114 protein-coding genes and 2 pseudogenes (1 of these 116 only partly in view) are annotated in these 111501 nt (G+C 68.5%); 53 read left to right on the top strand and 63 right to left on the bottom strand.

The window, feature by feature from the left end; translation table 11 throughout:
• The 3 genes from ACIA58_RS27245 to ACIA58_RS27235 form a co-directional block, all read left to right on the top strand.
• Positions 1-612, top strand: the 3' portion of a protein-coding gene (locus ACIA58_RS27245) for an ABC transporter permease (protein ID WP_396406631.1). Its footprint begins 219 nt before the window's first position; the window shows 612 of its 831 coding nt (coding positions 220-831); its start codon lies off the left edge, out of view; it ends in the stop codon at positions 610-612.
• 7 nt (positions 613-619) lie between these two features.
• Positions 620-1615 carry a zinc-dependent alcohol dehydrogenase family protein gene (locus ACIA58_RS27240; protein ID WP_396406630.1) on the top strand — a complete coding sequence of 332 codons (996 nt, stop codon included), beginning with the start codon at positions 620-622 and terminating at the stop codon, positions 1613-1615.
• Between the two features lie 196 nt (positions 1616-1811).
• Entirely contained in the window at positions 1812-2075 is a 264-nt protein-coding gene (locus ACIA58_RS27235) for a hypothetical protein (RefSeq protein WP_396406629.1), read from the top strand.
• A 78-nt stretch (positions 2076-2153) separates the two neighbouring features.
• On the opposite strand, the gene ACIA58_RS27230 is transcribed toward ACIA58_RS27235, so the two are convergent.
• Positions 2154-3521, bottom strand: a complete 1368-nt coding sequence (locus tag ACIA58_RS27230) for an FAD-dependent oxidoreductase (protein WP_396406628.1) — start codon at positions 3519-3521, stop codon at positions 2154-2156.
• A gap of 71 nt (positions 3522-3592) precedes the next feature.
• Here ACIA58_RS27230 and ACIA58_RS27225 point away from each other — a divergent pair, with 71 nt between their 5' ends.
• The gene (locus tag ACIA58_RS27225; RefSeq protein ID WP_396406627.1) at positions 3593-4486 is read left to right on the top strand and encodes a cupin domain-containing protein; all 894 of its coding nucleotides are present in this window, start codon (positions 3593-3595) and stop codon (positions 4484-4486) included.
• A 33-nt stretch (positions 4487-4519) separates the two neighbouring features.
• Positions 4520-5338 carry a MerR family transcriptional regulator gene (locus ACIA58_RS27220; protein ID WP_396406626.1) on the top strand — a complete coding sequence of 273 codons (819 nt, stop codon included), beginning with the start codon at positions 4520-4522 and terminating at the stop codon, positions 5336-5338.
• On the opposite strand, the gene ACIA58_RS27215 is transcribed toward ACIA58_RS27220, so the two are convergent.
• Positions 5322-6845: an alpha-N-arabinofuranosidase gene (locus ACIA58_RS27215; protein ID WP_396406625.1), complete on the bottom strand. Its 1524-nt coding sequence runs from the start codon at positions 6843-6845 to the stop codon at positions 5322-5324. The genes ACIA58_RS27220 and ACIA58_RS27215 overlap by 17 nt on opposite strands.
• Positions 6846-6946: 101 nt before the next feature.
• Here ACIA58_RS27215 and ACIA58_RS27210 point away from each other — a divergent pair, with 101 nt between their 5' ends.
• Entirely contained in the window at positions 6947-7972 is a 1026-nt protein-coding gene (locus ACIA58_RS27210) for a LacI family DNA-binding transcriptional regulator (RefSeq protein ID WP_396406624.1), read from the top strand.
• Positions 7973-8097: 125 nt separating this feature from the next.
• On the opposite strand, the gene ACIA58_RS27205 is transcribed toward ACIA58_RS27210, so the two are convergent.
• Positions 8098-9075 (bottom strand): aldo/keto reductase, encoded by a 978-nt coding sequence (locus ACIA58_RS27205; protein ID WP_396406623.1) that lies wholly within the window; start codon positions 9073-9075, stop codon positions 8098-8100.
• 154 nt (positions 9076-9229) lie between these two features.
• Between ACIA58_RS27205 and ACIA58_RS27200 the strand changes: the two genes are divergently transcribed.
• From ACIA58_RS27200 to ACIA58_RS27190, 3 genes are read left to right on the top strand one after another with little or no spacing between them, the layout of a single operon-like run.
• The gene (locus tag ACIA58_RS27200; RefSeq protein ID WP_396406622.1) at positions 9230-10816 is read left to right on the top strand and encodes a discoidin domain-containing protein; all 1587 of its coding nucleotides are present in this window, start codon (positions 9230-9232) and stop codon (positions 10814-10816) included.
• Positions 10816-12015, top strand: coding sequence for an MFS transporter (locus ACIA58_RS27195; protein WP_396406621.1), 1200 nt, complete (start codon positions 10816-10818; stop codon positions 12013-12015). The genes ACIA58_RS27200 and ACIA58_RS27195 overlap by 1 nt, the downstream gene beginning before the upstream one ends.
• Positions 12012-12992: a TolB family protein gene (locus ACIA58_RS27190; RefSeq protein WP_396406620.1), complete on the top strand. Its 981-nt coding sequence runs from the start codon at positions 12012-12014 to the stop codon at positions 12990-12992. The genes ACIA58_RS27195 and ACIA58_RS27190 overlap by 4 nt, the downstream gene beginning before the upstream one ends.
• A gap of 11 nt (positions 12993-13003) precedes the next feature.
• On the opposite strand, the gene ACIA58_RS27185 is transcribed toward ACIA58_RS27190, so the two are convergent.
• A complete protein-coding gene (locus tag ACIA58_RS27185; protein ID WP_396406619.1) occupies positions 13004-13627 on the bottom strand; it encodes an SRPBCC family protein in 624 nt (207 codons plus the stop codon).
• Entirely contained in the window at positions 13624-14190 is a 567-nt protein-coding gene (locus ACIA58_RS27180) for a TetR/AcrR family transcriptional regulator (RefSeq protein ID WP_396406618.1), read from the bottom strand. Before ACIA58_RS27180 ends, ACIA58_RS27185 begins: the two co-directional genes overlap by 4 nt.
• A 126-nt stretch (positions 14191-14316) precedes the next feature.
• Here ACIA58_RS27180 and ACIA58_RS27175 point away from each other — a divergent pair, with 126 nt between their 5' ends.
• Genes ACIA58_RS27175 through ACIA58_RS27160 form a run of 4 tightly spaced genes read left to right on the top strand, consistent with a single transcriptional unit; the run spans position 14317 to position 17755 of the window.
• Positions 14317-15576 carry an MFS transporter gene (locus tag ACIA58_RS27175; RefSeq protein WP_396406617.1) on the top strand — a complete coding sequence of 420 codons (1260 nt, stop codon included), beginning with the start codon at positions 14317-14319 and terminating at the stop codon, positions 15574-15576.
• Positions 15533-16036, top strand: coding sequence for a class I SAM-dependent methyltransferase (locus ACIA58_RS27170; protein WP_396406616.1), 504 nt, complete (start codon positions 15533-15535; stop codon positions 16034-16036). Before ACIA58_RS27175 ends, ACIA58_RS27170 begins: the two co-directional genes overlap by 44 nt.
• 19 nt (positions 16037-16055) lie before the next feature.
• Positions 16056-16535: a MarR family winged helix-turn-helix transcriptional regulator gene (locus tag ACIA58_RS27165; RefSeq protein ID WP_396406615.1), complete on the top strand. Its 480-nt coding sequence runs from the start codon at positions 16056-16058 to the stop codon at positions 16533-16535.
• Positions 16532-17755 carry an MFS transporter gene (locus ACIA58_RS27160; protein WP_396406614.1) on the top strand — a complete coding sequence of 408 codons (1224 nt, stop codon included), beginning with the start codon at positions 16532-16534 and terminating at the stop codon, positions 17753-17755. Before ACIA58_RS27165 ends, ACIA58_RS27160 begins: the two co-directional genes overlap by 4 nt.
• Here ACIA58_RS27160 and ACIA58_RS27155 read toward each other — a convergent pair.
• Genes ACIA58_RS27155 through ACIA58_RS27145 form a run of 3 tightly spaced genes read right to left on the bottom strand, consistent with a single transcriptional unit; the run spans position 17739 to position 20024 of the window.
• Positions 17739-18683, bottom strand: coding sequence for a formylglycine-generating enzyme family protein (locus ACIA58_RS27155; protein ID WP_396406613.1), 945 nt, complete (start codon positions 18681-18683; stop codon positions 17739-17741). The genes ACIA58_RS27160 and ACIA58_RS27155 overlap by 17 nt on opposite strands.
• 25 nt (positions 18684-18708) lie before the next feature.
• The gene (locus ACIA58_RS27150; RefSeq protein ID WP_396407821.1) at positions 18709-19578 is read right to left on the bottom strand and encodes an LLM class flavin-dependent oxidoreductase; all 870 of its coding nucleotides are present in this window, start codon (positions 19576-19578) and stop codon (positions 18709-18711) included.
• Between the two features lie 2 nt (positions 19579-19580).
• Complete coding sequence (locus tag ACIA58_RS27145) at positions 19581-20024, bottom strand: GNAT family N-acetyltransferase (RefSeq protein WP_396406612.1); 444 nt, start codon at positions 20022-20024, stop codon at positions 19581-19583.
• A gap of 39 nt (positions 20025-20063) precedes the next feature.
• Between ACIA58_RS27145 and ACIA58_RS27140 the strand changes: the two genes are divergently transcribed.
• The 3 genes from ACIA58_RS27140 to ACIA58_RS27130 all read left to right on the top strand — a co-directional run bounded on the left by ACIA58_RS27140 (position 20064) and on the right by ACIA58_RS27130 (position 22012).
• Positions 20064-20681 (top strand): hypothetical protein, encoded by a 618-nt coding sequence (locus ACIA58_RS27140; RefSeq protein ID WP_396406611.1) that lies wholly within the window; start codon positions 20064-20066, stop codon positions 20679-20681.
• 186 nt (positions 20682-20867) lie between these two features.
• Complete coding sequence (locus ACIA58_RS27135) at positions 20868-21449, top strand: dihydrofolate reductase family protein (RefSeq protein WP_396406610.1); 582 nt, start codon at positions 20868-20870, stop codon at positions 21447-21449.
• 47 nt (positions 21450-21496) lie between these two features.
• Positions 21497-22012, top strand: a complete 516-nt coding sequence (locus ACIA58_RS27130; protein WP_396406609.1) for a hypothetical protein — start codon at positions 21497-21499, stop codon at positions 22010-22012.
• 236 nt (positions 22013-22248) lie between these two features.
• On the opposite strand, the gene ACIA58_RS27125 is transcribed toward ACIA58_RS27130, so the two are convergent.
• Genes ACIA58_RS27125 through ACIA58_RS27095 form a run of 7 tightly spaced genes read right to left on the bottom strand, consistent with a single transcriptional unit; the run spans position 22249 to position 28493 of the window.
• On the bottom strand, positions 22249-22959 hold the full coding sequence (locus ACIA58_RS27125; RefSeq protein ID WP_396406608.1) for a 2OG-Fe(II) oxygenase: 711 nt from the start codon (positions 22957-22959) through the stop codon (positions 22249-22251).
• A 36-nt stretch (positions 22960-22995) separates the two neighbouring features.
• A complete protein-coding gene (locus ACIA58_RS27120; protein ID WP_396406607.1) occupies positions 22996-24021 on the bottom strand; it encodes a hypothetical protein in 1026 nt (341 codons plus the stop codon).
• Complete coding sequence (locus tag ACIA58_RS27115) at positions 24018-24830, bottom strand: Gfo/Idh/MocA family protein (protein ID WP_396406606.1); 813 nt, start codon at positions 24828-24830, stop codon at positions 24018-24020. Before ACIA58_RS27115 ends, ACIA58_RS27120 begins: the two co-directional genes overlap by 4 nt.
• A complete protein-coding gene (locus ACIA58_RS27110; RefSeq protein WP_396406605.1) occupies positions 24830-25843 on the bottom strand; it encodes a Gfo/Idh/MocA family protein in 1014 nt (337 codons plus the stop codon). Before ACIA58_RS27110 ends, ACIA58_RS27115 begins: the two co-directional genes overlap by 1 nt.
• A 27-nt stretch (positions 25844-25870) precedes the next feature.
• On the bottom strand, positions 25871-26833 hold the full coding sequence (locus ACIA58_RS27105) for a Gfo/Idh/MocA family protein (protein WP_396406604.1): 963 nt from the start codon (positions 26831-26833) through the stop codon (positions 25871-25873).
• 32 nt (positions 26834-26865) lie between these two features.
• Positions 26866-27936 carry a LacI family DNA-binding transcriptional regulator gene (locus ACIA58_RS27100; protein WP_396406603.1) on the bottom strand — a complete coding sequence of 357 codons (1071 nt, stop codon included), beginning with the start codon at positions 27934-27936 and terminating at the stop codon, positions 26866-26868.
• A 35-nt stretch (positions 27937-27971) separates the two neighbouring features.
• The gene (locus tag ACIA58_RS27095; protein ID WP_396406602.1) at positions 27972-28493 is read right to left on the bottom strand and encodes a dihydrofolate reductase family protein; all 522 of its coding nucleotides are present in this window, start codon (positions 28491-28493) and stop codon (positions 27972-27974) included.
• An 86-nt stretch (positions 28494-28579) separates the two neighbouring features.
• Between ACIA58_RS27095 and ACIA58_RS27090 the strand changes: the two genes are divergently transcribed.
• Entirely contained in the window at positions 28580-29320 is a 741-nt protein-coding gene (locus ACIA58_RS27090; protein WP_396406601.1) for a hypothetical protein, read from the top strand.
• Positions 29321-29359: 39 nt separating this feature from the next.
• Complete coding sequence (locus tag ACIA58_RS27085; RefSeq protein ID WP_396406600.1) at positions 29360-30817, top strand: peptide MFS transporter; 1458 nt, start codon at positions 29360-29362, stop codon at positions 30815-30817.
• Here the strand turns inward: ACIA58_RS27085 and ACIA58_RS27080 are convergent.
• Genes ACIA58_RS27080 through ACIA58_RS27070 form a run of 3 tightly spaced genes read right to left on the bottom strand, consistent with a single transcriptional unit; the run spans position 30798 to position 32802 of the window.
• A complete protein-coding gene (locus tag ACIA58_RS27080; RefSeq protein ID WP_396406599.1) occupies positions 30798-31697 on the bottom strand; it encodes an alpha/beta hydrolase in 900 nt (299 codons plus the stop codon). The two genes, ACIA58_RS27085 and ACIA58_RS27080, sit on opposite strands and share 20 nt — an antisense overlap.
• A complete protein-coding gene (locus ACIA58_RS27075) occupies positions 31694-32221 on the bottom strand; it encodes a hypothetical protein (RefSeq protein WP_396406598.1) in 528 nt (175 codons plus the stop codon). Before ACIA58_RS27075 ends, ACIA58_RS27080 begins: the two co-directional genes overlap by 4 nt.
• A 53-nt stretch (positions 32222-32274) precedes the next feature.
• On the bottom strand, positions 32275-32802 hold the full coding sequence (locus tag ACIA58_RS27070; protein WP_396406597.1) for a CGNR zinc finger domain-containing protein: 528 nt from the start codon (positions 32800-32802) through the stop codon (positions 32275-32277).
• 54 nt (positions 32803-32856) lie between these two features.
• Between ACIA58_RS27070 and ACIA58_RS27065 the strand changes: the two genes are divergently transcribed.
• Positions 32857-33774 carry a 2-dehydropantoate 2-reductase gene (locus ACIA58_RS27065; RefSeq protein WP_396406596.1) on the top strand — a complete coding sequence of 306 codons (918 nt, stop codon included), beginning with the start codon at positions 32857-32859 and terminating at the stop codon, positions 33772-33774.
• Here the strand turns inward: ACIA58_RS27065 and ACIA58_RS27060 are convergent.
• The gene (locus tag ACIA58_RS27060) at positions 33771-34388 is read right to left on the bottom strand and encodes a hypothetical protein (protein ID WP_396406595.1); all 618 of its coding nucleotides are present in this window, start codon (positions 34386-34388) and stop codon (positions 33771-33773) included. The two genes, ACIA58_RS27065 and ACIA58_RS27060, sit on opposite strands and share 4 nt — an antisense overlap.
• 162 nt (positions 34389-34550) lie before the next feature.
• Here ACIA58_RS27060 and ACIA58_RS27055 point away from each other — a divergent pair, with 162 nt between their 5' ends.
• Positions 34551-36476 carry a histidine kinase gene (locus ACIA58_RS27055; RefSeq protein ID WP_396407820.1) on the top strand — a complete coding sequence of 642 codons (1926 nt, stop codon included), beginning with the start codon at positions 34551-34553 and terminating at the stop codon, positions 36474-36476.
• A complete protein-coding gene (locus ACIA58_RS27050; protein WP_396406594.1) occupies positions 36464-37114 on the top strand; it encodes a LuxR C-terminal-related transcriptional regulator in 651 nt (216 codons plus the stop codon). Before ACIA58_RS27055 ends, ACIA58_RS27050 begins: the two co-directional genes overlap by 13 nt.
• A gap of 214 nt (positions 37115-37328) precedes the next feature.
• Here ACIA58_RS27050 and ACIA58_RS27045 read toward each other — a convergent pair whose 3' ends face one another.
• The gene (locus ACIA58_RS27045; protein WP_396406593.1) at positions 37329-37754 is read right to left on the bottom strand and encodes a MarR family winged helix-turn-helix transcriptional regulator; all 426 of its coding nucleotides are present in this window, start codon (positions 37752-37754) and stop codon (positions 37329-37331) included.
• A gap of 189 nt (positions 37755-37943) precedes the next feature.
• On the opposite strand from ACIA58_RS27045, the gene ACIA58_RS27040 reads away from it, so the two are divergent.
• Positions 37944-39773: an ABC transporter ATP-binding protein gene (locus ACIA58_RS27040; RefSeq protein ID WP_396406592.1), complete on the top strand. Its 1830-nt coding sequence runs from the start codon at positions 37944-37946 to the stop codon at positions 39771-39773.
• Between the two features lie 71 nt (positions 39774-39844).
• Positions 39845-42178, top strand: a complete 2334-nt coding sequence (locus ACIA58_RS27035; RefSeq protein ID WP_396406591.1) for a glycosyl hydrolase family 95 catalytic domain-containing protein — start codon at positions 39845-39847, stop codon at positions 42176-42178.
• Here the strand turns inward: ACIA58_RS27035 and ACIA58_RS27030 are convergent.
• Both ACIA58_RS27030 and ACIA58_RS27025 read right to left on the bottom strand, forming a co-directional pair.
• Positions 42163-42960, bottom strand: a complete 798-nt coding sequence (locus ACIA58_RS27030) for an SDR family NAD(P)-dependent oxidoreductase (protein WP_396406590.1) — start codon at positions 42958-42960, stop codon at positions 42163-42165. The genes ACIA58_RS27035 and ACIA58_RS27030 overlap by 16 nt on opposite strands.
• A gap of 139 nt (positions 42961-43099) precedes the next feature.
• On the bottom strand, positions 43100-43864 hold the full coding sequence (locus tag ACIA58_RS27025; protein WP_396406589.1) for a maleate cis-trans isomerase: 765 nt from the start codon (positions 43862-43864) through the stop codon (positions 43100-43102).
• Positions 43865-43928: 64 nt separating this feature from the next.
• Here ACIA58_RS27025 and ACIA58_RS27020 point away from each other — a divergent pair, with 64 nt between their 5' ends.
• On the top strand, positions 43929-44765 hold the full coding sequence (locus ACIA58_RS27020; protein ID WP_396406588.1) for a class I SAM-dependent methyltransferase: 837 nt from the start codon (positions 43929-43931) through the stop codon (positions 44763-44765).
• Positions 44766-44818: 53 nt separating this feature from the next.
• On the opposite strand, the gene ACIA58_RS27015 is transcribed toward ACIA58_RS27020, so the two are convergent.
• The 8 genes from ACIA58_RS27015 to ACIA58_RS26980 form a co-directional block, all read right to left on the bottom strand.
• Positions 44819-45034: an antitoxin gene (locus ACIA58_RS27015; protein ID WP_363872959.1), complete on the bottom strand. Its 216-nt coding sequence runs from the start codon at positions 45032-45034 to the stop codon at positions 44819-44821.
• Between the two features lie 79 nt (positions 45035-45113).
• Positions 45114-45869, bottom strand: coding sequence for an isocitrate lyase/phosphoenolpyruvate mutase family protein (locus ACIA58_RS27010; RefSeq protein WP_396406587.1), 756 nt, complete (start codon positions 45867-45869; stop codon positions 45114-45116).
• Between the two features lie 5 nt (positions 45870-45874).
• Positions 45875-46822 carry a sigma-70 family RNA polymerase sigma factor gene (locus ACIA58_RS27005; protein WP_396406586.1) on the bottom strand — a complete coding sequence of 316 codons (948 nt, stop codon included), beginning with the start codon at positions 46820-46822 and terminating at the stop codon, positions 45875-45877.
• The gene (locus ACIA58_RS27000) at positions 46822-48150 is read right to left on the bottom strand and encodes a DHA2 family efflux MFS transporter permease subunit (RefSeq protein WP_396406585.1); all 1329 of its coding nucleotides are present in this window, start codon (positions 48148-48150) and stop codon (positions 46822-46824) included. The genes ACIA58_RS27005 and ACIA58_RS27000 overlap by 1 nt, the downstream gene beginning before the upstream one ends.
• A 128-nt stretch (positions 48151-48278) precedes the next feature.
• A complete protein-coding gene (locus ACIA58_RS26995; protein WP_396406584.1) occupies positions 48279-48719 on the bottom strand; it encodes a PaaI family thioesterase in 441 nt (146 codons plus the stop codon).
• A 68-nt stretch (positions 48720-48787) separates the two neighbouring features.
• Positions 48788-49507, bottom strand: a complete 720-nt coding sequence (locus tag ACIA58_RS26990; protein ID WP_396406583.1) for an anti-sigma factor domain-containing protein — start codon at positions 49505-49507, stop codon at positions 48788-48790.
• Complete coding sequence (gene sigK, locus ACIA58_RS26985; RefSeq protein WP_396406582.1) at positions 49504-50076, bottom strand: ECF RNA polymerase sigma factor SigK; 573 nt, start codon at positions 50074-50076, stop codon at positions 49504-49506. Before sigK ends, ACIA58_RS26990 begins: the two co-directional genes overlap by 4 nt.
• A 59-nt stretch (positions 50077-50135) precedes the next feature.
• Positions 50136-50795 (bottom strand): fasciclin domain-containing protein, encoded by a 660-nt coding sequence (locus ACIA58_RS26980; RefSeq protein ID WP_396406581.1) that lies wholly within the window; start codon positions 50793-50795, stop codon positions 50136-50138.
• A gap of 157 nt (positions 50796-50952) precedes the next feature.
• Between ACIA58_RS26980 and aroQ the strand changes: the two genes are divergently transcribed.
• Complete coding sequence (gene aroQ, locus ACIA58_RS26975) at positions 50953-51558, top strand: gamma subclass chorismate mutase AroQ (RefSeq protein ID WP_396406580.1); 606 nt, start codon at positions 50953-50955, stop codon at positions 51556-51558.
• Between the two features lies 1 nt (position 51559).
• On the opposite strand, the gene ACIA58_RS26970 is transcribed toward aroQ, so the two are convergent.
• Genes ACIA58_RS26970 through ACIA58_RS26960 form a run of 3 tightly spaced genes read right to left on the bottom strand, consistent with a single transcriptional unit; the run spans position 51560 to position 55607 of the window.
• Positions 51560-52555, bottom strand: a complete 996-nt coding sequence (locus ACIA58_RS26970; RefSeq protein ID WP_396406579.1) for a hydroxyacid dehydrogenase — start codon at positions 52553-52555, stop codon at positions 51560-51562.
• 9 nt (positions 52556-52564) lie between these two features.
• A complete protein-coding gene (locus tag ACIA58_RS26965; RefSeq protein ID WP_396406578.1) occupies positions 52565-54454 on the bottom strand; it encodes a putative Ig domain-containing protein in 1890 nt (629 codons plus the stop codon).
• A 25-nt stretch (positions 54455-54479) separates the two neighbouring features.
• Positions 54480-55607, bottom strand: a complete 1128-nt coding sequence (locus ACIA58_RS26960) for a WD40/YVTN/BNR-like repeat-containing protein (RefSeq protein ID WP_396406577.1) — start codon at positions 55605-55607, stop codon at positions 54480-54482.
• A gap of 109 nt (positions 55608-55716) precedes the next feature.
• On the opposite strand from ACIA58_RS26960, the gene ACIA58_RS26955 reads away from it, so the two are divergent.
• A complete protein-coding gene (locus tag ACIA58_RS26955) occupies positions 55717-56670 on the top strand; it encodes a helix-turn-helix domain-containing protein (RefSeq protein WP_396406576.1) in 954 nt (317 codons plus the stop codon).
• 145 nt (positions 56671-56815) lie between these two features.
• On the opposite strand, the gene ACIA58_RS26950 is transcribed toward ACIA58_RS26955, so the two are convergent.
• The 3 genes from ACIA58_RS26950 to ACIA58_RS26940 all read right to left on the bottom strand — a co-directional run bounded on the left by ACIA58_RS26950 (position 56816) and on the right by ACIA58_RS26940 (position 59608).
• The gene (locus ACIA58_RS26950; RefSeq protein WP_396406575.1) at positions 56816-58027 is read right to left on the bottom strand and encodes an MFS transporter; all 1212 of its coding nucleotides are present in this window, start codon (positions 58025-58027) and stop codon (positions 56816-56818) included.
• A gap of 88 nt (positions 58028-58115) precedes the next feature.
• Complete coding sequence (locus ACIA58_RS26945) at positions 58116-59024, bottom strand: hypothetical protein (protein WP_396406574.1); 909 nt, start codon at positions 59022-59024, stop codon at positions 58116-58118.
• A complete protein-coding gene (locus tag ACIA58_RS26940) occupies positions 59024-59608 on the bottom strand; it encodes an RNA polymerase sigma factor (RefSeq protein ID WP_396406573.1) in 585 nt (194 codons plus the stop codon). The genes ACIA58_RS26945 and ACIA58_RS26940 overlap by 1 nt, the downstream gene beginning before the upstream one ends.
• 158 nt (positions 59609-59766) lie before the next feature.
• Between ACIA58_RS26940 and ACIA58_RS26935 the strand changes: the two genes are divergently transcribed.
• The gene (locus tag ACIA58_RS26935; RefSeq protein ID WP_166678160.1) at positions 59767-59910 is read left to right on the top strand and encodes a GPGG-motif small membrane protein; all 144 of its coding nucleotides are present in this window, start codon (positions 59767-59769) and stop codon (positions 59908-59910) included.
• Positions 59911-60061: 151 nt separating this feature from the next.
• On the opposite strand, the gene groL is transcribed toward ACIA58_RS26935, so the two are convergent.
• The 9 genes from groL to ACIA58_RS26890 all read right to left on the bottom strand — a co-directional run bounded on the left by groL (position 60062) and on the right by ACIA58_RS26890 (position 69208).
• On the bottom strand, positions 60062-61753 hold the full coding sequence (gene groL, locus ACIA58_RS26930; RefSeq protein ID WP_396406572.1) for a chaperonin GroEL: 1692 nt from the start codon (positions 61751-61753) through the stop codon (positions 60062-60064).
• Positions 61754-61779: 26 nt separating this feature from the next.
• Complete coding sequence (locus tag ACIA58_RS26925) at positions 61780-62805, bottom strand: NAD(P)-dependent alcohol dehydrogenase (RefSeq protein ID WP_396406571.1); 1026 nt, start codon at positions 62803-62805, stop codon at positions 61780-61782.
• A complete protein-coding gene (locus ACIA58_RS26920; RefSeq protein WP_396406570.1) occupies positions 62802-63515 on the bottom strand; it encodes an iron-sulfur cluster assembly protein in 714 nt (237 codons plus the stop codon). The genes ACIA58_RS26925 and ACIA58_RS26920 overlap by 4 nt, the downstream gene beginning before the upstream one ends.
• Positions 63515-64558 carry an amidohydrolase family protein gene (locus ACIA58_RS26915; protein ID WP_396406569.1) on the bottom strand — a complete coding sequence of 348 codons (1044 nt, stop codon included), beginning with the start codon at positions 64556-64558 and terminating at the stop codon, positions 63515-63517. The genes ACIA58_RS26920 and ACIA58_RS26915 overlap by 1 nt, the downstream gene beginning before the upstream one ends.
• 16 nt (positions 64559-64574) lie before the next feature.
• Positions 64575-64949: a propane 2-monooxygenase effector subunit MimD gene (gene mimD, locus ACIA58_RS26910; protein WP_396406568.1), complete on the bottom strand. Its 375-nt coding sequence runs from the start codon at positions 64947-64949 to the stop codon at positions 64575-64577.
• Complete coding sequence (locus tag ACIA58_RS26905; RefSeq protein WP_396406567.1) at positions 64946-66133, bottom strand: hypothetical protein; 1188 nt, start codon at positions 66131-66133, stop codon at positions 64946-64948. Before ACIA58_RS26905 ends, mimD begins: the two co-directional genes overlap by 4 nt.
• Positions 66130-67185: an NADH:ubiquinone reductase (Na(+)-transporting) subunit F gene (locus ACIA58_RS26900; protein WP_396406566.1), complete on the bottom strand. Its 1056-nt coding sequence runs from the start codon at positions 67183-67185 to the stop codon at positions 66130-66132. Before ACIA58_RS26900 ends, ACIA58_RS26905 begins: the two co-directional genes overlap by 4 nt.
• A 36-nt stretch (positions 67186-67221) precedes the next feature.
• The gene (locus ACIA58_RS26895; RefSeq protein ID WP_396406565.1) at positions 67222-68874 is read right to left on the bottom strand and encodes a hypothetical protein; all 1653 of its coding nucleotides are present in this window, start codon (positions 68872-68874) and stop codon (positions 67222-67224) included.
• 85 nt (positions 68875-68959) lie between these two features.
• Positions 68960-69208 (bottom strand): hypothetical protein, encoded by a 249-nt coding sequence (locus ACIA58_RS26890; RefSeq protein WP_396406564.1) that lies wholly within the window; start codon positions 69206-69208, stop codon positions 68960-68962.
• A 129-nt stretch (positions 69209-69337) separates the two neighbouring features.
• Between ACIA58_RS26890 and ACIA58_RS26885 the strand changes: the two genes are divergently transcribed.
• Complete coding sequence (locus tag ACIA58_RS26885) at positions 69338-71140, top strand: sigma-54-dependent Fis family transcriptional regulator (RefSeq protein WP_396406563.1); 1803 nt, start codon at positions 69338-69340, stop codon at positions 71138-71140.
• A 153-nt stretch (positions 71141-71293) separates the two neighbouring features.
• Here the strand turns inward: ACIA58_RS26885 and ACIA58_RS26880 are convergent, their stop codons facing one another.
• Positions 71294-71866 (bottom strand): GNAT family N-acetyltransferase, encoded by a 573-nt coding sequence (locus tag ACIA58_RS26880; protein ID WP_396406562.1) that lies wholly within the window; start codon positions 71864-71866, stop codon positions 71294-71296.
• A 54-nt stretch (positions 71867-71920) separates the two neighbouring features.
• Between ACIA58_RS26880 and ACIA58_RS26875 the strand changes: the two genes are divergently transcribed.
• Entirely contained in the window at positions 71921-73006 is a 1086-nt protein-coding gene (locus ACIA58_RS26875; RefSeq protein WP_396406561.1) for a tellurite resistance/C4-dicarboxylate transporter family protein, read from the top strand.
• A complete protein-coding gene (locus ACIA58_RS26870) occupies positions 72996-73574 on the top strand; it encodes a DinB family protein (protein ID WP_396406560.1) in 579 nt (192 codons plus the stop codon). Before ACIA58_RS26875 ends, ACIA58_RS26870 begins: the two co-directional genes overlap by 11 nt.
• A 72-nt stretch (positions 73575-73646) precedes the next feature.
• Here ACIA58_RS26870 and ACIA58_RS26865 read toward each other — a convergent pair whose 3' ends face one another.
• Positions 73647-73985: a hypothetical protein gene (locus ACIA58_RS26865; protein WP_396406559.1), complete on the bottom strand. Its 339-nt coding sequence runs from the start codon at positions 73983-73985 to the stop codon at positions 73647-73649.
• A gap of 243 nt (positions 73986-74228) precedes the next feature.
• A complete protein-coding gene (locus ACIA58_RS26860; RefSeq protein WP_396406558.1) occupies positions 74229-75026 on the bottom strand; it encodes a phytanoyl-CoA dioxygenase family protein in 798 nt (265 codons plus the stop codon).
• A gap of 145 nt (positions 75027-75171) precedes the next feature.
• On the opposite strand from ACIA58_RS26860, the gene ACIA58_RS26855 reads away from it, so the two are divergent.
• On the top strand, positions 75172-76086 hold the full coding sequence (locus ACIA58_RS26855; RefSeq protein ID WP_396406557.1) for an AraC family transcriptional regulator: 915 nt from the start codon (positions 75172-75174) through the stop codon (positions 76084-76086).
• Here the strand turns inward: ACIA58_RS26855 and ACIA58_RS26850 are convergent.
• The gene (locus ACIA58_RS26850) at positions 75987-77441 is read right to left on the bottom strand and encodes an META domain-containing protein (protein WP_396406556.1); all 1455 of its coding nucleotides are present in this window, start codon (positions 77439-77441) and stop codon (positions 75987-75989) included. The two genes, ACIA58_RS26855 and ACIA58_RS26850, sit on opposite strands and share 100 nt — an antisense overlap.
• Positions 77442-77494: 53 nt before the next feature.
• Between ACIA58_RS26850 and ACIA58_RS26845 the strand changes: the two genes are divergently transcribed.
• The gene (locus tag ACIA58_RS26845; RefSeq protein WP_396406555.1) at positions 77495-78148 is read left to right on the top strand and encodes a DUF2278 family protein; all 654 of its coding nucleotides are present in this window, start codon (positions 77495-77497) and stop codon (positions 78146-78148) included.
• Here ACIA58_RS26845 and ACIA58_RS26840 read toward each other — a convergent pair.
• Positions 78137-78406, bottom strand: a complete 270-nt coding sequence (locus tag ACIA58_RS26840; protein ID WP_396406554.1) for a hypothetical protein — start codon at positions 78404-78406, stop codon at positions 78137-78139. The two genes, ACIA58_RS26845 and ACIA58_RS26840, sit on opposite strands and share 12 nt — an antisense overlap.
• A 152-nt stretch (positions 78407-78558) precedes the next feature.
• Between ACIA58_RS26840 and ACIA58_RS26835 the strand changes: the two genes are divergently transcribed.
• Both ACIA58_RS26835 and ACIA58_RS26830 read left to right on the top strand, forming a co-directional pair.
• Positions 78559-78969 carry a YciI family protein gene (locus ACIA58_RS26835; RefSeq protein ID WP_396406553.1) on the top strand — a complete coding sequence of 137 codons (411 nt, stop codon included), beginning with the start codon at positions 78559-78561 and terminating at the stop codon, positions 78967-78969.
• Positions 78969-80189 carry an RNA polymerase sigma factor gene (locus ACIA58_RS26830; RefSeq protein ID WP_396406552.1) on the top strand — a complete coding sequence of 407 codons (1221 nt, stop codon included), beginning with the start codon at positions 78969-78971 and terminating at the stop codon, positions 80187-80189. Before ACIA58_RS26835 ends, ACIA58_RS26830 begins: the two co-directional genes overlap by 1 nt.
• On the opposite strand, the gene ACIA58_RS26825 is transcribed toward ACIA58_RS26830, so the two are convergent.
• From ACIA58_RS26825 to ACIA58_RS26815, 3 genes and pseudogenes are all read right to left on the bottom strand, one after another.
• Entirely contained in the window at positions 80182-81849 is a 1668-nt protein-coding gene (locus ACIA58_RS26825; protein WP_396406551.1) for a dihydroxyacetone kinase family protein, read from the bottom strand. The two genes, ACIA58_RS26830 and ACIA58_RS26825, sit on opposite strands and share 8 nt — an antisense overlap.
• A 137-nt stretch (positions 81850-81986) precedes the next feature.
• Positions 81987-82316, bottom strand: a pseudogene (locus ACIA58_RS26820) (IclR family transcriptional regulator C-terminal domain-containing protein); the annotation flags it as partial.
• Between the two features lie 279 nt (positions 82317-82595).
• Positions 82596-82742: pseudogene (locus tag ACIA58_RS26815) on the bottom strand (helix-turn-helix domain-containing protein); the annotation flags it as partial.
• A gap of 106 nt (positions 82743-82848) precedes the next feature.
• On the opposite strand from ACIA58_RS26815, the gene dhaL reads away from it, so the two are divergent.
• Positions 82849-83526 (top strand): dihydroxyacetone kinase subunit DhaL, encoded by a 678-nt coding sequence (gene dhaL / locus ACIA58_RS26810; protein ID WP_396406550.1) that lies wholly within the window; start codon positions 82849-82851, stop codon positions 83524-83526.
• 3 nt (positions 83527-83529) lie between these two features.
• Here the strand turns inward: dhaL and ACIA58_RS26805 are convergent, their stop codons facing one another.
• Entirely contained in the window at positions 83530-83979 is a 450-nt protein-coding gene (locus ACIA58_RS26805) for a winged helix-turn-helix transcriptional regulator (protein ID WP_396406549.1), read from the bottom strand.
• A gap of 102 nt (positions 83980-84081) precedes the next feature.
• On the opposite strand from ACIA58_RS26805, the gene ACIA58_RS26800 reads away from it, so the two are divergent.
• Genes ACIA58_RS26800 through ACIA58_RS26785 form a run of 4 tightly spaced genes read left to right on the top strand, consistent with a single transcriptional unit; the run spans position 84082 to position 87917 of the window.
• Positions 84082-84981: a nitrilase family protein gene (locus ACIA58_RS26800; RefSeq protein ID WP_396406548.1), complete on the top strand. Its 900-nt coding sequence runs from the start codon at positions 84082-84084 to the stop codon at positions 84979-84981.
• 5 nt (positions 84982-84986) lie between these two features.
• Positions 84987-86162 carry a hypothetical protein gene (locus ACIA58_RS26795; RefSeq protein ID WP_396406547.1) on the top strand — a complete coding sequence of 392 codons (1176 nt, stop codon included), beginning with the start codon at positions 84987-84989 and terminating at the stop codon, positions 86160-86162.
• A complete protein-coding gene (locus ACIA58_RS26790; RefSeq protein WP_396406546.1) occupies positions 86159-87493 on the top strand; it encodes an amidase in 1335 nt (444 codons plus the stop codon). Before ACIA58_RS26795 ends, ACIA58_RS26790 begins: the two co-directional genes overlap by 4 nt.
• Before the next feature lie 13 nt (positions 87494-87506).
• Positions 87507-87917 (top strand): hypothetical protein, encoded by a 411-nt coding sequence (locus ACIA58_RS26785; RefSeq protein WP_396406545.1) that lies wholly within the window; start codon positions 87507-87509, stop codon positions 87915-87917.
• Here the strand turns inward: ACIA58_RS26785 and ACIA58_RS26780 are convergent.
• Positions 87907-88053, bottom strand: a complete 147-nt coding sequence (locus ACIA58_RS26780) for a hypothetical protein (RefSeq protein ID WP_396406544.1) — start codon at positions 88051-88053, stop codon at positions 87907-87909. The two genes, ACIA58_RS26785 and ACIA58_RS26780, sit on opposite strands and share 11 nt — an antisense overlap.
• Before the next feature lie 84 nt (positions 88054-88137).
• Between ACIA58_RS26780 and ACIA58_RS26775 the strand changes: the two genes are divergently transcribed.
• From ACIA58_RS26775 to araA, 4 genes are all read left to right on the top strand, one after another.
• Positions 88138-89172, top strand: coding sequence for a LacI family DNA-binding transcriptional regulator (locus tag ACIA58_RS26775; protein ID WP_396406543.1), 1035 nt, complete (start codon positions 88138-88140; stop codon positions 89170-89172).
• 74 nt (positions 89173-89246) lie between these two features.
• Positions 89247-90908 (top strand): ribulokinase, encoded by a 1662-nt coding sequence (gene araB / locus ACIA58_RS26770; protein ID WP_396406542.1) that lies wholly within the window; start codon positions 89247-89249, stop codon positions 90906-90908.
• A complete protein-coding gene (locus ACIA58_RS26765) occupies positions 90905-91582 on the top strand; it encodes an L-ribulose-5-phosphate 4-epimerase (protein ID WP_396406541.1) in 678 nt (225 codons plus the stop codon). Before araB ends, ACIA58_RS26765 begins: the two co-directional genes overlap by 4 nt.
• 22 nt (positions 91583-91604) lie before the next feature.
• On the top strand, positions 91605-93116 hold the full coding sequence (gene araA / locus ACIA58_RS26760; RefSeq protein ID WP_396406540.1) for an L-arabinose isomerase: 1512 nt from the start codon (positions 91605-91607) through the stop codon (positions 93114-93116).
• 36 nt (positions 93117-93152) lie between these two features.
• Here the strand turns inward: araA and ACIA58_RS26755 are convergent, their stop codons facing one another.
• Positions 93153-93911 (bottom strand): IclR family transcriptional regulator, encoded by a 759-nt coding sequence (locus ACIA58_RS26755; RefSeq protein ID WP_396406539.1) that lies wholly within the window; start codon positions 93909-93911, stop codon positions 93153-93155.
• A gap of 224 nt (positions 93912-94135) precedes the next feature.
• Here ACIA58_RS26755 and ACIA58_RS26750 point away from each other — a divergent pair, with 224 nt between their 5' ends.
• The 8 genes from ACIA58_RS26750 to ACIA58_RS26715 are packed head-to-tail and all read left to right on the top strand — an operon-like array spanning position 94136 to position 102084.
• Positions 94136-95539, top strand: coding sequence for an ABC transporter substrate-binding protein (locus tag ACIA58_RS26750; protein ID WP_396406538.1), 1404 nt, complete (start codon positions 94136-94138; stop codon positions 95537-95539).
• Positions 95536-96432, top strand: a complete 897-nt coding sequence (locus tag ACIA58_RS26745) for a carbohydrate ABC transporter permease (RefSeq protein ID WP_396406537.1) — start codon at positions 95536-95538, stop codon at positions 96430-96432. The genes ACIA58_RS26750 and ACIA58_RS26745 overlap by 4 nt, the downstream gene beginning before the upstream one ends.
• Entirely contained in the window at positions 96429-97343 is a 915-nt protein-coding gene (locus ACIA58_RS26740) for a carbohydrate ABC transporter permease (RefSeq protein WP_396406536.1), read from the top strand. The genes ACIA58_RS26745 and ACIA58_RS26740 overlap by 4 nt, the downstream gene beginning before the upstream one ends.
• Positions 97344-97366: 23 nt before the next feature.
• Positions 97367-97813: a Rieske (2Fe-2S) protein gene (locus tag ACIA58_RS26735; protein ID WP_396406535.1), complete on the top strand. Its 447-nt coding sequence runs from the start codon at positions 97367-97369 to the stop codon at positions 97811-97813.
• Positions 97814-97853: 40 nt separating this feature from the next.
• Positions 97854-98786: a PDR/VanB family oxidoreductase gene (locus tag ACIA58_RS26730; protein WP_396406534.1), complete on the top strand. Its 933-nt coding sequence runs from the start codon at positions 97854-97856 to the stop codon at positions 98784-98786.
• A 15-nt stretch (positions 98787-98801) separates the two neighbouring features.
• Positions 98802-99899 (top strand): amidohydrolase family protein, encoded by a 1098-nt coding sequence (locus ACIA58_RS26725; protein WP_396406533.1) that lies wholly within the window; start codon positions 98802-98804, stop codon positions 99897-99899.
• On the top strand, positions 99896-100999 hold the full coding sequence (locus ACIA58_RS26720) for an amidohydrolase family protein (protein ID WP_396406532.1): 1104 nt from the start codon (positions 99896-99898) through the stop codon (positions 100997-100999). The genes ACIA58_RS26725 and ACIA58_RS26720 overlap by 4 nt, the downstream gene beginning before the upstream one ends.
• Positions 100996-102084 carry a mandelate racemase/muconate lactonizing enzyme family protein gene (locus ACIA58_RS26715; protein WP_396406531.1) on the top strand — a complete coding sequence of 363 codons (1089 nt, stop codon included), beginning with the start codon at positions 100996-100998 and terminating at the stop codon, positions 102082-102084. The genes ACIA58_RS26720 and ACIA58_RS26715 overlap by 4 nt, the downstream gene beginning before the upstream one ends.
• Positions 102085-102312: 228 nt before the next feature.
• On the opposite strand, the gene ACIA58_RS26710 is transcribed toward ACIA58_RS26715, so the two are convergent.
• From ACIA58_RS26710 to ACIA58_RS26680, 7 genes are all read right to left on the bottom strand, one after another.
• Positions 102313-103713, bottom strand: coding sequence for an ABC transporter substrate-binding protein (locus tag ACIA58_RS26710; protein WP_396406530.1), 1401 nt, complete (start codon positions 103711-103713; stop codon positions 102313-102315).
• A gap of 44 nt (positions 103714-103757) precedes the next feature.
• The gene (locus ACIA58_RS26705) at positions 103758-104519 is read right to left on the bottom strand and encodes a sugar phosphate isomerase/epimerase family protein (protein ID WP_396407819.1); all 762 of its coding nucleotides are present in this window, start codon (positions 104517-104519) and stop codon (positions 103758-103760) included.
• The gene (locus tag ACIA58_RS26700) at positions 104519-105511 is read right to left on the bottom strand and encodes a Gfo/Idh/MocA family protein (protein WP_396406529.1); all 993 of its coding nucleotides are present in this window, start codon (positions 105509-105511) and stop codon (positions 104519-104521) included. Before ACIA58_RS26700 ends, ACIA58_RS26705 begins: the two co-directional genes overlap by 1 nt.
• Before the next feature lie 36 nt (positions 105512-105547).
• On the bottom strand, positions 105548-106387 hold the full coding sequence (locus tag ACIA58_RS26695; RefSeq protein WP_396406528.1) for a carbohydrate ABC transporter permease: 840 nt from the start codon (positions 106385-106387) through the stop codon (positions 105548-105550).
• Positions 106384-107310, bottom strand: a complete 927-nt coding sequence (locus ACIA58_RS26690; RefSeq protein WP_396406527.1) for a carbohydrate ABC transporter permease — start codon at positions 107308-107310, stop codon at positions 106384-106386. The genes ACIA58_RS26695 and ACIA58_RS26690 overlap by 4 nt, the downstream gene beginning before the upstream one ends.
• A 53-nt stretch (positions 107311-107363) precedes the next feature.
• A complete protein-coding gene (locus tag ACIA58_RS26685) occupies positions 107364-107723 on the bottom strand; it encodes a cupin domain-containing protein (protein WP_396406526.1) in 360 nt (119 codons plus the stop codon).
• Positions 107724-107816: 93 nt separating this feature from the next.
• Complete coding sequence (locus tag ACIA58_RS26680; protein ID WP_396406525.1) at positions 107817-109232, bottom strand: PLP-dependent aminotransferase family protein; 1416 nt, start codon at positions 109230-109232, stop codon at positions 107817-107819.
• Positions 109233-109302: 70 nt separating this feature from the next.
• Between ACIA58_RS26680 and ACIA58_RS26675 the strand changes: the two genes are divergently transcribed.
• Both ACIA58_RS26675 and ACIA58_RS26670 read left to right on the top strand, forming a co-directional pair.
• Positions 109303-110526, top strand: coding sequence for a Tm-1-like ATP-binding domain-containing protein (locus ACIA58_RS26675; RefSeq protein WP_396406524.1), 1224 nt, complete (start codon positions 109303-109305; stop codon positions 110524-110526).
• 48 nt (positions 110527-110574) lie between these two features.
• Entirely contained in the window at positions 110575-111405 is an 831-nt protein-coding gene (locus ACIA58_RS26670) for a phosphoenolpyruvate hydrolase family protein (RefSeq protein ID WP_396406523.1), read from the top strand.
• Positions 111406-111501: the final 96 nt, after the last annotated feature.

The raw sequence follows: 111501 nt of genomic DNA, 5'->3' as shown, positions 1-111501 counted from the left end.
AGCCAGCTGCTCACGGCCGACCGCGCCGATGGGACGCTGCTCCGGGCGAAGGCCATACCAAACGGTATGGTCTGCTACCTCATCGGCAAGGTGGTGTCGGTGGCCGGTGGGTTGATCGTCGACCTGGCGATCCTGTTGATCCCCGGCCTGATCATTGTTGACGGGATCGCGCTCGGGTCGGCGCATTGGTTCACGCTGGTGTGGGTCTTGCTGCTGGGGCTGGTGGCGACGTTGCCGATCGGCGCGGTTCTCGGCTCGTCGCTGACCACCGCGCGCTCCCAGGGCCTGATCCAGTTGCCGATGCTCGCCTTGATTGCGATCTCCGGCATCTTCTATCCGATCACCGCGCTGCCCGGCTGGCTGCAGCTGGTCGGCCAGCTCACCCCGATCTACTGGATGGGCCTGGGCATGCGATCGGCGCTCCTCCCGTCCGAGGCGGCCGTGGTCGAGATCGGCGGGTCCTGGCGGCACCTCGAGACGGCCGCAGTCCTCGGCGTCTGGGCGGTGGCCGGCCTGCTGCTCGCCCCCGTCGTACTGCGGCGGATGGCCCGCCGCGAATCCGGCGCGAAGGTTGCCGAACGTCGCGAGCAAGCCCTCCGACGGGTCGCATGATGGGGACATGATGCAGGCGTGGGCAGTCGACCGTCCGGGTCCGATCGACAGCGGTCCACTGCGCAAGGTACGGCGTCCCGTGCCGGAGCCCGGACCCGGCGAGGTCCTGGTCAAGGTCGAGGCGTGCGGGATCTGCCGCACCGACCTGCACCTCAGCGAGGGCGACCTCCCACCGAAGCACCCCGGCGTCGTCCCCGGCCACCAGGCCGTCGGCACCGTGGTCGATGGGGGAACGGCTGATCGCTTCGCGACCGGCGACCGGGTCGGGATCGCCTGGCTTCGCGGTACGTGCGGCGTCTGCGAGTTCTGCCGCGCCGGCAGCGAGAACCTCTGCCCGCGATCGACGTACACCGGCTGGGACGCCGACGGCGGTTTCGCGGAGTACGCCGTCGTGCCGCAGGACTATGCCTACGCCTTGCCCACGGATCGCCCCGCCGAGGAGCTCGCGCCGTTCCTGTGTGCCGGGATCATCGGCTACCGCTCCCTGCTCCGCGCGAACCTGCCGCCAGGCGGACGGCTCGGCATCTACGGGTTCGGATCCAGCGCGCACCTGACCGCCCAGCTCGCGACCGCCCAGGGCGCTGAGCTGTTCGTGGTCACCCGAGGCGAGAAGAACCGCGGGCTTGCCCGCGAGTTGGGCGCCGCCTACGTGGGCGACCGGCCACCGGTGCCGCTGGACTCGGCCATCGTCTTCGCCCCGGCCGGCGACGTCGTCCCGCATGCCCTCGAAGCCCTCAAGCCAGGCGGCACCGTGGCGGTCGCAGGGATCTACCTGTCCGACGTACCGGTCCTGAACTACGAGCGGCACCTCTTCCACGAGCGTGATCTCCGCAGCGTCACGTCGAACACCCGCCGCGACGGAGAGGAACTGTTCCGCCTCCTGGCCCGCCTGCCGATCGCCGCGCACACGACCGTCGTGCCGTTCGACGCGGTCGACCGGGCCCTCGCCGACGTCGCGCACGGCCGAGCGAGCGGCTCGCTGGTTGCCGTCCTCGCTGGTTGAACCGGACCGGCCCGGGGAGCGTTAGAACTGGGTGAAGATTCCACCAGGCGGCCGGGCTGAACTTCAGAGCTGACTGCTAGCTGCGTTAGATTTGATCAAATCTTACCGAGCTGTCAGGGAGCGTGAGCATGCGTATGTGGGATCTGGCCAAGCAACAGTGGTCGGTCCTTGCTGCCGCGCCCCGGGTCGGTGGCCGGTGCTGAGCAGGGTCCTCGGCGCGGTGGGTGTGCTCCTGCTGATCGTCGGGGCGGTGTTCGCCGTTCGGCCGGTACACGCCGGCGGCGACAGCTGCGGTTCGGTCTTCCAGCCGGACAAGGGCATCACACCGATGCAGTGCGACACCCGGCTGAGCAGTCGCGGCGACCTGGTCACCGGGTTCGGCGCGGGCGGCGCCGCCTTCATCGCCGCCGCCCTAGCCGTAGCCGCCATCCGCGACCGCCGCGCCGTCGCCCCCTCCTGAGCCTGACCTTGAGCACCCACCAACCGTTTCCGGGGTCGATCGATGGTTGGCGGGTGCTCAAAGACGATCAAGAGATGATCAGCGGACGATGGTGGCGAGGACCTCGTTGAACGCCTCTGTCGAGGACGGGTGGGTGTAGATCGAGTCCCGTAGTTCGCTTGCCGTGATCCGGTGCCGCATCGCCAGCGTCACCATGTTGATCAGCTCCTGCGCGTCCACGCTCAGCAGGGCCGCCCCGAGGATCTCGTCGGTCTCGGCGTCGATCACGAACTTCATCACGCCGCGGGTCTCCTCGACGATGTACGCCCGGGGCATCGCGACGATGTCCGCCACGTTCTCCATCCCGATCCGGACCCGGTACCCCGCCTCGCGCGCGGCCTTCTCGGTCAGCCCGACCGTCGCCAGGGGAGGCGTCATGAACAGCGTCTGCGGTACGGCGACCCGATCGGCGGTCGACCGCTTCCCGTTGCCGAGCAACTGGTCGACGACGATCCGGCTGTCGTCCAGCGAGATGTAGGTGAACTGCGGTCCGCCGTTCACGTCGCCGAGCGCGAAGATGTGCGGCTGACTGGTCCGCAGGTACTCGTCGACCTCGACCGCCCCGCCGGCCGTCGTCCGCACCCCGGCGTTCTCGAGCTTGAGCTCGGCGGTGACCGGCGCGCGTCCGGTGGCGGCCAGGATCGCGTCGACCTTCAGCGTGTGTTCACGACCGCCCTTGCGGTAGACGACGGTGTCCTCGTCGCGGATCTCCAGTACCTCGGCCTCGGCGACGATCTCGACGCCCTCGCCGGTCAGGATGTCGGCTGCCACCGCCGCGACGTCGTCGTCCTCGCGGCCGAGGATCCGGTCCGAGGACTCGAGCACCGTGACCTGCGTCCCGAACCGGCGGTAGATCGAGGCGAACTCGATGCCTTGGTACCCGCCGCCGATGACGGCGAGCCGACCGGGCAGCTGGGTGGTGTGGATCAGGTCGACGTTGGTCACGGTCCGCGGGCTCTCCCGCAGGCCGGGGATGGGCGGGATCACCGACTCCGAGCCGGTGTTGATCAGGATCGTGCCGGCGACGATCCGCACGTCGCCGACCTCGACGGTGTGGTCGTCGACGAACGACGCCGAACCGGTGATGACGGTGATGTTCTCCGCGTCGTTCAGTGCGTTGTAGTTCCCGGCCCGGAACGTCGAGGTCAGGGCCTTCACCTCCGCGATCGACCGCTCGAACCACTCTTCGGGCGAGTCGTCCGGCCGCCGCTTGCTGGAGTGGTGGACCAGTTGCTTGGTCGGCACACAGCCCACGTTCGGGCAGGTCCCGCCGTACATCTGGTCGGAGCGTTCGATCAGGATCACCCGGCGGCCGGCCCGGCCGAGCGCTCCGGCCGCCACCTTCCCGCCTTTGCCGAAACCGATCACGACGACGTCGGCCGTCAGGGTGTTGTCCGCGGAAGTCATGAGTTTGAGTCTGCGCGGTAATCTTGAGACGGAACAGTCGATAACAGCTCAATTTCCTGCTGAGGCGTCTCATGGATCTGATCAGCCATCTCGTCGGGCTGGCCCGCATCGGGGCCAGGCTCGACAAGCGCTGCCTGTTCGCGGGCGACACCGAGATGAAGGTTCCCGCGTACGGCGACGGCGAGGCCGCGTTCCACTTCATCCTCGACGGCGAGTGCACGCTGGAGTTGCCCGACCGCTCGATCCAGCTGACCTCAGGCGACGCGGTGCTGCTCGCTGACAGCCCGGCGCACATGATCCGTACGCCGGGCGGGGGCCGGCCGCGCGCGTCCGTCGAGACACCCGGTACGGCGTTCGACACCGTGACCAGCCCGTCCGGGGACGTGAGCACCGACATCTTCTGCGGCCACTACACGGGGGGATCGGGTTCCGGCGTACTGCTTCTGCGCAGCCTGCCCGATCCGCTGGTCGTGTCGTTCGGCACCGATGAATCGGTCCGGACGCTCGCCGGGCTGCTGCGCGCCGAGGCCCGCGAAGCAGGTCCTGGTACGGCGGCGATCCTGGACTCGCTGTGTGCCGCGCTGCTCGCGATGATGCTCCGCCGCGGCGGCCTGCCCGGCGCGGCGCCTTGGACCGCGCTGGCCGACCCGCGGATAGCAGCCGCGGTGGAAGCGGTACTGCGGGAGCCCGGCGCCGACTGGACCCTCGAGCGACTGGCGGCGACCGCGTCGATGTCCAGGGCAACCTTCGTCCGGCACTTCGCGCGGCTGACGCCGGTCAGCGTCGCTGCTTTCGTGACGCAGCTGCGGATGATGGTGGCCGCCGATCTGCTGACCGACGCCGACCAGACGGTGGCAACGGTGAGCGGCCGGGTCGGGTACCGCTCGGAATCGGCCTTCAGCAAGGCCTTCCGGTCGGCCACGGGCAGCACACCCGGAAGGTACCGCCGTACCCTCAAGGCTTGACCTTGACACTGTGTCAAGCCGGAAGGTGGCTGCATGTTCACCATCGGAGACTTCGCGGCGTTCGGTCAGGTGTCCGCGCGGATGCTGCGGCACTACGACGCGCTCGGCCTGTTGCGGCCGGCCGTCGTCGACGAGGCGACCGGGTACCGCTTCTACTCGGCCGACCAGTTCAGCCGGCTGAACCGGATCGTCGCGCTCAAGGATCTCGGGTTCACCCTGCAGCAGGTCGGCGAGATCGTCGACGCGAAGCTGTCGGCCGAGGAGCTGCGCGGCATGCTGCGGTTGCGGCAGGCCCAGCTCGAGGACGAGCTCGCCCGCAGCGCCGCCCGGCTGACGACCGTCGAGGCGAGGCTCCGACTCATTGAGAGGGAAGGTCACATGCCTACCGACGACGTCGTCCTCAAACACATCGCGCCGGCGCGGGTCGCCGAGCTGTCCGCGATCTCACCGAGCTACGACGGTGAGGACATCGGTCCCGTGCTGCAACCGCTGTTCGGCCAGCTCTTCGAGCGCCTCGGCGCGGCCGGCCTCAACCCGTGTGGCTCACCGGTCGCGTACTACGAGGCGGCCGACGGCGAGACGGTGCGCGTCCACGCCGCCGTACCTGTCGACGCCGGCACCACCGCCGACGTCGACATCCTCGAGCTGCCCGAGATCACGCGGGCGGCCACCATCGTCCACAAGGGGGACATGATGGAGGCCGACCGCAGCATGCAGACGCTGGCGCGGTGGATCGAGGACAACGGCTACCGCAGCCAGGGGTACGCGCGGGAGGTCACGCTCCAGTTCGACCCGGACAACCCGGCGAACTGGGTGCACGAGTTCCAGATCGCGGTCACAAAGCCAGACTGACCGTCGCGAAGGAATGCGGCGGCAGCGTGATCCGTAGGCCGCGGGGCCCCGGTTCCACCTCGAGCGGGGCCGGAGCCACCGCGTCCGGACCGCCGACCGTGTTGTGCGACTGCGGCTTCGATGCCGTCAGCAACCGTCCGGCCGGCTCGCGTACGTCCGCCCCGCGCAGATCCAGTACGACGTCCAGCGCCGCCACCGGATCGAGGTTGCTGACCGACACCAGCGCCCGTCCGTCCTTCACCGACGCCGAGGCCGACACCAGGTCCATCGTTTTCCCGTCCAGCTCGTACGCCGCCGGCTGCTCGACGACATGCGTCGGCACCGAGACCGCATCGTGGTGACCCTTGTTCATCTCGAACACGTGGTACGTCGGCGTGCGTACCACACCACCGTCGTTGTCGGTGAGCAGCATCGCCTGCAGCACGTTCACGGTCTGCGCGATGTTGGCCATCACCAACCGCTCCGCGTGCCGGTGGAACACGTCGAAGTGCAGGCTCGCCACCAGGGCGTCGCGCATCGCGTTCTGCTGGTACAGGAAGCCCGGGTTCGTCCCCGGCTCGACGTCCCACCAGGTGCCCCACTCGTCCAGCACCAGGCCGATCTTGCGGTCCGGGTCGTACGCGTCCATCACCGCGGAGTGGCCGCGGATGACCCGCTCGATGTCCTGTGCCTTGATGATGGTGCGGTAGTAGGCGTCCACGTCGAAGTCGGTGGCCGAACCCTTGTTCTGCCAGGTGCCCGCGACCGTGTAGTAGTGGAACGAGATCCCCTGGAAGAGGTTCTTCGGACCCTTCTCGCAGCCGAGGCAGCTGACCGCCTTGAGCAAAGCCTCGGTCCACGCGAGGTCGTCGTCGGAAGCCCCGGCCGCGATCCGGTACAGCTTGTTGTCGCCGTGATCCCGCAGGTACGTCGCGTACTGCCGCGCGAGGTCGGCGTACGCCTCGGCCCGCATGTTCCCGCCGCAGCCCCACGCCTCGTTGCCGATGCCCCAGAACGGGACCGTCCACGGCTCGTCCCGCCCGTTGGCCTTGCGCTCGCGGACCATCGGGCTGTCGCCGTCGCGGGTGAGGTACTCGACCCATTCGCTCATCTCCCGCACGGTCCCGCTGCCGACGTTCCCGTTCACGTACGGCGCTGCGCCGAGCAGCTCGCACAAGGCCATGAACTCGTGGGTGCCGAAGTGGTTGTTCTCCTCGACGTTGCCCCAGTGCGTGTTCACCATCGACGGCCGGTCTGCCTTCGGCCCGATGCCGTCCTTCCAGTGGTACTCGTCCGCGAAGCAGCCGCCCGGCCAGCGGAGGTTCGGGATGTCCAACGCGCGCAGCGCCTCGACCACATCGAGCCGGATGCCGCCTTCGTTCGGCAGGTCGGAGTCCTCGCCGACGTAGAAACCCTCGTAGATACACCTCCCGAGGTGCTCGGCGAAATGGCCGTACAGGTGCCGGCTGATGGCCGGACCCGGTACGTCGAGATCGATCACGATCCGGGCAGAAGATGCTATGGACAACGGATTTCTCCTTGAACTCGATAGTGCGGTGCGACGAGCGCAAAAGCGGCTACTGTACGGCGCAGTCTCAGCGGAGACTCCTTTTACGTAAGGTGGGTGACATGAACAAGGGCACGACCGCGGTGACGATGGCCGATGTCGCGCGGTCCGCGGGGGTGTCCACGATGACCGTTTCGAACGTGATCAACGGGCGGCCGCGGGTCGGCGCCGCGACGCGCGAACGGGTCCTGGCCGCGATCAGCGACCTTGGGTACCAGGTCAATCTGGCGGCCCGGCACCTGCGCGCGGGCCGGACCGGAGTGGTCGGCCTCGCGGTCCCGGAGCTCGAGCGCCCGTACTTCGCCCAGTTGGCCGGCCGGCTCGCGGACCGGTTCGAGGGGCACGGTCTGCGGATCGTGATGGAGCGCACCGGCGCCAGCCGCGAGGGCGAGGCCGACGCGGTCGCGTTCTCCCGCCTGCGGATGTACGACGGCCTGGTCCTCAGCGTGGTCGACAGCGACCCGGCCGAGCTGACCCAGCTCCGCAACGACTCGCCGGTCGTGATGATCGGCGAGCGGGCGCTGCCGTCGAAGTACGACCACGTGATGATGGACAACGTCGACGGCGCCCGGCAGGCGACCGCGCACCTGCTCGCCACCGGCGCCCGCCGGATCGCGATGCTCGGCGGCAACCCGGACTGGACCGCGAACATGCCTGCCCTGCGGGCCGAGGGGTACGGGATCGCCCACGCCGCGGCCGGCGTGCCGACCGATCCGGAGCTGACGGTCCGCTGCAGCTTCACGATGGCGGAGGGGTACAACGCGATCCGGTCGCTGCTCGATCGCGGGATCGGCTTCGACGCGGTGTTCGCACTGACCGACGTGGTCGCGCTCGGAGCGCTGCGGGCGCTTGCCGACGCGGATCTGCGGGTCCCCGACGACGTGCAGGTGATCGGCTTCGACGACATCGACGAGGCGTCGTACCTGGTCCCGGCGCTGTCCAGCATCAACCCGGGGCACGAGCAGATGGCGGACTCGATCGTCGAGTTGCTGATTGCCCAGATCAACGGCGGTCCGACCGGCGATCCACAGGAGCTGATCGCGCCGGCACGCCTGATCGAGCGCGGCACCACCAAGCCTGTCGTCTGAAACCACGGCCTACCTCGTCATGCAGCGGAAGTTGTTGCGCAGAGGTATATCGATAAACCTGGCTGCTGACAAGACCTCGGCCCGGAACCGTCGCTGAGCGGTTGCCGGGCCGAGGGAGTGGGTGACTAGTTCGCGATCAGGCCGGCGATCTCGGTCAACTGCTCACTCCCGAGCGGGCCGAAGGCCATCGCGCCGGCGTTCTGCTCCGCCTGCTCGACCGTCCGGAAGCCCGGGATCGGCACGGTCTTCTCGCTCCGCGCCCACAGCCAGGCCAGCGCTCCCTGCGCCAGTGTCCGGCCGTCGGTCTGCAGGAGCTCGCGGATCGCGGACACCTTGTCCCACCACTCGGGCGCCGGTACGCCGCCCTCGGCGAAGTACTGCAGCCACGACGGCGGCATGGTCCGGATGTCCGCGCCGGTCGCCGGCCTGCTCGCGTCGCGGCGGCCGAGGATCCCCATCCCGAGCGGGGTCCGGTTGATGCTCGCCAGGTCCTCGCGCTCACACAGTGCGAAGAAGTCCGGCGCGTCGTGCAGGACGCTCGCCTCGTGCTGTACGGCGGCGCAGTGCTCGCCCTGCGCGAAGAGCTCCGCGCTGTGCAGCGTGTCGGTGCTCCACGCGTAGCTGCGGATCAGGCCCTCGCGCACCAGCTCCTCGCACGCGTCGCGAAGCGGCAACGCGATCTCGTCGGTCGTGTCGAAGTGCAGCTGGTAGAGGTCCAGGTAGTCGGTCCCGAGGCGTTCGAGCGACGCCCTGACCGCCTTGTGCACGTACTCCGGTGTCGTGTCCTGGTGGTGCATGACCCGGGTCGACTCGTCGAACGTGTTGCCCCACTTGGTGGCGATCACGACCTGGTCGCGCATCCCGGCCAGAGCCGTCCCGAGCACGCGCTCGCTGTGCCCCGCGCCGTACACGTCCGCCGTATCGAAGAACGTCACCCCGAGCTCGACCGCCCGCCGGATCGCCTGCACCGACTCGTCGTCATCGACCTCGCCCCAGCCGAGCGGTTCGCCGGCCGGGTTGCTGAACGGACCGCCGATCGCCCAGCATCCGAATCCAACCGGGCTGACCTCGATCCCTGCTCGTCCCAATCCGCGCGTATCCATGCCGTCGACTCAACCAGCCGGACGATCATCCGTCCAATGAATCTTGTGCCACTACTTGATGCGCCCGGTGCATGGGCGACGCCAAGGGTTTACCATCCGGCAACTGTTAGGTAACCTTCCTAACAATTCTGCTCCGCGCCCCCGGAGGTACATCATGAGACTGCGCACGCTTGCGCTGGTGCTGCCCATCGGACTACTTGCCGCGCTCGGCGGTTCCGTCGCCGACGCCCGGACCACCGCCGATGCCCCGCTGTCGCAGGGAAAACCGGTCATTGCCTCAAGCATCGAAAGTGACGCCCTCGCCGCGTCCAAGGCTGTGGACGGCAACGCGTCGACGCGCTGGGCCAGCGCCGAAGGCTCCGATCCGCAGTGGATCCGGGTCGATCTCGGCCAGCCGGCAGCGATCGGCCGGGTCAAGCTCAGCTGGGAGCCCGCGTACGCGAAGGCGTACCGGATCGAGGTCTCCGACGACGGCACCAACTTCAGTTCGGTCAAGGAGGTTGCGAATGGCAACGGCGCGACCGACGACCTGACCGGCCTGCAGGCGCACGGCCGATATCTCCGCTTGGTCGGCACGCAGCGCGCCACGTCGTACGGCTACTCGCTGTGGGAGGTCGAGGTCTACGGAACGACAGACTCGACCGGCGACACGCAGGCTCCTACCGTGTCGACCGGCCTGAAGAGCACCGGCGCGACGGGCACCTCGGTCGCCCTCAGTTGGTCCGCCTCGACCGACAACGTCGGGGTCAGCGGGTACGACGTATTGCGTGACGGCGCTGTCGTCGCGTCGACCCCGGGTACGCAGTACAACGACACCGGCCTGACCGCGAACACGACGTACCACTACTCCGTGCGCGCACGGGACCTGGCCGGCAACGTGTCCGCGGCGAGCGCGGCAATCGCGGTCTCCACGAGCGCGGGCGGGACCGGCGGCTTCGTGCTCGCGGCGGCGGGGGACATCGCGGATCGCTGTACCGCGTCCGACTCGAGCTGCATCCATCCGAAGACGGCCAAGCTGGTCGAGGCGATGAAGCCGGCCGCGGTGCTGACGATCGGCGACAACCAGTACGACGACGCACACCTGGCGGACTTCCAGAAGTACTACGCGACGACGTGGGGGAAGTTCAAGAGCATCACGCACCCGATCCCGGGCAACCACGAGACGTACGACGACGTGCCGTTCGAGGGCTATCACAAGTACTTCGGCTCGATCGCGACGCCGCAGGGCAAGAACTACTACAGCTGGGAACTCGGCAACTGGCACTTCATCGCGCTCGACTCGAACGACTTCGTCAAGGAGGAGGATCTTCGCGAGCCGGCACAGCTGACCTGGCTCAAGCAGGACCTCGCGAAGAACACGAAGGGCTGCATCGCGGCGTACTACCACCACCCGCGCTTCAGCTCGGGTGACCACGGCGACAACCCGGACGCCGCACCACTGTGGCAGACGCTGGTGGCCGCGAAGGCCGACCTGGTGCTGAACGGGCACGATCACCACTACGAGCGCTTCCTGCCGCAGAACGCGAACGGCAATCCCGATCCGAACGGCCCGATGCAGATCATCGGCGGCATGGGCGGGGCACCGCTGTATCCGGTGCACTCCGCGCATCCGGCGACCGCCAAGATCATCTCGGACTTCGGGGTGCTGAAGCTCTCGATGACCGACACCACGTTCACCAGTCAGCTGATCGGTCTGGACGGGAAGGTCCTGGACAGCAGCCCGACGTACACCTGCCACTGATGTACCTCGCGTCCGTCGGACCGCTCCGGACACCGCTGCGCCGGGTCCCCGGGAATGTCGTTGCCCTTGGCATCGTCAGCCTGGTGACCGATGTGTCGGCCGAGATGGTGACCGCGATCCTGCCGCTGTACCTGGTCTTCGGGCTCGGGCTGAACCCGCTCCAGTTCGGTCTGCTCGACGGCCTGTACGCCGGGGCGACCGCGGTACTGAGGCTGGTCGGCGGACATGTGGCCGATCGCTGGCGACGGTTGAAGGCCGTCGCCGGCATCGGCTACGCGCTCTCGGCGATCTCGAAACTCGGCTTCCTGGCGTCCGGCTCCACGGTTCCGGCGATCGGCGCTGTGCTCGCGATCGACCGCGCCGGCAAGGGGATCCGGACCGCACCTCGCGACGCGCTGATCTCGTTGAGCAGTGCACCGGAGACGATGGGCCGCTCGTTCGGCGTCCACCGAACTCTCGACACGGTCGGCGCCTTCCTGGGGCCACTCGTTGCGACCGCAGTCCTCTGGGCCAGCCTCGGCGACTACAACTCGATCTTCATCACCAGTTTCAGCCTGGCCACCTGTGCTGTGATCCTGCTGACCACCTTCGTCCGCGACCAAACTCCTCCATCACCTGCACCAACTCAGCTGCCGGTCTTCGGGTTGCTGCGTGACCGGGGCTTCCGGCGGTGTTGCCTCTGGGCCGCAGGACTCGGGCTGTTCACGATCACGGACTCCTTCGTCTACCTCGCCGTACAACGCCGCTGGGACATCGGCACCAACGTCTTTCCCCTGCTTCCACTGGGCACAGCGGGCACGTTCCTCCTGCTCGCCATTCCACTCGGACGCCTCGGCGACCGCATCGGCCGCTGGAAGGTCTTCCTCGGCGGCCACCTCGCTCTGATCGTCGCCCTACTCACCATCTGCGGCCCGGCCGGCACCTGGTGGCTCGTCCTCGCCCTCCACGGCACCTTCTACGCGGCCACCGACGGCGTACTCCCTGCAGCAGTCGGTCCGCTCCTTCCCGAGCACCTTCGCGCCAGCGGCCTCGCCGTCCTTCAAACCGGCCAGGCCCTGGCCCGAATGGCGGCCGCGGTCACGGTCGGCCTGCTCTGGACCCTCTGGGACCTCCGCCCCGCCCTCGTCGCCATCACCCTCGCCCTGCTGGCAGTGACCATCGCCGCGGCCGTCTTCAAACCCCTGGAGGTACGCCGATGAGCCGCCGACTCGTCCTCGCCACGATCGCCGTGCTCAGCCTCCTCGGTGGCGCGATCACGTACGTCGTCCAGGCCCGCAGCGGCGGCGCGACCGAGAACGCCGTACCCGTCGTCGCCGATCAACCGATGAGGCTCGACGCTCGGACGATCTTCTTCCGCAACCTCGCCGACGGACCGGACTCCGGCAAGCTGGCCGCCGTACCGGTGGGTGATCCAGCTGCGGCCCGGCGAGTGGGGGAGCTGCGCTGCGACCGGTTCGCCGCGGCCCGCGGTACGGCGATCTGCCTGCGACTGAAGCCCGGCTCACTGCCACCGCTGACCGACATGATCGTGCTGGACGGGAACCTCCGCGAACGCCATCGCGAGACGTTGCCCGGGACACCGAGTCGCGCCCGGGTCTCGCCGGACGGGCGGATCGTCAACTGGACCCTCTTCGTCACCGGCGACTCGTACGCCGCGACGGGCTTTTCCACGCGGACCGGGCTCTACGAAGTGAACACCGGGCGGTTGGTGAAGACCATCGAGGAGCTCGCCGTCTTCATCCACGGGAAGCGCTACTTCGCCTCGGATGCAAACTACTGGGGCGTCACCTTCGGTGCCGATGGCAACCGTTTCTACGTGACGCTCGGCAGCAAGGGAAAGACCTACCTGATCGAGGCCGACTACCGCGCCTACCGGGGGACTGCCATCGCCGAGAACGTCGAGTGCCCGTCCCTGTCACCCGACGGCCGACGAATCGCCTACAAACAGAAGGTAAGCGCTGGAAGCTGGCGCCTGGCGGTGCTGGACCTGACCACGCACCAGATCACCCATCCACCCGAACCGCGCCCCGTCGACGACCAACCCCTCTGGCAAGGCAACTCCACGCTCCTCTACCCGGTCCGCAATGACGCCAACACCCTCGACATCTGGTCCGTCGGCCTCACCACACCCCCCAAACTGCTCATTCCCCAGGCCGCCAGCCCATCCTTCGGCTAGTGGTGGGGTACCTAAGGACGGGAGGTGTGGGGCCTGGCGCCAGTGCACCTGAGCGTGAATCGCTTCGGCGTGTACAGCGTCTCGGGGTGCTCTACCCGTTGTTCGGTACGCCTTCGGTACGCCTTCGGTACGCCTTCGGCGCGGGCGGCGAGGGCGCGGTTCATCGCGTCGAACTGGGGCTTGATGGTGTTCTTGAGCATCGACTGGGTGAACGGGATCGCCGCGCCGGTGAACTTCTCCTCCTGGACCAGGTGCGTGCGGCCGCCTGGCAGCGCGGTCAGCCGGAAGGAATGCTCGCCTGTGAACAACGCGCCCGGCGGGACCTTGCCGATCCAGCGGAGCTCCTGGTTGGGCACAACGGCGAGCAGCGTCGGCGTGAACTTCGTCTCGCCGCCTTTGGTGTCGCGGAGGACGTTGGTGATCTTCGCCCCGACCGTCAGGTCGCCGGTCGAGGAGATGATGAACGGGTTCCAGTCGGGATAGGTCTGGCGGTCGGTCAGCGCCTTCCACACCTGCTCAGGTGATGCGTCGATATCGAGCTCGGTGTGCAGGACGAACGGCCGGACGACGGTGAACACCGTGTAGCCGGCCAGCACGACGAGAACGGTGCCGACGGCAACGAGGAACTTCTTCATGACTGCTCCGGTCCGAGGGTGCTGAGCACCAGCGCCCTCACGTAGGCGGGATCGATCGGCTCGCCCGTGATGAGCAGCCGGTAGTACAGCGCGCCGACCAACTGGTCGACGATGACCCGGGGATCGGCGTGCGCGGGCATCAGCCCGTCGGCCTGTGCGCGGGTGATCGCCGCGGCGACGACGGCGTGGCGCTCGGCCCACAGCGCGCGGACGCCCTCACCGACCCGCGGCTCGCGGGCGGCCGCGGCAACGAGGTCGGCGACCAGCGTGGTCGGAATGGCGTCGAGAGCGGCGGCGATCCCGGCCACGAACTCGGTCAGATCCCGTCGCGGCTCCCCGCTCGGATCGAACCGTACGCCGCTGGTCAGCTCGCTGATCATCGCCATCACGAGCTCGGCCTTGCTCGACCAGCGCCGGTACAGCGTCGTCTTGGCGACCCCGGCCCGCTCGGCGACCCGGTCGACCGACAGGCCGTCGTACCCGTTGGCCCGCATCTCGGTCATGGCTGCGTCCAGCACCCGCGCCTCGACGCCGGCGTCGCGCGGCCGTCCTCGTCCCACCATCGCCATCCTCTTTTCGCTACTGCGGTGTCGAAAAGAGGCTAGCCCACGCTGGAGCTTTTACGCAACTGGAGTATCGTAAAGAATCACTGCCATGAACTGTCAGTCTTTGCTGACACCGTTGGTGAGGTGACTTCGCGAACCCGCCTGCTGCTGCCCGCGGCCTTCATCACGTCCCTCGGCAACAACATCCAGCTCCTCGGCGCCGCGCTGCTGCTCGTCCGCGCGCAGGGCTCGATGCTCGACGTCGGCTGGCTCTTCATCGCCGTCGCAGTACCGCAGGCAGTCCTCTCGCCGTACTTCGGCCGTCTGGCCGACCGCTTCGACCGCCGCCGCCTGTGGGTGGGGTGCGATGTGGTCAGCGCGATGGCCGCTCTGGCCTTGCCGGTCGGCCTCGCCCTGGGCGCTCCCCAGCAATCCCTTGTCTACGCCACCAACTTCGTCCTGGCGATCATCGCCGCCCAGTTCACCCCCGCCAGCGCCGCGCTCATCCGCGAGCGCGTCCCCGCCGCGGACCTCCGCCCCTTCAACGCCCACTACGAGATCGCCCTCCAGTCCGGCATGCTCCTCTCGGCCTCGCTGGGCGGCATAGCCCTCCAGTACTTCGGCCCCAAACCGCTCTTCACCTTGAACGCCCTGACCTTCGCTCTGTCCGCGCTCCTGGTACTCGCAGTGGGATCGAAACACCGCTCCGCCAGACGGTCCGAGATGTTGCCGCAAGCAACCACCTGCGCAAAGGACCCTGCGGCCGACCTGGTCCGTCCACCCGCACGGACTGCGCCCCTTGCGCTCGCCCCGCTCGCCTTGCTGTTCGGGCAGGGGCTCGTGGTGGTGACCGTTTTCAATGCGTTGCTGCCCGTGCTGTTGATCGGGGAGTGGCACCGCGGACCGGCGGTGCTGGGGGTTGTCGACGCCGTGGGTGGTACCGGCTTCTTGCTTGCCGCGGCGGCGTACCGGCGGTCCGCGGCTCGGCTGGGTGACCTGAAGCTCGCAACCGGCGGGTTCATGATCTGCAGCGGCTTGCTGGTGTTCCAGCCGTTGTTCGGTGTGCCTGCGCTGATGGGGCTCGTCCTGCTCGGCGCGTTCCTGTTCGGTCAGGCGCGCATCGCGACCCGCTCTTTGTTGATGACGTCGGTGGACGAGTCGCGCGTAGGCCACGCGTTCGGGCTCGCCAACGGGTACGGCCTCGCCGCCACGATCGTCGTCATGCTGATCGCCTCCGTCGTCACCGGCCACTCCGACACCCGCTTCGGCTTCGCCGCCCTCGCCCTGATCAGCATCCTGTCGGCCGCCCTCGCCGCCACCTGGATGTCAACCTTTTCGAAGCGGTCCGCATCCAAAGAGCATGAAGCGCGACCAGTCGTTCGATCACCTGGCGGAGCGGTATGACCGACTGGGTGACAAGCGCCCACGGTCGAACATCGCGTACCTCGAGTCCGGCATCCTCGACGTCACCGGGCAGTACGACTTCGTCACCAGCTCCGCGACCCTCCATCACGTCGCCGATCTGCCCGCCGTACTCCGGCACATCCGCTCCCTGGTCGCCGTCGGCGGCCGCGCCGCGCTCACCGACACCGTCTCGCCGCGCCCCGCGAACCCGCGCTGGTGGCTGTACGGCGGCGAGGTCCGCAAACTCGCCCGCAACCTGATCCACTGCAACGCCGGCGCCTGGGAGATCTTCCGGCTCGGCACGGGCGACTGGCTCGACCACCGCGTCAGCGATCGGTACCTGAGCCGCGCCGGCTTCGAGCAGGCGTACGGCGCGGTGTTCCGCGGGGCGCAGTTCACGCGGGTCGGCGGCCAGTACGCGCTGGTCTGGCCGCGACCCGAAATAACAGCACTTATATAAGTACTGTTATGATCACCGCATGGACGACCCCACCGAGCAGAGTCTCTGGCGGCCGCTGCACGAGTTGCTGGCCCGGATGGACGCCGAGATCGGACGGATCTACACCGATCGGGAGATCAAGGGCCTGAAGCCGAGCTATGTCCGCGAGCTGATCCAGCTGCACCTCAAGGGCCCGATGACGATCACCGAGCTGGCCGACGCGATCGGCCGGACGCACTCGGCGCTCAGCCAGAAGGTGTCCGCGATGCGCACCGCCGGCCTGGTCCGGACCGTGCCTGGCGCGGACGCACGGAGCAAGCAGGTCACGCTCACGGCCAAGTCGAAGAAGCTCGTCGAGCTGCTGACGGCCGAGTGGCAGGCAACTGAGGCGGCGATCGCCGAGCTCGAGGCCGAGCTGCCGTACCCGATGACCCAGGTGGTCCGCGACATCGAGCAAGCCTTGGCCCGCAGAACCTTCCACGACCGGATCACCGGGAAACTGTCGGAGTCGGACCGGTGAAGGGTGCATTGATCGACCTCGGCCCGCTGCGGGTGGTGGCGTACCGGCGACTGTGGACCGGGCAGGTGCTGTCCGGCTTCGGCGGGCAGATGACGTTCGTCGCCGTGATGTTCCAGGTCTGGGACCAGACCTCCAGCCCGGCGTGGAGTGGCGCGGTCGGCCTGGCCCAGGCGCTGCCGCTGATCCTGCTCGGCCTGTTCGCCGGCACCCTGGTCGACCGGTTCGAACGGCGCCGGATCTATCTGATCACCACCTGCGGGCAGTTGCTCACGGCAACCGTGATGGCGAGTCAGCTGCTGATCGGACGGGTGCCCGTGGGCGTGTTGCTGGCCCTCATCGCCGTACAGGCCGCGTTCGGTGCGACCGCCGGCCCGGTGGCCCGGACCGTCCTGCCGCAGTTGCTGTCCCGAGACCAGCTCGCCGCAGGGATCGCGCTGAACCGGATCGGGTTCCAGGGCGCGATGCTGCTCGGCCCGGCGCTCGGCGGCGTGATCATCGCTGCCTGGGGTGTCGGCGTCTGCTACCTGATCGACGCGCTCAGCTTCCTCGCCGCGCTGTACGGCGTACTCGGACTTCCCCGGATGCAGATCGCGGGGACCGCCAAGCCTGGGCTGCGTGGAGTGTGGGACGGGTTGTCGTTCGTGGTGTCGACGCCGGTGATCCGCGGGGCCTTGATCACCGATCTGGCGGCGACCGTCCTCTCGATGCCGATCAGCCTGTTCCCGGTGATCAACGCCGAGCGATTCGGCAACAACCCTCGTACGTTGGGGCTGTTCCTGACCGCGATCGCGGTCGGTGGCGTCGCCGCGTCGTTGTTCTCCGGTTCGTTCACGCGGTTGCCGCGTCATGGCGTGGTGATGCTGTGCGGTTCGGCGGCCTGGGGGATCGCGTTGCTGCTGTTCGCGTTCTCGCCGGCGCCGTGGTTGGCCTTGGTGTGTTTGGCGATCGCAGGTGCCGCGGACACCGTTGCAGTCGTCTCGCGCAGCACGATCGTTCAGCTGCACACGCCGTCCGAGTTGCTCGGTCGGGTCAGTGCCGCGGAGCAGATCGTCGGTCAGGCCGGCCCCGACCTCGGCAACCTCCGCGGCGGCCTGGTCGCGCAGCTCACCTCACCGGTCGCGTCTCTCGCTTCCGGCGCGCTGCTGTGTATCGCGGCGGTCGCTGCCGTCGCCGCGAGTACGCCGGGCTTGCGGAAGCCGGCGGTCACGCAGGACGCGTGAGGCCGACGGTGCGGAAGCCGGCGTTGCCCATCGAGGACTCGGGGGTGTTCGACGAGCGGGCCGCGTTGCGGTAGCGGTTGCAGTACGAGTCGTGGCACAGGTAGGACCCGCCGCGCATGACCCGGGCCGCGCCGAGCGACGGTCCGATCGGGTTTTCCGTGGGGGAGAACTTGTAGTACCGCGGGCCGAACCAGTCCGCGCACCACTCCCAGACGTTCCCGACCGTCTGCCACAGCCCGAAGCCGTTCGGCTGGAAGGTGCGGACCGGCGCCGTGGTGAGGAAGCCGTCTTCCTCGGTGTTGGCCCGCGGGAAGTCGCCCTGCCAGATGTTGCAGCGCCACTCGTCGTCGATCAGCTCGTCGCCCCACGGGTACCGCGCGCCGTCCAGACCGCCGCGGGACGCGTACTCCCACTCGGCTTCGGTCGGCAGCCGCCGTGCCGCCCATTTGCAGTACGCGACTGCGTCGTTCCAACTCACATGTACGACGGGATGGTCGTCGAGCCCGTCCAGATCGGACCGCGAGCCACCCGGGTGCCTCCAGTCGGCGCCACGGACCCCGGCCCACCACGGCGTACCGGAGGCCGGCCCCATCAGCTCCTCCGGCTCGGCGGCCAGGGCGAGATGGAACACGGCCGAGTACCCGAAGATCTCCGCCTCGGTCCGGTAACCGGTCGCGTCCACGAACCGAGCGAAGTCGGCGTTCGTCACGCTCGTCACATCGATGCTGTACGGCGCCAGCTCGACCGTGTGCACCGGCGTCTCGCCGTCAGCAACGTTCTCGTCACCGTTGGTGTTGCCCATCGCGAACGCGCCGCCCTCGAGCATCACCTGCTCGATCCCGTGCTCGCCGCGCTCCGCCGGAGCCGGGGGAGGCGGGGAGGCCTCACCGCGGGAAGGCGCACAGCAAGACGGGTGCTCGTCGTTCATACCGCCAAGTTTCTCAGCCCGGACGTCATCCGAGACTCGGCGGGCCCTGTTCGATCCGGCGCAGGACCGGTTCGAGGCGGTAGAAGTCCTTGCCGCGGATGAGTTGCCGCTCGTCCCACCAGGTCGCGCCGGCCTCGGCGAGCGGCTCGACGAGAGCGCGGGAGCCGGCCGCGTCGGCCGGGCTGATCCCGCCGACGATCACGTCGTACGGCGTACTCCGGTCTTCGCGCTGCTCCTGGATGAAGGCGACGAGGTCGCGCAGCTCGTCGATCGGTGGGGCCTCGCCGTGGTTGGCGCTCGTGAACAGCGGTACGGCGCCGTCCCAGCGCGCGGCGCGCCGCATCGGAGCCTTCCGCGGCCAGTAGCCGGCGATCCACACCGGCGGCCGCGGAGCCTGAACCGTTGCCGGCAGCATCTCCACGTCGTCAACCTGATAGTGCTTCCCGGAATGGTTGACGCGCTCGCCGGCCCAGTACGCCGCGAGCAGATCGAGGCCCTCGTCCAAGCGCTCGGCCAGGATCTTCGGCTCGGTCTCGTCGCCGAAGCTGCCGAACTCGTCCGCGATCGGTCCACCGAGCCCGGCCCCGAAGATCACCCGGCCGACGCTCATCCCATCCAGCGTGGCGACCTGCCGTGCGAGCTGCTCGGGCCGCCGCCGCGCGACCGGCGTGACCAGCGGACCGAGCTTGATCCGCGACGTCGCCAGCGCGGCCGCCGTCATCAGCATCCACGGGTCACCGAACAGCTGACCCCGCCGCTGCTCCTTGCTGTGCACGACGTGGTCCCACAGGAACAGCCCGTCCCAGCCGGCCTCCTCGGCGGCGGCCGCGACCCGCGCGACCGTGTGGGCGTCGGCGAAGTCCCCGAAGTTCGGAATGTTGATCGAAAAGCGCATGGTCACTCGCCCAACCGTAGTTCGACAAAGGGGATCGTGTCGCCTGGCAGCAGGTACGTCTCCACTTCGACGAACCCGTGCGCCTTCGCGAACCGCAGCCCGTCCTCGTTGCTCGCCAGGATGTGAGTCTCGAAGGCGTCGCCCAGCTCGCGCCCTCGCTGCAGGCAGTGCTGATAGATCGCGTCCCCGAATCCGCGCCGCCGGTACTCCGGCAGCACCCGAGCGATCACCGTCGCCGCTGCGGTCTCGTCCGACGGCGGCCGAACGGTGGAGCATCCCACCAGCACGTCATCGTCGTACGCGACCTCGAGCACGTTCCGCGTCCGTCGCTCGCGGATGTCGGCGACCGACAACGGCGCCGTCGGGATGATCTCGTTGTGCACCCGCTGCCAGTCCAGCAGCGTGGCGTCGTCCTCCACCGGCGCGATTCGCAGCCCAGCCGTCATCCCGGCATAGTAACGTCCCGTCGTGTGCGGATTCTCTTTGTGGGTAACAGTTTCACTGCGCGCAACAACCTGCCCGGGTTGATCAAAGGCCTGGCCGGAGCCCGGGGGATCGAGATCGAGCACAAGCTGATCTCGGCGGGCGGCGCCTCGCTGCGGCAACACCTCAATGCGGGCCAGGCGCTCGAGGCGATCGCGGGCGGCGGGTTCGACACCGTCGTACTGCAGGAACAGAGCACGCTCCCGATCAAGAGTCCGGCACGCTTCCGGGACAGCGCCCGCGACTTCGACGCCGCGATCACCGCGGCCGGCGCCCGTACTGCGCTCTACCTGACCTGGGCGCGGAGGAACGCGCCGGAGACGCAGAAGGCTCTCACCGATGCGTACGGCGGTGCGGCCGTAGAACTCGGCGCGGCTCTGATCCCCGTCGGACCGGTCTGGGAGCGATTCCTCGCGACCCACGATGAGCCTCTCCTGCACGACGCCGACAACAGCCACCCCGCCCTCGCAGGCAGCTACCTGGCCGCCTGCGTGTTCCTGATCGCCCTCCTCCAGGAGGATCCGGTGGGCGTCGACGTACCGGTCAAGGGCCTCGCCCCGGACACCGCAGCCCTCCTCCGCCAAGCCGCTTGGGACATCTGCAGCGAACTGGCCGGCTAGGGAGACATGCTGGCCTCAGTCGTGCTGCGGGGTGCCTAAGGACAGGAGGTGGTGGGCTGTGGCGGCTGTTCGGCGACTGGTTCAGTCGGGGAAGGGCCGACCGAGCGGGATGTCGATTCGGGCGTGAGGTGTTCGACGCAGGGGTGAGTGGCTGCCTTTGGGGGCGCCGGAGCAAGGGAGAACCAAATGACCGCGAGCTACACCTTCGACGTCTTCGCCAGCCTCGACGGGTTCGCGTCGTACGACAACGCCGACTGGGGTCCGTACTGGGGTAAGCACGGGCCCGAGTTCCTGGAGCGGCGGATCGCGCAGTACGACGAGCCGCAGCGGATGGTGTTCGGCGCCAACACGTTCCGGCTGATGATGCAGATGATCGGCTCGAGCGTCATCGAGGACGCCGCGCTCGACCCGGTGAACGGGCGCATGCGGCCGATGCCGACCACGGTGGTGTCGTCGACCCTCGAAGGACCGTTCGACTGGCCGGACGCGACCGTCGTCAGCGGCGACGCCGTCGAGGCGATCGCCCGGCTCAAGGAGGAGTCCGACGTACCTCTGCGCTCCCACGGCAGCCTGTCCCTGAACCGCGCCCTGATGGCCGCCGGCCTGGTCGACCGTGTCCAGGTAACCATCTTCCCGGTAATCGCCGGCCAAACCGGCGTCGAGCCGATCTTCCAGAACGCCGCCGACTTCGACCTGGACCTACTGGAAACCCACACCTTCGACGCCCGCACCCAAGAACTCACCTACCACCCAACTCTTCACGGCTGAGTTGCTCCATCGAGGACCCGGTGCGCTTGCATCGCGTTGGTGCAAGAGTGCTGAAGATGATGGCTGAGGACGGGACAAACGGTCGTACGCATCGCGACTCGAAGGCAATTCCGGGTCCGGTGCCGGCGGAGCTGATGCCGACGCCGCCGTCGACAGCAGCTCAGAATTTGAGCGAATGGATCGTGGAGAACCCGAATGTGAATTCGGGCGGCGTTGTGATTCTGCGAGACCGCGAGGCTGTGGCGGTGTACTGGAAGGGGACACCGCCGGCCGAGCTGCAGAGCCTGGCCGCAGCGCAGGCGGTGCCGGTGATCTTTCATGCCAGCAGGTACTCATTGGCCGATCTTGATCCGGTTGCCAGGCAAGTCCTGGCCGATCACAGGGACGTTGTGAGTTCCACTGGCCCGAACCGCGACTATTCCGGAGTCAGCGTCACGCTGTGGTCGACCGCGCCCGTGGAAGCCACGATGGCAGACCTCAACGCCGAGTCCGACGTGCCGATCTTGTTCTGGAAGGTCGCCGATCCTGTAGACCTGACCGGCAACGCCACCCACACAAGCTGAACCCGGTCGAGCCCTGGGTTGCCCTCGCCGCCTCGGGGTCCCGTACCCACCGAGCTCATCCAGACCAGCTGACGATCCGCGCATCGCCGAAGTCGGCCACTAGAAGCGTCGCCGCGACGCGGTGCCGGTTGGCTCACACCCAACTTCCCCTTGACGCCCCCGAGTGCGGCGGAGCGTGCCGACGATTCGTGCCGCCTTGCCATTGCACACGGCGCCTGCCGCGGCGGGGTGGCCGTTTACTTGGCGTCGTGGAAGACGAGGCCGAGGGTGTGGCGGTGGCCGGATTTTATGGGGGAGACGCCGTGGCGGACGGGGGAGGCGGACCAGCCTCGGGTGGATTTGACGGGGCGGTCTCGGGTGGTGAAGAGGAGGCCGTGGCCTTGGGGGATGAGGGTGGCGGTACCTCGGGACTGTGCGCGAGGGCGTTGTTCGACCAGGAGGAATTCGCCGCCGGTGTGGTCGACCCCGGGATCATTGAGGTTGATGACGACCTGCAGCGGGAACACCTTGTCGCCGTACAGGTCCCTGTGCAGCGCGTTCCAATCGCCCGCGCCGTACCGCAGCAGGATCGGCGTGGGCCTCGTCTGCCCGGCTGAGTGGCAGATGTCGAGCCACTCGTCGAGCGTGTCGGGCCACTCTGCCCGCCGGCCCAGCTTGGCGTACCAGTCACGCGCGATCGGCAGCAGTCGCGGGTACAGCGCCTGCCGCAGCGCCTCCACCTCCGACGGGAACGGCCGGTCGAAGTACCGGTACTGGCCTTCCCCGAACCGGTGCCGCGCCATGTCGATCGTGGCGCGGAAGCGGTTCACCTCGTCGTACAGCGCCGCGATCCGGGCGGCCTCGGTCGGGGTCAGCAGTTGGGGGAGCAGTGCGCAGCCGAGGTCGTTCACCTCAGCTGTCACCGCGTCCCAGTCGGCTCCGGCCACTCGTCGCTCGTACTTGTTCATACCGATGGAACGGCTGAGCCCGCGACCGTGTGAGGGCTACGACGGGTAGTACACCCCGCCGGCACCCCAGACCGACGGCAGCAGAAGCAGGCTCCCGTAGTGGTGCATCGCGATCCCCGCGAACGCGGGCGCGCCGGCCTCGGCGGCGTACACCTTGTCCAGCTCCGCCTCCATGTACGTGCGCCCTTCCTCGTAGAACGTCACCGTCTCGGGATCGCTGGTGCCGGACAGGTCCTTGCTCTCGACACCGATCACCACCGACTGCGGTTTGCCGATCGATGCGGCGTACGCGAGCTCGTGCTCGGCGCGCGCGATGATCCCGGTCGCGGTTTCGGTGTAGTCCATCAGCGCGACATAGTCGGTGAGGTCCTGCACATGATCGCTCAGCGGAGCCGTCTTGCCGTGCCAGGTGATCGCCGTACAGCACTCCGAGCTGTCGAACCAGAAGGGGATCGCCGGCCCGACGAGCAGCTTCTGCCGCGACGCGTCCCGCAGCTGGACGAACTTCGCCAGCAGATCGAGCCAGATCGTCGGCAGCGTCGTCCCCGGCTCCTTCCACTCCGGCAGCAGGTACGGCTCGATGTCCACGTTCACGCCGTCGAAGCGCGCGTTCTCCGGTACGGCGCGGTTGTAGTCGAGCACCTTCGTGAACTCACCGATCGCAAGATGCTGGTACTGCGGCAGCACCCCGAGGTACGGCGGAACCGTGCCACCCGCGATCACCGCCTGCACGTGGTACCCGCGACCCCGCGCCCACCGCACGAACGACGCCACCTGGTGCGGCGAGTCCCGCAGCATGTCCCGACCGTTGTACGCCGCGACGCCGATGTACAACGTCTTCACCGGATCCGATGCGAACGTCGTCGTGTCGTCCATCATCCGCCCGAGCTTGTCCCGCGCCGCCCGGTCGAACACGGCCGGGTACGAGTCCTGCTCCCACACCCACATCGCCCGGTCCTGGTTGTAGCGGTGTTGCTGCACAGGCCGGCCAGGTCCAGCCTCGGCCGGCACACCCGGAACGACCGCGAACAGCAGCACGAGCGCCGCGATGAGCCGCTTCACAACTGCTCGAGGACCGTGATCGGGGCCAGCAAGGTCGCGTCGTCAAGCGGCCGCTCCCCGGTCTCGAGCATCTTCAGGAAGACCTTCAGACCAGGTACGACGTACTCCGCGTCCAGCTCGACCGCCTGGCTCGCCAACCCGGTCCGCCCGACGACGGCCGCGTGGAACGGCACCCGGCCGTCGTCCGTCGGCTTGACGAACTGCAACGTCACCAGAACGCCGTTGCTGTGATAGCGCGCCACCACAGTCGAGCCGACGCGTTCGACCGAGACCGGACCCGGTTCACCAGGCGCCAGCCGCTGTGCGAGGTCGGCGATGTGGATGCCGTAGAAGAAGATCCCGCTGTACTCGCTGTCCGGATCAGCCGGCCCCGTGACCGTGACCGTCTGCACCTCGCCAACCTGAGCCGCCGCAAGAGCATCAGCGTCTGGAACCCACCGCACAGCGGAGTACGACGTCACGAGCGCGCCGCCCAGCCGCGCCGCGTCGAGAATGGCCCGCGCATCCGCCGTACTGGCCGCGAGCGGCTTGTCCACCCACACAGGGATGCCTGCCTCGAGGAACGGTACGGCGAGCTCGCGGTGCACCGCACCGTCGCGGTTGGTGACGATCAGCGCGTCGACCGAGCCCATCACCTCGCCCGACGTGGGAACGACGTCAGCGATTCCGCCAAGAGCCGCGAGCTTGCGGGTCTTCTCGTCGTCGCCGACCAGGGCGACCACCCGAGCGTCCGAGATCTGGTCCACGTTCAAGGCGCGAACGATGTGGTCGGCGTGGCTGTTCTCCGTCCCGACCAGGGCGATACGCATCAGTTCTCCTTCAGCTCAACGGGACGCCCGAGGCGGGCGGATTCGTACACAGCGAGCACCGTGGCGAGCGAGCGCCGCCCGGCCTCCAACGACACGGCCGGGGCACGCCCCGAACCAACGGCGGCAATGAAGTCGCGGTACTGCGCAAGGTGGGCAAGCTCCACCGGGCCCCAGCCGTCCGGCCCGTCCAGCACAGGCGCCTCAGGCTCACCCCCCTCGGCCGAGGCGAAGTACGCGAGCTGATCGTCGTCGAGCACCGCCGTGCCCTGATCGCCGTGGATCGTCAGCCGCACCGGACGACCCGGGTACGCCGCGGTGCTCGCCAGCAGCAGACCGATCGCTCCGCTCTCGAACAGGATCGAAGCGCCGGCCAGGTCCTCCACCTCGATACCCGAGTGGGCGAGCATCCCGGTCTGTGCGCTGACCTGGACCGGGCGCCCGAGCATCCACACCAGCAGATCGAGCGCGTGGATGCCCTGGTTCATCAGGGCGCCGCCGCCGTCGACCGCGAGCGTGCCGCGCCAGTCGTCGCCGTCGTAGTACGACTGCGGCCGGAAGAACGCCGACTCGGCGATCCCGGACGTCACGCGGCCGAGCGCGCCGGAGTCGATCGCCGCGCGGATCTGCGCGACCGGCGGCTGGAAGCGGCGCTGGCTGATCACCGAGACAGTCAGACCGGTCGGCCGCTGCGCCTCGATCAGGCGGTCCGCGGCGACGAGGGTGATGTCCACCGGCTTCTCGACGATCACGTTCTTGCCGGCCCGCAACGCTTCGATGGCGATGTCCGCGTGCAGTGCGCTCGGAAGGCAGATCGAGGCGGCGTCGAGCTCCTCCGCGGCGTACGCCTCGGCGGGTGACGCGTACGCCTGGCCGCCGTACTGCTCGACGATCTTGCCGGCGCGGTCGAGGTTCTGGTCGACGACCGCGACCAGCTCGGCTTCGTTGCCGAGGGCTTCGATGAGGCGAGCGTGCACAGTGCCGATCGCGCCGGCACCGATCAGGGCGAAACGCATGAGACCTCTCTCTCTGCGATCAGGGGATCAGGGAGTCGTCCAGGGGAGCGGTACGCCGCCGGTCTCGGCGGACTGTTGGGCGAGCAGGGCGAGGCGGGTGGCCAGCAGGCCGCGGGCGGTGGTGATGTCCGGTTCGTTGCCGGCAGCAAGCGCCTTCAGGGGCAGCTCGGCAGGGCGACAGCCGGGCGGCAGCGGTACGTCGTACGGCGCGAGGTCGGTGGTGGTGACGACGAGACGGTTGCGCGCCCACAGCAGCTCAGCGGTGCCATCGGTGCCGACGAGCTTCATCCGGTAGTCGCCGTGCACTGGTGAGCCTGCTGGATTCATCCAGTCCACCCCGGCGGTGATCAGCGCGCCTGGTCCGCTGAGCGTCGCCACGCCGTACGAGCTGTCCACGATGGCGCCGCTCACCGTGCCACTCGTGAGCCCGGTGAACAGCAGCCCGGCGTCGATGTCGTGTACGGCGAGGTCGTTCAGCAGGCCGCCGTACTGCGCCCGGTCGAAGAACCAGTCCGGGCGGGTCGGGCGGTTGAGTTTGTGCGGGCCGGAGGACGTCACGCCGTGCACGGTGCCGAGCTGACTCGAGATCTCCAGCGCTGCGAGCGTGACGGGGTAGTAGCGCTTCTCCAGCAGCAGCGTCACGTGGCGGCCGGTGCGTTGCGCGGCTTCGGTGATGGCGTCGAGGTCTTCGAGGGTCGTGCACAGCGGCTTGTCGGCGATGACGTGACAGCCGGCGTTGAGGGCGTCGACGACGGCCCGACCGCGCTCTCCGTAGATCCCCGCCACCAGGACGATGTCAGGCTCGGTCTCGCGCAGCATCTGCTGGTGGTCGGTGAACACCTTGGCGTCGTACGGCGCGGCCCATCGCTCAGCGGTCTCCCGGCTCGGATCGGCCACCGCGACCAGCTCGTAGTCCACGACAGCGTCGACCTCCGCGGTCGCGTAGGCCACGTGCGGGTGGGCGGCGCCGGCGATGGCGAGACGAGTCATGCACTTGATTCCAGCATGCAACCGGTTGCACGTCAACGCGTCACAGCGGTCGTGCCCGTGGCCGTCCCCTTGGCCGTCACAGCAGCTGTCACGGCGGCTGTCACGGCGGCTGTCACAGTGGCCGTGGTGGCCCGGATGACGAGGTGGGTGGCGATCGTGACGCACTCCGCCCCCGGGTCGGGGACCTCGAGCAGCTGGATCAGGAGCTTCGCGGCCGCCGCGCCAGCGGTCGCAGCTCCGGCCGAGACGCTGGTCAAGGCCGGCGTGGTCAGCGCGGCGAGGGTGTCGTCGCAGCCGACGAGGCTGAAGTCCGACGGCACCGAGATGCCGCGGAGCTCGAGCCCGGCCAGCACGCCCTGCGAGACCACGTCGTCGAACGCGATCGCCGCGGTCGCACCGGACCGCACGATCGCCGACACCGAGTCCCGCCCGGCTGCATAGCTCGGTCGACCGACCTCGATGACCTCCACGGACAAGCCCGACGCGGCCGAGGTCAGCACATCCCGGCGCTGCTGGTCAGACCATGAGTCACGCGGCCCGGCCAGGTACGCGAGCCGCTGATGGCCGAGCTTCTTCAGCAGCATCACGGCCTCGGTCATCCCGCCCGACGAGTCGATCAGTACGCGTGGAATGCCCTCCAGATCGCGGTTCACCAGGACGACCGGACGACTCGCGGCCAGCTCGCGGATCAGCTCCTCGGACAGTCGGGGCGAGGCCAGCACGAACCCCTCCACCTGCGGCGCGAGCCGGGCGATCAGCTTCGCCTCCCGCTCGGCGGACTCGTCGGAGTCGCCGAGGAACACCGCCAGGTCGGCGGTCTCGGCGGCCAGTTGCAGGCTCCGGACGAGCGGCGGGAAGAACGGGTTCGCGATGTCGGGTACGACGACCGCGATGTTGCCGAACCGTCCGGTCGACAGCGCCCGCGCTGCCTGGTTGCCGACGTACCCGAGCCGGGCCGCGACCGCGCGCACGTGGTCGACGGTCTCGGGGCTGAGCAGCTGCGGCCGGGTGAAGGCCCGCGACACCGTCGACCGCGAGACCTGTGCTGCGGCGGCGACGTCGCCGATGGTGACCCCCGGCGCCCGGTGCGTACGTGGCGGCATGCGACCACGGTAAAGCACACGTGCAACCGGTTGCACTACCGAATGACCTCGAAGCGGTAGTTCATTCCCTCGGCGCGGAGCACCTGCAGGCGGGTCGGCGACACTCCTGGGCTCTCGTAGAAGCGGATCCCCTCACCCAGCAGGACCGGAACGATGTGGAGGACGATCTCGTCCACCAGGCCCGCGTCCAGGCTCAACCGGGGTACGGTCCCGCCCGTGACGACCAGGTTCTTCCCGGCCGCTGCCTCCAGCCCGCCGGCCACCACCGACCGGATGTCGCCGGAGACATAGGTGAACTCGGGGATCGGGTTCGTGGCCGGGTCCTTGCGCGTGTAGACCAGAACCGGCCCGGTCCAGGCGCCGCCGTACGGGCGGCTCTCGCCGACCTTGTCGATCCGCTTCCCGCCGCACAGGAAGGCGCCGGTGGTCGCGATCACCTCCGCGCCGAGGCCGGACGGGCCGCCGTCGCCGAGGGTCATCCAGTCGACGCTGTCGTCGCGGTCGCCGATGAATCCGTCGAGGGACATGGTCATGTGCCAGATCACTTTTCCTGTCATGAGACCACCCTCACCGCAGTCGGGCTTCAGTGCAGCCCCTGAGCGAGTAACACTGTAGGTGCGACGCCTGGTTGGACAACCGGGCGATGGGGCACTGGATGCACATGGTGGACGTCGAGCTGCGGTATTTGCGCATCTGGCGGGCAGCCGTGGGACTGCTGGCCACGATCGGAGTCGTTGCGTCGCTGGTGTTCGTGTCACCGGCGACGAACCTGGTTGCCTTCCTTGTCGCCGCGTTCACAGCGGGAGCGGTCTGCCTGAGTATCGGTCTGGGCCGTGATCTGCCGGCCGGCGACCTGGTGTACGTCGTCCCGCGCTGGGCCGTGCTCGGCGGACTCTTCGTGCTGGCGGTCTGCGGGTACGCCGCCGCGGTCGGAGCGCGGACCGTGGCGCTCATCCTCCTGGTCGTCGGCGTGTCCCCGCCGGTCGTCAGCTGGCTCCGCGCCGGGCGGATCGACAAAACCCCTCGCGAGGTCCGGCGGCACCGGCCGATAAAGTTGCCAAAGGCATCGGATAGCCTGCTCCAGGTCGTCCAGTCCGACGGCAGGCCGGCCGAGGAATGGGTGCTGCCGAAGTACCTCGCCGCGGTGGTGCGCAGCGTCGGCGAGCTGAGTGACGACGAGTTGTGCCTGGCCTGGCGGCGGAGCTTCACCCAGCTCCAGCGGGTCCTCGGACCGGACCGTCGGCAGGCGATGATCGACGTGCGGCGTGCATACCTCGACGAACTCGAGCGCCGCCATCCCGATTCCTTCGCCGCCTGGCTGGCCTCGAACCCCCGGGCGGCCGGCAACCCGGCCCGGTTCTTCACCCACCGCGCTGAGCACTGACCCACACCCCCTGAGCCGATCACCGAGGAGAGCCCTGTCGTGAGCAGCCCGGAGACCGATCAATCGCAACGCACGTTCTTCGGCCATCCGCCGGTGCTGGCGAACCTGTTCGGCGTCGAACTGTGGGAACGTTTCTCGTTCTACGGCATGCAGGGCATCCTGCTCATCTACCTCTACTACCCCGCCGACCGCGGCGGCCTCGGCATCGACGAAGCCACCGCGACCAGCATCGTCGGGGCGTACGGCGGGCTCGTCTACCTGTCCACCATCCTCGGCGCCTGGCTCGCCGACCGCCTGCTCGGTCCTGAACGCACGCTGTTCTACGCCGCGGTCGTCGTGATGGCCGGTCACATCGCGCTGGCGTTGATCCCAGGCCTGGCCGGGGTCGCGGTCGGGCTGGTGCTGATCGCCGTCGGCAGCGGCGGTGTGAAGGCGAACGCCACCTCCCTGGTCGGGACGCTGTACCGCGAGGACGACGACCGCCGCGACGGTGGCTTCTCGCTGTTCTACCTCGGCATCAACCTCGGCGCCTTCGCCGGACCTCTGCTGACCGGCCTGCTGCAGAAGAACGTCGGCTTCCACTACGGCTTCGGGTTGGCCGCGGCGGGAATGTTCCTCGGCCTGGTTCAGTACGGCGCCGGCCGCCGTCGACTGAGCGACGACGCCAGGCGGGTGCCGAACCCGCTGGACCCCGAGACGATGCGCAGGGTCCTCATCGGCGCAGCGGTCGCGCTGGTGGTCGTCGTCGTGTTCCTGATCTCCGGCGTCCTGCCCGCCTCGCGGTACGCGCTCGCGGTCGCGATCATCAGCGGCCTCGCGGCGATCGCGTATTTCGTCGTCATTCTCGGCAGTGGGCGGCTGACCGACGTCGAGCGGAGCCGGGTGCTCGCGTTCATCCCGTTGTTCATCGCGAGCGCGGCGTTCTGGTCGCTGTACCAGCAGCAGTTCACCGTGGTGACCGTGTACTCCGACCAGCGCCTGGACCGGAACCTCTTCGGCTGGGAGATGCCGGTTTCGTTCGTGCAGTCGATCAACCCGGTGATGATCATCGTCCTGTCCGGCGTGTTCGCCGCGCTCTGGACGAAGCTCGGTTCGCGACAGCCGTCGACGCCGATCAAGTTCAGCGCCGGGCTGGCGGTGATGGGGATCGCGTTCCTGCTCTTCCTGACCATGGCCGGCGGCGGGCCGAACAGCGCACCGCTGCTCGGCCTCGCCGGCATCCTGCTGGTCTTCACGATCGCCGAACTGCTGCTTTCACCGGTCGGTCTCTCCTTGTCGACAAAACTCGCTCCCGAGGCGTTCCGCACCCAGATGGTCGCCCTGTTCTTCCTCTCCGTGGCGCTCGGTACGGCGATGTCCGGCGTACTCGCGAAGCTCTACAGCACCGACCACGAGACGCCGTACTTCGGTGTCATCGGTGGGGTCGCGCTGGCACTGGGTGGGTTGCTCGCGCTGGCGGCCCGTCCGATCCAGCGACTCATGCGCGGCGTGCACTGAACGCGGTGCGGAGCTCCGCCCCGATCAGCTCGACCGCATGCCGCCCGGCCGAGAGCGCGGCGGGGAAGTTGAGGAACGCGTGCATGGTGTCGGCGTACTCGACCAGTCGTGTCGGTACGCCGTCCTGCCTGAGGCGACTCGCGTACGCGAGGGCGTCGTCGCGCAACGAGTCCCGTCCGGCGGCCAGCATGAGCGTCGGCGGGAGACCTGCGAGCGAGTCGGCCTGCAACGGTACGGCGGTTGCGGGGATGTCATCGGTTGCGAAGTACCACTCGTGCCAGTCCGCGTCCGGATGCAGATCCAGGGTCGGGTAGCAGAGGATCTGGCGGTCGGGGAGTGGCGTGCCCTCGTCCCGGGCGATCAGACACGCGCCGGCGGCCAACGCGGCGCCGGCGCTCTGGCCTCCGGCAACGATCCGGCCGTCTCCGTTCAGCTCCGTCAGGTGCGTGCGGATCCACTGGAGCGTCTCGTAGGCGTCGTGAAGCCCTGCTGGACAAGGGTTCTCGGGCGCCAGGCGATAGTTGAGCGAGACAACGGTGACGTTGCCGTTGGCAGCGATCCCCGAGGTCGCGTACTCGATGTCGCGCAGGTGACCGCCGACGAACCCGCCGCCGTGCAGCCAGAGCACGATCGGCCGTGGCTGCGTCGAGTACCGATAGACCCGCGCTTGCAGCGTCCGTCCCGGCAGCTCGATCGTCAGGTCCTCCAACGAAACCCGTGGATCGCGCTCACCGGCCAACGCTGCATCCGGCAAATCTTCCCGGTCCAGCAGCAGCGCCTGGTACGGATCGACATCCGGAACAGGCAGGTCGGCGAGCACCTTCAGCAGCGCATCGGTCTCGGACCCGTACTCCGGGCTGTCGATCAGGTCGGGCCTCATGCGGCGACCGGCTGCAGGTGACGGGCCGCGTGGGCGAACAGGAAGCCGTCCGGCGTCGTGGACACATACTCGGCCAGTGCCCCGATCCCGCCGTCGAAACCGGCACCCGTCGAGGGATCGGCCCACGCCTGGTCGTCGTACTGCTCGATCTCCGCGATCAGTGCAGCGCCGACGCTGTGGAACCGGTGAAGGACCAGCTCGGACGGGATCCGTCGGCCCGCCTCGACCCCGCCCAGGTTGAGGGCGCACCCGATGTCCGCGGTCTCCCAGCGTGCGTCGAGACTCCAGTGCAGCCGTCCTGCCTTGGCATCCCGCAGTACGGCGAGGTTGATCTCGTCCCACATCAGCACGTGCGCGACCAGGTCGTGCAACGAGTCGCAGAAGTCGCCGAGCGGCCCGGCGGTCACCTCGTACGGCGCCTGCAGTTCGTCCTCGCTCTTGCCCTCGACCCGGCTCAGCAGGAGTTCTTGATCGCGGCGGATCATTCCGGCCGCCTGCGCCGGAGCAGTTGTCGGTGTACGCATGCCGACAATCAACCAGCCCGGCTCCCTGCGGCCCGGTGGATTGCGCGAACTCCTCAATCCGTCGCGCGGTACGTCGCCATCTTTGCCCGGGCGCCGCAGGTGTTCATCGAGCACCATCGGCGTTGACCGGGGCGGCTCGCGTCGACGAAAAGCAGGGAACAGTCTTCGGACGCGCAGGCCCGGATCCGCTCGGCCAGCGGACCGGTGAGCAGATCGACGGCATCTCGGGCCAATCGGCTGAGCAGATCTGGGACATCTGTCAGGGCTGTGGCTACGCGACGATCCAGCGTCAGGCGCGGGCCTGCCAGCGGGCGGCTGCTCCACTGGTTGACCACGTCGAGATCGGCCGGCAGCGTCGTGCCGGTGAAGAGCCGGTAGAGCGCCTCCCGGAGCTGGACCGCCTGACCGTAGGTGCGGCGAGAGATCGGCACCTCGTCCTGGGTGAGGCCTGCCGCCCGGAACCAGCGAGCCAGGTCGGCCGGCTCGGGCATGCGCTCGAACGGCGCCTGCTCCCGCTTGCCGACGGTCGCGGTGAAGTCGACCGACGGCCGGCCGCCGACCCAGGTGAAGCGCGTGTCCATGGCCGTAGCCTATCATCGGTGTTACCAGTTAAACCGGTAACAGAGGAGCAGCTTGTGAGGATCGGGATCATCGGCGCGGGCGGCGTGGGTGGGTACTTCGGTGCGCGGCTGGCCGCGGCGGGTCAGGACGTCGGATTCGTCGCGCGGGGAAAGCACCTCGAGGCGCTGAGGTCGGACGGGTTGGTCGTGCGAAGCCCCGTCGGCGATCTCCAGTTGCCGGTGCTGGCGACGAGCGATCCGGCGGAGATCGGCGTGGTCGACTACGTCCTGGTCAGCGTGAAGACGTGGCAGCTGTCCGAAGCGATCGGCTCGATCCGGCCGCTCGTCGGTCCGGACACCGCGATCGTCACGGTGCAGAACGGCGTGGAAGCGCCGGATCAGGTGGCCGAGTCGTACGGACGGGACGCCGTACTGCCCGGTGCTGCGGAGGTGATCGCGTACGTCGATGGCCCGGGGTTCATCCGGCACCTCGGCGCCGGCAAACTGACGTTCGGCGAGTGGGACAACCGGCAGTCTTCCCGCACCGACCAGCTCAGGGGCGCGTTCGTCACCGCCGGGCTGCAGGCCACGGTCGCGGAGGACATCTGGGCCGCGCTGTGGGCGAAGTTCCTGTCGGTCGTCCCCAGCGGCGGCCTCGGTACGGCGACCGGCGCAGGGTACGGCGTCCTCCGTACCCATCCCTCCACGCGCCGGCTCCTCACCGAGGCCACCACCGAGATCCGCGACGTCGCCGTTGCCCGAGGCATCCACCTCGCCGAGGACGTCGTGCCGCGGACCCTCGCATGGATCGACGGACTCCCCGCCGACGGCACCACATCGCTCCAGCGCGACCTCATCGCCGGCCGTCCCTCCGAGCTGGACGCGTGGACCGGCGCCGTCGTCCGCCTCGGCAACGAGGCAGGCGTTCCGACGCCGGTCAACACGTTCCTCTACGAGCTTGCGGGCGGCCGAGCGCTTGCCGCCGGCAACTAGTCGACCCGGGCCGTGATCCGGGGCTCGGCGGCCGCGGTTGCCCGCCGGGTGTGGACGGCGGCGAACAGCACGCAGAGCGTGAGCCCGTAGACGGCGACCCCGACCGGGAGCGCGCTGGTCATGCTCAGGCCGATCAACACCAATGACCAGACGCCTGCGAGCAGCGCGGCGTACCGCTGCCAGCCGGTCCAGTCGGCCGACCGCAGTACGGCGATGCCGGCGACGAGCAGGCCGATCGCGGTGAGGGCGACGCCCAGACCGAAGAACGCGCCGACGACCTGTGCGCCGGTATCGTCGAGCTGCTGGTCCTTGATCGGAATCGACGCGAGTTCCGCGAGGAGCAGGACCAACGTGGCACCCGCGGCGATCGCGGCCCCGATCCGGCCGCCGCGGGTGGTCATCGCCCGGAACACCGCGACCATCCCGAAGAACACGAGCAGATGCAGGACGGCGTACCCGATCGAGACCGGGACGAAGGCGTCACTGCTCCACGGGTAGCTCCACACCTTGTCGGAGATGTCGGACGCCGGTTTGACGACGGCCTCGACGGCGATACCGGTCAGTGTGGTCACGGCGGCGCCGACCAGGCCGAGCACGGTCAGATTGCGGTTCATGGTTCCCCACCTTTCGAAGATTGTGCTTCGACGGTAGGAATCGGTCGTTGCCGCGCACATCGGCAGCAGTACGACATTCGTGTAGGTGCCAGCACTGTTGGCGGGACGGTCCGGCGCTGCCACGATGGTGGAGTGGGAGGGCGTCGGCCGGTGCCGGCCGTGATGTTCGGGATATGCGTGGTCGCGGAGATCGCCGCGATCGGCCTGTCGTGGCGGCTCGAACCGGTCTACGACACGCTGCTCTACGGGCTGTTCGCCCTGACGACGGTCGGGGCGGGTGCCCTGATCGTGCGACGGCGGCCGGAGAACGCGATCGGGTGGCTGTTCTGCGGTTTCGGAGTGCTCAACGCGTTCGCGTCGGATCTCGCCGAGGGATGGGGTCTCCGTGCGGCCGCGGAGGGGTGGCCGGGCGGCCCCGTCGGCGAGGCGATCTCGGCGGTCAGTTGGCTGCCGAGCGGGTACGGCTGGACGCTGACCTTCCTGCTGTTCCCGACCGGTCGGTTACTGAGCCCGAGGTGGCGTCCGCTGCCCTGGACCGGCGCCGTGGGCCTGCTGATCAGCATGGCGGCCTGGTCGCTCAGCCCGGATCGCGGTCGCGACTTCGTCGCGGGGCGCAATCCCTGGGCGGTCGCCTCGCTGCCGACCGGACTCTTGCTGGCGGTCGGGATGCCGCTGTTCCTCGGCTCGCTGCTCGGCGCGGTCGCCTCCCTCGCCGTACGCTTCCGGAGGTCGACCGGCCTGGAACGGCAGCAGCTGAAGTGGTTCGTGCTCGCCGCGGTGGTCGCGGGCATCGCGCTGCCGACGAGCTTCGTGCTCTGGTACGTCACCCCGGCGGCCGGCATCATCGCCGCGATCGCCCTCATCGGACTGCCGTTGGCGGCCGGAGCGGCGATTCTGCGGTACCGGCTGTACGACATCGACTTCTTCATCAGCCGCACCGTCGCGTACGCGGGCCTCTCGCTTCTGCTGGTGGCGGCGTACGCCGTGCTGACCGTTGCCTTGGGCGCCTTTCTCGGCCGGGGCTCGGCCTGGACCGCGGCGGTCGCGACGCTCGTCTGCGCAGTCCTGTTCCGGCCGTTGCGGACCCGGATCCAGGACGTGGTCGACCGGCGCTTCAACCGGTCCCGGTACGACGCGCTGCACCGGATGACCACCTTCCTCGACGACGTACGCGCGGGCCGGCGACCGCCGGAGGACGTGCAGTCGGTCCTCGGCGAGATCCTCGGCGATCCCGCGCTGGAGTTGCTCGTCTTCCTCCCCGAGAGTCGTCGGTACGTCGACCTGTCCGGCGCGACCCGGGACGACGCCGGCGGCCGGCACCGGATCGCGATCGAGCGGGGTGATCAAGCGATCGGAGTCGTGCGATACGACGGGACCGACCTCGGGCCGGACCTGGTACGGCGGGTCGTCGAGGACGGCGGGCTCGCGGTCGAGATCGCCCGGTTGCGCGCCGAACTCAACGTGCAACTCGTCGAGGTCAAGGCCTCCCGCGCCCGTATCGTCACCGCCGCCCACACCGAACGCCGCCGGATCGAACGCGACCTCCACGACGGCGCCCAGCAACGCCTCGTCTCGATCGGCCTCGCCCTGCGCCACGCCCAGCACCAACTCGGCACCGGAGCCGCTGGGGTTCGGGCGACGCTGGAAGGAGCGGTTGCGGAGGCGACGATCGCCATCAGCGAGTTGCGGGAATTGGCGAGAGGGCTTCCGCCGGCGCAGCTCGACGCGGGGCTTGCGCCCGCCTGTCAGGAGTTGGCGCGGCGGGCTCCGCTCCCGGTCTCGGTGCGGATGCCGGACCGTCGATTCGACACAGGTGTGGAGGCCGCGGCCTACTTCATCTGCTGCGAAGGCCTCACCAACGCCGTCAAGCACGCCGACGCCACCCGCGTCGACCTGATCGCCGACCACGACCGTGAGCATCTCGTCGTCCGGGTTGTCGACGACGGCATCGGCGGCGCGGCGCCACGCCACGGCACCGGGCTCATCGGTCTCGCGGATCGGGTCGCGGCCCTGGGTGGCACGTTCCAGGTCCAGAGCCGACCCGGCAGCGGTACGACACTCGTCGCGGAGCTGCCATGCGGATCGTGATCGCCGAGGACCAGGTGCTCCTGCGGGAGGGGCTGAAGATGCTGTTCGTCGACGGCGGCCACGAGGTGGTCGCGCCCCTCGGCGACGCGGACGGTCTGCTCGACGCTGTCTCGGCGTACCGGCCGGATCTCGTCGTCGCGGACATCCGCATGCCGCCGACCCACACCGACGAGGGCGCCCGCGCGGCGCAAGAGATCAAGAATGCGCATCCGGAGCTCGGCGTACTGCTCCTCTCACAACACATCGAGACGCAGTACGTGGTCGACCTCGTGTCACGCGGCGGATTCGGTTACCTGCTGAAGGACCGCGTGCTCGACGTCGCCGAGTTCCTCGCTGCGGCTGAACGGGTCGCCGGCGGTGGCTCGGCGCTGGATCCACAGGTAGTGGCCGGCCTGGTCGCGCGACACGATCCGCTGGGGACGCTGACCGAGCGCGAACGCGGCGTACTCGGGCTGATGGCGGAGGGGCTGACGAACAGCGCGATCGCCAAGCGGCTCTACCTGAGTGAACGTACGGTCGAGGCGCACGTGCGCCACCTGTTCACCAAGCTGTCGCTGCCCGAGAGCGAGGACGGTCACCGCCGCGTGCTCGCCGTACTCGCTCATCTCGGCGCGGCTACTCCAGGCCGAGGCCAGTGAGCACGTCCATCACCGAGCGGTCCGGCGGGGCGGCGACCAGGCCGACATCAGTACGGCGCCCGCCGGGCTGTATCCGCGCCGCCCGAGGGCCTGACCCGCCCCGCGCAACACCAGGGGTTATCCCCTGAAGTTGCTCCTTCTCCCCTCGTATACCGGGGGAGAAGGAGCAAGGCGTGGGGATATCCCCTCGCGTGGTCGTGGGTGGAGGGGCGGCTCAGTCTTCGGCGAGGCGTTGGAGGAGTTGGGTGAGGGTCTGCTGTTCGGCGGGGGTGAGGCGGGACAGTTGGCTGACCATCACGTCGCGGCGCTTCTCGCGGAGGGTGTTGAGGATCTCGCGGCCGTTCGGGGTGAGGTCGACCAGTGTGGCCCGGCGGTCGTGCGGGTCGGGTTGCCGTTCGACGAGGCCGGCCGCTTCGAGGTCGTCCACCACGGACGTGGCTGAGCGCGGGACGATCCCCAGTTGGGCGGCCAGTTCGCTCAGGCGGAGCGTGCGGTCGGCGCGGTCGAGGGTCCGCAGTACGCGGAACTGCCCGTGCGTGACGCTCGTGCCGAACCCTTCCCGCGAAGCCCTCCGCTGCCGCCGGACGATCCCGTCCAGCAACGCTGCAATCTGCTCCGCGGCATCCTCCGGCCCATGCATGGGCAGAGCCTAGTATCCGGCGGCCCGCAGGGCCGTCGCGCACGCGTGGGAACAAATCGGCATCTTGTGAGGTTCTCTCATAGTGAGTTAACCTCAGTATAACTGTTCCCTGCCGAAAGGGTCTGCATGTCACAGATTTCTGGACTTCCCGGCGGGGGAGGCGGAGGCGGGCGTGCGATGCGCTCGCTGATGAAAGACTCCTCCGTTCGTCACCACAAGCTGTCCGCCGGCACGCTCCGGCGGATTCTCTCCTTCGCCCGGCCGTACCGCGGCTACCTGGCCTTCTTCCTCGTACTCGTCGCGTTCGACGCCGGCACCGGCGCGGTCACCCCGCTGCTGTTCCGCGCGATCATCGACAAGGGGATCGTCCCGGGCCACGCCCAGGTCGTCGTCTGGCTCGCCTTCGTCGTCGCCATGCTGGCGGTCGCGAACGGCGCGATCACCCTCGGCGAGCGCTGGTTCTCCGCGCGCATCGGCGAAGGTCTCGTCTACGACCTGCGTACCGCCGTCTTCGACCACGTGCAGCAGCTGCCCGTCGCCTTCTTCAGCCGGACCCAGACCGGCGCCCTGATCCAGCGGCTCAACGGCGATGTCCTCGGCGCCCAGCAGGCGTTCACGTCGACGCTCTCGAACGTCGTCAGCAACCTGCTCAGCGTCGCCCTCGTGCTCGGCGCGATGTTCGTGATGTCGTGGCAGATCACCCTGCTCGCGCTCGTCGTGATGCCCCTGTTCGTCATCCCCGCCCGGCTCCTCGCCGGGAAGTTGCGCGAGGCAACCGCCGAGACCTACAAGCTCAACGCCACGATGGCGCAGACCATGACCGAGCGCTTCAACGTCGCCGGCGCGGTGCTGGCCAAGGTCTTCGGCCGCACCCAGGACTCGTCCCGCGACTTCGCCGGCAAGGCCGCCCGCGTCCGCGACATCGGCGTCACCACCGCGATGTACGGCAGCATCTTCCGTGTCTCGCTCACCCTGGTCGCCGCGCTCGCGGTCGCCCTCGTGTACGGCGTCGGCGGCGTCTTCGCGGTGGAAGGGGCCCTCGGCATCGGCACGGTCGTTGCCCTGACGGCGTACCTGAACCGCCTGTACGGCCCGCTGACGGCGCTGTCCAACATCCAGGTCGACGTGATGACCACGCTGGTCAGCTTCGAGCGGGTGCTCGAGGTTCTCGACCTCGCGCCGATGGTTGCCGACCGCAAGGATGCCCGCGAGCTGCCGCCGACCGTGGAGCCGTCGATCGAGTTCGACCACGTGTCGTTCCACTACCCGTCGGCCGAGGAGGTGTCGCTCGCCTCGCTCGAGTCGGTCGCGACGCTGTCGGCCGAGACCGGTGAAGAGGTGCTCAAGGACGTGACATTCACCGTCGAGCCCGGCCAGCTGGTCGCCGTCGTCGGCCCGTCCGGCGCCGGCAAGTCGACGCTGTCCTCGCTTGTCGCCCGGATGTACGACGCAACGGGTGGAGCCGTCCTGGTCGGCGGCCACGACGTACGCGAAGTCACGCAGAGCTCGCTCCGCGCGGCGATCGGCGTCGTCACGCAGGACTCGCACATGTACCACGACACGATCCGCGCCAACCTGCTCCTGGCCCGCCCGGACGCGACCGAGGACGACCTGCACTCGGCGCTCGTAGGAGCCCAGATCGCGACGCTCGTCAACAGCCTGCCCGACGGCCTGGACACCGTGGTCGGCGACCGCGGCTACCGGCTGTCCGGTGGTGAACGCCAGCGCCTCGCGATCGCCCGGCTGCTGCTCAAGTCCCCGTCGATCGTCATCCTCGACGAGGCGACCGCCCACCTCGACTCCGAGTCGGAGGCCGCGGTCCAGGCCGCACTGGCCAACGCGCTGGTCGGCCGTACATCGCTCGTCATCGCGCACCGCCTGTCGACGATCCGCAACGCCGACGTCATCCTCGTCCTCGACGAGGGCCGCATCCGCGAACGCGGCACCCACGACGAGCTCCTGGCCCAGGGCGGCCTGTACGCCGACCTGTACGCCACGCAGTTCGCCAAGGCGGCCTAGAGGGTGCGCTGACTGACCGCCAGCTGGACCCCCGGTCGCGGCCCGGTACGCGCTCGGGGGAGGATCGCCGCATGAGAGATCGGATGACTGCGGCGGCCACCGAACTGACGTACGACGCTCCGGCGGCGAACTGGCTGGAGGCGCTGCCGCTCGGCAACGGCCGGATCGGCGCCATGTCGTTCGGCGGGCCAGGCCAGGACCGGATCGCGCTGAACGACGAGACCTGCTGGTCCGGCAGCCCCGAGACCACCCGCCGGCTCGCGACCCCGCTCGGCGAGGTCGGTGCCGCCGCGGTGGACCGGATCCGCGCCGCGCTCGCCGACGGCGACGTACGGACGGCCGAGGAACTCGCCCACGGGTTCCACAGCGGCCACTCGCAGGCGTATCTCCCGCTCGGCGATCTGCTGCTCGACTTCCAGGTCGACGGCGAGGTCACCAACTACCGTCGCCGGCTGGACCTCGACACCGCAACAGCCAGGGCCGACTACGAAGTGGCCGGAGTCCAGGTCTGGCAAGAGGTCTATGTCAGCGCGCCGGCCCAGGCATTGATCCTACGTCTGGGTGCTTCGCGGCCGATCGACGTGACGCTCACGCTGGCCTCGCAGCTGCGCGCGACCACGCAGACAGCCGGCGACGACGGCCTCGCGCTCCTCGCCACCTGCCCGTCGTCCGTCCCGCCGCCGCACGGACGGGCGGGCATGGCGATCGAGTACTCCGACGGCGACGATCGCGGGATGAACGCGGCGATCGTCCTGCGCGCCCGCACCGACGGATCAGTCACGCCGACGGACGAAGCGCTGACGATCGGCAACTCCACCGATCTGCTGGTCGTGCTCTCGACCGCCACGGGCTACGAAGGCCCGCACACTCCTCCGACTCGGACGGGTGACGAGTGCCGAGAGGCCGCAGATGCCGTGGTCCGCGCCGCGCTGGACCGCTCGGCAGAGCTGCACGACGAACACGTCGCCGACCACCAGCGTCTCTTCCGTCGTTCGGTCCTCAGCCTGCCGTCGACCGCGGAGCTGACCACCGACCGCCGCCTGGCCGAAGCGTCCGACGACCCCGGCCTCGCGGCATTGATCTACAACTTCGGCCGCTACCTGATGATCGCCAGCTCGCGCCCCGGCGGCCTGCCCACCAACCTGCAAGGCATCTGGAACGAACACCTCCAGCCGCCGTGGAGCAGCAACTACACGGTCAACATCAACACCGAGATGAACTACTGGCCGGCCGAGACCACATCCCTGTCCGAGTGCCACGAGCCGCTCCTCCGGTACGTCGGCGACCTCGCCCGCGCGGGACGGCGTACCGCCGAGGACCTGTACGGCGCCAAGGGGTGGGCCGCGCACCACAACGCGGACGCGTGGTGCTGGACCGCGCCGGTCGACGGCAACCCGAAGTGGGCGAACTGGCCGATGGCCGGCGTCTGGATGTGCCGCCATCTCTGGGACCACTTCGCGTTCACCGGCGACCGTGAGTATCTCCGTGAGGTCTGGCCGGTACTGCGTGGCGCCGCCGAATTCTGCCTCGACTGGCTGATCGAGCTCCCGGACGGCACACTCGGCACCGCGCCGTCCACCTCACCGGAGAACGAATACATCGCCGCGGACGGCAGCCCAGCCTCGGTCACGATCTCCTCGACGATGGATCTCTCGCTGATCACCGACCTGTTCGACCGGTGCGCACAGACGGCGGACGAGCTCGAGCTGTCCGATCCGCTCGTCGACGACCTGGCCGCCGCCCGCAAGCGCATCCCCGATCCGCAAATTGGTGGCCGAGGGCAACTACAAGAGTGGCTCGACGACCTGCCGGAGGCCGAGCCGCTGCACCGGCACACGTCTCACCTGATCGGCCTCCACCCGGGTGACCAGATCACCCCGGACGGTACGCCGGGACTCGCCGCGGCCGCCGCCCGCACGTTGGAGTTACGCGGCAACAAGAGCACCGGCTGGTCGCTCGCCTGGCGGATCTCGCTCTGGGCGAGACTGCGCGACGGCGCGGCCGCGCACCGCCTGGTCGGTGAGCTGCTCACACCCGCCGGCGACTCGGGCACGGACTACGTCGGCGACGGTTCCGGCCTGTACCCGAACCTGTTCTGCGCGCACCCGCCCTTCCAGATCGACGGGAACTTCGGCGCCACCGCCGGGATCGCCGAGATGCTGCTGCAGAGTCACACCGGCGAACTCGAGCTCCTTCCGGCGCTCCCGTCCGAGTGGCCGGAAGGCGCGATCACCGGCCTGCGTGCGCGTGGCGGCGTCGGGGTCGACCTGGAGTGGTCGCCGTCGGCCGCAACCGCCGTACTGACAGCCGATCGGGACACCACCGTCGTAGTTCGGCACGGTGATCGGCGTCAGGAGATGACGCTCGGCGCCGGTGTCCCGGTGACCTGTCAGGTCACGTCCTGAACATGCAGAACGGTGCCGGTCTCCAGGTCCCGGTCGAGGAGCGACCACATGGTGCGGGCAACGTTCTCGGGTTTCGAGAGGTGGCCGAGGGCCTCCATTTCGCGGAAGCGGGTCGACTCCGGCACTTCGTCGGGACTGGACGCACGGAGTTCGGCCTGCATGGCGGTGTCGAGCGCGCCGGGTGACACCGAAATCACCCGGCAGCCGGGACTTCGGCGCCGCTGTTCCAGCCCGACCGTTCGGACCCATTGGTCTATGCCCGCTTTGCCGGCGCAGTAGCTCGCCTCGCCTTCGTGCGGCCGCTGCGCCGCGCCGGACGACACCATGATCAGGTGCTGCTCGCACTTCCGGCCGGACACCGCTCTCAGGAACGAGTGCCCGAGAACCTGAGCGGCCGCCGAGTTGAGCAGGACGTTCCGGGTGTACAGCGTGGTGTCGACGTGATCGGCCGAGCCGAGCGGCGTCAGCGTCCCGGCGTTGTGGATGAACACCACCAGCTCCGGATCGTTCACCTCGATCCGGTGCCGGAAATCCTTGTCCACCACCGGCCACGACGCAGGGTCGGCAAGATCGACCGCGACGTGGTGCGCCCCCGGCGTACCACCGCGACGCGAGATGTCGACCAGCTCCGCGCCCTCGAACGGGATCGTCGCCGCCAACGCCGCCCCCAGGCCCGCAGAGGCTCCCGATATCCAGATCAAGATCCGCCGCAGCGGTATCACTTTCCTGTCCCCGAGCGCAGGCAAAAATCCAGCATCATGCAACCCCCTGCAGCGCCCCATCATCCCCTTGGCTGAAGAGAGTACGTCTCAAATCCCTGCAAACGAAGACCTTCCGGCGTTTCTGACCATGAGCGAGCACTCAGCTGCGGGGTGTCCGCAGACCTCCGCGGAAGCTGAGTGTCCGCTGAGTGTTCGTTGCCTAGTGCACCGCGAACAGCTGCCCGTATCTCGTCGGTCGGGCCGCGCAGTGTGCAGCTTGGAGCAAACCCCACAACAGCGCGGAGTTCGCCGTCACGACCGGGCGACGCAGATCCTCTTCCAGTGCGCCAATTATGCCGACTGCGCGGAACCCGTTACCCCCGACGAATACCGCATCTGCGTCTGCCGGCGTGTGCTCGGCAATCCACGCGAACAGCTCCGACGGGTTGATGCTGCGTTGGTTGCTGGGCAGTTCGCAGGCGGCGTGTGCAACGACGTCCAGGCCCTGCGCCACGAAGTAGTCGGCACCTAACTGGTCCAGCTCGGTGTCGAACCATGGTGGGTCGAACAGCGCGATGCGATTGATGCCGAGCGCACCGAATCCGGCGACGGCGGCCGCGCACGGTGCAACGACCGGCATACCGGCGCGTTCAGTCAAGCGATCGACTACCTTGCGCTCGCCGTCCGGACCTCCGGCGTACGACGAACTGGTGAAGCCGATGCCGATGGCATTGATCGGCGCCGCGGCCAGCAACGCCGTCGCGTCGTCGATCACGGGCGGTTCGACGAAGGCGTGGACCGGTGCCAGCGGAATCGTCGGATCCATCACTCCACCAGCGGCCATCCCGCCGAACGGCACGCGGGTCGAGTGCACACAGACACCCTCCGGTGCCATCGCCTGCAGTTCTGATTCGGGTCCGACGTCACCGTGCGGTACCAGGACACCGAGCCGGGTACGCACGTCCCATCCGTCTGATGGCCACATGAGCCCCTCCCTTCCCCCACAAAAGAGTGTGCGTCCGATTCGGCGCCGTCGGTAGCCTCGGTCGGTGAACAACGACTGGGACTGGCAGTGGGACGCGAGCTTGTACGCCGGGAGCGCCCGGCACTACGCGGTGGGGCGGATGGCTTACCCGGTGGCGTTGGGCGAGGCGATCCGGGACGAGTTGGGGCTCGACGGGCGCGGGCGGCTGCTGGATGTCGGGTGTGGGCCAGGCCCGCTGACGTTGCTGCTGGCACCGTACTTCGCCGAAGCCGTGGGGGTGGATGCGGACGGTGAAATGATCGAGGTGGCCGCCGCGCGGGCCGCTGAGCAGAAGCTGAGCACTGTGAAGTGGCACCGGCTGCGCGCCGAGGAACTGCCGGGCGACCTCGGGAAGTTCCAGGTGGTGACGTTCGCGCAATCCTTCCACTGGATGGATCAGGAGCTGGTCGCCGACCGCGTGCGGGGGATGCTCGAACCAGAAGGCGCCTGGGTCCACGTGGGCGCGACGACCCATCGCGGGATCGACGGAGCGGACGACCTACCGCATCCGAGGCCGCCGTGGAAGGCGATCGAGGCGCTGGTGGCGCGGTACCTCGGCCCGGTACGGCGTGCCGGCCGGAGCGTACTGCCGACCGGAACGCGGCCGGGCGAAGAGGTGGTGATGCGTGCCGCCGGGTACAGCGGGCCGACGCGGGTAGTCGTCGGTGGCAACGAGGTCGAGGAGCGCACCGTGGACGACGTCGTGGCGGCCGTGTTCTCCCTGTCGAGCTCGACGCCGCATCAACTCGGCGCGCAACTGTCCGCCTTCGAGGCGGACCTGCGCGAACTGCTGGCGAAGGGCGCCGACAACGGCTTGTTCTCCGAACAGCGCCGAGAGATCGAAGCCGTCATCTGGCGCTGACACGCCGTTCGAGGGGGTGAGCCCCCTCGAACGGCCAGGCGTGTCAGGACTCGTCAGGACTCGTTGTCAGGGATGTCGTCGTTCTCGCCGTCCAGGTTGTCCAGCTGGTCCTTGGCGGCATCGGTGCCCTGATCGATCTTGTCGCCGTACTTGCCGCCGGTCTTCTCGTCGGCGAAGTCGCCGGCCTTGTCCAGGCCCTCGCCTACCTTGTCGCCGTGGTCGTCGACCAGGTCGCCGGCCTTGTCCTTCATGTTGTCGAACATACCCATCGTCGTTTCCCCGTTCTGTCGATGGTTGCTGTGTACAACGCTCGCAGTACCCGATCCCGGGGATCCCACACACAGCAGGTCAAGCGGCAAACGGATTCCGGTCCGCTTGCAGCGCGGGGAGTACGGCGCCCGCGAACACGCCGTACAGGTGCCGCTGGAACATCGGGCCGAAGCTGATCCGGGCCACCCCTCGCGCTGTGTAGTCGGCGACGGAGTGCGCGCCCTGTCCGTACGCGACGTTCACCGGGCCGTCGATCTGCGTCGTCAGCGTGCTGATCAGGTCCAGCTCGCCGACGCCGATCGGGTACACGCAGTCGGCGCCGGCATCGAGGTAGCGGGCCGCGCGATCGAGTGCGCTCTGTAACTGTTCCTCCGCCGAGCCGGCCTTGCGCAGGAAAGCGTCGATGCGCGCGTTGATGACCAGCGCATCACCGGCCGCGGCCCTCACCGCGGCGAGGAAGTCGGCCTGTTCGGCCGGATCCACCATGTCACCGGTGGCCGGATCGGAGTCCTCGAGGTTGAGGCCGACGGCGCCGGTGGCGAGGAAGCGTTCGACAAGTTCGCCCGGTGCGAGCCGGTATCCGCGCTCGAAGTCGACCGTGACCGGCACCGACACCGAGTGCGCGATCCGGGCCGCGGCGGCGAGTACGTCGTCGACCGGGACCTGCTCGCCGTCGTCGTACCCGAGCACCGCCGCGGTCGCGTTGCTGCTGGTCGCGATCGCGCCGAACCCGGCCGCCTCGACGACCCGCGCCGAGGCCGCGTCCCACGCGTTCGGTACGACGAGCGGGGTGCCGGGGACGTGCAGCGCTCGCAAAGTAGTTGCCAATGACATCGAAATCAGCTCCCGTGGATCAGGGGCAGCCCGAAGGCTGGGAACAAAGCAGGTTGGTGGAAGGCGAGCACGGCCGAGATGCCGGCCGTCGTCAGGGTCAGCGCCTTGATGGAGTGCGCGTGGTACCGCCCGTCCGTGCCGCGGATGTAGAGCGCGAAGGCGGGCTGGCCGTTCGCCGAGGTCTCGACCAGGACGCGCCGATCCGGCCCCGGCCGCAGCTTCGAGTCGAGCAGCCGCAGTACGTCGCCACGCCCGCTGAACCAGGTCGGGATCGGCGGCATCTCCCACCGCGCGTCCTCGGTGAACAGCCCCTCCAGCACGACCAGGTCCTTGCTCTCCATCGCCGCCTGGAACTGGTCGAGCAAAGCCCGTCGCAGCGGCTCGGGCGGCTCCCGCAGCTCGTCCTCACGCGGCCGCAGCCGGGCGAGCTCGGCCCGGGCCCGCTGCAACGAACTGTTCACCGCCGCAGTTGTTGTGTCGAGCAACGATGCGACGTCCGCTGCCGGCCAGGTGAGCACTTCACGCAGGATCAGTACGGCACGTTGCCGCGGTGGAAGATGCTGCATCGCGGCAACCATTGCCAGCCGCAAGCTTTCCCGGTCGCCGACCACCGTGGCCGGGTCGGCCCCGAGCAGCTGGTCCGGGAAGGGCTCCAGCCACGGCACCTCGAGTGCCTGGGCGTGCAGCTCGTCCGGATCGTTGCCCGGGGCACCCAGCGCCGACGGGACGACCCGCCGGCTGCTGTGCTGCAGGAGGTTGAGGCTCACGTTCGTGGCGATCCGGTACAGCCAGGTGCGGACCGTCGAACGGTGCTCGAAGTTCGCATGACCCCGCCAGGCGCGCAGGTACGTCTCCTGGACCGCGTCCTCGGCGTCGTGCAGCGAGCCGAGCATCCGGTAGCAGTGCGCCACCAGCCCACCCCGGTGCTGCGCGAACTCCTCCTCGAGGTTCATCAGACTCCTTCCACCACCAACTCGTCGACCCGGTCATCGGTACGGCGACGCCGTGCCGCGATCGCGAAGCCCGAGACCGCCCCGAGCAACGACAGTACGCCGCCGCCGGCGAGCGCCCGCTCGAATCCGTGACCCGTGTAGCCACCGGCCGCGGTGAACACCGACCCGAGTACGGCGACGCCGGCCGCGCCCCCGAGCTGACGGTTCATGCTGTAGATACCGGATGCGATACCAACGGCCTCCCGCGGCAGCGCCGACATCGCCGCGCTCTGTGCCGCGGGCATCGCCAGCGAGATCCCGCAGCCGCAGATCACCAGCGGTGCGATGAGGTCGTAGTAGTGATCGCCGCCGCGGCTGACCCAGAACATGCCGACCGTCTGCAGCGCCATACCGATCACGACCAGCGGACGCTCGCCGACACGATCGACCAGCCCGCCCGCGATCGGCCCGACCACGAACAGCGTCGCGGTCCAAGGCAGCAGCTGCAGACCGGCCTTGAACGGCGCCGAGCCAAGCTCGGCCTGCATGTACTGCGAGAGGAAGAACACCGCGCTGAACAGTGCGGCGCTGAGGAAGAAGCCGGCCGAGTTCGCCGCGGTGAAGGTTCGGTTCCGGAAGAACTCCAACGGCACCATCGCGTGATCGGACCGCCGTTCCCACAGCGCGAACGCCAACAGCATCACGACGCCGACCGCGAACGCGGTGAGGACTTCGGCGCTCGCCCAGCCCGCCGACTCGCCACGCACCGTGCCCCAGACCAGGCCGAGTACGCCGAGACTGATCAGCACCGAGCCGACCAGGTCCAGCCGTCGGGCCGGCCCGGTGCTCTCCGGGATCTTCGCCAGCACCAGCGCGATCGCGGCCACGCCGATCGGTACATTGATCCAGAAGATCCACTGCCAGGACAGCCCCTCGGTGACCGCGCCGCCGATCAGCGGGCCGCCGAGTACGGCGATACCGGTCACGCCGCTGAACACGCCGATCGCCTGGCCGCGTCGCTGCGGCGGGAACGCCGCCCCGAGCAAGCCCATCGCCAACGGCATCACCATCGCCGCACCGACGCCCTGCACGGCCCGCGCCGCGATCAGGAATGGCAGGGAGGTGGCCAGCGCGCAGGCGACGGACGCGGCCGTGAAGAGCGCCAGCCCGGACGCATAGGTACGGCGTCGGCCCAGGCGGTCACCGATCGCGGCGGCCGTCATCAGGAGCATCGCGAAACTCAGTGCATAGGCGTTGACCGTCCATTCCAGCTCCTCGGCGGACGCGCCGAGGTCGCTACGGATCGTGGTCAGGGCCGCAGCCACCACGAGAACGTCCAACGCGACCATGACCGACCCCAAGGAGGTCAGCCCTAGAACCCATCGTTGTTGACCTGTCATTCGTGCAGAGGATTGCTTCACACCTGTACAGACCAGCGGGACGGGCCGAACTCATCGCTGCGATGAGTACGAGTTTCTCAGCGCTCGGGCCGGGCCTCGACCTGGATCAGGGTCTGCTGACCGACGGCGACCAGCGTGCGGCGGACGCCCGCGACGGCGAACACCTCGAGCTTGCAGATCGTCAGCGTCCGGCCCGGCTTGATCACGGTGCCCACGGCCTCGAGCCGCTCACCCTCGGCCGGCGCGAGCAGGTTGATCTTGAACTCGACGGTGAGCACCGTCGAACCTTCGGGAAACACGGTGAGGGCGGCATACCCACCGGCGCTGTCCGCGATCGAACTGGTCGCGCCCGCGTGAAAGTAGCCGTGCTGCTGGGTCACCTCGGGCCGGCTCGGCAGCTCGATACGCACCTCACCAGGCCCGATATGCGAGATCCGCGCCCCGAGGTGCTCCATCAACCCTTGCCGCTCGAAACTCTCCCGCACCCGCGCCCGTACGTCGGCAGCAGCTTCCTCCATGCGAGGAGCCTACAAGGCCGGCTTCGGCGGTCAGCCGCGAGTTTGACCATGCCCCTGGCGGGCTTCTTTTAGGTCAGGGGGACCACGGCTGCTGCTGGGAGGGTTGGGGTGGGGGAGCCGCCGGGGGGTTCGATGGTCAAGCCGAAGGTGGCCATGCCGGTGGTGGAGCCGTTGACCACCTGGGTGATGTCGCCGGTGGCCAGGCCGATCGAGGTGGCCTTGTTCGACGGGTCCATCATCCAGAGCTGCCAGGTGCGGTCCGCGGGTAGTTTCGGCAGGTCGCGCAGTACGACGACCGACTTGTCGGCCTTCGTGGACAGGACGATCGTGGCCTGGCCGCCGCCTTCGACCGTGCCGTGGACGGTGTGTGCGTCGGGCTGGGCCAGTACGGACGCCATCTGCTGGTTGGCGCGCTCCGCGGCGGTCCGGTCCTGGTACTGGTCGACCGCGACGCCGCCTGCCGCCGCCACCGCGAGAGCCGCCGCGGCCAGCGCGAACATCGAGCGTCGGGTGAAGCGCCGTACCTTCGGACTCGATTCGACGACAGGTAGCTGCGGGGGTAGTTGCCGGACGTCGTTGATGGCCGCCATCACGCTCGCCTTCAGCGCGGGCGGCGGCGGGGTCGAGACCTGCGTGGCCAGCTTGACCGCGGCCTGGCGCAGCTCGGCGACCTCTGTCGTACAGAACGAGCATTCGGCGAGGTGGGCCTCGAAGCGGGTTCGCTCGTCCTCGGGCAGTGCGTCGAGGACGTACGGGCCGGTCAGGGTGTGTACGTCGGAATCCGTCATGACCGTTCCCCCTTCGAACCCGGAATCGTCTGTGTGGTGCCGAGGCAGTCGCGGAGACGGATCAGGCCGTCGCGCATTCTCGCCTTGATGGTCGGAAGCTTGGCGCCGAGTTGGTGAGCGACCTCGGGGTAGGTGTACCCGTTGTAGTACGCCAGCTCGATCGACTCGCGCTGGAGCTCGGTCAGCGTGCCGAGGCAGCGCCGTACCTGCTCGGCCTCGAGGCGGGTGGTGACCGTGTCGGAGACCTGGTCGAAGTCGACTTCGGCGGACCGGGCCCCGGCGAGGTCGGTCCGGTCCGCCGCTGCCTGCTCGGAGCGGACCCGATCGACCGCCCGGCGATGGGCGATCGTGAGGATCCACGAGTGCGCCGAGCCGCGATCGGCGTCGTACCTGGTCGCGGTCCGCCAGACGTCGATCATCACTTCCTGTGTAACCTCCTCCGACTGGGCGGGGTTGCGCAGGATCCGGCGGACCAGGCCGAACACCCAGGGGGAGACCCGGTCGTAGAGTGTGCTGAACGCGGCGGTGTCACCGGTGGCGGTCAGCACCAGCAGGTCGCCATCGGTCACCCCGCCGGATCGCACAGGCGATCCGGCGGGCCAGGGAAGCGAAGTGGGTTCGTTCACGGTCAGCTTGCCGGGGGCATCAGCACGGAGTCGATGAGGTACACCGTAGCGTTCGCGGTCCGTACGCCGCCGCAGATGACGTTGGCGCCATTCACCTTGAGGCTGTCGCCCGAGCCGGTGACCATGACGTCCTGCTTCTCCACGGTCGCGTGGCTGCCGACCACCGCGGACGGGTCGAGCTGACCGGCGACCACGTGGTACGTGAGGATCTTGGTCAGCAGCGCGTCGTTCGTCTTCAGCGTGTTCACGGTCGCGGCCGGGATCTTCGCGAAGGCCGTGTCGACCGGCGCGAAGACGGTGAACTCGCCGCCGTTGAGCGTGGAGACGAGGTCGACCTTCGGGTTGAGCTTGCCGGAGACCGCGGCCACCAGGGTCGTCAGCAGCGGGTTGCCCGAGGCCGCGGTGGCCACGGGTGCGGCCGCCATGCCGTCGATGGAGCCGGCGCCGCTCGGGTTGGCCTTCGCGTACGCGGCGCAGCCCGGGCCGACCATGCCGCTCGCCGCTTCACTCATCGACGGGGTCGTGGTGGCGGAAGGCGTGCTGGACGTGCCGGCCGCCGTACCGGAGCTGTTGTTGTCGTCGGAACCCCCGCAGGCGGACGCGGTCAGGGCGAGGGCCAGCGCGGTGACGGCGAGACCGGCGCGGGTGAGGTGCTTGGACATGACGTCATCTCTTTCCTAGCGAGGTTGCGGACACCGGTACTTCGGAGCCGCTCACACCCCGGATGGGTTCGAGATTCTTGAAAGTGAACAGCTGTGCACCCCCGGCGGCGTACAGTCGCGAGCCGTTCTGGACTGTCACCGGAAAGGGTGGGAAATAGTGCTTCGCAAGCTGATCACCACAGCTGTGGCCGCGAGCGCGGTCGGCGGGTTCGCGCTGACGGCGCCGACGGCGAACGCGGCGCCTCCGCAGGCCGGGGTCGTGCACGAGGCTGCCGCGAACCGTGCCGCGACGTTCGACGGGCTGACCGAGTTGATGATCCAGCGGATCGTGATCGGTGACGATGTGGCGGCGTCGAAGTACTTCAGCGGGAAGCCGGTCGACGACCCGGTCCGCGAGCAGCAGATCCTGGACTCGGTCCGGCTGTCCGCCGTACAGCTCGGCATCGACCCGGACTCGACCGCGGCGTTCTTCCGGGCGCAGATCGAGGCGAGCAAGGTCGTCCAGCGCGGTCTGCTGGCGTACTGGGCCGCCCACCCGGAGAAGGCGCCGGCCAGCGGTCCGGACCTCAACGTGATCCGCGAGAAGCTCGACACGCTGACCACCCAATTGCTGGCCGAGCTGGTCCGCGTCGACCACCTCCGTCAGACAGGCCTGCGCTGCGACATCTCGCTCGTCGTCTCGACCGCGAGCGGCGAGATCCGCCACCACCTGGACGCGCTGCACCGGCAGGCGCTCCGTACAGCCTCGGCGACCGTCTGCTGAGTCACCCCATCCGGGCGAGCGCGGCCTCGGTGAGCTCGTACTGAAGGGGCTCGCCGGCCGCGTAGCGCTCGATCTCGCCCGCGGTGATGTCGCCCATCCCGAGGTAGCACTCGACCGTCGCCGCGGCCTGGTGCGGGGTCAGGAGAACGTTCGGGAGGCCGCGGTACGGGCTGTCCGACGGGAGCGGCTCCTCGTCGAAGACGTCGAGGGCCGCGTCGATCCGGCCGGACCGAAGCTCGGCGACGAGCGCGTCCGAGTCGATCAGCCACGAGCGGGCCGTGTTGACCAGCGACGACCCGTCGGGCATCAGGGCGAGCTCGCGGGCCCCGATCAGGTGATGCGTTTCGGGCAGCGTCGGTGCGTGCAGGGCGACCACCCGACTCGTGCGGAGCAGTTCGTCCAGGTCGATCCGCTGTACGCCGAGCCGCGCCGCTCCATCGTCGGTCAGATAGGGGTCGTACACGACCGTCTCCGCGCCGAGCGCCACCAGCATCCGGATGTACTCGAGGCCGGTCCGCGACGCCCCGACCACCCCGATCCGCGACGCCGTGAGCCCATGCTGCGGCGGTACGGTGTCGCGCCACGCCCCGTCGTGCATCTGGTGGTCGAAGCGGTGGATCCGGTGCAGCAGGGTCAACGTGAACGCGAGCGACACCTCGGCCACCGGCTCCGCCATCGCCTGGCCCGCCTGCGTGATGCGCACCCCGCGCCGGAACATCTCGCCGGTGACGAAATGCTTGACCGACGACGCACTGTGCGCGACCAGTCGCAACCGATCGGCCTTGCCGAGCACCGCTGCGGTCAACGGCGTCGCACCCCACGACGTGATGAGTACGTCGGTCCCGGGCAACGCCGCCGTCAACGCCTCGGCATCGCCCGGTTCGTCGAGTACTACGACGTCCCCGAGCGCCTCGAGTCGCGCAACGCTCGTCGCCCCGAACACCATTTCCCGGAACGACGGCGTCGCCGCGAGCACTATCCGTAGCTTTCCGGCCATGGCCGAATTCTAGTTCACCGAGACGTCGTCCAGCAGGAACGTCGACGGCGCCCCGTCGTTCTCGGTGCTGGTCCAGTCCAGTGTGACGGTCCGGCCCCGGTACGGCGTGAGGTCGACGGACTGCGTCGTGTACGACGGCGTGGTCCGGCTGAAGGTCTTCGCCGGACGACCGTCGACGGTCAATTGCAGCACGTCGTCCCCGCCGGCGACGCGCAACGCGAATCGCAGCGCCGGATGCCCGAACGACGGGACGCGAACGCGCTGGCTCAGCGAGTCGGTGTGAGCGGTGCCCCTACCACCGAGCCAGGCATACCCCAGCCCCTTGTTGCTGTACTGACCGTCGGCACGGATGAGATCCGGCGTCTGGGTCCAGCCACCGTTCCCGGATTCGAAGTCTCCGTTGACCACGGCGTTCTTCCGGGTGCTCACCACCCAGTTGATGACGGTGTTGCCTCTTGCCTTGGTGGAATCAGTTCCTGTGACCGTGACCGAGTAGGTCCCGGGCGCGGTCGGTCGACCGTAGATGATCCCGCTCAGCGGATCGATCCGGAGCCCCGCGGGCAGACCGGTCGCGGAGAACCGCACGAGGCGGTGGCCCGAGTCCGTCGCCCGCGCCGGCAGTACGACGACCTCGCCGGCCGCACTGAACTGCTGGGCCGGCGCGGAGACCGTGATCCGGTTGCTCTTCGTCGGCGAGGTCAGGGCGCGGGTGCCGATCGGCGTACCGAGGCCGGTCGGGCCGTCCCAGCCGGCCTGTGCCGTACACAGTGGTGCGGGGGTGCACTCGCCGTTGTTGCCTTCGACAACATCGTTGAGGTTGCCGGTGGCCCCGTACGGGTATCCGGCCGGACGGGAGTCCGGATCGGGGTCACCGGCAAGTGCGTAGGTGGCCGCGATGACCGGGGCGGCCGCGCTGGTTCCGCCGTACACGGCCCAGCCGGAGCCTCCCGTGGTCTGGTAGACGGCCACACCGTTGGCCGGGTCGGCGACCGCGGAGACGTCCGCGATCGCACGCTTCGAGCAGGTCGCGGCCGGGATCACCGATTGCCAGCTCGGCTTGTCGATCACGCTCGAGCAGCCGGATCCGGTGCCTTGACCGGGTCCGTTGTTCCAGACCGTTTCACTCCAGCCGCGGGACGAGTCGTCCTTCGTCAGCGTCGTACCGCCGACCGCGGTCGTAGCCGCGGAGCTGGCCGGATACGAGACGCCGGCGTCGTAGTCGTAGTCACCGGTGGAGGCCGCGTACACGACACCGCGCGGGTTGAAGTAGGACTTGTCGAGCTGGGCCAGGTCGGCGGACTCCGGTCCACCCCAGCTCAGCGAGACGAACTTCGCGCCGAGCTCGTTGGCGGTCTTCACCGCCTCGAGCAGGTCGTCGCTCGGGGAGTCGGACTCGAGCAGCGTGATCCCGCAGCTCGGGCAGATCGCCGACACCATGTCGAGGTCGAGCGAGATCTCGCCGGACCACGAACGCGACGGTGCGGGCAGCGGACTCGGCAGCCCGTGCTGGTTGAGCTTCTGGAAGCAGCCGTTCGCGGTCGTGCACGCGGGCAGTCCGAATTGCGCGCGGTAGACGGCGAGGTCCGCCTCGGCCGTCGGGTCGTCGTACGCGTCGACGATATAGACCCGTTGCCCTTGGCCCGCCGTTGCTGAGGGCAACTTGTACGCCGCCTGCAGGTCGGACGGACCGTACCCGGCCGGCGCGCCGCCCAGCGCCTTGGCGCGGAAGCCCAGGTCGGCCCGCCGCTGGGCGAAGCAGGTGTATTCACCCGGCTTGACGTGCGGGTCGCAGCTCGCGACCACCTTCGGCGACTCCTGGACGTCCGCGGCCGCCACCGTGGCCGAACCGGCGACCAGGACGAGGGCGAGCGGGATGGCCAACTGGCGCAGTGAGATCACAGTTGTGCTCCTGAGTGGATCGGCGTCACGCCGGGACGAGAGTGGTCTGCTGCCAGCTCGAGCCGGCGTCGTGGGTCACCCAGAGCTGCGTGTTCTGGGTGTACGCCGCATCGGCCTGGACGACCCACGCCGTCGTAGGCGTCTGCCGGACCAGGTCGTGGATGCGTACGCCCTTCTCAAGCCATTCCTGGTCGATGCGCCACGACTTCGACAGCGCCGGCCGGTTGTAGACGAGGCTTGCGCTGAGCGTGGTGAGCATGACCGCGCCGTCCGGTCCGACCGTCAGCTGGCTCGCGAGACCGAGTCGGCCGGGAATCGCGTCGTACCGGAAGGTCTTGCCGCCGTCGCCGGAGACGAGGACGGTCTTGTCGGAGTCGCCTCGGCCGTAGTTCGCCATGCAGAGCACGTAGACGCGGCCCGGGCCGTTGGTTGCGAGGTCGCTGATCGTGGCATCCTCGGCGTCGGCGCAGGTGACCGTACTGGTCGGCCGGACCGTACCACCGCGGATCGTGGACAACCGGCCGGGACTCTTGAACGGCGCGGCCAGGAAGTAGACCGTCGAACCTGCGGCGTCCATCGCGAACTGGTCGTCTGCGCCGACCGCGATGTCGAGTTGCTTCCAGCCGGTCGACTTGCCGGCCGGCGCGCGCCAGACCTTCAGCGGGCGGTCGTCGCAGATACCGGAGCCGATCGCGCAGCCGGAAGTGACGATGTAGGTGCCGTCCGGAGCGGCGAGCAGGTCGAGGATCTTGGCTCCACCGCCGGGCAGCGGGACCTGCGTCCACGTCTTCCCGCCGTCCTTGGTGACCTCGAGGTACGGGTTGTAGGCCCAACCGAACTTCGGGTCGGCGAACTGCAGGCTGGTCAGGCCCGGCTCGCCGCTCTTCGCCAGCCCGTTGTGGGTGCGGCCGGCGGTGGCCCAGGTCTTACCGCCGTTGTGGGTGGCGAGCACCTCGGCCGGGCAGGTCGCAGTACCGCAGGCGACGGCGCCGAGCACGTAGCCGTCGGTCTGGGTGGGCCAGACGATCGACTGGGGAGCGAAGGCGGGCTCGGTGGGATCGGCGGTCGCGACGTCGGCTCCGGAGCCGACCAGAAGCGCGGTGACGAGGGCGCCTGCCAGCGCGATCGTCTTCCGGCCAGCATGCAGACGCACAGTTCACTCCTCGGACAGGCGACGTTTCCTGGGACACGCTAAGCCCTGAACTCGCGATTCCGCCGCCCATTCCGGCCAAACGCCGATCCCGGCCAACTACGCTCAGCGGATGGCTGAATGGGAAGCAGTTGGGCTGTCCGCGGACGACGCGCAGGTCTATCGGCAACTGCTGCGGGATCCGGGGGTGCCGGTCGAGCAGTTGGGTGAGCTTCTGGAGTTACCGGACAAAGCGGTAACGCAGGCCGTCGAGCGGCTCGTCGCGGCCGGGCTGGTGCGGAGTGGTTCGGAGGCCGCGCCCGCGCCGGTCGACCCGCGGTCCGGGCTGGGCATGCTCGTCCGCGAGCGACGGGCCGCGCTGGACGGTGTCGCCGCGATGACCGATCAGCTCGCCCGCGAGTTCAGCGCCGGCCAGTTGCAGGCCGAGCCGAGCCGGTTGATCGAGATCGCGGTCGGCCGGGACGCGATCGAGGCGCGGATCGACGACATGCTGCGCGGCGCCACCCAGCAGGCGGTCGGCACGGACACCCCGCCGTACGTCGCCGACGGCAGCGATCAGGTGTCGGGCGCGGAGCTGGCACTGCTGGATCGTGGGGTGCGGTTCCGGTCGATCTATGCGGCCGAGGTGCTCGATCATCCGGGGTGGGTCGACCGGTTGAGATCGATGGCCGAGCGGGGTGAGCAGTCGCGGGTGCTGCCGCAGGTGCCGGTCAAACTGCTGATCGTCGACGGCACCACGGCGATCCTCCCGCTGGCGGGCGGGCCGTCGACGCGAGGGCAGGCGCGGGCCGTGGTGGTGTCGGACTCGGCGTTGACCAGTGCGCTCCAGGTGCTCTTCGACCAGCTGTGGAATCAGGCGACCCCGTTGCGGCTGTCCGAGAATGCGGATCCCAACACGACCCTCGTCAATCTGCTGGCGAGTGGGATGAAGGACGAGGCGATCGCCCGCCAGCTCGGTGTGAGCGGCCGGACGCTGCGCCGCCGGATCGCACAGGTCCAGGAAGAGCTGGGCGCCACCAGCCGCTTCCAGGCCGGCCTCCAAGCCGCCCGCCGCGGCTGGCGCTAGCCCGCCGCCGGACATGAGTGGTGACCTGGGACCCCAAATGGTCTGTTGGGACCTGACATAGCAGGGCTCAACCAACCACTTCGGGGGCCAAGTCACCACTCGCCGCCGGCTGGGACCGGCGATGGCCCGGCAGTACGCCGTGTGGCTAGGCGAGGGTGGCGCGGCGGGTTGCGCGGGTGACCAACAGGTGCAGGGTGACGGTGATCGCCAGGATGACTCCAGCGACACCGAGCAGACCGTCCGGCGACGAGCCGGCCGTCAGCGCGACACCGCCCAGACCACTGCCGAGCGCGGATCCGAGCGAGATCGCGCTGCCGTTGAGCGCGATCACGATCGTCGCCGAGTCCGGCGCCATCGTCGCGAGCCGGGCCTGCTGCGGCACCGCTCCACCGCCGTTGCCGACGCCGGCGGAGAAGAACCAGACCAGGCCCCAGACCGCCGCCACGACGGCCGGCGCGAACATCAGCGCGACCATGCCGAGGATCGAGTTCAGGAGCAGGCCGATCAGGACCACGGTCAGCACCCGGATCGCGCTGAAGCGGTCGACGAGCCGGCCGGTGATGGCGTTGCCCGCCATGCTCGAGACGCCGTACCCGAACATGATCAGGATGATCGCCCAGTGGGCCTTGAAGTGCGGCCCGAGGATCAGCGTCGCGTACGTGAAGCAGGTGTAGCTGCTGCACAGGATGCCGGTCGTGACCAGCAGTCCGGCGAGGAGCCGCGGTTGCTTGAGCGGCCGCAGGCGTTCGACGAGCGTCCCGCCGGGCAGATGCAGGCGCGGGAGCCGGAGCAGGATGCCGACCAGCGCGATGGTGCCGACCACCGCGACCATGATCATCGGGAACCGCCAGCTGGACTGTCCGATCACCAGGCCGATCGGTACGCCGAGGGCGGTCGCGGTCATCCAGCCGCCGAGCACGAACGACAGCGCCTTGCCGTGATGCTCGGCCGGCGTCAGCGCGATCACGTACCCGGTGACGGCCGCGTTCAGCAGGCAGCCGCCGAGCGCGGCGACCACCCGGCCACCGAGCGCGATCGGGTAGTTCGTGGCAACGCCGACGACGAGGTTGCCGAGCACGAAGACGGCGAGCGCGAGGGCGATCGTCGTACGGCGTTCCCATCGCGACGTCAGTGTGCCGAGCACTGGGCCGGCCAGCGCGGCGGTGAACGCGAACACCGACATCAGCTGTCCGGCGGCCGCCGCGGTGACGTTGAGATCGCCGGCGATCTGGGGGAGCAGGCCGGCCAGCACATAGCCGTCGATGCCCATCGAGAACGTCGCGACCGCCAGCCAGATGAACGGACGGTACGAGAACCCCTGTCCGTCCACCGCGCCCGCGGCCCGCGTCTGCGTCATGGAGATATCTCACCCCGAGCGGCCAACTCACGGCAAGACCAAAACTGATCAAACCTGCCAAAAAGCCTGCAACTGTGATCACCCACGGTCAGGATGGCCAGCGGTACTCCTGGCATTCCGGCGGCGTCGGCGTCTTCGGGACCGTGTCCCTCTTCCCGTTCGGCAGCGTGACCATGACCACCGGGCAGGTGACCGGCGCGGCGGTCGGATCGATGCCACGGTCGGTGACGATCAGATCGCCCACGGAGTCGTACCCGCGGACCACGAAGTCGTTCAGACCGGTGTCGTCGGCGTCGTACGGTCCCCAGTTGGTGCGGCCAACGGTCGGCGCGAACCAGAAGCCGTCCTGCAGGAACGCCTCGACCGGCGCCTGCCCCTTCGGCTGGACGGTGACCCGGGTGACCGACTTGGTGTAGACGCCCGCGTTGCGGGCGATACGCATCATCGGGGCGCCGATCAGCCGGGCTCCGGGGCTGAAGCGGATGCTTGGCTCGCTGACCACTCCACCGGCGGTGCGGCTGCACAGCCAGTACGCCGGGTGGCTCTCGCGCGGAAAGCCCTTCGGTCCCGTCGGGTAGGTCTGCAGGCCGGATCCGATCAGCCAGGTGTTCACCACGTTCGGATCCTTCACGCCGGTGAACTCGAACGCCCTGATCACCTTGTAGTCCGTGAACGGATGCGGCAGCGACTTGCTGGTGATCCGGTCGGCCTCCGCGAGGCACTGGGAGCGGAGGGTCGCGGTCTCGTCGGCCGTCAGCGCCCTGGTCTTCGCCGGAGCGGACGCGGGCGGCGCACTGTCGGTCTTCAGCGCGCGTACTGCGACCACCAGACCGGCGACCACCACGAGGACAGCCGCGGCCGCGAGGGCGGGGGCGAGGATCCGTCGCGGCGGACGGACCGGCTCGCTCTCGATCGCGGACAGCAGGCCGGCGCGCAGCTTCTCGTGGGTGCCGGGCGGCAAGGACCGGTCGGCACGACGGGTGAGCAACTCGTTCATCACAGGTTCTCCAAGCAGTCGGCCGGGGCCTCGTCCGGTACGGCGACGCTGAGATCGCGCAGGCGCTTGCGGGCGCGGGCCAGCCGCGACTTCACCGTGCCGAGCGGTACGTCGAGCGCGACGGCCGCGGACTGTGCGTCCAGGCCGCTCCAGAAGCACAGCTCGACGATCTCCTGCTCGTGCCGCGGCAACTTCCGCAGCAGGGCCCGCAGCCGGCTCGCCTCCCGCTCGTCGTCGACCTGCGCCGCGACCAGGTCCGCGTGATCCGGCTCGTCCGTCGCCGGCGTCTGCCTGGCCAGGTTGAGCCACCGGAACCGTTGCCGCCGGCGCTCGTTGCGGATCACGAAGTCCGCCGTACGGAACAACCAGGGCAAGGCCGAGTCGTGGACGAGCACCACGTCCGCCCGCCGGCGCCAGGCATGCAGGAACACCAGCGAGGTCAGGTCCTCGGCGTCGCTCCACGAGCCGAGCCGCCGGAAGACGAAGTTGTACACCGCCTTGGCATGCCGATCGAACAGGACGCCGAACGCCTCCGGCTCCCCGTCCACCGCGCGCCGCCACAACTCCGCGTCACCCACCGCCACCTCCAGATCGTGCCCCCGGCAGGGGGCCTTCTCCGGATATATGTCCCGAGCCTCGGGTCGGGGTTCATACGAGCGTTTGCCCAGGTGGTGCGGGTTTTACGGGGTGTACGCCCGGGCACCGGGGCGGCGCACGGGGATCACGTCAGAAGGGAAGGACCATGGCATTCATTCTGTGGATCATCGCGGTGATCCTCGTCGTGTCCGGAATCGTTTCGCTGTTCCGCGGTCAGGTGATGTGGGGCGCCGCCCTGATCATCATCGGCCTGCTCGTAGGCCCCGGCGGCGTCAGCATCTTCACCTGAGCCGGCTCGCTCCGGCGAATGCGTCGCGGCTGACCGGGTACCGGACCGGTGGCGAGGAGGGACGCATCCGGGGCGCCCGTTCCGGCGCCGGTGGGCTTTGACGCTCGTGACCATGGCCGGCGCCGGAACGGGGTGGGGTTCTCAGCAGCTCCTATCCGACGGACGGGCCCAGGCCGAGAGATTGCGGCGTACTGGAATCAGGGCTTGGTTGATGCAGGCCCTCGTCCAGTGCGCCGTACTCGGTCATCAGGGCCGCACTGCCACCCCACGGGGTCTGTTCCTCGGCGATGAGGGTGTTGGTGGTGAGGAGAAGTCCGGCCACCGAGGCGCCGTTCTGCAGGGCCGAGCGGGCCACGCGGAGCGGGTCGATGATGCCCATCGCGAGCATGTTGCCGTACACCCCGTCCAGGGCGTCGAATCCCTCGTCGATGCCCATCTGCGACGTACGCTCCAGCACCTCGGCGCCGTTGTAGCCGGCGTTGGCCGCGATCAGGTACGCCGGTTCGCGCAGCGCCCGCCGCACGATATCGACGCCGGTCCTGTAATCGCCCTTCACGTCCAGACCGTCGAGGGCTGACGCGGCATGCAGGAGGGCCATGCCGCCGCCCGCGACGATCCCTTCGGCCATCGCGGCCCGCGTCGCAGACAGCGCGTCCTCGACCCGGTGCTGGAGCTCCTTGAGCTCGGCCGGGGTCGGCGCACCGACGCGGATCACCGCGACTTTGCCTGACAACGAGCCGATCCGCTCGGTCAGGACGTCCTCGTCGACGCCGAACGTCGCCCGCTCGAGCTCCGACCGCAGCTGCGCGATCCGGAAGGCGACATCCTTGTCGTGGCCCGTGCCGGCCACGATCGCCGTCCGGTCGGCCGTCACCCGCACCTGATCCGCCCGGCCCAGCTGGTCCAGCGTCATCGTCTCGAGGGTGAACCCGGAGTGCCGGCTGTACACCGCGCCGCCGGTGATCGCCGCGATGTCCTCCAGCTTGTGCAAGCGCCGGTCGCCGAACCCGGGCGCCTTCACCGCCACACACTGGAACAGCCCGTTGACGTGGTTGTGCACGAGCATGCTCAACGCCGTGCCTTCGAGGCTCTCGGCGATGATCACCAGCGGCCGCGGCTCGCGCATGATCTTGTCCAGCAGCGGCATGATCTCCTGGACCTTGGTGATCTTCTCGCTGCACAACAGGATGTACGGGTTGTCCAGGACGGCCTGCAGGCTGCCCGGATCGGTCACCATGTACGGCGACAGGTACCCGTTGTCGAACTCGAACCCCTCGACGAAGTTCACGCCCATCCCGTTGATCGACGACTCCTCGACCGTCACGATCCCGCCGTCGCCGACGGTGTGCAGGGCGTTCGCGATCACCGCGCCGACGATGTCGTCGTCGTTCGCCGAGATCGCCGCGACGCGGGCGTAGTCCTGCTCGGTGACGACGGGGTGCGCGACCTCGCGCAGCCGGTCGACGAGCTTGCCCACGGCCAGGTCGATACCCCGTTTCACCAGCACGGGGTTCCCGCCGGAGCCGATCGCCTGCATGCCCTCGCGGATGATCGCCTGCGCGATCACGGTCGCCGTGGTGGTGCCGTCGCCGACGATGTCGTTGGTCTTGATCGCGGCTTCCTTGACCAGCTGGGCGCCCATGTTCTCGAACTGGTTCTTGAGGAAGATCTCGCGGGCGATCGTCACGCCGTCGTTGGTGACCACCGGCGAGCCGGTGATCTTCTCCAGGATCACGTTGCGGCCCTTGGGGCCCAACGTGGACTTGACCGCGTCCGCGAGCTGGTCGACGCCGGCAAGCAGCAGATCACGGGCCGATTCACCGAATCTTAGTTCCTTGGCCATTTCAATCCCTCCGGAAAATGGTCCTGTTACGGCACGAGAATCGCGCGGCCGCGAACTCGGCCGGCGTCGAGATCGGCGACCGCGTCAACGGCCGCGTCGAGGGGATAGGTCCGGGTGTGCAGGGTGACCTTGCCGGCCTGTGCGAGCGCCATCAGCTCGGTCAGCTCGTTGAACGTGCCGACGATGTTGCCGACGATGTTCCGCTCGGTCGAGATGATGTCCAGGGTCGGGATCTCCACCTGGCCGCCGTACCCGATCACGAAGTACGAGCCGGCCGGTCGGGTCATCGCGAACCCGTCCTGCTCCGCGCCCTGCTCGGCGACGAAGTCGAGGACGACGTGGGCGCCGGCGCCGTCGGTGAGCTCCTGCACCTTCTCCACCTGCTTGCCATCGGCAACCACAGTCTGGTCGGCGCCGAGCTGCTCGGCCAGCTTGAGCGCGTCCGGGTTGCGGTCGACGACGATGATCCGCGCCGCCGTCAACGCGGCCAGGCACTGTACGCCGATGTGCCCCAGGCCGCCCGCGCCGATCACCACGGCCGTCGTCCCGGGAGGCAACAGTGGCAGGGCCTTCCGGACCGCGTGGTACGCCGTGATGCCGGCGTCGGCGAGCGCCGCGACGTCCTGTGGTCGCGTGCTCGGATCGAGTTTCACGCAGGCGCGAGCGGAGGTGAGGAGGTACTCCGCCATCCCGCCGTCGCTGTCGAGCCCCGGGAACGAGCTGTTCTCGCAATGCATGTCGTCCCCCGCGCGACAGGCATGGCACAGCCCGCAGGTGGGCGTCGGGTGCAGGATGACGGTGTCGCCGACCTGCACGTTGGTGACGGCCGAGCCGACCTCGTGCACCCAGCCGGCGTTCTCGTGGCCGATCGTGTAGGGCAGCGACGGATGCATCGCCGCGTCCCACTGACCCTCGATGATGTGCAGATCGGTGCGGCACACGCCCGCCCCGCCGATCTTGACGATCACGTCCAGCGGGCCCTTGACGACCGGTTCCGGTACGTCCTCGACCACTGGTTGCTGGTGGTATCCGTGCAGTCGAACGGCCTTCATCCCTGGTCCTCCTCACCCGCACCGGAGTCGGTGTACCGGTGCCTCAGCATTCCCCTGCAGATACCGGTGTTGGCCTCGATCCCGGTCCGGGTCAGCCGGGCCAGGCCGAGGTGCCTCGCCGCGGCGGGCGCGGCGATGGCCTCGCCGGTCCCGACGTCGACGAGCAGCGGCGCGTCCGGTCCGGTCGGCAGCCCGAGCTCGGCCCGCCGCCGCAGCAGCCGGTCCAGCTCGGCCGACGGCGGCACGTCGCCGATCGTCAGCCGGGCGACCTCCACCGGATCGGTGCCAGAAGCAACAAAAGGCCGGCAGACCTGATCGGTCCCGGCCAGCACCGCCTTGGCGACGAAGGTACGGCGCAACTCGTCCAGCTCCGCCGCCGCCTCGCCGTCGAACGAGGCGACGAACCCCGCCCGCGCCGCCACCCCCGCGTTGATCTGGCCGGCCGCGAAATGATCCTCCAGCGCGACGTCGACCGAGCGCAGCCCGGGCAGCGCCGCCACCACGTCGTACGCGTCGGCGACCATCAGGAAGGCGAAGTTCGGCGCACAGAAGTACGTCGGCAGCCGCAACCGCACGACCGCGTCGCCGGCGGCCGACACGACGCAGGTGGACACGAAACCCAGCGTCGTGATCGGCTCGTCCAGCTCCGGGTCCCGGACCGCACCCAGTGCGTCCAGGACCCGGTCCCGCTCAGCGACGACCGCCGTCATTACGACGCGACCAGCTTGGAGTCGTCCTGCGCGGCCGGTGTCTCCTCCTTCAGTTGCAGCTCGGCCGGCACCTTGAGGTCGTACAGCTTGGCCGCGTTCAGCCCGAGGATCTTCTTCTTCCCCTCCACCCCGAGCCGCGGGTAGTCCGCGAACTCCGGCTGGTCGGGGAACTCCCAGTCCACGAAGCCCTCGATCTGCCACTTCGGCTCCCAGATGCCGTAGTCGCTGCCGAACGTCATCTTGTCCTCGCCGACCCAGAACAGCAGCTCGCCCATGACCTTGGCGAAGAACTGCGGGCGGGCGTGCATCAGGCCGCCGATGACGACCGACAGACCGGCGTACACGTTCGGTTCCTGGGTCGCCATGAAGCAGAAGTCCTCGATCCGCGGCAGGCCGACGTGCTCGACGATGAAGTTGAGCTCGGGGAAGTCGGTCGCGGCGTGGTCGACATCGGAGACGTCGAACGCGTCCTTGTCCAGCGGCCAGATCGTGGGGCCCTTGTGGACGTGGATGTTCTTGATCCCCAGCTCCTGCGCCTTCGCCAGGTACGTGTACGCGGCCGGGTCGGTGAGCTTGTAGCCGCGCGAGCCGGCGTTCCACTCGGCGGTGTAGAGCTTCACACCCTTCGAGCCGTACCGGTCCACGTTGGCCGCCAGCTCCTCGAGGCCGGCGTCACCGTCGCGGGGGTCGAAGCGGGTGTTCAGGACGAACATGCCCGGGTGCTTCTCGCCCAGGTTGGCGTTCTGCTCGGTGGTGTTGAAACCCTCGGCGTACCACTCCTTCAGGTACGTCGGCTGGAAGATCGCGACGTCCACGTAGCCGTCCTCGAAGACGTCCTTCATCAGGTCGTCCTCGGTGTAGCTCATGAACTTCTCGATCGTCCAGTGGGTCTCCTTGGGTCCGAGGCTCTGGTACGCGTGGAAGCACTCGATCCAGCCCTTCGCGTACTGCTCCGCGCCCTTGACCCAGTTGTCCGGGCCGGCCTTCCACATGTGCATGTGGCTGTCGACCACGAAGTACTTCTCACCGTTCTTCTCGTACACGGAAGACCCCCTTGTGTCAGCTGGATGCGGTCAGGTCGAAGCCGATGTAGTCGGCGGCGTCCTCGGGGTTGGCGAACATGATCGTCCGGTCGTCGAGGTGGACCATGCGCCCGTAGTGGGTCGACATGTTCTCCTCGAACTCGGCCTGGTCGAAGTACCCGGGCTCCTCGCCGAGCGCCTCGGAGATGTCGTCGTAGACGAAGTCCATCCGGCCGATCGCGTCGACCCGGATCATCGACGGCAGGTGCGTCACGGTGACGTTGTCCAGACCGGTCATCACCTCAGCGACAACCGCGCCGACCTGGTTGTTCATCAGGGTGACGCCGCACTTGTTGGACGCGGTGTTGTCCTGCTTGAACGGGCTTTCCGCGGTGGTGAACGTGGTGGTCACAGTGACAGCTCCTTCGGTTCCTCGAGGCCCAGCGAGGTGATGATGCCGCTGAACCGGCTCTTGACCCGGTCGAGGCCGTCCTCGAACCGTGGCGGTTTCGCGTCCGGCTGCGACCACAGCGGCTGCAGCGTGCGGTTCGCGGCCAGGGATGCCGCGGTCCACTTCGACGCCCAGTCCTGCAGGATCGACTTGTTGTGGCTCGCGAACTCACGGTCGTTGCTGAGCAGCTCGAACATCGCCGTGGTGTAGCGCAGATCCCGCTCGGCGAAGTCGTACTCCGCCGCGCCGATCACCGTCGGGGTGACGAAGTCGCCGTTGCGCGGGGCCGCCTGCTGCACCAGCTGGCTGCGGAACAGCTCACCGACGAGCGGCTCGAAGACGACGTTCGCGGCGAAGATCGCCTCGCACCAGTCGTCGATCGCGGTCAGCTGCTCGGCCACCTCACGCACGCCCTGCCAGGCCGGATCGTTGTTCCAGGTCTCCAGGTGCGCGCTGCCGTCGAAGCCCTCGAGCTCCTCGGACAGGGTGAGGTTGTAGAGCGCGAGGTCCTGCGCGGCGCGGATCCGGTGCATGCTGTTCACCGAGATCGCGTTGTTGTGCATGTTCGTGGGTGCGCGCCGGTTCGCGTTCGCGTACAGGTACAGGCCGAGGCCGTGGTCGACGTGCATCCAGGCACCGACGTGCTGCTCGACGAAGCGGACCCAGTTCGCGTTCCACTGCTCGAACGCCTTGGAGGCCTTGGCCGCCTCGACGTTCTGGGTGACCTGGCGGACCACGTTCGAGTTGTACCGGTAGAGCGTGAGCTCCCACTCCTCGTTCGGGTCGCGGAACTCGTGCCAGCCGGTGGCCGGCCATTCCTTCACGAACAGGCCGCCGGTGCCCGGGCCACGCTGCGGGCTGGGCTTGTCCGAGCCCCAGGCCTTCAGCACGGTCCAGTCCATCGGGTAGCCGCCGCGCCCGTCGGAGAAGCCGTAGAGCCAGCCCTGGCTCAGGTAGTGCCGCGGATCGGGCTGTACGTCGACCGTGACGTCCTCGTAGTGGCTCTGCTTGCGCTTCTGCGGCGTGTAGTAGTTGTACCGCCGCGAGTTCGAGTCCGGGAACTCGCGTGCGCCCGCCTCGGCATCGGTGAAGACCGGCTTGGGCACACTGCGTTCTGTCTTTGGTGAGTCCTGTGTGGTGGTCATCGGCTTCCTGCCTCCAGCACCTCTGAGTCACCGGCATCGCCGGTCGTGGTGAACTTGTCGTAGTAGATGTGCTTGGTCGCGACCCCGAGCCGTTCGAGCAGCGGGATCGCCGCCTCGACCATCGGCGGCGGACCGCACACGTACGCATCGGCCCCGGTGAGGTCGGGCTCGAGCCGGCGGACCACGTCGGTGATCAGTCCGCTCTCGCCGTCCCATTCCTCCTCCGACAGCGCCGGTACGTACCGGAACCGCGGCAGCCGCTGCTCGAGCTCGCGCAACTCCTCCTCGAAACACAGATCCAGCTGGGTGCGGGATCCGTAGTAGAACGTCGTCGGCCGGTCGATGCCGCGTTCGGCCATCGATCGCAGCAGGGCCAGGATCGGCGCCATCCCGGCCCCGCCACCGAGAAAGACCAGCCGGGCGTCCGGGTTGTCCCGGAGGGTGAACACCCCGAACGGCCCGGTCAGGTCCAACCGGTCACCGACCCGGAGCCGCTGGTCCAGGAACTCCGAGAACATCCCGCCCGGGTACACCTTGATCACGAACTCGAGCTGACCGCTCTCGCGGCTCGACGTGTTCGCCATCGAGAACGAGCGGCTCGCGTCTTCGCCGCCGCCGGCATCGGGCACCGAGATGTCGACGTACTGACCGGGGAAGAACTTCAGCTCGCCGGGCCCGGACAGCTTCAGCACCAGGTGCCGGAGGTCGTGCGTCACCGGGGTGATCGCGACGACCTCCGCCGTCCGTTCCTGGATCGGCAGACCCGAGCGGATCATGTCCTCGTCGTAGTTGAGCAGCTCGATCGTGAGGTCCTCGAAGGGGTGCGCCCGGCACAGCAGCGTGTACCCCTCGTCCAGTTCGTACTCCGGCAGCGCGAAGGTGCTGTAGCGGTCCAGGTCGATGTCCTCACCGTCGAGGACGAACGACTTGCAGGACGCGCACTGCCCCTCCTTGCAGCCGTGCATGAGCATCACGCCCTGCTCGGCTGCCGCGCGCAGGATCGTCTGGTCCTCGTCGACCTCGATCTCGATGCCGACGGGTTCGAACCTCACGACGTGCTTGTCGCCCATAGGAATCTGGCGCCGCGATCAGGCGTCGGCAGGTGCTGGTCGTCCGGCCGGGCCGCCCTTGACGTAGCGTGCCGCGAACGCGGTCCGCTCGTCGTCGGACATCTCGTTCAGCAGCACGTTCGGGCTCGCCAGCGGCGGGCACCTGCGCAGGTGGTCGAGGGTCCACATCTTGTCCGGGTTCAGGTCCAGGTGCGGCTGTGCGACCATCGTCTTGCCGTCGTCGCGGACGAAGCCCATGTCGGAGACCACGTCGGCCCAGTTCCAGCCGTGGTACAGCGTCTCCCACTCGCGGTGGCCGATCAGCTTGCCCATGTTCGGCGTCTGCCGGCCCTGGTACGTCGGCCGGAACGCGGTCTCGTCGGTCCACTTGCACATCTCGTGGCAGTACGTCCGCCACTGGCCGTCGACCTTGGCCATCACCATGTCCTCACGGACCAGACACGGCACCATGCACGTCCAGCAGCGGTGCGGGTACTCGTACTCGACGTCCTCGAAGACGATCGGCTTGTGCCCGTTCGGCGTGGACAGGCGGTTGTAGTTCTCCCACCAGGCGCCGTACTTGTCGTACCAGCCCGGGTACTTGTACTCGAACCACTCGAAGTCCTTGTCCGTCATCGGGTCGATCCGCCAGTAGTTGGCGAGCCAGCCGGTGGCGAAGAACTGGGCGACCTCGTGCACGTAGCCCTTGTTCCAGATCTGGTTCCAGGACTCCTCGATCAGGTCGTGCGGGATCTCGAGTCCGTACTTCTCCAGCGGCACCAGGTAGCTGCGGTAGTAGTCGTCGTAGATCCAGCGGCGCCACATCTCCGCGTAGGACTCGCGGTCCTTGCGCCGGTCCTTGGTGCCGTACTCGATGAAGGTGCCGATCGCGGCGTCGACGACGCGGTGGTTGTTCCACCAGGCGTACCGCAGGTCGCGGGCCAGCAGCTGGTGGTTGTCCTCGTCGGCGAGCGCCATCAGCAGCGTCGCGTAGCCGTTGCTGATGTGCCGGGACTCGTCGGACTGGACCGAGTGGAACACCGTCGGCAGCAGGTAGTCGCCGTTCGCGGCGGCCTCGGCCGGCATCGCGACGAACAGCGTGTTCGTGAAGGCGGTCTCGGCCACGATCGTCAGGTAGATGCTGGCCGCGGTGATCGCGTCACCGGTGATGAACCCCTCGGCGAACTGGCGGCCGATGGTGCCGCAGTAGTCGCTCTGGAAGTTCCGCAGGCTCGAGTTGAAGCCCGCCGGGTCGATGTAGTTGTTCATGTACAGGCGCTTGAGGTTCTGCTGGATCGTCGAGTGCCTGACCTCGTCGATCATCTGGATGGCCTGCCCGTTGTGCAGCTCGGGGTTCGGCACGGTCCGGAACAGCAGCGGCATCGCCCGCGCGGCCGAGATCTCCGGCAGCGGGATGATGCTGAGGAACAGCTTCTGCCATTCCAGCCAGCGTTCCTGGACCTGGCGGAACATGTTCCCGCGGATCGCGCCGTCCGAGGCGCCGTACACGCGGTGGTCCTTCTCCTCCTGCATCGGGAAGTAGGACCGCAGCACCTGCTTCAGGGGGTCTTTCTTCTGCGCCTTACGGAACGTGTAGTCCGTCCCGTACTGGGAGACCGGCTCGTGGTACGCCGGTTCCCATGACAACTCCTGGATCTTCTGGTGGGCCTTCGCCACGCTTTGGCGACTCATGGCTTTCCTCCCGCTCATGTGGCCGGCTGTGTGCTTGCAGTACATCGCCGCCACGAGCGGGGTGAGGTCTCAAATTGAGAAGCGATCAGGACTCGCCGAAGAAGGCCTCGCGCAGCTCGGCGAGCCGCTCCTCCTTCTGCTCCGCGAGCCGGTGATCGCCCTGCGGATCGGGCCGGATACCCAGGCAGCGCAGCAGTTCCGCGGCCGGTTCGCCCGGATGCCCGGTGGCCCCGAGGACCGGATGCAACCCGGCCTCGGCGAGGTGTTCGAAGACCAGATGCACGACGGTCCAAGGGTTATAGGACTCCTGCTGCGGCGAGACATCGTTGTCCATCAAGACCTCCCAGTCGTCTGTTCGAATCTCATGCCTGCACGAGTCGCCGGGTTGTCTCATTCTGAGACGCCACTTGTGTCCGGCTGCACTACTCTCGGAGGGACGGGACGTGACCTGGTGGGAGGCCCCGTGGACGAACTCGCACCCTCGATGGAGGACAACCGGCGAGCCGCTACGGCCCGGCTGAATTTCCTCACCCTCGATCCGGTCGAGACGCAGGACGTCCGGCCGCCGATCCTTGCCTCCTGGGTACGGTCGCGGCGATGGAATCTGCCGGCCGACCGGATCACGCTGCCGTACGTCGCGGACCCGGACCTCGACATTCCGTTGACCCGCAGCGCGGCGCCCGTGCTGCACCAGCTGCACCAGAACCTCGACGGCCAGCCGATCAGCGTGATCCTCACCGACCGCACCGGCATGGTCCTGGAGCGTCTCACCGCCGACACCAACCTGGCCCGCTACCTGGACAAGGTTTTCCTGGCGCCCGGGTTCAGTTACGCCGAGGAGTTCGCCGGCACGAACGGCATCGGGACCGCGCTCGAGGGCGGCGGACCGATGCACGTGTTCGGTCACGAGCACTATGCCGAGGACCTCGAGGACCTCGCGTGCGCCGGCGTACCGATCAAGCATCCGGTGAACGGCAAGACGATCGGCGCGATCGACCTCACCTGCTGGCGCAAGGACGCCGGGTCGCTGCTGATGGCGCTCGCCAAGACCACCGCGGAGAACATCCGGGCCGCGCTGCTCAAGGACAGCTCCGCCCGGGAGCTCTCGCTGCTCCAGGCGTACCTGCAGAGTTCACGCCGGCTCGGCGACATGGTGATCGCGGTCGACGAGGACCTGCTGCTGATGAACGCGAAGGCCGGCCAGTCGCTCGACGCCTCGGACCAGCGCGCGGTGATCGGTTATGCCGGCGAGATGCTCGCCCGCGGCACGACCGAGGCGATCGTGGCCGAGCTGCCCACCGGCGCGTGGGTCCGGATCATGTGCCGCCCGGTCACCACCGGCGGGCGCAGCGGCGGCGGCATCATCCAGGTCAGCCCGCATTCGCCCGGTGTCGGCATCCGTACGCCGGGCACCGGGCATCGCCCGCCGCCACGTCCCGTTCTCCCGGGACTCGTCGGTCGCAGCGCGCCGTGGCTCGGCAGCAGCCGTGAGGTGGACAACGCCTGCCGTGCCGGTCAATGGGTCGTCCTGACCGGCGAGCGCGGCACCGGCAAGGTCACGCTGGCGCGTGCCGCGCACCATCAGAACAACCCGGCCGGCCTGTTCCACGTCGTCGATGTCGCGCGGCTGGGTGACGGCTTCGCCGCCGAGCTGGAGTCCGAGCTCGCCGACGACTCCGTCCAGGCGCTGGTCATCCGGCGCGTCGAGCGCCTCGATCCGAGCGGCGTCGACGCGGCCATCGCGGCCTTGTACGACGTCCTCGAACGCAGACCGGCCGATCCGCCGTGGATCGCGCTCACCCTCACATCCGACGACACCGATACGCCGGACCTCGGCGAGCTTTTGTCGCTCTTCCCGCTGACCGTCGAGGTGCCACCGCTGCGGCACCACATCGAGGACGTCCGCGAGCTCGTTCCGTACTTCCTCAACCAGTTGAGTCACGGCGAGCTGACGTGCTCGCCGGACACGATGCAGCAACTGATGCGGTCTGCCTGGCCCGGCAACACCGCGGAGCTGTGCCAGATGCTCAAACAGGTCGTCGTACGGCGTCGCCGTACCGGGGTGATCACTCCCGCCGACCTGCCGGCCCGCGCGCAGGCGATCAGCCGCCGCAGCCTCAGCCAGCTGGAGGCGCTCGAACGCGACGCGATCATCCGCAGCCTGATCGCCAACGACGGCCACAAGGGCCACGCCGCGAAGTCGCTCGGGATGTCCCGCGCCACCATCTACCGCAAGATCCACGACTACGGCATCCAGCCCCCGTAAACCCACCGTCCCAACCCCGCTCCGCCGCCTCACCCCTCGCGCAATCTCAGGGGTCGACCCTCCACTGTGTGGGTTGCGCAACGAGATCCTGGGTCCGCAACCCGCACGCTGAGGGGTTGGCCCCTGAGACGGGCGATCGAGTAGGGCGGCGGTTCACCGGGTTGGGGGGATGGTGCGGGTGACGACCCAGCGGTGGGGGGAGATCGGGCGGGTGCGGGTGAAGCCGTGGTTCTCGAAGGCGGACATCGGGCCGGTGTGCAGGAACGATCCGGACACCTTCCGGTCGTCGGTCTCCTCGGGATAGCCCTCGACGACACCGCCGCCGTACTGCGCGATCTGGGTCAGCGCCCCGCCGAGGGCGGCATCCGCCACGCCGCGGCCGCGCAGTCCTTTGCCGGTGAAGAAGCAGGTGATGCGCCAGTCGGGCAGCGTCGTCAGGCCCTTCTCGTACAGCCGACGGCTCTTGACCTCCGGCAGCTCGTCAGGCGAGCCGAATTGACACCAGCCAAGACATTTCTCGCCGTCGAACACCAGCGCCGCGTGCGTGTCCCCGCTGCGGACCCGCTCTTCTTTCTCGGCGCGATTCTGTTCCGCGGTCCGCCCCTTGCCGAGCTTCACATGGAATCCCATACACCAGCATCCGCCCCAGACGCCGTTGTTCGCCTCGACCAGCTCGGCGAACGCCGGCCAACTGTCCGCATCCAACGGCCGCACCGAAAACGTCACGCCACTCACCTCCGAACCACACCGTAGCGGCGACCACCGACGGTTTGTGCTGGTATGAATCCCGTGACCAACGGATTCGCTGCACGTGCCGGCCGGGCGGTCGAGCGGTTCACGCCCGGGTACTTCGCGCTGGTGATGGCCTCGGGCATCATCTCGGTCGGGATGCGGCTCGAGGGCGTCGACCTTCTGTCCCGGGCGTTGCTGGTCGTGTGCGGCGCGGCGTTCGCCGTACTCGTCGTGCTGAGTGCGTGGCGGTTCGCCGCCTATCGATCCGCGATGGTCGAGGACTTTACGGATCCGCGCCGGGCGTTCGGCCTGTTCACGTTCGTCGCGGGCGCCAACGTTCTGGGCGTCAGGCTGGGGCTCGCCGGGATGTACGTCGCCACGGCGGTCCTGCTCGCCGTCGCCGGTCTGACGTGGTTGGCGTTGGGGTACGTCGTGCCGTGGACCGCCGTACTGGGACGGCAGGAGCGACCGGTGGTGGCGACTGCCAACGGCACCTGGTTCGTCTGGGTGGTGGCGAGTCAGTCGGTCGCGGTCGCGGCAGCCACCGTCGAGCCGGTGTTCGACTCGGTCCGCCGGGAGCTCGCGGTACTCGCGGTCATGTCGTGGTCGGTCGGGGTGTTCCTGTACGGCGCTACCGGGCTGCTCGTCTCGCTCCGGCTGATGCTGTACGCGTTCGGCCCGGATGAACTGACCCCGCCGTACTGGGTCTCGATGGGCGCGTTGGCGATCACCGTCCTGGCGGGTGCGCGGATCGTCGAGATGGCCGATACGCCGATGGTCGCGGCGACCCGCGGGCTGATCGCGGGACTCGCGGTGGTGTTCTGGGCGTTCGCAACCTGGCTGATCCCCGTGCTGATCGCAGCAGGCTGGTGGCGCCACGTCCGGCGCCAGGTCCCGCTGCGGTACGACGCGACGTCGTGGAGCATCGTCTTCCCGCTGGGCATGTACGCGGTCGCCGGCATCTACCTCGGCCGCGCCGACCACCTCCCGGTCGTCGAGTCGATCGGCCGCATCGAACTCTGGGCCGCCTTCCCGGCCTGGCTCCTGGTCTTCGCGGCAATGACCTGGCACCTCATCCGCACAGTCGCCCTACCCACCCCCACCAACCAACTACCGTCCACCCATGCCCATTGACTGGAACGAAGAGGTCATCGACCAGATCAACACGCACTGGCAGGAGCGCCTCCGCCCTCGGCTGGAGGGTTTGACCGACGACGAGTACTTCTGGCAGCCGGTCCCGAACTGCTGGACAATAAGCCGCCGCGGCGAAGGCTCCGCACCGATCTCCTTCGGGGCAGGCGCCTTCACCATGGACTACGCCGAACCGCCCCACGATCCAGAACCCGTCACGACGATCGCCTGGCGGCTGGCGCACGTCACCGTGAACCTCGCGTCCACCAACGGCAAACGGTTCGGGCGCCCGGCCACCAACGAGTCGACCTTCTTGTTCGCGGGCACTGCCCGGGAGGCACTTGAGCAACTCGACGACCAGTACGACCACTGGATCACCGGCGTGCGAGGTCTAGGTACGGCGGGCCTCATCGAGCCGCAGGGCGAACCGCCTGCCTTCGCGCACGCGCCCATGGCCAGGAAATGCCTGTACGCGAACGTCGAGCTGATCCACCACGGCGCCGAGATCTGCCTGCTCCGCGACCTCTACCTGCACCGAGGGCCAGTCGACGTGGCAGACGACGGGAGCTAGGGGCCGTCGACGTGGGACTGGGGACGGGGCGAGGCTGTGGGGACGTTCCGAGGGCGTGGGTGGGCGTCGGGGTTACATGCGGCGGGAGTGTTTCTTGGAGCGGTGTAGTTGCCAGGTGGGGAGGAGGAGCAGTTCGTCCTGGTTGGACTGGTCGTCGGCGTGGCTGTGCAGGTAGCGGCGCATTCCGTCGGAGTTGACCCGGACGCGGGGACCTCGGGTGCCGTCGGAGCGGCGGACGAAGGCGCGGCCGGCGCCCTGGTCGAGCCAGCGGACGAAGTCGGCGAGCGACGACTCCTCGGGGTCCAGGCTGCCTGGATCCCAGCGCACGGCGACGATGTGTTCCAGGCCGGGCGCTCCGTCCAGCCCGATCGCGGTCACGTACAGCGTGGTGTAGCTCGCCAAGCTGGCCATCGAACGGTTCCTTCAGCGTGCAGGGTCGGAGAAGGCAGGGTTCCTCCGCTTCGGAGGCTAGTCGTCGCTGCTGGCGTTGTGAAGTGAGTCTCAACGGATGTCGGAATCCGTCACTTTGAGTAGGTCCAGGCCTACCCAGATGGAGAGGGTGTCGATCGGGGCCGAGCGAGTACAAGCCCAACTTCATAACGGCTGAGGCGACACGGACGGTGACGAATCGACCACTGGCGGACGAGGAAGTCGTCACCAGATCCGGGGATTGAGCGGGGTGTCTGGGACCAGGCCGGGTTCGGTGCCGGCGAGCCAGTGGGCGAGGTCTGCGCGCTGGTTGTCGTTGGTCGGCGTTGTGACCGTGATGTCGGCGTCGATGTAGATGATGGTCATCACCCGCCGCGGAATCGCTGTTGTGTTGGGGCCGGCACGGTGGAAGGTCCAGCCGGTGTGGAAGCTGACGTCCCCGAGCGCGTAGGGCTCGGCGGACACGCCGAAGCCCTGCTCGCTCAACGCCTGCTGCAGAGCGATCTCCGACTCGTCGCTGATCGGCAGCTCGCGGCCGAACTCGAACGCCTGGCTCCCGACCGCGAATTCCAGCGGCCCCATCCCGGCCGGCGTCTCCTGCAGCGGAATCCAGACCGTGCAGGTCCGATCGCTGCTGAACGGCCAGTAGTACTGATCGGCATGCCACGGCGTGATGCCGCCGTCGGCCTCCTTGTAGAGGGCTTGGTCGTGGTACAGCCGCACACCTTTCACCCCCATCAGCTCGGCCGCGATCCTCCCGAGTCGCTGGGACAGGACGAACTGGCGTACCAGCTCGCTGTGCTGCCACAGGTTCGTCACCTGGAGGAACGCCTTGCCGTACGTCGACCGCTCGGCCAGCGGCAGGTGCATGGTGTTCAGCTCGATGACCTTGGACGTGATCTCCGGTTCGAAGAAGTCGATGGTCGGCGCATCGAGTACGCCGGGCAGCCGGACGAAGCCGTCCCGCTCGAAGCGCTCGGGCGCGTCGTCGGCGAGCTGGTACGGCGAGTCGATGTCGAACACGGTGCCTCCCGGATGCGATCGGACCTCCAGCCTGGCTCGTCGTACCGCGTCTGATCGACGCCTGAGCTGACCAGTTCCGGTACTGCGTTGTCCGGTCTGCTGGTGCTGGTCGCGGAATCGGGGCGACTGGGTACGCTTCTCAGGTATGCGAGCCGTGTTCGAGCACGTAGCCGAGCCGGACGAGATCTCCTGGCACCACCACGTGCGGCACGGGGCGGCGTTCGACTTCCACTGGCATTTCCATCCGCAGGTCGAGCTCACGCTGATCACCAAAGGCAGCGGCACCCGGATCGTCGGCGACAGCATCGAGAACTACTGGCCGGGTGATCTGACCCTGATCGGCGCCGACGTTCCCCACACGTACGCGTCCGGCGCGGACAGTGCGGAGCACGAGGCCGTCGTCGTGCAGTTCCGGCCCGACTTCCTCGGCGCGGAGTTCTGGGACCGGCCCGAGTTCGTGACGATCGGCGGACTGCTGGCTGCCGCCGCGGGCGGTCTCAACCTTGCCGCAGACGATGGGATCGAAGCAGCGATGCGTGAGCTCGCGGTCGGCGGGCCCGCCGAGCGGACCCTGCGTCTTCTCGGTCTCCTGAGCCGACTCGCCGACCACGCTCCGCGCATCCTGTCCACCGCGACCGTCCACCGGCCGGTCGGTGCGCCGGCCCGCGAGCGCGCCGACGCCGTCCATACCTACCTGTCCGCGAACTACACGACCCCGATCCGGCTCGGCGACGTCGCCGCGGTGGCACACCTGACACCGACGGCGTTCAGCAGGTTCTTCCGTCGTACCTTCGGACGGACCTTGACCGATTACGTGAACGAACTCCGAGTCGCGGCGGCCTGCCGGCTCCTGGGCGACACCGACCTCGCCATTGCGGACATCGCAGCACGCGTCGGCTACGAGAACCTGGCGAACTTCAACCGCCGCTTCCGCGAACTCAAAGGCACCAACCCGCGCGACTATCGCCGAACCCTCAACGGCGACCAGGGCAACGGCTCTGAACCCGCTTTCAGATCGAGGCCGATGCCGGACGGGGCCAGCAGGGTCAGCTCGTTGTAGTCGACGGTGTAGTCGACGGCGGATCCGAGCGTGGCCAGCATCGCGGCCTGCACCGCGGCGGTTTCGTCTGTGCAGGCCTGGTCGGTGACGGTGACGTCGCTGAAGCTCAGCTCTGTGTTGTTGCGGGTGACGGTGGCGGCGAGTTCGTTGCAACCGGTCCAGCCGGTCAGCCGCTCGCCGTCGATGGTGATCCAGGCGTGCTCGGCGAGAGAGCGATGGTGGCGGAGGTCGGCGTTGGTGATGGTGGTGACGACCTCCCACCTGATCCCTTCGAGCGGGAGGTCGGGTTCGGCGATCTTGCGGTCCAGCAGGGTGATCGTCGAACCGCCTGAGGTGAGGGTGAGCTCGTCACCGTCCAGCCGCCAGCTGGGTTTGCTCATCAAGAACGTCTTCAACCACTCCTCCTGGTCCCGGAGCGGCGGTTCGCAGCCGACCAGGGTGCCGCCGATTCCTTCGATCGACAGCCTCCCGCCGGCCAGCAGTTCGCCGGCCGCGGTGGCTGTGCCCAGGCTGTTGCAACCGACATGTGCTCTGATGACGTCCCAGACCCGCGGTCCGTCCGCATTCTTGTTCGGCACCCGTGCGAACCCCAGCCGGATCCGTGTCCTCGGCAACAGTTGCCTGGTCGCCGCGGTAGACAGATAGGTCTTGCCCAGCGGCGAACTGGCCGACCCGTCCAGCCGGGCGACGGACGATCTGAACTCGCGCAGTCGCTCGAGAATCACCTCGGCCCCGCCAGCCGCCTGGTCCTGGATACCTGACCTGTGCAGGGACATCCGCCCGTCCGGCTCGACCCGGATCATCGTGCTGGCTCCGTAGGTGGCGGCCGGTTCGCGGAGGTGGTCGGCGTCGATGACCATGGTGCCGCCCGGAAACTGCCTACGGGCTTCGGCGGCGGAGGCGGCCGGCGCTTCGCCGGTCCGGTTGGCGCTACTTCCGTAGAGGAAGGGAAAGCTCGTCCACAGATAGGCCAGTTGCCCCCAGCATCCGTCGAAGAACACCACCCAGCCGTCCTGGATCGCCGGCGCCAGCCACTCGGGCCTCGTGGGATCCGGCCGGATCGGCGCCAGAACGGTGATTCGCTCGGCGAGGGCGAAGTCGATCGCGGCGCGGGTGTCGGTCCCGACGTCGAGGTACCGGAACAGCTGATCGTGCGCGGTCTCGCCGTGGATCGAGATTCCGACCGGCTGGTCGACGGGGCGGCCTTTCAGACGATTGATCGCGCGGGCATCGCGAGCCACCACGCCGTACGTCATCGGACTGGGGTTGGTCACGACAACAGCCCCACCAGCACGCATCGCCTCAACCGCGTGAAGCTCCGCACGGTTCAACTCCGGCAGATCCATCTCCGACATTCCCCAAGTATCCGACGTACCATCGCAGCAAGGGGAGCAGATCGGGGGAAACGATGCCGCTCGCGAGCTACGGGGTCCTGGCCGGACGGCTGATCCGCTTCGCGCGGGAGGATCCGAACGACTTCGGTTCGTGGTACCACGGCAAGATGTACATCGCCGCTCCGGCGGGTGAGTACGAGTGCGCCGTCGACGTGTCGACGCCCAGCGGCGTACCCGTTCAGTATCGCGAGGTGCAGGACCTCGACCAGCAGTTGTTCGCGACGACCGCGGCACTTCCCGACGGCTGGCACCTGCTCGCCGGCACGCCGACCTCCGGCGCGCTGGACTACCTCCGCTCTCCGCTGCTGCGCGGACGGGGATGTATGACGCTCGTCGCCAACCCGCTGGGCGCAATGATCAACGCCGTACTGCGTTCGCCGCGGTTCGGCTGGGTCGAGAGCACCGCGGACAACGCGCTCAACCTCCTCGAACAACGCCTGACCGGCTCGCGGCGCGTCTACGTGTACGGGGCTCCGTACGACCACGGACTCGGCGTGCACGACATCCACTACAACCAGGGCGACCCACCCGGCGAGTTCCAGCACCTCGACGGCATCTGGCAGGACGGCGGGACGATCATCGAACAACCCAACGGCTCCCTGACCGCCTTCCTGACCAAGTTCAAACCCCAGTCGCTGACAACTGACGACAACGGCCTACCGCTCTGACGGAACCATCGAGGCGGCGTAGTTGTCGACGGTCATGGAGTTGTAGACGCGGGCGCTCTTGGTGGTGAGACGCAGCAGGGCGCGGCTCGGTCCTGCGGGGAGGGCGGAGACCAGGCGGGCGCCTTGGGCGAGGCCTGCCATGCCGAGGCGGGACTTGGGGATCAGCGTCTTCACCGCGCTCAGGGCGACGGCGCGGCCGCCGCGGATGTGGTCGGCCATCGCGCCCGCAACACTCGCACCAGAAATGAGAACGCGCATGATCTGCCTCCTAGGTCACCTCTGGATCGGAGCCGGTTTCCCACCCTCGACACCTGGCGCCGAAGAATGTGAGTGGTGGTGTCGATCTGTGGGACGCTCGTTCGACCTGGGGGCGAGGGCCGGGAGGCGGTCCTGTGGACGAGGAGAGTGCGATGGCGAAGTACATGCTGATCATGCGGGGGACCGACGAGTCGAACGCGGCTGTGATGGCCGGGTTCGAGGAGTTGGCGGCTACGACGTACAGCTACATCGAGGAGCTGATGAAGGCCGGCGTGTTCGTCGCGGCCGAAGGGCTGGACGATGCGGCGGAGAGCGTCGTCGTCGACTTCAGCGGTGACGCGCCGGTGGTGACGGACGGGCCCTACGGCGAGACCAAGGAACTGTTCGGCGGCTACTTCATGCTCGACGTCGCCTCGAAGCAGGAAGCGGTCGAGTGGGCCCGGCGGGTGCCGTCGGTGCCCGGGGCCAAGATCGAGGTACGGCGGGTGGCCGGGGAGGACGAGCGGCCGCCGGGCCACGAGGGATCCGTCGAGGAGCGCGCCGCGAGCACCGGCCGGGTCTGATGGACACGGCCGGCGTCGAGGCCGTCTGGCGGATCGAGTCGGCCCGGATCGTCGCCGCGCTGACCCGGTTCACCGGCGACTTCGCGCTGGCCGAGGATGCCGCCCAGGAAGCGGTCGCCGAGGCACTGGTGTCATGGCCGGTCACCCCTCCGGACAATCCGGTCGGCTGGCTGATGGCCACGGCCCGGCGGCGGGCGATCGACGCGATCCGCCGGCGCTCGGCGCTGCGGGACCGGTATGCCTTGCTGGCGACCGACCCGGTGGTCGAGGACGAGATCGACCCCGACCGGATCGACGACGACATCCTGGCGCTGATGTTCGTCAGCTGCCACCCGGTGCTCTCGCCCGAGGCCCGGGTGGCGTTGACCCTGCGCGTGGTCGGCGGCCTGACCACCGAACAGATCGCCCGCGCGTTCCTGATCTCCGTGCCGACCGTGCAGGCCCGCATCACCCGCGCGAAGAAGACGATCGCGGCGGCCGGCGTGCCGTTCGAGCTGCCGCCGGCCAACGAGCGAAGGGAACGGCTGGGCGGCGTGCTCAGCGTCATCTACGTGATCTTCACCGAGGGGTCGACGGCCACGTCAGGGGACAGGCTGCTGCGTCCCGATGTCGCGTACGAGGCGATCCGGCTGGCCCGCACCCTCGCCGCGTTGCAGCCGGACGAGCCCGAGGTGCACGGTCTGCTCGCGTTGTGCGAGCTGACCGCCGCGCGCTTCCCGGCCCGGACCGGCGCGGACGATTCGCCGATCCTGCTGACGGAGCAGGATCGGCGCCGGTGGGACTTCTCGGCGATCCACCGCGGGCTGGCCGCGTTGCCCAAGGCATCGATTCGCGGACTCGGACCTTACGGCCTGCAGGCGGCGATCGCGGCCACACACGCGACGGCGCCGTCGGTGGGGGCGACCGACTGGGACCGGATCGTGGTGCTGTACGAGGCGCTCGGCCGGGTCGCGCCGTCGCCGGTGGTCGAGCTCAACCGGGCCGTCGCCGTGGCCATGGCATCGGGCCCGGCGCAAGCCCTGGCCATCGTGGACGAGCTGATCGCCTCCGACCGGCTCCCCGGTTCGCACCTGGTTCCGACCGTCCGCGGTGAGCTCCTCGCCCGCCTCGGCCGGGGAACGGAAGCGCGCGCCGAGCTGGAGCTGGCCGCCCGGCTCTGCGCCAACGAGCGCGAACGTTCCGTACTCCTGCGCAAGGCAGCAGAGGTGGAGGTCAGCTGACCGGCGTCGCCTCGAGCGTGGAGGTGATGGCGGTGAGCCAGATGACGACGGCTTCGGCGCCGGGGTCCACCGTGCCGAGGACGCGGTCGCCCAAGTAGCTCGATCGGCCGCGGCGGGCTTGGATGCGGGCCGTCGCATCCGTGCCGGTCCGCGCTGCGGCGACGGCATCGGTCAGTGCACCGGTACGCAGCGCGGCAGCGGCCGGGAGCAGCGCGTCGACCATGGTCCGGTCGCCGATCCGCGCGCCGCCCAGCTCGATGACCGCATCGTTGCCTTGGGCAAAGGCTTCTGGCCACGGGTGGCCGGCCGAGAGCGCGGCCGCCGTACGCAGGAGAAGCGCTGCATAGAGCGGACCCGAGGTACCACCGACCGAACGGCGTACCGTGGCCGCGATACCGCGCAGGGTCGACGCGGCGTCAGTCCCGTCGTACGTGTCCTTGTCATTCAGTACGGCGTGCGCGCCCCGCGCGAGGCTGATCCCGAGATCGCCGTCGCCGACCTGCTGGTCCAGATCGGTGAGCAGCTGCTCGGAATCGATCAAGGCCTGGCAGACGGCGGCGACAGCACGCCACAACGACTCGTCGACCGGTGCACTGGGACGTTGCCGGTCTTCAGGTACGGCGGTCGCTGCGATCGGCTGGTCCGCGACCCGGCCGTGGTGCGGCGCCGGCCAGGCCATCGTGGTCGTCGGGGCGTCGAGCAGGGCGAGGGCCTTGTCGCCGACGCGCGCCAGCGACAACGAGCAACCGGCCATCTCCAGCGCGGTCAGGAAGGTACTGGCCCAGAGGCGTTCGAGGTGGATCCCGCGGTCGGCGAGATGCTGCACAGCCCGTCGGGCGACGATGCCGAGCTCCATCGCCGGCGTCCCGCCGAGGTTGTTGACCAGCATGACCACGCGGTCGCCTTCGCTGAGCTCGCGGTCGGCGATCAACCGGTCGAGCAGCCGGTCGACGACCTCGTCGGCGGACGGCATCGTGCCGCGCTCGACGCCGGGTTCGCCGTGGATGCCCAGGCCCCACTCGATCTCGGCCGGTCCCAGGTCGAGCCCGGCCTTACCCGCGGCCGGCACGGTGCAACCGGTCAGTGCGACGCCGATGGTGGCAACCGACGCGGCCGCGGCCCGCGCCAGCCGCGTCACCTCCTCGAGTGGCTGTCCGGACTCGGCTGCCGCGCCCGCGATCTTGTGGACGAGAACTGTGCCCGCGAGGCCGCGCCGGCCGGCCGTGTCGTCGCCGTCCACCAGTGCGGCGTCGTCCGCGACCACGATCAGCTCGACCGGGATTCCCTCGCTCCGGGCGATCTCCGCGGCGAGGCCGAAGTTCAGCCGGTCACCGGTGTAGTTCTTCACGATCAGCAGCACGCCCGCGGGGCTGCCGACCGTGCGGATCGCCACGAGCACCGCGTCGGCGGACGGCGAGCTGAAGACGTCGCCCGACACCGCGGCGGTCAGCATGCCGTGGCCGACGTACCCGGCGTGTGCCGGCTCGTGGCCCGCGCCACCGCCCGAGATGATCGCCACCTGTCCCTTCGCGGCCAGCTCGGCGTGGTCGGTCCTGACCACCACGCCGTCACCCAGTACGACGATCCCGGGGTTGGCGAGCGCGAACCCGTGCAGCATCTCCGGGACGACGTCCGCCGGATCGTTGATGAGCTTCTTCACGCGCAACCTCCAGATCGAATCTGATTCGACAATGTCGAATGAGATTCACACGATAGGGCGGCGCGACCCGGCTGTAAAGCGTTGCCAGGAGGGATCAGGCCGGAGGGATCAGGCCGGAGGGATCAGGCCGGGAAGGATCAGGCCGGGACCGGCCAGCGCGGAGCGCCGAGTTCCCGGGAGATGTTGCGGGCGGTCTCGCGCACCGCGGTGACGGTCGGCTCGGACGGCGGCCAGTCCGACGCGGGCAGGACGATGCCGATGGCGCCGACGGCGATCCCGGCGGCGTCGAAGATCGGTGCGGCGACGCCGGCCTCGCCGAGCACGGCCTCTTCCCGCTCGGTGGCGATCGCCTCGCGGGCGATCTCCTTCAGCTCCGGGCGCAGTACCGCGGGGTCGATGGTGGTCTCCGACGTCATGCTGCGCAGCTTGCCGGCCGCGAACAGTTCGTCGGCCTGGTCGGGATGGAAGGCGAGCAACGCCTTGCCCAGCGCGCTCACGTGGGCCGGGATCACGATGCCGACCTCGGGCATCTGCCGGCTGCCGTCCGGCCTCGGTTCGTGGTGGATGATGACCACCTCGTCGAAGGTCAGCACCCCGGTCCGTACGGCGTACCCGCTGCGGCGCGCGAGCTCCTCGGACCAGGTCGCGGCCCGGGAGCGCAGTTCCAGTGTGTCGAGGTAGACGTTGCCGAGTTTGAGGACGGCCGGGCCGAGTTGGTAGCGGTTCGAGTCGCGGTCCTGGACGACCATGCCGTGCGCCTGCAGCGTCTTGAGGATGCCGTGGACGGTGGAGGGCGGCAGGCTGAGGCGGGCCGCGACGTCGCTGAGGCTCAGCCGTCGGGCGCCCTGCAGTACTCCGAGTATCCGAAGCGCCCGGTCGACGGACTGGATCATCGGCCACCCCTCAGTTGCGAACAGATCTTTACAGCAGTGAACCACACGCGTATGTTCCGAGATAGATTCGACAATGCCGAACGCTGTTCCGAAGAGGAGGCTTCCGATGGGCGAGAGCTCCGGGCTGCGCCCGGCCGCGAGCCTCGGCGCGCCCGATCGGATCACGGCCGGGTTCCTGACCGGGTGGATCCGTGAGTTCAGCGAGCTGATGCAGACCCATCGCGACCGGCTGAACGCGCTCGACGCCGCGATCGGGGACGCCGACCACGGCACCAACCTCGCCCGCGGCTTCGCTGTCGTCGCCGCCGGCCTCGACCAAGCCCCGGATGGCCCAGGTAACCTGCTCGCCCAGGTCGGCCGGACGGTGGTCGGCTCGGTCGGCGGCGCCGCCGGGCCGCTGTTCGGCACGTTCTTCCTCCGCCTCGGCGATGCCATCGGCAACGATCCCGAGCTGGACTGCCGCGACTTCACCGCCGGTCTCCGGGCCGGCCTCGGGGGTATCGTCGCGCGCGGCAGCGCGGAGCCCGGCGACAAGACTCTGTACGACGCTCTCGCCCCCGGGATCGAAGCGTTCGCGGCGGCCGCGGCCGGACTCTACGACCTCCCCGAGGTCTTCACGGCTGGTCGTCTGGGTGCCGAGCGTGGCCGGGACGCCACGATCGACATGCTCGCCCGCAAGGGCCGTGCGAGCTACCTCGGCGAACGTAGCGTCGGCCACCAGGACCCCGGCGCCACCTCGGCCGCCTTGCTGTTCACCGCGGGCTGCCGCCGACTGTCGGCGTAGGAGTCAGCTCGCCACTTTGCGGACGTAGGCCTCGGACGAGTCGAGGACGTGGCCGGCGTCGTCGGTGACCGTGAGTTTGCCGACCGGCTTGTCGTGCTTGGTGTCGAGCAGGACCGAGTGCGGTTCGGCGGCTTCGAAGAGGTAGTCCTCGCCCCACTGCCGCAGGCTCACCAGGATGACGAACAGGTCGCGGCCCTTCTTGGTCAGGGAGTACTCGTGGTACGCGCTGCCGTCCGCGGCCGGCAGGACCTCGAGGATGCCGTGCGCAACGAGCTCGCGCAGTCGGGACGACAGGATGTTCTTCGCCAGGCCGAGGTTCCGCTGGAACTCGCCGAAGCGGCTGATGCCGTCGAAGGCGTCCCGGACGATGAGCAACGACCAGCGGTCGCCGACCACGTCGACCGCGCGGGCCACCGGACACTCGGCTCCCTCGTGGGTCACGCGCTGTGGCATTCGGACTCCTTCGTCAACAAGTGGTTGCAAGTATAAACCACCTCCTCTACGCTCCCCTCAAGCGGTTTCAAGTTGAAACCAGGTTGCCGAGGAGGCCAGGTCATGACGTCACAGGCGGATTCGAGGGTGAGCCCGGTACGGGTTGCGGTCGTGCAGTTCGAGCCACGGGTGGGGGTCGAGAACCTGAAGGCCAACGCGCTGGCGGTGGAGCAGCGGATCACGGCCGCGGCCGACGCGGGAGCAGGCCTGATCGTGCTCCCGGAGTTGGCGACGACCGGGTACGTGTTCGAGAGCCGGGAGGAGGCCTACGCCCACGCCGAATCCGTTCCGGACGGGCCCACGGTGGAGTCGTTCGCGCGGATCGCCGCCGCCCGGGACGTGTACATCGTCGGCTGTGTGGCGGAGCGGGTCGGCGTGACGCTCTACGACACCGCCGTACTCGTGGGGCCGGACGGATACATCGGCCGCTACCGCAAGACGCATCTGTGGAACACCGAGAAGCTCTGGTTCACCCCTGGCAACGAGGGGTTCCAGGTGTTCGACACGAAGATCGGCCGGATCGGCCTGCTCGTGTGCTGGGACATCTGGTTCCCGGAGACGGCCCGGATCGTGGCGCAGATGGGCGCGGACATCATCTGCATCCCCACCGGCTGGGTCTGGACGCCGCCGCCTCTGTACGACGCGAGTGGTGTCTGCATGGCGGCGTACCTGACCATGACGGCGGCCCACGCCAACAACGTGTTCATCGCCACCGCGGACCGGACCGGGCAGGAGCGCGGCGCCGGGTTCATGGGCAACTCGCTGATCGCCGGGACCAACGGCTGGCCGATCGACCGGATCGCGGGCCCGGACGAGGACACGATCATCTACGCCGACATCGACCTCACTGCCGCCCGGACGGCCCCGATCTGGAACCAGCTCAACGACCTGCACCGGGATCGGCGTACCGACCTCTACGACCAGATGCTCGGCTACACCGACCGCGCCCCGCTACCGAGGTGACGGCCATGACAACAATCCGCCGTACGACCGGTGTGGCCGGCCCGCGCCGGATCGGCGCCGCGTTCTGGGCCGGGTCGGTCGGGGTCGCGCTCGTTGCGCTCGCCGCCTGGACGTTCGTGCGGCTCACTCAGAGCGCGCGACCGTGGGACGGGGACTATGCCGATCCCGGACGACTCTTGTCCTGGCTGGTCGGATCGATCAGCGAACCGCAGTTCTACGCGGTCGCGCCGGCCGGGGCGTTGTTGCTGGTCGGCGGCCTGGTCGGCCATGTCGCGAACCGGCGTTCGTGGCGATGGCAGGGATTCATCCAGGCCTGCGGCTCGGGTCTGTGGCCGTGGGCCGCGGGTAGCGCGCTCGTCAGCCTGGTGCTGGGCAACATCGCCTGGGGATGGACGCTGACGCCCGGCGGTTGGCAGCCCTTGTTCGTCCCGCTGGTCTCCGTGGCGCCCGCGATCGTCGTTCTGTACGGGCCTGGTTGGCGTGTCGGCCTGACGGCGGCTGCGCTGGGAGCGGTGCTGACTCCACCGGTGTCGATCCTCGCGGTGCACTTCATCTGCGCACCCTTGGACCTGCCGCCGGTGGTCGGCGCCACCACGGGCATGTGGGCCGGTGCGATCGTGGCGTTCTTGCTCTGTAAGCGGCTTCGCTGGATGCCGGTTGCGAGCGCTTGGCGCGGGCCACGCGAGGAGCCGAGTGACCGCGGACAATCGCTGCTCTGGGTGCCCAGACGTGCATTGGCCGACTTCTCCGAGGCGCAGTTCTTCGGTAACGAATGGGCCAGTGCGGCGCTGATCCTGGGCGCGGTCGTCGCTCACGTGGTCAGTCCGTCGAGTACGTCGTACGGATCCGGCCTGTTCACTGCAGTGCTGGCGAGCCAAGTCCTGTCCGCGTTTGCCGGTGTGATCATCTGGCGGAAGAGGTGGCAGTCGGACGGGTTCTACCCGACCTTCGTGCCGGTCGTCTCCGTGGCACCCGCGACCGTCCTGGCCTTCGGCGGGACCTTGCAGTCCATCGTGGTCGGCGCACTGGCCGGCGCGCTGATCGCTCCACCACTGGCGGCGGCGCTCTCGGCACGGTTGCCGAAGACCTTCCATCCGTTCATCGGCAACGTCGCGTCGATGAGCATCTGTACGGCGCTGATCGTCCCGCCGCTGCGTCTCCTGCCGGGATTCGCGTCATGATGGCCGTCGAACTCGCGCGCGCACTGCGCAGCGGCGCGACGTCCGCGATCGAGACGACCGAGGCGGCGCTGCGCCGTACGCACGAGCTGAATCCGGTCCTCAACGCGTTCGCGCTGATCGACGCCGAAGGCGCTCGGGCCGCCGCCCGGCTGGCCGACGAGAAACTTGCCGCAGGCATCGATCTCGGCCCGCTGCACGGTGTGCCGGTGGCCGTGAAGGATCTCGTCGACATGGCCGGCCTGCCCACCAGTTGCGGATCGGCCGTGTCCTCCGGCGCCGCGGCGACCGAGGATGCCGAGGTCGTACGGCGGTTGCGCGCCGCCGGAGCCGTCATCATCGGCAAGACGACCTTGCACGAGTTCGCGTACGGCGCGACCGGCGACCGCTCGGTCCACGGCGCCTCTCGCAACCCGCACGACCCCAGCCGGATGTCTGGTGGCAGCAGCGGCGGCAGCGCGGTTGCCGTTGCCGCCGGCATGGTGTTCGTTGCGCTGGGCACCGATACGGCGGGATCGGTCCGGGTACCGGCCGCGCTGTGTGGTGTCGTCGGGCTCAAACCGGCCTACGACGACATCTCGAGCGTCGGTGTGTATCCGCTGGCGCCCAGCCTGGATCACGTCGGTGTCTTCGCGACGACCACCGAAGACGCGCTGATCGGCTACCAGGCCGTCAGCGATCGCCGGGTGGACATCCGGTCCGGCGACCTGTCGGTCGGATGGATCCCGCCGGGGTCGATCGCCGTGACGGATCCACGGGTCGAGCAGGTGACGCAAAGGCTCGTCGAGAGCGCAGCGTTCAGCGTCGACGTCGTCCGAGGATTCCCGAAGTGGGAGCGGCGTCAGGGGCTGTTCGAGATCTTCTCGACGCTTCAAGGCAGGGAAGCGTTCCGGGTGCACGAGAACCATCTCGACCACAACGACACCGACGCCGACCTGATCGATCCGGAGGTCCGCGAGCGGTTGTACGCCGGCCGCTCGATCACTGATCAGCGGTACGCCGAGGCAGGGCAGGCCCGCGAGGAACTGCGCGTGATGGTCGACGAGTTGCTGGCGGCGTACGACGTACTGGCTCTGCCGAGTGTCCCGTTCGTGGCGCCGACCATAGGGGAGCGCCGCGTCTCGGTCGGCGGCGCCCAGCTGGAAGTACGGTCCGCGCTGCTCTCGCTGACCAGCCCGTGGAACATGACCGGCTCGCCGGCAATCAGTGTGCCTGCGGGCGAGATCGACGGACTGCCGGTCGGAGTACAACTCGTCGCCGCCGCGGGTAACGAGGGCCGTCTGTTCGCAGCGGCCCGAGACATCGAACTCGCCCTGGCCAAGAGCCGGGCCTGAAGGAAGGAACGTCATGCCCTCGATCCAGGTCGACCTCCCACTGACCGTCGACGAAGCCACCAAACGCACGTTCGCCGGGCGCGTCGGGCACATCTACGCGGAGATCATGCAGATCGGGATGGACCTGCTCACCGTCTCCGTCCACGACCTCGGCGCCGGCGGAGTGTGGCGGTGCCACGAATCCGGCCCGCCCACCCCGTCCGGTCTGATCATGTGCGACATCCGCAAAGGCCGCACGCTCGAAACCCGGGCTGTGCTGGCCCAGTCCCTCATCGACGTGTGCGTTGAGATGTTCGACCTCGACGCCGTGTGGATGAAGGTCGAATTCACCCAGCACGACGGCGACGAGATGTACCACCCGCATCTGCGGGGTTTCAACACCGACTGGCGGCCCGACGAGAAAAGGCGCTCGATCAGTCACTGACCGCTGGTTCGGCAGGGATCCAGACGCGCATCGTGGAGGGCCCCCGCTCAGCCCAGTCGCGGTACGGGATGAGCGGGACCTCCAGGCTTCGGGCCGGCCGCCCAGCGGGTGTTCGAGGCCCTGGACGGCGACGCACTCGGCACCGGCCTACACAGCCAGGCTCCACGCCTGGTGATCCGCGGATCCACGGTTCCCCGAAGCTGATCCCTACTATTTCCCCATGGCGAGACCAGGTATCGGAGCGAACGGGGACCAGGGGCGAGCTCCGAGCATGACCGACGTGGCCGCTGCCGCGGGCGTGTCACACCAGACCGTGTCACGCGTGCTGAACGGCTCGGAGCTGGTCCGGGCCGACACCCGTGCTCGCGTGCTGGCGGCGATCGCCGAGCTCGGCTACCGGCGGAACAACGCGGCCCGCCTCCTGGTGACGAACAGGTCGCACCGGATCGGGATGATCTCGGCGCACCTGGTCCTGCACGGGCCGAGCATGATCGCCGTCGCGGTCCAGGACGCCGGCCACAAGGCGGGGTACGACGTCTCACTGGTCGCCGTCCAGGACTTCTCGCCGGAGTCGTTGCGGGCCGCCGTCGATCGCCTGCTCGACGAGGCCGTCGAAGCGATCGTCGTGGCCGTCGCCCATCGCGAGGCGCTCGAGCAGGCGATCTCGGTCGAGGTGCCCGTCCCGATGGTCGTCGTCCAGGGCGTCAGCGAAGGTCAACGCATGGCCGTGGGCATCGACCAGGAGGTGGGCGCGCGGCTGGCGGTGGAACACCTGCTCGACCTCGGCCATCGTCATGTCGCCCATATCGCCGGACCGCTGGAGTGGGTCGAGGCCCGCCAGCGGCGCGCGGGCTGGCAACACGCGCACGAGCAGCGGCATGTGCTGCCGGGACCCGAGCTCTTCGGGGACTGGTCGCCGAGGAGCGGGTACGAGGCCGGCCTGCGGATCGCCGAGGACCCGGACGTGACGGCGGTCTTCGCGGGCAACGACGCCATGGCGATCGGACTCGTGTACGCGCTGCACGAGAAAGGCCGCGACATACCCGGCGAGATCAGCGTGGTCGGATTCGACAACGTGCCGGAGGCGTCGTACCTCTGGCCGGCGCTGACGACCGTCGACCAGGAGTTCTCCGTGCTCGGGCGGCGTGCGGTCGAGCTGACCCTGCGTGCGCTGGCTGGAGAGGTCGAGCCGTCGACCCACCTGATCCCCCCGGCTCTGGTCATCCGCGACTCCACCGCCGGCCCGCGGGTTTAGCGCTAACAATCTCCGTCCCCAGCCGCGCCGTCGGCCTTGACAGTCCGAAATGTTAACGCTCACAATTTGATCTCATGAGCACTGAGCAGTACGTCGTCGGAGTCGACTACGGGACGCTGTCCGGCCGTGCGGTGGTCGTTCGCGTCTCCGATGGGGCCGAGCTCGGCACGGCTGTGCACGAGTACGCGCATGCGGTGGTCGACGACCGGCTGCCGACGACTGGTGACCGACTGCCGCCGGAGTGGGCGCTGCAGGTCCCCGGCGACTACCGCGAGGTGCTGAAGACCGCCGTACCCGCGGCCGTCGCGGAAGCGGGGATCGACCCGACGCAAGTGATCGGCATCGCCACCGACTTCACCGCCTGCACGATGGTGCCGTGCCTGACCGACGGCACGCCGCTGAACGAGGTGGAAGGCCTGGCGGACCGGCCGCACGCTTACGTCAAGCTCTGGAAGCACCACGCCGCACAGCCTCAGGCCGATCGCATCAACGAGCTCGCGCGTGAGCGCGGCGAGAGCTGGCTGCCGCGGTACGGCGGGCTGATCTCGTCCGAGTGGGAGTTCGCGAAGGCGTTGCAGCTGTTCGAGGAGGACCGTCCGCTCTACGACCGGATGGAGCGCTGGGTCGAGGCAGCCGACTGGATCGTCTGGCAGTTGTGCGGAAGTTACGTCCGCAACGCGTGCACCGCCGGCTACAAGGGCATCCTGCAGGACGGCCACTACCCGTCGGCGGACTTCCTCGAAGGCCTCGCGCCAGGCTTCGGGCCATTCGTTGCCAACAAGCTCGAGCACCCGATCGGTCAGCTCGGCGCTGCCGCCGGCACCCTGACTGCTGAGGCCTCGGAGTGGACCGGCCTGCCCGCAGGCATCGCGGTCGCGGTCGGGAACGTCGACGCACACGTGACCGCACCCGCGGCCCAGGCCGTCGAGGCCGGCCAGATGGTGGCCATCATGGGTACGTCGACCTGCCACGTGATGAGCGCCGATGCGCTTCGCGAGGTGCCTGGCATGTGCGGTGTGGTCGACGGCGGCATCATCGCTGGCAGCTGGGGCTACGAGGCCGGTCAGAGCGGCGTCGGCGACATCTTCGGCTGGTTCGTCGACAACGCCGTACCGCCGTCCTATTACGAAGCCGCGGCCGCCGCAGGAGAGTCGCTGCACGAGCACCTGACGAGGCTCGCCGCCGACCAGGCCGTTGGCGAGCACGGACTTGTCGCGCTCGACTGGCACAGCGGCAACCGGTCGGTGCTCGTCGATCACGAGCTCTCCGGCCTGATCGTCGGGCAGACGCTGGCGACCCGGCCCGAGGACTCCTACCGAGCGTTGCTTGAGGCAACGGCCTTCGGTACGCGGGTCATCACCGAGACGTTCGGCGACAGCGGCGTACCGGTGAAGGAGCTGATCATCGCCGGTGGCCTGGCCAAGAACGCCCTGCTGATGCAGATCTACGCCGACGTCACCCGGCTGCCGCTCTCGATCATCGACTCCGACCAAGGGCCGGCGCTCGGCTCGGCGATCCACGCCGCGGTCGCGGCCGGCGCCTATCCCGATGTCCCGACCGCGGCCAAGAGCATGGGCAAGGTCAGACGCGGCGTGCACCTGCCCGACGAGGAGCGCGCCAAAGCCTACGACCAGCTGTTCGATCTGTACCTCGAGCTGCACGAGTTCTTCGGGCGGCACAGCCGGCTGATGCGCAAGCTCAAGTCGATCCGGCGTACGGCGTTGGAGGCCCGATGAGCGCGACCGCGGAAGTCGCCGACACCCTGATCCGCTTGCGGACCGAGGTAGCTCAGCTCCACGCACATCTGCCGGCGTACGGGCTGGTGGTCTGGACGGCGGGCAACGTCTCCGCCCGGGTGCCCGGTCACGACCTGATGGTGATCAAGCCGAGCGGGGTCGCCTACGACGAGCTGACGCCCGGCAACATGGTCGTCTGCGATCTCGAAGGTCGCGTCGTCGAGGGTGAGCACGCGCCGTCCTCGGACACCGAGGCGCAGGCCTACGTCTACCGCGAGATGCCGCACGTCGGCGGCGTGGTCCACACCCACTCGCCGTACGCCGTCGCGTGGGCCGCACGGGGTGAGTCGATCCCGTGCGTCACGACGATGTGTGCCGACGAGTTCGGTGGCGCGATCCCGGTCGGTCCGTTCGCGATCATCGGGGACGACTCGATCGGCCGCGGCATCGTCGAGACGCTCCGCGACTCGCGCTCGCCCGCGGTGCTGATGCAGAACCACGGCGTCTTCACGATCGGGCCGACCGCCAAGGCAGCGGTCAAGGCGGCGGTCATGTGCGAGGACGTCGCCCGCACGGTGCACCTGGCCCGCCAGCTCGGTGAGCCGATCCCGATCGAGCAGAAGTACGTCGACAGCCTCTTCGATCGCTACCAGAACGTCTACGGACAACGATGACTGCCGGAAGGACCACATGTCTGTGAACAGCACCGAGACGGCCCGAGAGGTCTGGTTCCTCACCGGCAGCCAGGGCCTGTACGGTCCCGGCACTCTCGAGCAGGTCGCCGAGCAGTCCCAGGCCGTCGCCAAGCAGCTCGCCGGCGCGAACCTGCCGGTGGAGATCGTCTGGAAGCCCGTACTGCTCGACGCCGGCGCGATCCACCGGCAGATGCTGGCGGCGAACAGTGCGCCGGAATGTGTCGGCGTGATCGCCTGGATGCACACCTTCTCGCCCGCGAAGATGTGGATCGCCGGCCTCGACGCGCTCCGCAAGCCGCTGCTGCACCTGCACACGCAGGCCAACGTGGCGTTGCCATGGGCCTCGATCGACATGGACTTCATGAACCTGAACCAGGCCGCCCACGGCGACCGGGAGTTCGGCTACATCCAGTCCAGGCTGCACGTGCCGCGCAAGACCGTCGCCGGGCATGTCGAGTCGCCCACCGTCCAGGCGCGGGTCGGGCACTGGGCCCGTGCCGCGCTCGGCGTCGCGGAGCTCCGCTCCCTCAAGCTCGCCCGGTTCGGTGACAACATGCGCGACGTCGCCGTCACCGAGGGGGACAAGGTCGAGGCGCAGTTGCGGTTCGGCGTATCGGTCAACACCTACAGCATCAACGAGCTGGTCGCAGCGGTCGACGCAGTGGCCGACGGCGAGATCGACCCCCTCGTGCAGGAGTACGCCGACACCTGCTCCGTCGCGGCCGAGCTGCTGCCCGGCGGCGCCCGCCACGAATCCCTGCGGTACGGCGCCCGGATCGAACTCGGCCTCCGGTCGTTCCTGACCGACGGCGGGTTCGGTGCGTTCACCTCCAACTTCGAGGATCTGGGCGGCCTCCGTCAGCTGCCTGGCCTGGCCGTGCAGCGCTTGATGGCCGACGGCTACGGGTTCGGTGGCGAGGGCGACTGGAAGACGTCGGTGCTGCTGCGCGCGAGCAAGGCGATGGCCGGCGGACTGCCCGGCGGCACGTCCTTCATGGAGGACTACACGTACCACCTGGTGCCCGGGGAGGAGAAGATCCTCGGCGCCCACATGCTCGAGGTGTGTCCGTCGCTCACGACGGCCCGCCCGTCGCTGGAGATCCATCCGCTGTCCATCGGCGGCCGCGAGGATCCCGTCCGGCTGCGCTTCACCGCCGATCCCGGCGCCGGTGTCGTGGTGGGGATCGCCGATCTGGGCGACCGCTTCCGGCTCACGGCGAACGTCGTACACGTTGTCGAGCCGGACGAGGCGCTCCCGCAGCTGCCGGTCGCGTGTGCCGTGTGGAAGCCGGAGCCCTCGTTGGCTACTTCTGCCGAGTCCTGGCTGGTGGCCGGCGGGCCTCACCACACCGTCCTGACGACTGCCCTCGACCGTGAGGTGTACGAGGACTTCGCCGACATGCTGTCCGTCGAGCTGGCGGTCATCGACGCCTCGACCACTGTGCGCGAGTTCCAGCGCGAACTGCAGTGGAACGACATGTACCACCGACTCAGCCGGGCCGGCGCTCGCTGACACCCAGGAGGTGGTGCCTTTTGGACGGCCCAGCCGTCAGCCCATTACACCGAGCAGTTCCGCGGAGATCGCCTCTGCCTCGCTGAGCAGCAGGGGTACTGCCTTCTTGCCGAGTTCCGGCGTCATCCGGAAGGCCGGACCGGAGACCGAGATCGCCATCGAGATCGGAACGTTGGGGATCCCAACGGCATAGCAGACGACGCCCACCTCCTGTTCGCCGTTGTCGGTCGCATACCCGGTGCGGCGGACCTTGTTCAGTTCCTTGCGGAGCCGGTCCAGGTCGGTGATGCTGCGCTCGGTCGCGGCCGGCATGCCTGCCCTGCCGACGATGCGGGCCATCTGGTCGTCGGGCAGACCGGCCAGGATCGCCTTCCCGACCCCGGTCAGGTGGGTGTGCGCCCGGTGGCCGACCTCGGTGAACATCCGCATCGCATGCCGGGAAGGCGATTGGGCGATGTAGACGACCATGTGACCTTCCAGTACGGCGAGATTCGCCGACTCGCCGATCTCCCGGGCGAGGGTGTCCAGGTGCGGCGCCACGAGCGGGCCGAGCTGCGAGTCGACCCGGTCGGCCAGCCTGGTCAACTTGAGCCCGAGTCCGTAGTGGCGGTTCGGCAGTTGGCGCACATAGCCCAGCGAGACCAGCGTTTTCAGGAACCTGTGCGTGGTCGGCGCCGGTACGTCGATCGCGGCCGAGAGCTCGGTCAGGGTCGATTCGCCGTGGTCGGCCAGCAGTTCGAGCAGCTGGAAGGCCCGTTCGACGGATTGGACACTCCCGGACGTCTTGTTCTCCACCGCGCCAGCATAAGTGCGCGCCCCGGGCTGGCCAGGTCCGGTCACGAGCTTCCACATATCGAAAGTCAACTTCCAGATAGTGTTGACAGCCTTGCCGCGGTAAGCGAAAACTGATGCAACACCCAAAGACCGATAGCCCGCAGCTCTCTGCCGCCCCGTAGTACATCGGTGTAGAGAGCTCCTGCCGCCCCGCCGGTCGAACCCGCTCGCCGAGGGAGACACTCATGACTTCCGGCCCCTTGTTCAGCCGCCGCCGATTGCTCCGATCCGGTCTCGGCCTGGCCGCCGCCGGCGTCGCCGGGTCACTGACCGCGTGCGGCGGCTCGTCCTCGTCCGGTGCGCCGGCCGGCTGGACCGAAGTGACGTTCAGTTCGGTGGGCGATCCCACCACCCAGAAGATGTTCAAGGACATGATCGCGGCTGCTCAGAAGGAGAGCCTGGACGAGCACAAGATCAAGATCGTCTGGAAACCCGCGCCGGGCGACGACTGGGCCAGCGTCATGCTGCAGTTCGCCTCCGGTACGGCGGCCGACCTGCAGCGCATCGACGACGACCGGGTGTACGACCTGGCCACCACCGGCAAGATCCTGCAGCTGGACAAGATGATGCAGGACAGCACGAACGGCTTCGACCTGACGAAGTACAGCCCGACGTTCACCACCAAGGTCGCGGTCGAGGGGTACCAGTTCTCGATCACGCCCGGCATGAGCGCGAACGCCCTGTACTACAACAAGAAGCTGTTCGCCGACGCCGGCCTGACGGCGCCGACGTCGTGGGCCGACGCGTGGAGCTGGGACGAGTTCGACGCGGCGGTGAAGAAGCTGACCAAGAAGAACGGCAGCCGCACCGACACCTACGGCCTGCAATACGCGGTCAACACGATCCAGGCGACGGCGTACGGCGCCGGCGACACCGCGCTCTACAACAACCAGACCGAGTGCGGTTACGGCAAGCCGGAGACGCGGGACGCGATCGACAAGCAGATCTCCTACATCCGCGAGGGTTACGCCCCGACCATCGACGTCGAGTACCTGCCGCTGTTCAACGGGGGGAAGCTCGCGATGACGTGGCAGGCCATGGACATCAGCGCGCAGATCAGCAAGAACGTCGACTGGGACGTGATGCCCTGGCCCAAGACGCCGCTGTTCGCGATGACCAAGAACTACGCGCGCACCTGGGTCATCCCGAAGACCGCGAAGGACCCGCAGGCCGCGTTCCTGGCGATGAAGGCCCTGTGCGGCAAGGCGGCCTCGGAGGTGATGGCCAAGGCGCAGTTCGCCGTACCGGCGCTGACCGAGGTGGCCAAGAGCGCGGCGTTCACCGACCACCCGCGACCGAAGACCGCGAACGTCTGGGCCGAGGCGCTCGGCAACGTCGACGGCAAGCCGGTCGACGTGCCGTTCCCGCGCGGGCCGATCGGGACGGCGCTGGCCGACTCGTTCGTCGAAGGCACCAACGCCAACAACCTGGTCAGCGGCAAGCTCGCCACCGCCGACTACCTCAAGCGCGGACGGGATGCCGTCAACGCCGAGATCAAGAAGCGCGGCTGGAACGGGGACAAGGGCAAGGAGTTGCTCGAGAAGGGAGGATCCCTCTCCGATCCCGACCTGAAGGTTGCGGCCAAGTGACGGCGGAACAATCGGTCACAGCGAGGCGGCGCAACCTGCGCGGCTGGATGTTCATCGGTCCGGTCGTGCTCGGGACGCTGCTGTTCAACGTCATCCCGGTCCTGCCGACGCTGGTGACCAGCTTCACCGACTGGGACGGCCTGGCGGCGCCGAAGTTCACCGGCGTCTCGAACTACAAGGAGATGTTCTCCGGGCAGGATCCGCTGTTCGGCAAGAGCCTGATCAACACGGCGATCTACACGGTCGGATACGTCCCGGTCGGGATCGTCATCGGGATCGGTCTGGCCCTGCTGGTCAACAACCGGCTCCGGGGGATGGCTGTCATCCGCGCGCTGATCTTCCTGCCGTACGTGACGTCGCTGGTCGCGGTCGGCGTCATCAGCCGGTGGGTGTTCAGCGATCAGTACGGCGTGATCAACGCAGTCCTGGCGTCGTTCGGCATCACCGGACCCCACTGGCTGGGTGAACCCGGATCCGCGATGGCCGCGGTGATCGTGACGGCGATCTGGGCGAACATGGGCTTCAACATGGTCATCGTCCTGGCCGGTCTGCAAGGCGTCCCGGAGACGCTGATCGAAGCGGCCACCCTCGACGGGGCCGGCCGGTTCTCCCGGTTCTTCCACGTGACGCTGCCGTTCCTCACGCCGACGATCTTCATGCTGCTGATCCTGCAGACGATCGGTTCGTTCCAGGTCTTCGCGCTCATCCTGGTGATGACGGGCGGCGGGCCGGGCGACGGCACGTACGTCTACATCTACCACCTGTGGTACGAGGCGTTCTCGCTGCGACGGATGGGGTACGCCTCGGCGCTGGCGATCGTGCTCTTCGCGGTACTGCTCGCCGTCACGTGGATCCAGAACCGCCTGTCGAAGAGGTGGGTGTTCTATCAATGACGATCGAAGACACGCGCGAGAAGCTCGCGACGCCGCGATCGCCGGCGCCCGTGGACGACAGCGGCGGGGTACGTCGACGGCGGGTCGGCCGGATCGCCGGCCCGACGGCGACGTACGTCGGTTGCGTGCTCGTGGCGTTGATCGCGATCGCGCCGTTCCTGTGGATGTTGTCCAGCTCGTTCAAGGAGCCGGGCGACGTGATCAGCCTGACCCCGCACCTGCTCCCGAACCCGTGGACGTTCGAGAACTATGCGTACCTGGTCAACAACGGCGTCCTGCCCTTCATCCGGTTCCTCGGCAACAGCGCCTACATCACGGTGCTGGTGATCATCGGCCGGCTGATGGTCTGCGCGCTGGGCGCCTACGGTTTCGCGCGGCTGCAGTTCCGCGGCCGGGACGCCGCCTTCGGGCTGCTGCTCGCGTCGCTGATGATCCCGGACATGCTGATGGTGCTGCCGCTGTACTCCGCCTACGTCAAGGCCGGCCTGATCAACACCCACTTCCCGTTGATCGTCCCGCCGATCGTCGCCAACACCTTCGGCACCTTCCTGTTGCGGCAGTTCTTCATGACGATCCCGAAGGAGTACGACGAGGCCGCACTCGTCGACGGGGCGAGCCATTTCCGGATCTTCGTCAGCATCATCCTGCCGCTGTCGAAACCGGCGCTGGCGACGTTGGCGGTGCTGACCTTCGTCAACGTCTGGAACGACTTCTTCGGCCCACTGGTCTACCTCAGCGATGTCAACAAGTTCACCGTCCCGGTCGGGCTGGCGTTCTTCCAGACGCAGGACAGCACGCAGTACGGCCCGCTGATGGCCGGCGCGACGCTGGCCATCATTCCGACCGTCCTGGTCTTCGTGTTCGCGCAGAAGTACTTCACCCGCGGGATCTCGATGACCGGAATCAAATGATGCCTTCTGGACAAGGAGACAATGTGACCAAGTACGTCGTGGCGACGGTCGACGAGATTCCCCCCGGCCGGCGGAAGGTGGTCGAGATCGCCAACCGGTCGATCGGCGTCTTCAACGTCAAGGGCAACTACTACGCGATCCGCAACCAGTGCCCGCACGGCGGCGGCCCGATGTGCGAGGGCGTGACGTCGGGCCTGGTCCGCTCGGACAAGCCCGGCAACTACGACTACATCATGCGCGGCGAGATCATCCGCTGTCCCTGGCACGGCTGGGAGTTCGAGATCGCCACCGGGCAGTCCTGGTTCGACCCCGCGAAGACGAAGGTGAAGGCGTACCAGACCGGGGTGGAGTCCGGCGAGTCGCTGGCCAAGAACCCCGAGCTGTCCGCGGCCGGGTTCCAGCCGGGGCCGTACGCCGGTGAGACGTACGAGGTCGAGGTCGACCGCGACTATGTCATTGTCAATATCTGACGCCCCCGGGGGCGCGCGCGAGACGACGCTGGCGCTGCGGGTGAGCTCCCACCGGGAGATCTCGGCCGGCGTGACGGAGCTCGTCCTCGTCCCCGCAGACGGCTCAGACGGCTCGGAGTTGCCGGCGTGGACCCCGGGGAGTCACATCGACGTCGAGGTGCGTCCCGGGCTGGTCCGGCAGTACTCGCTGTGCAGTGATCCGGCGGACCGGTCCCAGTACCGGATCGCCGTACTCCGGGAGCCCGTGAGCCGGGGTGGCTCGGTCGCGTTGTGCGAGCGGGTCCGGCCCGGCGACGTACTGGAGGTCACCGGGCCGCGGAACCACTTCCCGCTGCACGATTCGCCGCGCTACCTCTTCATTGCCGGCGGCATCGGAATCACACCGATCATCCCGATGATCGCGGCCGCGCAGGCGGCCGGCGCCGACTGGCGGCTGGTGTACGGCGGTCGCAGTGAAGCGTCGATGGCCTACCGCGACGAGCTGCGACGTGTTGACCCGGACCGAGTACTCGAGTGGCCGCAGGACCTGCGCGGCCTGATCGAGCTGGACAAGCTGCTCGGCGAAGCACAGCCCGGGACGCTGATCTACTGCTGCGGCCCCGAGCCGCTGATCGCGGCCGTCGAGGCGAAGAGCGCGCACTGGCCGCACCGGTCGCTGCAGGTGGAGCGGTTCGCGCCGAGACCCCTCACGGAAGTCGCTCCCAACACGTCCTTCGAGATCGAGCTGGCCGACAGTGACGAGGTACTCGTCGTACCGCCGGACAGGTCCATCCTCGAAGTCGTGGACGAAGCGGGCATCTACGTCCTGTCCAACTGCGAAGAAGGCACGTGCGGAACGTGCCGGACGACTGTGCTGGAAGGCGTTCCGGACCATCGGGACTCCGTGCTCGACGACGACGAACGCGCGGCCAACGACACGATGATGATCTGCGTGTCTCGCGCGCTGTCGTCCCGATTGGTCCTCGACCTGTGAAAGGTGAGATCACAAGTGGCTGTACAACAACTCGCGAACTACGCACGGCCGGAGCAATGGGCCGGCCTCGACCTGGTCGACACCGACGTACACATCAACCTCCCCGGCCTGCGCGACCTCTTCCCGTACCTCGAGGCCCGGTGGCGTGACTACATCACCGAGTCGGGGATGGGTGGACTGCCGTCCAACCTGTACCCGTCGAACGCACCGAACCTGTTCCTCGACGGGGTGCGGCCCGAGCAGGGTCCGCCCGGGTCGAGTCTCGAGCTCATCCAGCAGCAGCTACTCGACCCGTGGCAGCTGCGGTACGCGATCCTCAACTGCACGTACGCGATCGACTCGATCCACAACGACGACCTCGCGGCCGCGCTGGCACGCGCGCTGAACCGCTGGCAGTTGCACGAGTTCCTGGAGCAGGACGACCGGCTGCGCGGATCCGCCGTACTTCCGCTGCAGAATCCGGCGTTCGCGGCCAAGGAGATCGAGTGGGCGGCGGGGCACAGGCAGTTCGTCCAGGTGACCGTGCCGTCGCGCAGCCGTGAGCCGCTCGGCCGGCGTGGGTTCTGGCCGATGTACGCCGCCGCGCAGAACGCCGGCCTGGTCGTCGGGGTCCAGGCGGGCGGACTGAGTGGCAATCCGACGACGCCCGTCGGCTGGTCGACGTACTTCGTCGAGGACTACGTCAACGTGCCGCTGGCGTTCCAGACACAGCTGATGAGCTTCGTTGCCGAAGGTGTCTTCGTCGAGTTCCCCGACCTGAAGGTCGCGACGATCGAGGGTGGCTTCAGCTGGCTTCCGCCGATGCTGTGGCGCTTCGACAAGGACTGGAAGGGCCTGCGGCGCGAGGTTCCGTGGGTCGAGCGGCCGCCGTCCGAGGTGATCCGCGACCACGTGCGGATGACGATCGCGCCGCTCGACCGGCCGGACACCCCGGAGCAGCTCCTCGAGGTGATCGACCAGCTGCTGTGCGACGACATGCTGATGTTCTCCACCGACTACCCGCAGGCGCACTTCGCGGACTCCGTCGACGCGCTGCCGGCGGGGATCTCCGACGAGCTGCGGACCAAGATCATGTCCGGCAACGCGCACGCGACGTACAGGAGCCTTTCATGACACAGACGCAAACTCGCCCTGCTCGCCGGACCGCCGCGAAGCAGATGATCATCGACTGCGACATCCACAACGTGATGGCTCCGGGCGCGCTGGAGCCCTACCTCTCGAACCACTGGCTCAGGCATCACAAAACGTTCGGCTCGCGCCAGCACAACGGGAACGTGTATCCGAAGGGATCGCCCGCGCGGTACGACGCGTTCCCGCCGTCCGGTCTGCCCGCGGGCGCGGACCTGGGGTTCATGCAGAAGCAGCACCTCGACGGGCTGAACGTCGAGTTCGGCATCCTCGGACCGCTCAGCGGATCGGGCAGCCAGCTCGATCCGGAGTACTCCGCGGCGTTGTCGGCGGCAACCAACGACTGGCAGATCAAGGAATGGCTGGAGCCGGAGCCGCGGCTGAGGTCGGGCATGATCGTGCCCGCCGAGCACAGCGAGCAGGCCGTTGCGGAGATCGAGCGGCTCGCCGGCCATCCCGGCTTCGTACAGGTGCTGCTGGTGGCGCGCAGTTCCGCGCCGCTCGGGGATCGCCGCTACTGGAAGATGTACGAAGCTGCCGCACGGCACGACCTGCCGATCGGCATTCACTACGGCGGCGGCGTGCGCGGCGTACCGATCAGCTCGGCGGGCTGGCCGTCGTACTACCTGGAGGACCACGCGGGGATGTCCGCCGCGTTCCAGGCGCATGTGGCCAGCCTGATCTTCGGCGGCATCTTCGACCGGCTGCCGAACCTGCGGATCGCGTTGATCGAAGGCGGGTTCGCCTGGCTGCCGTCGCTGGCCTGGCGGATGGACACGCACTGGGAGCGGTTCCGCGCCGAGATTCCGCAGGTACGCCGTAGGCCGTCGGAGTACGTCCGCGACCACTTCTGGATGACGACGCAGCCGATCGAGGAGCCGCATCGGCCGGCGGACCTGCACAAGGTGTTCGAACACCTCGGCGGGACCGACAAGGTGATGTTCTCGACGGACTACCCGCACTGGGACTTCGACCATCCTGCGCACGCCTTCCAGGTGCGGCTGCCCGCGGCGCAGCGGGAGAGCATCTACACCGAGAATGCCCGGGCGTTCTACAAGCTGCCGGCCCGGGCGGAGTCGCTTTGACCAAGATCACCTCGATCGAGACCTTCGACGGTCACGGCTGCATCGTCCGTGTCCGCACCGACGACGGGCTGGTCGGCTACGGACAGACGGCGCACTCCGAGGCCAGGATCACGGGGGAGGTGCTGCACACTCTGGTCGCGCGGAACTATCTGGGCCGGGACCCGTTCGACCTCATGACCCTGGCCGAGAAGTGCGCGCGTTCGGAGTACAAGTACTTCGGCAGCTTCCTGTTCCGGGCGTTGGCCGGCGTGGACACCGCGCTGTGGGACCTCGTGGGCAAAGCGAAGTCGCAGCCGGTCTACCAGCTGCTCGGCGGGAAGTTCCGGCCGTCGGTGCCCGTCTACGGCTCGGCGATGCGCCGCGACACGACGCCCGAGGAGGAAGTCGACCGGATGGTCGCGGCCGTCGCGGCGCACGGATTCCGCGCGGTGAAGATCAAGATCGGCGAGCGCAACGGTCGCGACGCGGAGTCGCGCACCGGCCGCACCTGGCGGCTGGTGCCGCTGCTCCGCAAGGAGCTGGGCGACGAGATCGAGATCAGCGCGGACGCGAACGGCGCCTACTCCCCGGGGCAGGCGGTCCGGATCGGACGCCTGCTCGAGGAGCACGACTACCTGCACTTCGAGGAGCCGGTGCCGTTCTGGGAGTACGAGAACGCGGCGAGCGTCGCGGCGGCGCTCGACATCCCCGTCGGCCTGGGCGAGCAGGAGTTCTCGGTCGACGCACTGCGCCGGATCATCCAGAGCGGCATCGACGTCATCCAGCCCGATGTCTGCTACATCGGCGGTATCACGCGGGCCCGGCAGGTGGCCGAGCTGGCCAACCTTGCCGGGGTCCCCTGTGTGCCGCACTCGTCAGGTAGATCGCTGACGGCGATCTTCACCGCCCATCTGGTCACGGCGTTGCCGGCGTGCAACCTCTTCCACGAGTGGACCATCGAAGACGCGTCCTCCATGCGGGTCTACGAGCCGTTCCCGGTCGCACAGGACGGCGAGGTGCTCCTGTCCGATGCGCCGGGCTGGGGCGTCGAGATCTCCGACTCCGTGCTGGAGCGCATGCCCCGACGGGTGTCGTCGCTTCGCTGAGGCTGCGCGGCACCCCGTTGCCGACGATGTCCGGTGGCATATCCCACACCAATCGCCGAGTCGTGAAGAGAGGTTCTGGCAACCTGCCTTGATCCACGACTCGGCATTCGGGATCGGATCCATTCGCCACGACTCGGCGAACACACTGTCAAGTCGGGCTCTCGGCTGAGGGATCCCTGCAGGTCGATGCACGTACTGACACGCCAGGAGCACTTCCTTGTCGTCGCTCTAGATGGAGTTCGGGATGGGGTAGCGGCCTTTGAGCAGTGGCTGGATCTTGGCCTGGAGGCCGTCGAGGACGGTCTTCGCGGGGACCTTGCCCGTGGCGATCTGCTCGATGGCCGGGGTCAGGACCTCTTGGATGGCGGGCACGTTCTTGAGGACCTGGGTGAAGTCCCGGACCGAGTTGTTGAGGCGGTAGTCGACGGCGGCCGTGCGGTACTCAGGTGGATGTACGTCGTTCTTCGTCCAGGCGTCGATGGCCGCGGCGTCGGAGTAGTACTTGGTCTCGACCGGCATCCACAGGCCGCGCTTGAACAGGTCGCTGTTGCTGCCGTCGACGCTGTACGCGTAGAGCTCGATGGCCTGCTCGGGATGTTTGGTGCCGGCGGACATGATCCGGCAGCTGCCGGCCTCCTGGGTGATCGGCTCCTGGTACGACGGCAGCACGCCGATGCCGTACTTGAGATCGCTCTCGCCCATGTCGAGCAGGGTCCACTGACCATCGATCGCCATCGCGACGCGCTTCGTCTGCAGCTGGACCGTGGTGGTCGGGGCGTTGGCGGTGTCGCCGCCGCCGAGCTGGGCCGGGCTGGGGGACACCCTGTGCTTGTAGATCAGATCCTGCAGGTCCTGGAACACCTTCACGCATTCGGGGCTGTTGAGTGTGTACTTCGTACCCGTCTCGTCCGTGACGTCGCCGCCGTTGCTGCGGATCAGCGGATACCAGGTCCACTGGGTGGACAACGGAGCCGAGAGGCCGAACTGACGGATCTGGCCCGGCTTGAAGCCCGTGTCGCTCGGCCGCTTGCCGTCCTGATCGAGCGTCAGCGCGGTCGCGACCTCGAGCAGACGGTCCCAGGACCACGCGTTGCCCGCCTCTGCCGGCGGGGTCATCGAGGCGTCGGTGAACAGGTCCTTGTTGTACCAGAGCAGGCTGATCTCGCTCGCTGCCGGCGTCCCGGCCACCTGCTTGTCGCCGTACCAGAAGAAGTTCTGCGGTTTGCGGCCGGACAGCTGGGCGAACTTCTCGATGTAGGGGTAGATGTTGGCGATCTTGCCCTGCTCGGCCAGCCGGTACGCCGTCGGCGCGGTCATGTAGGCCACGTCCGGGAGATTGCCGCTGGCAACGAGCGTGTTGACCTTGGTCTCGTAGTCGCCCGGCACGTGCACCGGTTGCACCTTGGTGCCGGAGTGGGACTTCTCGAACGCCTTGGTCATCTGCTCGATCGCGGCCTTCTCGCTGGCCGAGCCCCAGTACATGAACTGCAGGTTGGCCGCGCCGCCGCTCTTGGTGGTTGATTGCCCACCGCAACCGAACAGCCCGAGGCCGGCGGCGGTGAGGGCCCCGGCGCCGAGGAAGGCCCGGCGGGACAGGCCGGGCGGCAGGGAACGTGGATCGGTGGGCATCGCTGGCTCCTTCGGACGCGATGAGAAGCTGGTACGGCGTTGGGTCAGCCCGGCAACGGGTGCTGACCGAGGAAGTCGCGCGAGACCTGCAGTCCTTCGACGATCTCGGCGCGGCTCTCTTCGTCGACGCACAGGGTCGTCCCCGGGTCGAGCTTGGCAATGGTGTCCAGGACGCTGGTCAGCTCCACCGAGCCCTGTCCGAGCAGGCGGAACTCGCCGCCCTCGTAGTCCTTGAGATGGATGTTGTCGATCACCGGAGCGAAGTCGGTGAGCAGCGCGGAGATGTCGGTCACCCCGGACTTCAGCAGGTGCCCGGTGTCGACCGTGAGCCGAAGAGTGTTCTCGCGCACGGCTCCGAAGAACACCTCGAAGTCGCGACGGTGCATGACGGGCTCGCCGGTGTGGTGGTGCAGCGACAGTACGACGCTCTGTCCGGCAGCCTCCTCGGCGAGGTCGGACAGCTCCCGGGCGAACCGGATCAGGTCGCTGTCCTCCAACCCCTCCCGGGGTACGTCGTGACACAGCACGACGCGCTGTGAGCCGACAGCACTGGCGAAGCTGATGATCGCGCGCAGCCGCTGCTTGCCCTCGGCATCGAGCGGGTTCATCGTGATCAACGACGAGACATGTCCGGGCTCGGTGCCCCAGTCGGACCGGAACCGCTCGGCGCCGGCGACCGGCTCGTCGAGGTAGTCGCCGTACTGGTTGCCCTTGAGCTGGAGGCCGGCGAACCCGAACTCGGGATAGCGGTCGAACAACAGCCGCTGCTGGTCGGCGCCGCGGGTCGGTTTGGAGAATGCGATCATCACCACGGCAGACCGTCCTTCAACTCGATGGGGGCGCCGGAGTCGGCCGAACGGTAGGCGCCGTCGAGCAGCGCGATGGTCCGCAGGTTGTCCCGGCCGCTGTTCGGCGCTTCGACCCCGGTCTCCACAGCGGTCAGCAGGCGATCGAGTCCGAGGAACATTGCCTCCGACCGTCCGCTGCCTACGAGCGGGTTGGGGATCGTCTTCGACTCGCCGTCGTGGTGCAGGACGGCTTCGGCGTACCCGAGCTGGAGGGTGCCCGACGTACCGAAGACCACAGTTTCGGTGCGGTCGAGCCGGCTGGAGAAGCTCTGGACGTAGGTGACCGGGGTGTCGCCGAAGAAGATCTGGATGCTGGCGTCGGTCTCGCCGGCCGCTTCGATGGCCGGGGACGAGAAGGTCCGCGCCGACAGCCAGGTCGCTTCCTTGCCCAGCAACAGGCGGAACCCGTCGAACCAGTGGATTCCCATCACCGACAGTGCGTGGTGTTGCTGGGTCAGCCGCCAGCCCTTGTCCTGCCGGAACATCATCTCCTGCTGGGAGATCGCGAGTACGTCGCCGATCTCGCCCTGTTCGATCAGCTCGCGGCCGAGGCCGAAGGCGTAGCTGTCCCGGAAGTTCTGGTTGACGGCGAGCTGGACACCCGCCGCGTCACAAGCGTCCACGATCGACTTGGCGTCGGCGAAGTCGAACGAGAGCGGCTTCTCCACGAAGATGTGCTTGCCCGCGGCAGCGAGCTCGAGTACGGCGGAGGTCCGCACGTGGCTCGGCGTACAGACGACGGCGACGTCCCAGCCGCCGGCCTCGATCATCTCGGCGACGGATTCGTACGTACGCGTGACGCCGTAGGTGTCGCGCACCCACTCGCGTCGTTCGGCGAGCGGATCGGCGGCCGCGACGACCTCGACGCGGTCCGGGTGGTTGGCGTAGCTGGTCAGGTGGGATCGGGAGATGTTGCCTGCCCCGACGAGGGCGATCTTGTGTGCGGTCATGTGCCTTCCAAAACAGTCAGTCATTGGGAGGGTGGGTCAGCCCTTGACCCCGGTCAGGGTGACGCCTTCGATCAGGTAGCGCTGGGCGAAGAAGAAGAGGACGACGATCGGCAGGATGGTCGCGGTGGCGGCCGCCATCAGGTAGCCCCACTGCGCGTTGTAGGTGCCCTGGAACGACGCGAGGCCGAGGGCGAGGGTGAACTTGCTGCTGTCGTTGAGGTAGATCAGCGGGTCGAGGAACTCGTTCCAGGTCCGGATGAAGGTGAAGATCCCGACCACCATCAGCGCCGGCCTCGAGAGCGGGACGATGACCTGCCAGAACACCCGCAACGGCGAGGCCCCGTCGATGTACGCCGCCTCGTCGAGCTCGTACGGGATGGTCAGGAAGAACTGCCGGAGCAGGAAGACGTTGAAGATCCCGCCGCCGGCGCCGCCGAGCCAGGCCGGCACGATCAGCGGATAGTAGGTGTTGATCGCCTGGACCGCGTCCCACATCAAGAAGGTGGGCACGAGCAGCACCGCCTGCGGCAGCATCAGCCCGCTGAGCAGGACGCCGAAGACGACGTTGCGTCCCCGCCAGCGCAGCCGGGAGAAGCTGAACGCCGCGATCGAGCAGGTGAGCAGCGTCCCGACGACCGTGAAGACCTCGATGATCATCGTGTTGAGGAAGTAGCGGGCGAACGGCTGCGCGGTCAGTGCGCCGCTGAAGTTCGACCACTTGAAGGGATCCGGGATCCATTGCGGCGGTGCGATGAACATCTGGTTGTTGTCCATCAGCGCGCTGCGGACCAGCCAGACGAACGGCAGAAGGGTCGGGACGACTCCGACGACGAGCACCGCGTAGAGCAGGATCCGGCGCTTGCGGACTTTGGTCATCGCGCGGCTCCCATCTCGTAGTAGACCCAGCGGTTGGAGGACCGGAAGAGCGCCACCGTGATGACCATGACGATCACGAACAAGGCCCAGGCCAGCGCGCTCGCGTAGCCCATCTCGCTCTTGGTGAAGGCGGTCGTGTAGAGGTAGTACACGTAGAAGGTCGACGCGTTGTTCGGGCCGCCCTGGGTCATGATGTAGGCCTGGTTGAAGACCTGGAAGGTGCCGATGATGCTGGTGACGAGGTTGTAGAACAGCACCGGCGTCATCATCGGCAGCGTGACGTGCCGGAACTGCCGCCAGGCGCCGCCGCCGTCGATCGACACCGCTTCGTACAGATGCCGGGGAACGCCCTGCAGCCCGGCCAGGAAGATCACCATGATGTTCCCGAAACCCCAACTGCTCATCAGGATCAGCGACGGCACCACCGCGGTCTCACTGAAGACCCAGTTGGAGGTGGGCGCCCCCAGTTGGCGCAGGGTCGAGTTGAGCAGGCCGAAGTCAGGGTTGAAGATCCACAGCCACAGCACGGCGTTCGCGACACTCGGCACGAGGGTCGGCAAGTAGTAGATGGTGCGATAGACGCCGAGACCGCGGACCTTCGAGTTCAGCAGCATCGCGATCGCGAACGCGACCACGAGGGTCAGCGGTACCGCTCCGAGCGTGTAGTACGTGGTGACGCCCAGCGACTTGAGGAACAGCGGATCCCGGCTGAACATCCGCACGTAGTTGTCGACCCCGACGAACGACGGCGCCGAGCCGATCGTCCAGTCGGTCAGGCTGAGCACCGCCGACACCGCCATCGGCGCCAGGCTGAACACGACGAACCCGATGATGGCGGGCATGGCCAGCAGCAGACCCCAACGGCGCTCGAGCCGGCTCTGCCCGCTGACGCCGCTCCGCACCGTCCGGGCAGCCCGCGACAACGCGGTACGCCGAACCGCAACCTCTTATGTCATGGTGATGCCTCCCGGCGCGACTACTCGCCGATGACCTTCCGGTCGGGTGTCGAGAAGGCGATCAGCATGACCGCGGCATCCGTACCGACGTTGCGGGCGTTGTGCACCGTCCCCGCCGGGATCGAGATGGTGTCGCCCGCCGACATCGGCAGCTGGGTGTCGCCGAGGCGGTGGTCGATCGTTCCACTGACGACGTGCAGCACCTCGTCGCAGTTCGGGTGGTAGTGCGGGGGATTCTGCTCGCCGGGCTCGATCGTGCACCGACCGATCGTCATCGTGTCGGAGTTGCCGATGGCCCCCGAAACCATCCACTCCAGCTTGCCCCACGGCTGGGGCTCGACGACGACCTTGTCGGCAGGTGTCAGTCCTCCACGGCCCACGATGTGCCTCCTGGCGTTGGCTGTCTGTTGTCCTGCCATCCTGGAAGCAGGACGCGAACTCCGACAGAGCCAATTCGGCACTCGTGGCGAGGATCAGCCGCGGTTGCCGACGATCCGCCAGGCCTCGGCCAGCGCGCGTACGCCGGCCAGCAGTTCGGCGTGGCTCGCCGCGAACCCGATCCGCAGATGGTCGTCGAAGTCGTCCACACAGCTGAAGGTCGGACCGGGAAGCAGTTGTACGCCGAGGCGCTCCGCGCGCTGGACGAGCGTGGTGGCGATCGGGACCGGAAGGCGGACCCACAGGGACGCTCCACCGACCGGGACCACCGGCTCCCACTCCGGCAGGAGCTCCGCGAGCGAGCCGAGCACGAGGTCGCGGGCCGCACCCAGCACCCGGCTGCGCTCGGCCCTGGCCTCGTCGATGCGCGGCAGCAGGCGCGCGGTGGTCACCTGCGCGAGGAGCGACGTACCGAGATCCTCGCCCGCCTTGATCGACGCCAGTGCCGCGACGGTGGCGGGATCGGCTCGCAACCATCCCACCCGCAGGCCGCCCCAGAACGACTTGCTGACGGAGCCGACGGTGATCACGCCCGGTCCCCAGGCTGCCATCGGGGTCGCCGGCGGGTCGTCGATCATCGCGTCCGCCAAGGTCGTGTCGTCCAGGACGGTCAGGCCGAGATTCGTCGCGGTGATGGCGAGTTGCCGTCGCCGGCCGGAGTTCATCACCGATCCGGTCGGGTTGTGCACCGTCGACTGCATGACGAGGAGCTTCGGCTTCGTACGCCGTACCGCCGCGATCAACTCCGACGTCTCGATGCCGTACGGTCCGCGCCGGATCGGCTCCAGGCGGGCGCCCGCGGCACGAAGTACCTCGATCGCACCGCGGAACGACGGCTCCTCCACGAGTGCGACCGATCCCGGCTCGAGCATCGACACGGCGGCCATCCGCATCGCCTGCTGGGCGCCCGAGGTGATCAGGATCTGGTCCGACGCTGTGGGCAGGCCGATCGAGCTGTAGTACCCGGCGACCTCGGTGCGCAGCGCGGGCAGACCCTCGGGAACGTACCCGTGCGAGTCGACCAGCGGCGCGAGCTCCGGACCGACGACCGACGCCGCGTCCACGACCAGGCGGAGCCCCGGCAGCGCGGCGCTGCGCAGATCGATCCGCGGTCCGATGCTCGCCGCGTTCGCCAGGAACGACTCGAACCGGTCGTCGCCGCGCACGCCGAGGAACTGCCGGGCGGAGCTGACATAGGTGCCGTCACCGCGCCGGCTGGTCAGGATCCCGTCGCCGCGCAGCTCGTCGAACGCCGCGCCGACGGTGTTGCGACTGACGTCCAGGGCTTCGGCGAGCGAGCGCTCGGAGGGCAGCCGGACCCCGGCCGCCAGCTTCCCGGAGACGACCAGCATGCGGAGGTGGCCGGCCAGCTGGGTGTGCAGGGCGCCCTCGCCCAGCCCCCACTGTCCCATCAGGCGGACCATCTGATGGACGTTCAGCGGGGTGACCATTCGGGGAGAATTGGCTCTCGTTGCCTTCATTCCGGTCCTCCATCATGGGACAGAACTTCGGGAGGAGACCATGGCCACCGTCGCACTCGTAGGCACGCTCGACACCAAGAGCTCCGAGTATCGGTTCGTCGCCGAACGACTCCGCGACCTCGGAGTCGAGGTGATCATGATCGACTGCGGAGTGCTAGGGGAGCCGGGCTTCCCACCGCAGATCTCTCGCCGCGAGGTCGCCGCGCGAGCCGGCGAGGACCTCGACGGATTGGTCGCCGCGGGTGATCGCGGCGCCGCCGTCCAGGCCATGTCGCGCGGGGCGGCCAAGGTCGTCGAGGAGTTGTACGCCGCGGGCAAGCTCCACGGCGCGATGGCGCTCGGCGGCACCGGCGGTACCTCGCTGGCAGCGGCGGCGTTCCGGCCGTTGCCGCTGGGGGTGCCCAAGCTGATCGTGTCCACGGCAGCCGCCGGCGACAACTCGCCGTACGTCGGTGAGACGGATCTGATCCTGGTCCCGAGCGTGGTCGACGTGGCCGGGCTGAACCGGATCTCCACCCGGGTCCTCGGCAACGCCGCCGCGGCGATGGCCGGCATGGCGACCGCGGCGCCGGTCGTCTCGTCGAGCGACGAGAAGCCGCTGGTGGCCGCGTCGATGTTCGGCGTCACGACCCCGTGCGTCACCCGGGCGCGGGAGCAGTTGGAGGCGCTGGGGTACGAGGTCCTGGTGTTCCACATGACGGGCGCCGGCGGACGCACGCTCGAATCGCTGGTGTCGAACGGCATGCTCGCGGGCGTCCTCGACGTCACGACGACGGAGCTGGCCGATCACCTCGTCGGCGGGATCTTCGACGCCGGACCCGATCGGCTCTGCGCGTCGGCGCGGACCGGGATTCCCGCGGTCATCTCCCTCGGTGCCCTCGACATGGTCAACTTCGGGCCGGTCGACACTGTGCCTGAGCGCTTCGCGGATCGCCTGTTCTACCAGCACAACGCGACCACGACCTTGATGCGTACGACGCCCGCGGAGTGCCGCGAGCTGGGCACACAACTGGCGGCGAGGGTCCGGGAGTCGGTCGGACCGGCCACCGTCTTCATCCCTTTGAACGGCATCTCGGCGATCGCGGTCAAGGACGGGGCGTTCTACGACGCGGAGGCCGACCAGGAACTGTTCGACGCTGTCCGCGCCGGACTGCGGGACAGCTCTGTCGAGCTGGTCGAACTGAGCTCTGACATCAACGCCGTGGAGTTCGCCGACGCCATGGTGCAGCGGTTGCACAGCGCGATATCCACTGCCCGGCTGTGAGTGCCGGTGAGCAACTCAGCGAGCACGAGATCACGAGGGAGACCGAGTATGGGCCGAATCGAGCGCCAGGAAATCTTGCAGCGGCTGCGCGGCAAGGTGGAGCGGCACGAGCCGATCGTCGGCGGGGGAGCCGGCACCGGGCTGTCCGCCAAGTGCGAGGAGGCCGGGGGGATCGATCTGATCATCGTCTACAACTCCGGGCGGTTCCGGATGGCGGGGCGCGGCTCCCTGGCCGGACTGCTTGCCTACGGCAACGCCAACGAGATCGTCCTCGAGATGGCGGCCGAGATCGTCACCGTCGTCGAGCGGACGCCGGTGCTGGCCGGCGTCAACGCCACCGACCCGTTCTACCAGCCCGCCGCCTTCCTCGCGAAGCTGACCGCGGCCGGGTACTCCGGGGTGCAGAACTTCCCGACCGTCGGCCTGATCGACGGCAACTTCCGGCAGAACCTCGAGGAGACCGGCATGGGCTATCAGCGCGAGGTCGAGCTGATCCGGCTGGCGGCCGAGAACGAGCTGCTGACCACGCCGTACGTCTTCTCCGCCGAGGACGCGGTCGCGATGGCCGAGGCCGGCGCCGACGTGATCGTGTGCCACATGGGCCTGACCACCGGCGGGCAGATCGGCGCCGCGACCGCGCGTAGCCTCGACGACTGCGTCCACCTGAGCAACGAATGGTCCGAGGCCGTACGCGGTGTCCGCGACGACGTGATCATGCTCGTCCACGGCGGCCCGGTCGCGGAGCCCGCCAACGCCGAGTACGTGCTCCGCAAAACCACCGGCATCCACGGCTTCTACGGCGCGTCGTCCCTGGAACGACTACCGGTGGAACGCGCCCTCATAGAACAGACCCAAGCCTTCACCAGCATCACCTTCTAGCTGTACTCGGCCAGGACGTTGGTGACGTTGGGGTTGGTGGGTTGACGTAGGGAAGACCTCCGGAGTGCGGTGGAGATAGCCGTCTTCACCAGTCCG

The sequence above is a fragment of the Kribbella sp. NPDC051586 genome (assembly GCF_044453965.1).
Classification (GTDB): Bacteria; Actinomycetota; Actinomycetes; order Propionibacteriales; family Kribbellaceae; genus Kribbella.
This window is presented reverse-complemented; position numbering and strand designations above follow the sequence as displayed.

Excerpts from the sequence above, each read along its gene's own strand:
- ACIA58_RS26990 (WP_396406583.1), bottom strand. The coding sequence starts at position 49,507 with ATGACGGATTCCGACGTACACACCCTGACCGGCCCGTACGTCCTCGAC.
- ACIA58_RS27220 (WP_396406626.1), top strand. The coding sequence starts at position 4,520 with ATGTTCACCATCGGAGACTTCGCGGCGTTCGGTCAGGTGTCCGCGCGG.
- dhaL (WP_396406550.1), top strand. The coding sequence starts at position 82,849 with ATGGGCGAGAGCTCCGGGCTGCGCCCGGCCGCGAGCCTCGGCGCGCCC.
- ACIA58_RS26710 (WP_396406530.1), bottom strand. The coding sequence starts at position 103,713 with ATGCCCACCGATCCACGTTCCCTGCCGCCCGGCCTGTCCCGCCGGGCC.
- ACIA58_RS27115 (WP_396406606.1), bottom strand. The coding sequence starts at position 24,830 with ATGCGTATCGCCCTGGTCGGGACGGAGAACAGCCACGCCGACCACATC.
- ACIA58_RS27040 (WP_396406592.1), top strand. The coding sequence starts at position 37,944 with ATGAAAGACTCCTCCGTTCGTCACCACAAGCTGTCCGCCGGCACGCTC.
- ACIA58_RS27060 (WP_396406595.1), bottom strand. The coding sequence starts at position 34,388 with ATGAACCGCAATCTGACCGTGCTCGGCCTGGTCGGCGCCGCCGTGACC.
- ACIA58_RS26875 (WP_396406561.1), top strand. The coding sequence starts at position 71,921 with ATGAATCCCGTGACCAACGGATTCGCTGCACGTGCCGGCCGGGCGGTC.
- ACIA58_RS26700 (WP_396406529.1), bottom strand. The coding sequence starts at position 105,511 with ATGACCGCACACAAGATCGCCCTCGTCGGGGCAGGCAACATCTCCCGA.
- ACIA58_RS26800 (WP_396406548.1), top strand. The coding sequence starts at position 84,082 with ATGACGTCACAGGCGGATTCGAGGGTGAGCCCGGTACGGGTTGCGGTC.
- groL (WP_396406572.1), bottom strand. The coding sequence starts at position 61,753 with ATGGCCAAGGAACTAAGATTCGGTGAATCGGCCCGTGATCTGCTGCTT.
- ACIA58_RS26980 (WP_396406581.1), bottom strand. The coding sequence starts at position 50,795 with ATGTCCAAGCACCTCACCCGCGCCGGTCTCGCCGTCACCGCGCTGGCC.
- ACIA58_RS27000 (WP_396406585.1), bottom strand. The coding sequence starts at position 48,150 with ATGGTCGCGTTGGACGTTCTCGTGGTGGCTGCGGCCCTGACCACGATC.
- ACIA58_RS26705 (WP_396407819.1), bottom strand. The coding sequence starts at position 104,519 with ATGATCGCATTCTCCAAACCGACCCGCGGCGCCGACCAGCAGCGGCTG.
- ACIA58_RS26765 (WP_396406541.1), top strand. The coding sequence starts at position 90,905 with ATGAGCGCGACCGCGGAAGTCGCCGACACCCTGATCCGCTTGCGGACC.
- ACIA58_RS27200 (WP_396406622.1), top strand. The coding sequence starts at position 9,230 with ATGAGACTGCGCACGCTTGCGCTGGTGCTGCCCATCGGACTACTTGCC.
- ACIA58_RS26795 (WP_396406547.1), top strand. The coding sequence starts at position 84,987 with ATGACAACAATCCGCCGTACGACCGGTGTGGCCGGCCCGCGCCGGATC.
- ACIA58_RS27045 (WP_396406593.1), bottom strand. The coding sequence starts at position 37,754 with ATGCATGGGCCGGAGGATGCCGCGGAGCAGATTGCAGCGTTGCTGGAC.
- ACIA58_RS27080 (WP_396406599.1), bottom strand. The coding sequence starts at position 31,697 with ATGAGGCCCGACCTGATCGACAGCCCGGAGTACGGGTCCGAGACCGAT.
- ACIA58_RS27075 (WP_396406598.1), bottom strand. The coding sequence starts at position 32,221 with ATGCGTACACCGACAACTGCTCCGGCGCAGGCGGCCGGAATGATCCGC.
- ACIA58_RS26970 (WP_396406579.1), bottom strand. The coding sequence starts at position 52,555 with ATGGCCGGAAAGCTACGGATAGTGCTCGCGGCGACGCCGTCGTTCCGG.
- ACIA58_RS26840 (WP_396406554.1), bottom strand. The coding sequence starts at position 78,406 with ATGCGCGTTCTCATTTCTGGTGCGAGTGTTGCGGGCGCGATGGCCGAC.
- ACIA58_RS26855 (WP_396406557.1), top strand. The coding sequence starts at position 75,172 with ATGCGAGCCGTGTTCGAGCACGTAGCCGAGCCGGACGAGATCTCCTGG.
- ACIA58_RS27210 (WP_396406624.1), top strand. The coding sequence starts at position 6,947 with ATGAACAAGGGCACGACCGCGGTGACGATGGCCGATGTCGCGCGGTCC.
- ACIA58_RS26675 (WP_396406524.1), top strand. The coding sequence starts at position 109,303 with ATGGCCACCGTCGCACTCGTAGGCACGCTCGACACCAAGAGCTCCGAG.
- ACIA58_RS27110 (WP_396406605.1), bottom strand. The coding sequence starts at position 25,843 with ATGCGTTTCGCCCTGATCGGTGCCGGCGCGATCGGCACTGTGCACGCT.
- ACIA58_RS27005 (WP_396406586.1), bottom strand. The coding sequence starts at position 46,822 with ATGAACCTCGAGGAGGAGTTCGCGCAGCACCGGGGTGGGCTGGTGGCG.
- ACIA58_RS26955 (WP_396406576.1), top strand. The coding sequence starts at position 55,717 with ATGGCTGAATGGGAAGCAGTTGGGCTGTCCGCGGACGACGCGCAGGTC.
- ACIA58_RS26905 (WP_396406567.1), bottom strand. The coding sequence starts at position 66,133 with ATGACCACCACACAGGACTCACCAAAGACAGAACGCAGTGTGCCCAAG.
- ACIA58_RS26695 (WP_396406528.1), bottom strand. The coding sequence starts at position 106,387 with ATGACCAAAGTCCGCAAGCGCCGGATCCTGCTCTACGCGGTGCTCGTC.
- ACIA58_RS26670 (WP_396406523.1), top strand. The coding sequence starts at position 110,575 with ATGGGCCGAATCGAGCGCCAGGAAATCTTGCAGCGGCTGCGCGGCAAG.
- ACIA58_RS26895 (WP_396406565.1), bottom strand. The coding sequence starts at position 68,874 with ATGAGTCGCCAAAGCGTGGCGAAGGCCCACCAGAAGATCCAGGAGTTG.
- ACIA58_RS27240 (WP_396406630.1), top strand. The coding sequence starts at position 620 with ATGATGCAGGCGTGGGCAGTCGACCGTCCGGGTCCGATCGACAGCGGT.
- ACIA58_RS27135 (WP_396406610.1), top strand. The coding sequence starts at position 20,868 with ATGACCGCGAGCTACACCTTCGACGTCTTCGCCAGCCTCGACGGGTTC.
- ACIA58_RS26740 (WP_396406536.1), top strand. The coding sequence starts at position 96,429 with ATGACGATCGAAGACACGCGCGAGAAGCTCGCGACGCCGCGATCGCCG.
- ACIA58_RS26870 (WP_396406560.1), top strand. The coding sequence starts at position 72,996 with ATGCCCATTGACTGGAACGAAGAGGTCATCGACCAGATCAACACGCAC.
- ACIA58_RS26920 (WP_396406570.1), bottom strand. The coding sequence starts at position 63,515 with ATGACGGCGGTCGTCGCTGAGCGGGACCGGGTCCTGGACGCACTGGGT.
- ACIA58_RS26865 (WP_396406559.1), bottom strand. The coding sequence starts at position 73,985 with ATGGCCAGCTTGGCGAGCTACACCACGCTGTACGTGACCGCGATCGGG.
- ACIA58_RS27010 (WP_396406587.1), bottom strand. The coding sequence starts at position 45,869 with ATGTCATTGGCAACTACTTTGCGAGCGCTGCACGTCCCCGGCACCCCG.
- ACIA58_RS27170 (WP_396406616.1), top strand. The coding sequence starts at position 15,533 with ATGAAGCGCGACCAGTCGTTCGATCACCTGGCGGAGCGGTATGACCGA.
- ACIA58_RS26935 (WP_166678160.1), top strand. The coding sequence starts at position 59,767 with ATGGCATTCATTCTGTGGATCATCGCGGTGATCCTCGTCGTGTCCGGA.
- araB (WP_396406542.1), top strand. The coding sequence starts at position 89,247 with ATGAGCACTGAGCAGTACGTCGTCGGAGTCGACTACGGGACGCTGTCC.
- ACIA58_RS27205 (WP_396406623.1), bottom strand. The coding sequence starts at position 9,075 with ATGGATACGCGCGGATTGGGACGAGCAGGGATCGAGGTCAGCCCGGTT.
- ACIA58_RS27150 (WP_396407821.1), bottom strand. The coding sequence starts at position 19,578 with ATGCGCTTTTCGATCAACATTCCGAACTTCGGGGACTTCGCCGACGCC.
- ACIA58_RS26805 (WP_396406549.1), bottom strand. The coding sequence starts at position 83,979 with ATGCCACAGCGCGTGACCCACGAGGGAGCCGAGTGTCCGGTGGCCCGC.
- ACIA58_RS27015 (WP_363872959.1), bottom strand. The coding sequence starts at position 45,034 with ATGGGTATGTTCGACAACATGAAGGACAAGGCCGGCGACCTGGTCGAC.
- ACIA58_RS27125 (WP_396406608.1), bottom strand. The coding sequence starts at position 22,959 with ATGAACAAGTACGAGCGACGAGTGGCCGGAGCCGACTGGGACGCGGTG.
- ACIA58_RS27070 (WP_396406597.1), bottom strand. The coding sequence starts at position 32,802 with ATGGACACGCGCTTCACCTGGGTCGGCGGCCGGCCGTCGGTCGACTTC.
- ACIA58_RS26890 (WP_396406564.1), bottom strand. The coding sequence starts at position 69,208 with ATGGACAACGATGTCTCGCCGCAGCAGGAGTCCTATAACCCTTGGACC.
- ACIA58_RS27180 (WP_396406618.1), bottom strand. The coding sequence starts at position 14,190 with ATGGTGGGACGAGGACGGCCGCGCGACGCCGGCGTCGAGGCGCGGGTG.
- ACIA58_RS26830 (WP_396406552.1), top strand. The coding sequence starts at position 78,969 with ATGGACACGGCCGGCGTCGAGGCCGTCTGGCGGATCGAGTCGGCCCGG.
- ACIA58_RS27035 (WP_396406591.1), top strand. The coding sequence starts at position 39,845 with ATGAGAGATCGGATGACTGCGGCGGCCACCGAACTGACGTACGACGCT.
- ACIA58_RS27230 (WP_396406628.1), bottom strand. The coding sequence starts at position 3,521 with ATGACTTCCGCGGACAACACCCTGACGGCCGACGTCGTCGTGATCGGT.
- ACIA58_RS27050 (WP_396406594.1), top strand. The coding sequence starts at position 36,464 with ATGCGGATCGTGATCGCCGAGGACCAGGTGCTCCTGCGGGAGGGGCTG.
- ACIA58_RS26945 (WP_396406574.1), bottom strand. The coding sequence starts at position 59,024 with ATGAACGAGTTGCTCACCCGTCGTGCCGACCGGTCCTTGCCGCCCGGC.
- ACIA58_RS27105 (WP_396406604.1), bottom strand. The coding sequence starts at position 26,833 with ATGACTCGTCTCGCCATCGCCGGCGCCGCCCACCCGCACGTGGCCTAC.
- ACIA58_RS27100 (WP_396406603.1), bottom strand. The coding sequence starts at position 27,936 with ATGCCGCCACGTACGCACCGGGCGCCGGGGGTCACCATCGGCGACGTC.
- ACIA58_RS26750 (WP_396406538.1), top strand. The coding sequence starts at position 94,136 with ATGACTTCCGGCCCCTTGTTCAGCCGCCGCCGATTGCTCCGATCCGGT.
- ACIA58_RS26845 (WP_396406555.1), top strand. The coding sequence starts at position 77,495 with ATGCCGCTCGCGAGCTACGGGGTCCTGGCCGGACGGCTGATCCGCTTC.
- ACIA58_RS27165 (WP_396406615.1), top strand. The coding sequence starts at position 16,056 with ATGGACGACCCCACCGAGCAGAGTCTCTGGCGGCCGCTGCACGAGTTG.
- ACIA58_RS26785 (WP_396406545.1), top strand. The coding sequence starts at position 87,507 with ATGCCCTCGATCCAGGTCGACCTCCCACTGACCGTCGACGAAGCCACC.
- ACIA58_RS27055 (WP_396407820.1), top strand. The coding sequence starts at position 34,551 with ATGTTCGGGATATGCGTGGTCGCGGAGATCGCCGCGATCGGCCTGTCG.
- ACIA58_RS26995 (WP_396406584.1), bottom strand. The coding sequence starts at position 48,719 with ATGGAGGAAGCTGCTGCCGACGTACGGGCGCGGGTGCGGGAGAGTTTC.
- ACIA58_RS27090 (WP_396406601.1), top strand. The coding sequence starts at position 28,580 with ATGGGGCACTGGATGCACATGGTGGACGTCGAGCTGCGGTATTTGCGC.
- ACIA58_RS26925 (WP_396406571.1), bottom strand. The coding sequence starts at position 62,805 with ATGAAGGCCGTTCGACTGCACGGATACCACCAGCAACCAGTGGTCGAG.
- ACIA58_RS27030 (WP_396406590.1), bottom strand. The coding sequence starts at position 42,960 with ATGGGGCGCTGCAGGGGGTTGCATGATGCTGGATTTTTGCCTGCGCTC.
- ACIA58_RS27225 (WP_396406627.1), top strand. The coding sequence starts at position 3,593 with ATGGATCTGATCAGCCATCTCGTCGGGCTGGCCCGCATCGGGGCCAGG.
- ACIA58_RS26775 (WP_396406543.1), top strand. The coding sequence starts at position 88,138 with ATGGCGAGACCAGGTATCGGAGCGAACGGGGACCAGGGGCGAGCTCCG.
- ACIA58_RS26790 (WP_396406546.1), top strand. The coding sequence starts at position 86,159 with ATGATGGCCGTCGAACTCGCGCGCGCACTGCGCAGCGGCGCGACGTCC.
- ACIA58_RS27155 (WP_396406613.1), bottom strand. The coding sequence starts at position 18,683 with ATGAACGACGAGCACCCGTCTTGCTGTGCGCCTTCCCGCGGTGAGGCC.
- ACIA58_RS27145 (WP_396406612.1), bottom strand. The coding sequence starts at position 20,024 with ATGACGGCTGGGCTGCGAATCGCGCCGGTGGAGGACGACGCCACGCTG.
- ACIA58_RS26850 (WP_396406556.1), bottom strand. The coding sequence starts at position 77,441 with ATGTCGGAGATGGATCTGCCGGAGTTGAACCGTGCGGAGCTTCACGCG.
- ACIA58_RS26835 (WP_396406553.1), top strand. The coding sequence starts at position 78,559 with ATGGCGAAGTACATGCTGATCATGCGGGGGACCGACGAGTCGAACGCG.
- ACIA58_RS27095 (WP_396406602.1), bottom strand. The coding sequence starts at position 28,493 with ATGACAGGAAAAGTGATCTGGCACATGACCATGTCCCTCGACGGATTC.
- ACIA58_RS26720 (WP_396406532.1), top strand. The coding sequence starts at position 99,896 with ATGACACAGACGCAAACTCGCCCTGCTCGCCGGACCGCCGCGAAGCAG.
- ACIA58_RS27195 (WP_396406621.1), top strand. The coding sequence starts at position 10,816 with ATGTACCTCGCGTCCGTCGGACCGCTCCGGACACCGCTGCGCCGGGTC.
- ACIA58_RS26950 (WP_396406575.1), bottom strand. The coding sequence starts at position 58,027 with ATGACGCAGACGCGGGCCGCGGGCGCGGTGGACGGACAGGGGTTCTCG.
- ACIA58_RS26680 (WP_396406525.1), bottom strand. The coding sequence starts at position 109,232 with ATGGTCACCCCGCTGAACGTCCATCAGATGGTCCGCCTGATGGGACAG.
- ACIA58_RS27185 (WP_396406619.1), bottom strand. The coding sequence starts at position 13,627 with ATGAAGAAGTTCCTCGTTGCCGTCGGCACCGTTCTCGTCGTGCTGGCC.
- ACIA58_RS27025 (WP_396406589.1), bottom strand. The coding sequence starts at position 43,864 with ATGTGGCCATCAGACGGATGGGACGTGCGTACCCGGCTCGGTGTCCTG.
- ACIA58_RS27190 (WP_396406620.1), top strand. The coding sequence starts at position 12,012 with ATGAGCCGCCGACTCGTCCTCGCCACGATCGCCGTGCTCAGCCTCCTC.